This is a genomic window from Pilimelia terevasa (assembly GCF_014647915.1).
GTDB lineage: Bacteria > Actinomycetota > Actinomycetes > Mycobacteriales > Micromonosporaceae > Pilimelia > Pilimelia terevasa.
Window position 1 is genome coordinate 1 of sequence record NZ_BMQC01000004.1, and the last position, 115,343, is coordinate 115,343.

Annotated in this window: 82 protein-coding genes (1 of these 82 running past the window's edge); 53 read left to right on the plus strand and 29 right to left on the minus strand. The window is 77.6% G+C overall.

Translation table 11 applies throughout. The features are described 5' to 3' along the window. Positions 1 to 619: 619 nt before the first annotated feature. The 3 genes from IEY75_RS07060 to hrpA all read right to left on the minus strand — a co-directional run bounded on the left by IEY75_RS07060 (position 620) and on the right by hrpA (position 6,835). Entirely contained in the window at positions 620 to 1,765 is a 1,146-nt protein-coding gene (locus IEY75_RS07060; protein WP_189113418.1) for a hypothetical protein, read from the minus strand. Continuing rightward, positions 1,762 to 2,790 (minus strand): transporter substrate-binding domain-containing protein, encoded by a 1,029-nt coding sequence (locus tag IEY75_RS07065; protein WP_189113419.1) that lies wholly within the window; start codon positions 2,788 to 2,790, stop codon positions 1,762 to 1,764. The genes IEY75_RS07060 and IEY75_RS07065 overlap by 4 nt, the downstream gene beginning before the upstream one ends. A 133-nt stretch (positions 2,791 to 2,923) precedes the next feature. Continuing rightward, on the minus strand, positions 2,924 to 6,835 hold the full coding sequence (gene hrpA, locus IEY75_RS07070) for an ATP-dependent RNA helicase HrpA (RefSeq protein ID WP_189113420.1): 3,912 nt from the start codon (positions 6,833 to 6,835) through the stop codon (positions 2,924 to 2,926). Between the two features lie 230 nt (positions 6,836 to 7,065). On the opposite strand from hrpA, the gene IEY75_RS07075 reads away from it, so the two are divergent. Next, on the plus strand, positions 7,066 to 7,596 hold the full coding sequence (locus IEY75_RS07075; protein ID WP_189113421.1) for a peptidase inhibitor family I36 protein: 531 nt from the start codon (positions 7,066 to 7,068) through the stop codon (positions 7,594 to 7,596). A 173-nt stretch (positions 7,597 to 7,769) separates the two neighbouring features. Here IEY75_RS07075 and IEY75_RS07080 read toward each other — a convergent pair whose 3' ends face one another. Then, positions 7,770 to 8,783: a hypothetical protein gene (locus IEY75_RS07080; protein ID WP_189113422.1), complete on the minus strand. Its 1,014-nt coding sequence runs from the start codon at positions 8,781 to 8,783 to the stop codon at positions 7,770 to 7,772. After that, the gene (locus IEY75_RS07085; protein ID WP_189113423.1) at positions 8,780 to 9,310 is read right to left on the minus strand and encodes an RNA polymerase sigma factor; all 531 of its coding nucleotides are present in this window, start codon (positions 9,308 to 9,310) and stop codon (positions 8,780 to 8,782) included. Before IEY75_RS07085 ends, IEY75_RS07080 begins: the two co-directional genes overlap by 4 nt. A gap of 225 nt (positions 9,311 to 9,535) precedes the next feature. Between IEY75_RS07085 and IEY75_RS07090 the strand changes: the two genes are divergently transcribed. From IEY75_RS07090 to hisF, 9 genes are all read left to right on the plus strand, one after another. Beyond that, on the plus strand, positions 9,536 to 10,243 hold the full coding sequence (locus IEY75_RS07090; protein ID WP_373290226.1) for an EcsC family protein: 708 nt from the start codon (positions 9,536 to 9,538) through the stop codon (positions 10,241 to 10,243). A gap of 27 nt (positions 10,244 to 10,270) precedes the next feature. After that, the gene (gene hisD / locus IEY75_RS07095) at positions 10,271 to 11,614 is read left to right on the plus strand and encodes a histidinol dehydrogenase (RefSeq protein ID WP_229789449.1); all 1,344 of its coding nucleotides are present in this window, start codon (positions 10,271 to 10,273) and stop codon (positions 11,612 to 11,614) included. Next, positions 11,611 to 12,684, plus strand: a complete 1,074-nt coding sequence (locus IEY75_RS07100) for a histidinol-phosphate transaminase (RefSeq protein ID WP_189113425.1) — start codon at positions 11,611 to 11,613, stop codon at positions 12,682 to 12,684. Before hisD ends, IEY75_RS07100 begins: the two co-directional genes overlap by 4 nt. Continuing rightward, positions 12,681 to 13,292 carry an imidazoleglycerol-phosphate dehydratase HisB gene (hisB, locus tag IEY75_RS07105; RefSeq protein ID WP_189113426.1) on the plus strand — a complete coding sequence of 204 codons (612 nt, stop codon included), beginning with the start codon at positions 12,681 to 12,683 and terminating at the stop codon, positions 13,290 to 13,292. The genes IEY75_RS07100 and hisB overlap by 4 nt, the downstream gene beginning before the upstream one ends. Next, positions 13,289 to 13,456 carry a CG2302 family histidine operon protein gene (locus IEY75_RS07110; protein WP_189113678.1) on the plus strand — a complete coding sequence of 56 codons (168 nt, stop codon included), beginning with the start codon at positions 13,289 to 13,291 and terminating at the stop codon, positions 13,454 to 13,456. The genes hisB and IEY75_RS07110 overlap by 4 nt, the downstream gene beginning before the upstream one ends. A 2-nt stretch (positions 13,457 to 13,458) precedes the next feature. Beyond that, entirely contained in the window at positions 13,459 to 14,121 is a 663-nt protein-coding gene (gene hisH, locus IEY75_RS07115) for an imidazole glycerol phosphate synthase subunit HisH (RefSeq protein WP_373290227.1), read from the plus strand. Beyond that, complete coding sequence (locus IEY75_RS07120; RefSeq protein WP_189113428.1) at positions 14,118 to 14,441, plus strand: hypothetical protein; 324 nt, start codon at positions 14,118 to 14,120, stop codon at positions 14,439 to 14,441. Before hisH ends, IEY75_RS07120 begins: the two co-directional genes overlap by 4 nt. Positions 14,442 to 14,525: 84 nt before the next feature. After that, positions 14,526 to 15,248: a bifunctional 1-(5-phosphoribosyl)-5-((5-phosphoribosylamino)methylideneamino)imidazole-4-carboxamide isomerase/phosphoribosylanthranilate isomerase PriA gene (gene priA, locus IEY75_RS07125; protein ID WP_189113429.1), complete on the plus strand. Its 723-nt coding sequence runs from the start codon at positions 14,526 to 14,528 to the stop codon at positions 15,246 to 15,248. Next, positions 15,245 to 16,006, plus strand: a complete 762-nt coding sequence (gene hisF, locus IEY75_RS07130; RefSeq protein WP_189113430.1) for an imidazole glycerol phosphate synthase subunit HisF — start codon at positions 15,245 to 15,247, stop codon at positions 16,004 to 16,006. The genes priA and hisF overlap by 4 nt, the downstream gene beginning before the upstream one ends. Here hisF and yczE read toward each other — a convergent pair. Beyond that, the gene (gene yczE, locus IEY75_RS07135) at positions 15,966 to 16,625 is read right to left on the minus strand and encodes a membrane protein YczE (RefSeq protein ID WP_189113431.1); all 660 of its coding nucleotides are present in this window, start codon (positions 16,623 to 16,625) and stop codon (positions 15,966 to 15,968) included. The two genes, hisF and yczE, sit on opposite strands and share 41 nt — an antisense overlap. Before the next feature lie 58 nt (positions 16,626 to 16,683). Between yczE and yczR the strand changes: the two genes are divergently transcribed. Then, entirely contained in the window at positions 16,684 to 18,135 is a 1,452-nt protein-coding gene (gene yczR / locus IEY75_RS07140; RefSeq protein ID WP_189113432.1) for a MocR-like transcription factor YczR, read from the plus strand. Positions 18,136 to 18,145: 10 nt separating this feature from the next. Here yczR and IEY75_RS07145 read toward each other — a convergent pair whose 3' ends face one another. Then, a complete protein-coding gene (locus IEY75_RS07145) occupies positions 18,146 to 18,775 on the minus strand; it encodes a TIGR03085 family metal-binding protein (RefSeq protein WP_189113433.1) in 630 nt (209 codons plus the stop codon). A 226-nt stretch (positions 18,776 to 19,001) separates the two neighbouring features. Here IEY75_RS07145 and IEY75_RS07150 point away from each other — a divergent pair, with 226 nt between their 5' ends. Then, positions 19,002 to 20,828 (plus strand): ABC transporter ATP-binding protein, encoded by a 1,827-nt coding sequence (locus IEY75_RS07150; protein ID WP_229789421.1) that lies wholly within the window; start codon positions 19,002 to 19,004, stop codon positions 20,826 to 20,828. Further along, positions 20,825 to 22,600 (plus strand): ABC transporter ATP-binding protein, encoded by a 1,776-nt coding sequence (locus tag IEY75_RS07155; protein WP_189113434.1) that lies wholly within the window; start codon positions 20,825 to 20,827, stop codon positions 22,598 to 22,600. Before IEY75_RS07150 ends, IEY75_RS07155 begins: the two co-directional genes overlap by 4 nt. Positions 22,601 to 22,693: 93 nt before the next feature. Here IEY75_RS07155 and rpsD read toward each other — a convergent pair whose 3' ends face one another. After that, a complete protein-coding gene (gene rpsD / locus IEY75_RS07160; protein WP_189113435.1) occupies positions 22,694 to 23,302 on the minus strand; it encodes a 30S ribosomal protein S4 in 609 nt (202 codons plus the stop codon). Positions 23,303 to 23,821: 519 nt separating this feature from the next. Between rpsD and IEY75_RS07165 the strand changes: the two genes are divergently transcribed. Continuing rightward, positions 23,822 to 24,373, plus strand: a complete 552-nt coding sequence (locus IEY75_RS07165) for a hypothetical protein (protein ID WP_189113436.1) — start codon at positions 23,822 to 23,824, stop codon at positions 24,371 to 24,373. On the opposite strand, the gene IEY75_RS07170 is transcribed toward IEY75_RS07165, so the two are convergent. From IEY75_RS07170 to IEY75_RS07180, 3 genes are all read right to left on the minus strand, one after another. Continuing rightward, positions 24,337 to 24,942 carry a TetR/AcrR family transcriptional regulator gene (locus tag IEY75_RS07170; RefSeq protein ID WP_189113437.1) on the minus strand — a complete coding sequence of 202 codons (606 nt, stop codon included), beginning with the start codon at positions 24,940 to 24,942 and terminating at the stop codon, positions 24,337 to 24,339. The genes IEY75_RS07165 and IEY75_RS07170 overlap by 37 nt on opposite strands. A gap of 73 nt (positions 24,943 to 25,015) precedes the next feature. After that, on the minus strand, positions 25,016 to 25,753 hold the full coding sequence (locus IEY75_RS07175) for an ABC transporter permease (RefSeq protein ID WP_189113438.1): 738 nt from the start codon (positions 25,751 to 25,753) through the stop codon (positions 25,016 to 25,018). Beyond that, entirely contained in the window at positions 25,753 to 26,472 is a 720-nt protein-coding gene (locus tag IEY75_RS07180) for an ABC transporter ATP-binding protein (protein WP_189113439.1), read from the minus strand. Before IEY75_RS07180 ends, IEY75_RS07175 begins: the two co-directional genes overlap by 1 nt. A 160-nt stretch (positions 26,473 to 26,632) precedes the next feature. Between IEY75_RS07180 and hisI the strand changes: the two genes are divergently transcribed. The 7 genes from hisI (at position 26,633) to lgt (ending at position 33,403) form a co-directional block, all read left to right on the plus strand. Beyond that, entirely contained in the window at positions 26,633 to 27,058 is a 426-nt protein-coding gene (gene hisI / locus IEY75_RS07185; protein WP_189113440.1) for a phosphoribosyl-AMP cyclohydrolase, read from the plus strand. Then, the gene (locus tag IEY75_RS07190; protein ID WP_189113441.1) at positions 27,055 to 28,602 is read left to right on the plus strand and encodes an anthranilate synthase component I; all 1,548 of its coding nucleotides are present in this window, start codon (positions 27,055 to 27,057) and stop codon (positions 28,600 to 28,602) included. The genes hisI and IEY75_RS07190 overlap by 4 nt, the downstream gene beginning before the upstream one ends. 52 nt (positions 28,603 to 28,654) lie before the next feature. Further along, on the plus strand, positions 28,655 to 29,230 hold the full coding sequence (locus tag IEY75_RS07195) for a Trp biosynthesis-associated membrane protein (protein ID WP_189113442.1): 576 nt from the start codon (positions 28,655 to 28,657) through the stop codon (positions 29,228 to 29,230). A gap of 204 nt (positions 29,231 to 29,434) precedes the next feature. Continuing rightward, the gene (trpC, locus tag IEY75_RS07200; protein WP_229789450.1) at positions 29,435 to 30,235 is read left to right on the plus strand and encodes an indole-3-glycerol phosphate synthase TrpC; all 801 of its coding nucleotides are present in this window, start codon (positions 29,435 to 29,437) and stop codon (positions 30,233 to 30,235) included. Continuing rightward, complete coding sequence (trpB, locus tag IEY75_RS07205) at positions 30,235 to 31,461, plus strand: tryptophan synthase subunit beta (RefSeq protein WP_189113444.1); 1,227 nt, start codon at positions 30,235 to 30,237, stop codon at positions 31,459 to 31,461. Before trpC ends, trpB begins: the two co-directional genes overlap by 1 nt. After that, complete coding sequence (trpA, locus tag IEY75_RS07210) at positions 31,458 to 32,288, plus strand: tryptophan synthase subunit alpha (RefSeq protein ID WP_189113445.1); 831 nt, start codon at positions 31,458 to 31,460, stop codon at positions 32,286 to 32,288. The genes trpB and trpA overlap by 4 nt, the downstream gene beginning before the upstream one ends. After that, entirely contained in the window at positions 32,285 to 33,403 is a 1,119-nt protein-coding gene (gene lgt, locus IEY75_RS07215; protein ID WP_229789422.1) for a prolipoprotein diacylglyceryl transferase, read from the plus strand. Before trpA ends, lgt begins: the two co-directional genes overlap by 4 nt. Here lgt and IEY75_RS07220 read toward each other — a convergent pair. From IEY75_RS07220 to IEY75_RS07235, 4 genes are all read right to left on the minus strand, one after another. Further along, positions 33,347 to 33,973: an alpha/beta hydrolase gene (locus IEY75_RS07220; RefSeq protein ID WP_189113446.1), complete on the minus strand. Its 627-nt coding sequence runs from the start codon at positions 33,971 to 33,973 to the stop codon at positions 33,347 to 33,349. The two genes, lgt and IEY75_RS07220, sit on opposite strands and share 57 nt — an antisense overlap. 205 nt (positions 33,974 to 34,178) lie before the next feature. Then, entirely contained in the window at positions 34,179 to 35,309 is a 1,131-nt protein-coding gene (locus tag IEY75_RS07225; protein ID WP_189113447.1) for a S8 family serine peptidase, read from the minus strand. Further along, on the minus strand, positions 35,306 to 36,586 hold the full coding sequence (locus tag IEY75_RS07230) for a hypothetical protein (protein WP_189113448.1): 1,281 nt from the start codon (positions 36,584 to 36,586) through the stop codon (positions 35,306 to 35,308). Before IEY75_RS07230 ends, IEY75_RS07225 begins: the two co-directional genes overlap by 4 nt. Next, complete coding sequence (locus IEY75_RS07235) at positions 36,583 to 36,990, minus strand: hypothetical protein (protein WP_189113449.1); 408 nt, start codon at positions 36,988 to 36,990, stop codon at positions 36,583 to 36,585. The genes IEY75_RS07230 and IEY75_RS07235 overlap by 4 nt, the downstream gene beginning before the upstream one ends. Before the next feature lie 382 nt (positions 36,991 to 37,372). Here IEY75_RS07235 and pyk point away from each other — a divergent pair, with 382 nt between their 5' ends. Together pyk and IEY75_RS07245 are read left to right on the plus strand one after the other, a co-directional pair. Then, entirely contained in the window at positions 37,373 to 38,794 is a 1,422-nt protein-coding gene (gene pyk / locus IEY75_RS07240) for a pyruvate kinase (protein ID WP_189113652.1), read from the plus strand. Then, positions 38,791 to 39,675: an acyl-CoA thioesterase gene (locus IEY75_RS07245; RefSeq protein ID WP_189113450.1), complete on the plus strand. Its 885-nt coding sequence runs from the start codon at positions 38,791 to 38,793 to the stop codon at positions 39,673 to 39,675. The genes pyk and IEY75_RS07245 overlap by 4 nt, the downstream gene beginning before the upstream one ends. A gap of 3 nt (positions 39,676 to 39,678) precedes the next feature. Here the strand turns inward: IEY75_RS07245 and IEY75_RS07250 are convergent, their stop codons facing one another. Then, on the minus strand, positions 39,679 to 40,467 hold the full coding sequence (locus tag IEY75_RS07250; protein WP_189113451.1) for a carbohydrate-binding protein: 789 nt from the start codon (positions 40,465 to 40,467) through the stop codon (positions 39,679 to 39,681). Between the two features lie 300 nt (positions 40,468 to 40,767). Between IEY75_RS07250 and IEY75_RS07255 the strand changes: the two genes are divergently transcribed. Further along, entirely contained in the window at positions 40,768 to 41,151 is a 384-nt protein-coding gene (locus tag IEY75_RS07255) for a DUF6401 family natural product biosynthesis protein (protein ID WP_189113452.1), read from the plus strand. A gap of 21 nt (positions 41,152 to 41,172) precedes the next feature. On the opposite strand, the gene IEY75_RS07260 is transcribed toward IEY75_RS07255, so the two are convergent. Beyond that, entirely contained in the window at positions 41,173 to 42,435 is a 1,263-nt protein-coding gene (locus IEY75_RS07260) for a COG1470 family protein (protein WP_189113453.1), read from the minus strand. Positions 42,436 to 42,620: 185 nt separating this feature from the next. Here IEY75_RS07260 and IEY75_RS07265 point away from each other — a divergent pair, with 185 nt between their 5' ends. The 5 genes from IEY75_RS07265 to IEY75_RS07285 all read left to right on the plus strand — a co-directional run bounded on the left by IEY75_RS07265 (position 42,621) and on the right by IEY75_RS07285 (position 49,719). Further along, positions 42,621 to 43,244: a response regulator transcription factor gene (locus IEY75_RS07265; RefSeq protein ID WP_189113454.1), complete on the plus strand. Its 624-nt coding sequence runs from the start codon at positions 42,621 to 42,623 to the stop codon at positions 43,242 to 43,244. 58 nt (positions 43,245 to 43,302) lie between these two features. Then, positions 43,303 to 46,236, plus strand: a complete 2,934-nt coding sequence (locus IEY75_RS07270; protein WP_189113455.1) for a DUF11 domain-containing protein — start codon at positions 43,303 to 43,305, stop codon at positions 46,234 to 46,236. A gap of 14 nt (positions 46,237 to 46,250) precedes the next feature. Next, complete coding sequence (locus IEY75_RS07275; protein ID WP_189113456.1) at positions 46,251 to 46,886, plus strand: Pvc16 family protein; 636 nt, start codon at positions 46,251 to 46,253, stop codon at positions 46,884 to 46,886. Then, a complete protein-coding gene (locus IEY75_RS07280) occupies positions 46,883 to 48,871 on the plus strand; it encodes an ATP-binding protein (RefSeq protein WP_189113457.1) in 1,989 nt (662 codons plus the stop codon). Before IEY75_RS07275 ends, IEY75_RS07280 begins: the two co-directional genes overlap by 4 nt. A gap of 125 nt (positions 48,872 to 48,996) precedes the next feature. After that, the gene (locus IEY75_RS07285) at positions 48,997 to 49,719 is read left to right on the plus strand and encodes an eCIS core domain-containing protein (RefSeq protein ID WP_189113458.1); all 723 of its coding nucleotides are present in this window, start codon (positions 48,997 to 48,999) and stop codon (positions 49,717 to 49,719) included. A gap of 15 nt (positions 49,720 to 49,734) precedes the next feature. Here the strand turns inward: IEY75_RS07285 and IEY75_RS07290 are convergent, their stop codons facing one another. Further along, positions 49,735 to 53,349, minus strand: a complete 3,615-nt coding sequence (locus IEY75_RS07290) for a hypothetical protein (protein WP_189113459.1) — start codon at positions 53,347 to 53,349, stop codon at positions 49,735 to 49,737. Positions 53,350 to 53,655: 306 nt separating this feature from the next. On the opposite strand from IEY75_RS07290, the gene IEY75_RS07295 reads away from it, so the two are divergent. From IEY75_RS07295 to IEY75_RS07355, 13 genes are all read left to right on the plus strand, one after another. Further along, positions 53,656 to 55,239, plus strand: a complete 1,584-nt coding sequence (locus IEY75_RS07295; RefSeq protein WP_189113460.1) for a phage tail sheath family protein — start codon at positions 53,656 to 53,658, stop codon at positions 55,237 to 55,239. A gap of 9 nt (positions 55,240 to 55,248) precedes the next feature. Next, positions 55,249 to 55,692 carry a phage tail protein gene (locus IEY75_RS07300; protein ID WP_189113461.1) on the plus strand — a complete coding sequence of 148 codons (444 nt, stop codon included), beginning with the start codon at positions 55,249 to 55,251 and terminating at the stop codon, positions 55,690 to 55,692. 2 nt (positions 55,693 to 55,694) lie between these two features. Next, on the plus strand, positions 55,695 to 56,144 hold the full coding sequence (locus IEY75_RS07305) for a hypothetical protein (RefSeq protein WP_189113462.1): 450 nt from the start codon (positions 55,695 to 55,697) through the stop codon (positions 56,142 to 56,144). Next, a complete protein-coding gene (locus tag IEY75_RS07310) occupies positions 56,141 to 56,299 on the plus strand; it encodes a DUF6760 family protein (RefSeq protein WP_189113463.1) in 159 nt (52 codons plus the stop codon). Before IEY75_RS07305 ends, IEY75_RS07310 begins: the two co-directional genes overlap by 4 nt. A 6-nt stretch (positions 56,300 to 56,305) precedes the next feature. Continuing rightward, positions 56,306 to 58,771, plus strand: coding sequence for a hypothetical protein (locus IEY75_RS07315; RefSeq protein WP_189113464.1), 2,466 nt, complete (start codon positions 56,306 to 56,308; stop codon positions 58,769 to 58,771). Between the two features lie 135 nt (positions 58,772 to 58,906). Beyond that, positions 58,907 to 59,350 (plus strand): phage tail protein, encoded by a 444-nt coding sequence (locus tag IEY75_RS07320; RefSeq protein WP_189113465.1) that lies wholly within the window; start codon positions 58,907 to 58,909, stop codon positions 59,348 to 59,350. Beyond that, a complete protein-coding gene (locus tag IEY75_RS07325) occupies positions 59,347 to 60,129 on the plus strand; it encodes a CIS tube protein (RefSeq protein ID WP_189113466.1) in 783 nt (260 codons plus the stop codon). The genes IEY75_RS07320 and IEY75_RS07325 overlap by 4 nt, the downstream gene beginning before the upstream one ends. Continuing rightward, positions 60,122 to 61,957, plus strand: coding sequence for a VgrG-related protein (locus IEY75_RS07330; protein WP_189113467.1), 1,836 nt, complete (start codon positions 60,122 to 60,124; stop codon positions 61,955 to 61,957). Before IEY75_RS07325 ends, IEY75_RS07330 begins: the two co-directional genes overlap by 8 nt. Positions 61,958 to 61,972: 15 nt before the next feature. Continuing rightward, entirely contained in the window at positions 61,973 to 62,257 is a 285-nt protein-coding gene (locus IEY75_RS07335; protein WP_189113468.1) for a PAAR domain-containing protein, read from the plus strand. Between the two features lie 2 nt (positions 62,258 to 62,259). Next, positions 62,260 to 62,742 (plus strand): GPW/gp25 family protein, encoded by a 483-nt coding sequence (locus IEY75_RS07340; protein WP_229789423.1) that lies wholly within the window; start codon positions 62,260 to 62,262, stop codon positions 62,740 to 62,742. Continuing rightward, positions 62,739 to 64,697, plus strand: a complete 1,959-nt coding sequence (locus IEY75_RS07345; RefSeq protein ID WP_229789424.1) for a putative baseplate assembly protein — start codon at positions 62,739 to 62,741, stop codon at positions 64,695 to 64,697. Before IEY75_RS07340 ends, IEY75_RS07345 begins: the two co-directional genes overlap by 4 nt. 9 nt (positions 64,698 to 64,706) lie before the next feature. After that, positions 64,707 to 65,225 (plus strand): phage tail protein, encoded by a 519-nt coding sequence (locus IEY75_RS07350; protein ID WP_189113469.1) that lies wholly within the window; start codon positions 64,707 to 64,709, stop codon positions 65,223 to 65,225. Next, the gene (locus tag IEY75_RS07355) at positions 65,222 to 66,529 is read left to right on the plus strand and encodes a zinc ribbon domain-containing protein (protein WP_189113470.1); all 1,308 of its coding nucleotides are present in this window, start codon (positions 65,222 to 65,224) and stop codon (positions 66,527 to 66,529) included. The genes IEY75_RS07350 and IEY75_RS07355 overlap by 4 nt, the downstream gene beginning before the upstream one ends. A 111-nt stretch (positions 66,530 to 66,640) precedes the next feature. On the opposite strand, the gene IEY75_RS07360 is transcribed toward IEY75_RS07355, so the two are convergent. From IEY75_RS07360 to IEY75_RS07375, 4 genes are read right to left on the minus strand one after another with little or no spacing between them, the layout of a single operon-like run. Beyond that, positions 66,641 to 67,672: an ABC transporter substrate-binding protein gene (locus IEY75_RS07360; RefSeq protein ID WP_189113471.1), complete on the minus strand. Its 1,032-nt coding sequence runs from the start codon at positions 67,670 to 67,672 to the stop codon at positions 66,641 to 66,643. A 29-nt stretch (positions 67,673 to 67,701) separates the two neighbouring features. Continuing rightward, on the minus strand, positions 67,702 to 68,544 hold the full coding sequence (locus IEY75_RS07365; RefSeq protein WP_189113472.1) for an ABC transporter ATP-binding protein: 843 nt from the start codon (positions 68,542 to 68,544) through the stop codon (positions 67,702 to 67,704). A 2-nt stretch (positions 68,545 to 68,546) separates the two neighbouring features. Then, complete coding sequence (locus IEY75_RS07370; RefSeq protein WP_189113473.1) at positions 68,547 to 69,656, minus strand: FecCD family ABC transporter permease; 1,110 nt, start codon at positions 69,654 to 69,656, stop codon at positions 68,547 to 68,549. A 4-nt stretch (positions 69,657 to 69,660) separates the two neighbouring features. After that, complete coding sequence (locus IEY75_RS07375; RefSeq protein WP_189113474.1) at positions 69,661 to 70,704, minus strand: FecCD family ABC transporter permease; 1,044 nt, start codon at positions 70,702 to 70,704, stop codon at positions 69,661 to 69,663. Positions 70,705 to 70,919: 215 nt separating this feature from the next. On the opposite strand from IEY75_RS07375, the gene IEY75_RS07380 reads away from it, so the two are divergent. The 4 genes from IEY75_RS07380 (at position 70,920) to IEY75_RS07395 (ending at position 94,787) form a co-directional block, all read left to right on the plus strand. Beyond that, positions 70,920 to 82,103 carry a non-ribosomal peptide synthetase gene (locus IEY75_RS07380; protein ID WP_189113475.1) on the plus strand — a complete coding sequence of 3,728 codons (11,184 nt, stop codon included), beginning with the start codon at positions 70,920 to 70,922 and terminating at the stop codon, positions 82,101 to 82,103. Beyond that, positions 82,104 to 92,054 (plus strand): non-ribosomal peptide synthetase, encoded by a 9,951-nt coding sequence (locus tag IEY75_RS07385; protein ID WP_189113476.1) that lies wholly within the window; start codon positions 82,104 to 82,106, stop codon positions 92,052 to 92,054. Continuing rightward, the gene (locus tag IEY75_RS07390) at positions 92,051 to 92,278 is read left to right on the plus strand and encodes an MbtH family protein (protein ID WP_189113477.1); all 228 of its coding nucleotides are present in this window, start codon (positions 92,051 to 92,053) and stop codon (positions 92,276 to 92,278) included. The genes IEY75_RS07385 and IEY75_RS07390 overlap by 4 nt, the downstream gene beginning before the upstream one ends. A gap of 94 nt (positions 92,279 to 92,372) precedes the next feature. Then, positions 92,373 to 94,787, plus strand: coding sequence for an ATP-binding protein (locus IEY75_RS07395; protein ID WP_189113478.1), 2,415 nt, complete (start codon positions 92,373 to 92,375; stop codon positions 94,785 to 94,787). 4 nt (positions 94,788 to 94,791) lie between these two features. Here IEY75_RS07395 and IEY75_RS07400 read toward each other — a convergent pair whose 3' ends face one another. Genes IEY75_RS07400 through IEY75_RS07420 form a run of 5 tightly spaced genes read right to left on the minus strand, consistent with a single transcriptional unit; the run spans position 94,792 to position 103,940 of the window. After that, positions 94,792 to 96,600: an ABC transporter ATP-binding protein gene (locus tag IEY75_RS07400; RefSeq protein ID WP_189113479.1), complete on the minus strand. Its 1,809-nt coding sequence runs from the start codon at positions 96,598 to 96,600 to the stop codon at positions 94,792 to 94,794. After that, a complete protein-coding gene (locus tag IEY75_RS07405; RefSeq protein ID WP_189113480.1) occupies positions 96,597 to 98,282 on the minus strand; it encodes an ABC transporter ATP-binding protein in 1,686 nt (561 codons plus the stop codon). The genes IEY75_RS07400 and IEY75_RS07405 overlap by 4 nt, the downstream gene beginning before the upstream one ends. A gap of 31 nt (positions 98,283 to 98,313) precedes the next feature. After that, complete coding sequence (locus IEY75_RS07410) at positions 98,314 to 98,970, minus strand: hypothetical protein (RefSeq protein WP_189113481.1); 657 nt, start codon at positions 98,968 to 98,970, stop codon at positions 98,314 to 98,316. Positions 98,971 to 98,999: 29 nt separating this feature from the next. Further along, positions 99,000 to 101,879: a helix-turn-helix transcriptional regulator gene (locus tag IEY75_RS07415; protein WP_189113482.1), complete on the minus strand. Its 2,880-nt coding sequence runs from the start codon at positions 101,877 to 101,879 to the stop codon at positions 99,000 to 99,002. A 51-nt stretch (positions 101,880 to 101,930) separates the two neighbouring features. Further along, positions 101,931 to 103,940, minus strand: a complete 2,010-nt coding sequence (locus IEY75_RS07420; protein WP_189113483.1) for a phosphatidylglycerol lysyltransferase domain-containing protein — start codon at positions 103,938 to 103,940, stop codon at positions 101,931 to 101,933. Between the two features lie 104 nt (positions 103,941 to 104,044). Between IEY75_RS07420 and IEY75_RS07425 the strand changes: the two genes are divergently transcribed. The 6 genes from IEY75_RS07425 to IEY75_RS07450 all read left to right on the plus strand — a co-directional run bounded on the left by IEY75_RS07425 (position 104,045) and on the right by IEY75_RS07450 (position 113,047). After that, the gene (locus tag IEY75_RS07425; RefSeq protein ID WP_189113484.1) at positions 104,045 to 105,496 is read left to right on the plus strand and encodes an alpha/beta hydrolase; all 1,452 of its coding nucleotides are present in this window, start codon (positions 104,045 to 104,047) and stop codon (positions 105,494 to 105,496) included. 299 nt (positions 105,497 to 105,795) lie between these two features. Further along, positions 105,796 to 109,482, plus strand: coding sequence for a nitrate reductase subunit alpha (locus IEY75_RS07430; RefSeq protein ID WP_189113485.1), 3,687 nt, complete (start codon positions 105,796 to 105,798; stop codon positions 109,480 to 109,482). An 11-nt stretch (positions 109,483 to 109,493) separates the two neighbouring features. After that, positions 109,494 to 111,443, plus strand: a complete 1,950-nt coding sequence (gene narH / locus IEY75_RS07435; RefSeq protein WP_229789451.1) for a nitrate reductase subunit beta — start codon at positions 109,494 to 109,496, stop codon at positions 111,441 to 111,443. Continuing rightward, on the plus strand, positions 111,436 to 112,047 hold the full coding sequence (narJ, locus tag IEY75_RS07440; protein WP_189113487.1) for a nitrate reductase molybdenum cofactor assembly chaperone: 612 nt from the start codon (positions 111,436 to 111,438) through the stop codon (positions 112,045 to 112,047). The genes narH and narJ overlap by 8 nt, the downstream gene beginning before the upstream one ends. Continuing rightward, a complete protein-coding gene (locus IEY75_RS07445) occupies positions 112,044 to 112,757 on the plus strand; it encodes a respiratory nitrate reductase subunit gamma (RefSeq protein ID WP_189113488.1) in 714 nt (237 codons plus the stop codon). Before narJ ends, IEY75_RS07445 begins: the two co-directional genes overlap by 4 nt. A gap of 32 nt (positions 112,758 to 112,789) precedes the next feature. After that, positions 112,790 to 113,047 carry a CBU_0592 family membrane protein gene (locus IEY75_RS07450; RefSeq protein WP_189113489.1) on the plus strand — a complete coding sequence of 86 codons (258 nt, stop codon included), beginning with the start codon at positions 112,790 to 112,792 and terminating at the stop codon, positions 113,045 to 113,047. Here the strand turns inward: IEY75_RS07450 and mobA are convergent. Both mobA and IEY75_RS07460 read right to left on the minus strand, forming a co-directional pair. Then, complete coding sequence (mobA, locus tag IEY75_RS07455) at positions 113,000 to 113,629, minus strand: molybdenum cofactor guanylyltransferase (RefSeq protein ID WP_189113655.1); 630 nt, start codon at positions 113,627 to 113,629, stop codon at positions 113,000 to 113,002. The two genes, IEY75_RS07450 and mobA, sit on opposite strands and share 48 nt — an antisense overlap. A gap of 85 nt (positions 113,630 to 113,714) precedes the next feature. Then, on the minus strand, positions 113,715 to 114,923 hold the full coding sequence (locus IEY75_RS07460) for a molybdopterin molybdotransferase MoeA (protein WP_229789425.1): 1,209 nt from the start codon (positions 114,921 to 114,923) through the stop codon (positions 113,715 to 113,717). A 181-nt stretch (positions 114,924 to 115,104) separates the two neighbouring features. On the opposite strand from IEY75_RS07460, the gene IEY75_RS07465 reads away from it, so the two are divergent. After that, positions 115,105 to 115,343, plus strand: partial view of a sugar O-acetyltransferase gene (locus IEY75_RS07465; protein WP_308425685.1) — the start only. It continues 325 nt past the right edge of the window; only the first 239 of its 564 coding nucleotides appear in the window; the start codon lies at positions 115,105 to 115,107; its stop codon lies off the right edge, out of view.

Below are 115,343 nucleotides of genomic sequence, written 5' to 3' on the forward strand. Positions count from 1 at the left end.
CTACCACCGGCGCCGACGACAACGGTCGCTGGCCCGGTTGACCCCTATCGAGTACGAGACCATCATGACTCCACCGGCCAGTCAGGCCGCCTGACTAGAACTGTCACCAGTTGGTGCAGCAGACCCCGTCCTGCAGAACAGAGTGTGACAACATCCAGTATCGCCTCTCTTGGCCTTCTGGCTGTCGCAGACGGTTCGGCCCAGCCTAGTTGATCACGTGACGCCAGGAGATTGAGCGCCAGCGGCCTTCAGACTTCGCATCAGGCGGGCGCTGAATCGCGACTCCAAGGCGATGTCGTCTCGCCGGCATGCCGCGCCGCGTGCGCAGCGGTGGCACCCACGTGCCCGCTCGATCATCCGGATGGCTCGTCCTCGAAAGTGAGTGTCAACGAGTGTGGGATGCGTCGGGACTCGTCTGAGCTCACGGTTGATCCGCTGGCTCGGTGGCACTTTGTCCAGACGTGCCCGCGCAGAGGCGGCCGCAGCCGTCGGCGGCAACGGCGGAGCAAATGCATCCAGCGCCTGCCGCCAACGTCCGCGCCGTGGCTGACGCCCCAGCACCGCGTACCCCGACACCCGCCGCGAGGTCGTGCGCTGAGGACGGGCGCTCCGGACCGGCTCAGCCCGGGACCGGCGTGCCGGCGGCGAGGTGCTGCCCCGCCCGGCACGACGGGTCGATGTCGCGGCTGGGCCGGCGCATCCGGCCGACCCCCTGCAGGATCGAGTCCTCGATGTGCACGCCGTAGGCGCGCAGCCGGTACCGCGGGGTCTGGCTCGTGTCCGGGCACAGGACCCGCCGCAGGATGGTGCCGTTGGGGATGAACTCCACCCCGCCGCGCTCGTGCAGCACGGCGGTCGTGGCGTCGTTGACCTCCACGATGTGCCCGCGCACGATGCGCGGCGCCCCGCCGGCCGCGCCGCCGGGCGCGGCCGCGACGCTCAGCACCGACAGCGGCAGGATCGAGCCCGCGGCGATCACCTGGCGGGCCGCCGCGGCGACGAGCAGCGCCGTCGCGGCCTGGCCGCACCGGGAGAACGCGCCGGCCAGGGCGGCGGGGATCGGCCGACCCAGGCCCGCGGCGACCAGCACCGGCGGCGCCAGCAGGACCAGGACCGGCAGCGCCTCGCCCGCGGTGACCGCCGCAGCCAGCAGCCGGCCCGTGACCGCGGCGTACACCACGGCGGCCGCGCTCCACTGCGGCCAGCGCCAGCCGCCGACGCCGAACACCACGACCGCGGCGAGCGCCAGCAGCGGCAGGTACAGCAGTTGCCAGGTCAGCGCGGCGAAGGCGAACACCACGACCTTCACCGGCGTCGGGGTGCCCACGGCCACCCGCGCGAAGCGCATCCGCCACGGCCGCCGGTTGTCCTCGTCCAGGCCCTGGCAGGTGAGCTGGCCGACCGCGAAGATCGCGATCAGGGCGGCGGCGGCCAGCCACGCCGCCGTGACGATGAGCGCGGCCACGAGGTTGATGGAGCCGACGTTGGCCACGAGCAGCAGCGTGGTCTGGAGGTCGCCGCCGGCCTCGACCCACAGCCGCAGTACCGAGATCAGGGCCGGGAAGCCGACCGCGAGGCTCCACAGCGCCTGCTGGTCCACCCGCGCCCGCGCGGCCGCCGCCGCCCGCTCCTGCGCGGCGGCCCGCTCCTGCGCCGCGGCCCAGTCCTCGGCCGCCGTCCAGTCCTCGGTCACGGCCCACTCGTCCGGCGCCGCGGCGGGCTGCCGCCGGGCGGGCGGCGCCGCCGGGTCGCCGGTGGCGGTCACGGGCTGCCTGCCTGCCGTCCGTCCTTGTACCGGTCGTTGTAGTCGCGCAGCCGCACCGTCACCCCGCGCGGCCGGGGCTGCCGGGTCTCCTCTTTGATCACCTTGGCGAAGGTGACCTGCCAGGCCCGCGCCCAGGCGCCGTGCACGCCCCGCTCGTAGCTGTCGAACAGGAAGTTGTTGACCAGGGTCCGCAGCGCCTCGTTGCCGTCCTCGACGGCGATGCCCAGCGACTCGGACTGCCCGAACACCAGGTCGACGATCCGCAGTCCGGGCCGGGTCTCCTGGAAGCCGGCCAGCACGGTGCGGTCCAGGACGAACGCGTCGTACTTCTTGCGCAGCAGCCCCTCCACGCACTCGTTGGCCGTGGCGACCCCGTCGACGTTGGTGATGCCCCGGCTGCGCAGCGCGTCCTCGGAGGTCGAGCTGCCGGTGGTACACATCGGCCGCCTGCGCTCCCGGAGCTGGTTGAACGTGATCCGCTGCGGGGCCTCCGCGGCCCGCATGAGGACCTCCGGCTTGGTCATCAGGTACGGGCCCGCGAAGTCGACCTCGTCCTCCCGCTGCCGGGTCATCGAGTAGCTGGCGATGATGATGTCGACGCGGCCCTCGCTCAGGTCCTGGGCGCGGTTCTGCACCTCGGTCGGGCGCAGCACCAGGCTCGCCTCGTCGAAGCCCAGGTAGCGGCCCAGGTTGCGGGCCAGCTCGATGTCGAAGCCCGCGTAGTCCTCGATCTGGGTGCTGTTCGGCTTGGTCGGGTCGCGGTACGCCATCAGCGGCTCGTCGGCGAAGACGCCGATGCGCAGTACCCGGCGGTCGGCGATGCCGGCGAGCACCCGGTAGTGGTCCACGGTGTCCTGGGCCGGCCCGCGCAGCAGGACGAACCCGCCGACGCCGCCGACCAGCAGCAGGGCCGCCGCCGCCGCACCCACCGACAGCCACTGGCGCCGGCTCCACCGGCGCCGCCAGACCGTCCACCCGTGCCGCATCGCCACCACCCGCTCGTCGCCGGACCCCGACTGTGCCACGCCGGTGCCCCCCGCCGCCGACCGGCACCGGGCCAGCCTGCCGGCGCGGGCGGCCGCCCGCCATCGTCCGCGCGCCCCGATCCGCCGCGGGCGGCCGGCCTCACTCCATCGTGGCGGTCGCCCGTTCGGGCGCTCAGGCCTCGGCGAGGTCGTCGACGGCGCGCTGGATCCGCACCAGCGAGACCGGGTACGGGGTGCCCAGGCTCTGCGCGAACAGGCTCACCCGCAGCTCCTCCAGCATCCACCGGATCCCGGTCAGCGCACCCGCGCGCGGGCCCCCGCCGCCGCACGCCCGGTACAGCTCCTTGTACTCCCGCTGTGCCTCGTGCACCTGGGCCATCAGCTCGCGGTCGCGGTGCGGGTTGGCCGGCAGCCGGTCGAGCCGCAGGGCGGCGGCGGCCAGGTACCGGTCCAGGTCGGACAGCCGGCCGGCGCCGGTGACGACGACGAAGCCCCGGTAGACCAGGCCGCCGAGCTGAGCGCGCACGTCGGTGAAGGCGGGGATGAGCAGCGGGTTGGCGGTACCGGCGAGCCGCTTCTCCAGGGCGTGCGCCCGGGTGAGGATCCCGCCGACCTCCCGGACGACGTCGTACAGCCGGTCCGGCAGGTCCGCCCGCACCTTCTCGCGCAGGGCGGCGAAGCCCTCGCCGTCCCAGGCCGGCCCGCCGTGCGCGGCCACGAGGGCGTCGACGGCCGCCCGGACGCAGTCGTCGAGCAGCGCGGGCACCCCGCCGTGCGGATTGCGGGACAGCCCCAGCCGCTCGGCGTTCGACAGCCGCGCCTGGACCGACTTCAGCGGCGGCGGCGCGGTCAGCAGCAACAGCCGCCGGGTGCCGGCCCACATCCGCTGCTGCTGCACCCCCGCGCTCTCCACCACCGTGACGCCGACCGAGGTGCCCTCGTCGACCAGCGTCGGGTACCCCGTCAGCGCGACGCCGCCGGCCTTGCGCGGCACGGTCCGCGGCAGCGCGCCGAAGTCCCAGGCGGTGGCCCCCGTGCGGGTCAGCTCGTCGCTGCCGGCCAACGTCGCGCGGACCGTCGGCCGCAGCTCGGCCACCAGCGCTGCCAGGTCCTTGCCCTCGGCCAGCGCCCGCCCCGCCCCGTCGACCACGCGGAAGGTCAGCCACAGGTGGGCGGGCACCTTGGCCACGTCCCACTCCGCCCGGTCGACCACCACGCCGGTGTAGCCGCGCAGCGCGCGCTCCAGCGACGGCAGCAGCGCGTCCTCGCCGGGGGTCAGCTCGGCGGCGAGCGCCGCGGCGTAGTCCGGTACCGGGACGAAGTGCCGCCGGGTGGGCTTGGGCAGCGTGCGCAGCAGGGCGGCGAGCAGGTCCCTGCGCAGCCCGGGCACCTGCCAGGTGAACGGCCGCGGGTCCAGCGTGGGCAGCAGGGCCAGCGGTACCGCGACGGTCACGCCGTCGGCGGCGGCGCCCGGCTCGAACTGGTAGGTCAGCGGCAGCCGGTGCTCGCCGTACTCCCACACCGGCGGGAAGTCCCGGTCGCTCACCGCGCCGCGCCCGGTGTTGGTCAGGATCTCCCGGGTGAGGTTCAGCAGCTCCGGCTGCCCGTCGCGGGTCTTCTTCCACCAGGAGTCGAAGTGCCGACCCGAGGTGACGTCGGCCGGCACCCGGGCGTCGTAGAAGGCGAACAGCGCGTCGTCGTCGACGAGGATGTCGCGCCGCCGCGCCCGGTGCTCCAGCTCCTCGACCTCGGCCCGCAGCGCCGCGTTGTGGGCGACGAAGGCGTGCCGGGTCTGCCAGGCCCCCTCGACCAGCGCGTGCCGGACGAACAGCTCCCGGGCCAGCGGCGGGTCGAGCCGGCCGAGCTGTACCCGCCGCTGGCTGACGATCGGCAGGCCGTACAGCGTGACCTTCTCGTAGGCCAGCGCGGCGGCCTGGGTGGACGACCAGTGCGGCTCGCTGTACTGCTTCTTGACCAGGTGCCCGGCCAGCGGCTCGACCCACTCGGGTTCGATCTTGGCGGCCATCCGCCCCCACAGCCGCGAGGTCTCCACCAGCTCCGCGACCATCACCCAGCGCGGGTTCTTCTTGAACAGCGCCGAGCCGGGGAACAGCGCGAACCGCGCCCCCCGCGCCCCGACGTACTCCCGCTTCTCCGCGTCGTACAGCCCCAGGTGTGACAGCAGCCCGGCCAGCAGCGCCGTGTGCACGGCCCGCTCGTCGGCCGGTGTGCGGTTGCGGTGGACGCCGATCTCCTTGCCGACCTGGGTGAGCTGGCTGTAGATATCCTGCCACTCGCGGACCCGCAGGTAGTTGAGGAAGTCGGTCCGGCACAGCCGGCGGAACGCGCTGGAGGACAGCGCCCGCTGCTGCTCCTGCACGTACCGCCACAGGTTCAGGACGGTGGCGAAGTCGGAGTCCTTGTCCCGGAACCGGACGTGCTTGGTGTCGGCCGCCTGCTGGTGGTCGGCGGGGCGCTCGCGCGGGTCCTGGATGGACAGGGCCGCGGTGATCACCATGACCTCGTCGGCGCAGCCCAGCCGGTCGGCCTCCAGCACCATCCGGCCCAGCCGCGGGTCGACGGGCAGGGCGGCGAGCTTGCGGCCCAGCGGGGTCAGCCGCTTGCCCGGGTCGGTCTCGGCCGGGTCGAGCGCCCCCAGCTCCTCCAGCAGCCGGATCCCGTCGGTGATCTGGCGCCGGTCCGGCGGCTCGACGAACGGGAACGCGCCGATGTCACCCAACCCCAGCGCCGCCATCTGCAGGATCACGGAGGCGAGGTTGGTGCGCAGGATCTCCGGGTCGGTGTACGCCGGCCGGGCCGCGAAGTCCTCCTCCGCGTACAGCCGGATGGCCACGCCCTCGGCCACCCGCCCGCAGCGCCCCTTGCGCTGGTTCGCCGACGCCTGCGACACCGGCTCGATCGGCAGCCGCTGCACCTTGAGCCGGTGGCTGTACCGGGAGATCCGCGCGGTCCCGGGGTCGACGACGTACCGGATGCCGGGCACGGTCAGCGAGGTCTCGGCGACGTTGGTGGCCAGGACCACCCGGCGGCCGGCGTGCGCGGTGAACACCCGGTGCTGCTCGGCGTACGACAGCCGGGCGTACAGCGGCAGGATCTCCGTGCGCGGCAGCTTCATCCGCGCCAGCGCGTCGGCGGCGTCGCGGATCTCCCGCTCGCCGGAGCAGAAGACGAGGATGTCGCCCGATCCCTCGGTCCACAGCTCGGTCACCGCGTCGCAGATGCCGGTCACCTGGTCGCGGGGCTCGCCGTCGCCGTCGGCGCTGTCGTCGCGCAGCGGCCGGTACCGCACCTGGACCGGGAACGTGCGCCCGGACACCTCGACCACCGGCACCGGCCCGCCGACGGCGGCGGCGAAGTGGTCGGCGAACCGCCGCGGGTCGATCGTCGCCGAGGTGATGACGAGCTTGAGGTCGCGGCGGCGGGGGAGGAGCTGGGTGAGGTACCCCAGCAGGAAGTCGATGTTGAGGCTGCGCTCGTGCGCCTCGTCGATGATGAGCGTGTCGTACCGGCGCAGCGCCCGGTCGCGCTGGATCTCGGCGAGCAGGATCCCGTCGGTCATCACCTTGACCATGGTGTTCTCGCCGACGTTCTCGCTGAACCGCACCTGGTGGCCGACCACCCCGCCCAGCGGCGTGGCCAGCTCCTCGGCGATCCGGTCGGCGACGGTCCGGGCCGCGATCCGGCGCGGCTGGGTGTGCCCGACCAGGCCGCGCACCCCCCGCCCGAGGCCCAGGCAGATCTTCGGTAGCTGGGTCGTCTTGCCCGAGCCGGTCTCGCCGGCCACGACGACGACCTGGTGGTCGCGGACCGCGGCGGCGATCTCGTCCGCCCGCTGGCTGACGGGCAGCGCCTCGGGGTAGGTCAGCGGCGGCAGGGCGGCGCGGCGGGCGGCGACCCGGGCGGCGCCGGTCTCGATGTCGGCGGCGAGCCGGTCGAGTCGCAGGGCCCGGCGGGCGGGGTCGCCCTCCCGGCGCGCCGAGTCGAGTTGGCGGCGGACGCGGTGGGCGTCGCGGATGCTGAGTTCGCCCAGACGGGCGGCGAGGGCGTCGGTGGTGTGCGGCATGGCGGGGCCAGCCTATCGACTGCCCCGGACCGGCCGCCGGTCAGTTTCCTCCCTCGCCGCGGACGCCCGCAGCGGAGACCGGACAGCGGCCGTACGCTGCGTGAACCGCTATCCATGAATATCCGCATGAGGCGGACTCGATCTCCCCTTATTGACCGATGTCGCTTCATCCGGGCGGCGCCTAGGGTCGGACAGGTGCGCGCTCGGCGAGAATCTAGGGGAGGCTTCACATGAGCAGGCGCAAGGCATGGGGCGTGGTGACGGCGGGTGCGCTCGCGGCGGTGCTCGGCACCGTCGGCGTGGCATCGGCGTCGTCCACGGCCGAGTCCGCCGGCCCCGAACCGGGCATGGCCACCTTCGAGGGCAAGTTGATCGACCTGCGCAAGGGCTGGGGCGAGGCCCGCGTCTGTGACGTCTACAGCGCCCGCGACGTCCGCTGCTTCCGCACCGCCGGCCAGGCGGCCGACGGCAGGGGCGCCGGCCTGGCGTCGGACCTGGGCGGCATCGAGGACTGCCCCGACGGCTGGCTGTGCATCTGGGCCGGCGGCAACCACAACGGGAACATGGCCAAGACCCAGGACGACAAGCCGGTCGACCTGGCCAACATCGGCATGCGCTACAACGTGGGCTCGTGGGCCAACAAGCAGGGCGACAGCGGCGGCCTGGTCCTGACGGGCAACAGCACCCACGAGATCAGGCCGGGCGAGCAGGTGCCCAACGGGCGCCAGATCGGCTCCCGCGCGGAGAAGTTCTTCGGCTGAGTGCGCCGACGCGATGCGCGGCGCGCGGCCAGCAGACGTGAATCGGTACGCAGGACGTGAATCGGTACGCAGGTCGACGCAGAGACCGGCGGTCGGCGTGTTTGGGGAATCCACGGCCGACCGCCGGTCTCTGCATTGGCCGGGGGTGGGACCACCAGCCGTTTCCGTCGCCCTCAGGCGGCGAGGGCGAATGTCTTGTACTGGAACACCGCGGGGATCTGCACATCCCGGCCGCCGGCATCGCTGATCAACACCTGCTCCGTCGTGAGCAGCGTGCCGGTCAGGGCGTTGAAGACGAACGTGTAGCGCATCGGGAGACCGGTCAGCGACGACTCCAGAGCGAAGGCCTCGCCCTCGCGGCCGGCGCGGTCGACGGCCCGGCCCTCGTACCGCAGGGTCTTCAGCCCGGTGAGTACCTTCAGGACCGCGGTCCGCTCGTCCCGGATGAGGACCCGCTCGCTGGCCAGGTCGTCCACGGCGCGCAGCACCTCGACATCCTCGCGCGGCTCGTTGCCGAACATCAGCCAGGACTTCAGCGCCGTCGGCTCGGTCGGCGGCCGCTCGGTCGGCGGCCACTGGCTCGGGAAGCCCCCCGGGCCGTAGGTCTGGTGCCGCGGGTCCTGCGTCTTGACTTTCCACCAGGTGGCGAGGCGCTCACGCACGCCGCCGTACATCTTGATCGGATCTCCGGTGGTCGCCGTGACCTTCGCCGAGCCGTCGCCGTGCCGCTCGATGGTGCGGTCCTCCGGCACGACGGCGTCGGTGAACTCTCGTTGGTTGGCGTAGCTCAGGGCCCAGGTCTGCATGCGCATCCAGTCGATGTCGCCGCGGGTCTCCGGCGCCAGCGTGGCGGTGCGGTCGATGATCGTCCGCAGCATGTCCGCGGCCGGGGCGCCGCTGGTCTGGGTCGTCGTCAGCGGCGCGGGGGTCAGCGCGAACGCCGGGCCCTGCGCCGGGTTGGCCACGACCAGGACCCCGCCCGCGGCCACCGCTCCGGCGGCGGCGAAGACGGTACGCCGCAGCCGCCCGACCCGAGGCGGCAGATCCACCGGAAGCGCACCGTCCAGTGGCGCGCCGATGATCCGGCGCAGCTCCGCCTCCCGCACCTCGGTGTCGGGCAGACTGCAGTCGTCCGCCGGGTCCAGCGGCCGCCACACCTCGCGAATCTCACGGATGAATCGGCTCACGGTGTCCTCCCGGCGATCTCAGTCGGCACGTCGGTGGAGGGGATGCCACGCGACGCGCTGAAATGGTGGAACTGGCGACGCAGTCGTCGTACCCGCATCGCCACGGCTGTGCGGCCACAACCCAGGACCACCGCGGCCTCGGCCGTGGTGAGCCCCTCCCAGGCGATCAAGCGCAAGATCTCCTGGTCCCGCTCCGCGAGCTGGTCGAAGGCGGCCCGCAACGCCACCTCGTTGACCACCTGTGCGGAGTGGTCGGGCTGATCGTCCGGCGGCGCGACGGCGACCACCCGCTGGGTGAGTCGTCGTGCGCGCTGCCGGCCACGCAGCTCGTTGGCGAGCACGCGGCTTGCGACCGCGTACAGCCAGGGCAGTGGTGCTTCCGCCGGGACGTCGTCGAACCGGCGCCACGCGGTGAGAAACACCTGCGACGCCACCTCGGCCACATCGACATCAGTCGCCCGTCGGTGGACATAGCGGCAAACGTCGGCGTAGCACTCCCGGTACATCGACGTGAACCGCTGTTCCATTTGCCCTCCACGTTGTAGGTGTCCGGCACCTCGTGTTGTGTCACGCGGTCGGGTGAAAAAAGTTTGCCGGCCGTCACCTGCCGGGGGCCGGCACCCATGCTAGTGGGCCGCCCCGACGCCGCCGGCGGTTGGCGCGGGTGTGGCACCGTAGGAGTCGACAACCCGCGCGGGCCGCGCATTCCGGCGGCCGCGGCGCGCGGCGCCATTCGCGGAAGGGAGCGACCGGTGGACGACCCGGGCGTGCCGGACGGACCCCCGCCGGGGCTGTGGCGGCAGATGAAGGCCGACCCGCAGTACGCGCCGGAGCACCTGGCGCTGGAGGCGGTCCGTCGGCTCGGGCCCGAGGCGGCCCGGTGGGCGGCGCAGGCCCGCGCCCGGTACCCGGCCGCCACGGCCGACCAGCTCGCGGAGTGGGCCGCGCAGCGGTTCACCCGGCACGCGCGGCTCTCCGGCGCCGTGGCCGGCGCCGCCGGCCTGCCCGGCGCCGTGCTCGACGTCGGGGTGCTGGCCTGGACCCAGGCCCGGCTCGTGCTGCACCTGGCCGCCGCCCACGGCCACGACCCGACCAGCCCGGACCGGGCCACCGACCTGCTCGTCCTCCAGAAGGTGCACGGCGTCGCCACGCACGCCCGCGCGGCGCTGGCGGTGGCCGCCGGCCGGGAGACCGCCGGCGCGGCGCTGTCGCGGGCCGCCGGCGGTTCGGTGGTCGCGGCGGCCGGCCGGGTCGGTTTCGCGCTGGCCAGGATGGCCGGGCTGCGGGCCGCGAAGCGGGTGTTCGCGAAGCTGGTGCCGTTCGCGGGCGTCATCCTCGGCACCTGGGCCAACTCTTCGGCCACCACCGACCTGACCCGGCGGGCCGGGCACCACTACCGGTACGGGGGGCCCGCGGCGCTGCCGGCCGGGGGCGCGACAGGTCCGGGCTACGCGCGGTAGCGGAACCCCGCTTAGACTCGACCCGTGCTGAACCGGATCGAGCTGCGCCGCATCGACCTGCGCGGCAGCGCCACCGACCCGCGCGCGGTCCTGCCGCGCGCCCAGCTCGACGTCGCCGAGGCGGTCGAGCGCATCCGCCCGCTCGTGGAGGGCGTGCGGCAGCATGGCTTCCTGGCCATCCGTGAAGCGACCCAACGCTTTGATGGCGTCACCTTGCGTAATCTTCGCGTTCCGGCCGCGGCGCTCGCGGCCGCCGCCGCGGCGCTCGACCCGGCGGTGCGCGCGGCCCTGGAGGAGTCGATCGCGCGCGCCCGCGTCGTGCACCGCGCCCAGCGGCGCAGGGACCACACGACCAAGGTCGTACCCGGCGGCACCGTCACCGAGCGGTGGCTGCCCGTGGGCCGCGTCGGCCTGTACGTCCCCGGCGGCCTGGCCGTGTACCCGTCGACCGTCGTCATGAACGTCGTCCCCGCCCAGGAGGCCGGCGTCGCGTCGCTGGTCGTGGCCAGCCCGCCGCAGGCCGACAACGAGGGCCTGCCCGACGCGCGGGTGCTCGCCGCCTGCGCGCTGCTCGGCGTCGAGGAGGTCTACGCCGTCGGCGGGGCGCAGGCCGTGGCCATGCTCGGGTACGGCAGCGACGGCGCCCCGCGCGCCGACGGCACGCCCGACCCGGCCGACCGGTGCGCCCCGGTCGACGTCGTCACCGGCCCCGGCAACATCTGGGTGACCGCCGCCAAGCGGCTGCTGCGCGGCGTCGTCGGCATCGACGCCGAGGCCGGCCCCACCGAGATCGCGGTCCTCGCCGACGACACCGCCGACCCGGCGCACGTCGCCGCCGACCTGATCAGCCAGGCCGAGCACGACCCGCTGGCCGCCAGCGTGCTGGTCACGCCGTCGGTCGCGCTGGCCGACGCCGTCGACGGGGCGCTCAGCCGGCAGCTCGCCCACGCCAAGCACGTCGAGCGGATCACCACTGCGCTGGGCGGGCCGCAGTCGGGAACCGTGCTGGTGGACGACCTGGAGGCCGGCCTGCGGGTGGTCGACGCGTACGCCGCCGAGCACCTGGAGATCCAGACCGCCGACGCGCGCGCCTGGGCCATGCGGGTCCGCAACGCCGGAGCCATCTTCGTGGGGCCGTACGCGCCGGTGTCGCTGGGCGACTACTGCGCCGGCAGCAACCACGTGCTGCCCACCGGCGGCTGTGCCCGGCACTCCTCCGGGCTGTCCGTGCAGTCGTTCCTGCGCGGCGTCCACGTGATCGAGTACGACGAGGCGGCGCTCGCCGACGTCGCCGGCCACGTGGTCGCGCTGGCCAACGCCGAGGACCTGCCCGCCCACGGCCAGGCCGTCCAGGCCCGGTTCCCGGCGTGACCGGGCTCGCCGACCTGCCGCTGCGCGAGGAGCTGCGGGGGCGGTCGCCGTACGGGGCGCCGCAGCGCGACGTCGCCGTCCGGCTCAACACCAACGAGAACGCCCACCCGGTACCGGCGGAGGTCGTCGACGCGGTCGCCGAGGCGGTGCGCGCGGAGCTGGCCGGCCTCAACCGGTACCCCGACCGGGACGCGGTCGCGCTGCGGGCCGCCCTGGCCGACTACCTGGGGCACGGCCTCGGCGTCGACCAGGTGTGGGCGGCGAACGGCTCGAACGAGGTCCAGCAGCAGCTCCTCCAGGCCTTCGCCGGCCCGGGGCGCGCCGCGCTGGGCTTCGGCCCGGCGTACTCGATGCACCCGCTGCTGGCCCTCGGCACCGGCACCCGCTGGATCGGCGCCACCCGCGGCGCCGACTTCGACCTGACGCCGGCGCACGCGGCGGCGCAGGTCGCCGCGCACCGGCCCGACGTCGTGCTCGTGTGCGCGCCGAACAACCCCACCGGCACCGCACTGGCGCCGGCCACGCTGGCGGCGATCCTCGACGCCGCGCCCGGCATCGTCGTCGTCGACGAGGCGTACGCCGAGTTCGCGCGGGCCGGCCAGCGCAGCGCCCTGGAGCTGCTGCCGGGCCGCCCGCGCCTGGTGGTCACCCGGACGATGAGCAAGGCGTTCGGCTTCGCCGGGGGACGCCTGGGCTACCTGGCCGCCGACGCCGCCGTGGTGGAGGCGGTCCAGCTCGTCCGCCTGCCGTACCACCTCTCGACGCTGACCCAGGCGGCCGGCCGGGCGGCGCTGGCCCACCGCGCGGCCCTGCTCGGTACGGTGGAGGCCGTCAAGGAGCAGCGCGACCGGATCGTCGCGACCCTGCGCCGCCGCGGGCACCCGGTCGCCGACAGCGACGCCAACTTCGTCCTGTTCGGCGTGGCCGGCGACCAGGCGCGGGTCTGGGAGCGGCTGGTCGCGCGGGGCGTGCTGGTCCGCGACGTCGGGCTGGCCGGCTGGCTGCGGGTCACCGCCGGTACCCCCGCCGAGACCGACGCCTTCCTCGGCGCACTGGAGGAGATCGCATGACGAGTCGTACCGGCCGCGTGGAGCGGGTCACCAAGGAGACCTCGGTGCTGGTGGAGGTCGGCCTCGACGGCACCGGCGCCGCCGACATCGCCACCGGGGTGGGCTTCTACGACCACATGCTGCACCAGCTCGCCCGGCACGGCCTGATGGACCTGACCGTCCGGGTCACCGGCGACCTGGAGATCGACGCCCACCACACGATGGAGGACACCGCCATCGCGCTGGGGGAGGCGTTCGCGGCGGCGCTGGGCGACAAGGCCGGCATCAGCCGGTACGGGCACGTGCTGCTGCCGATGGACGAGGTCCTCGTCCAGTGCGCGGTCGACCTGTCCGGCCGGGCGTACGTCGTGCACGACGAGCCGGAGCTGGCGCCCTACATCGGGCCGGTGTACCCCACGTCGATGACCCGGCACATCGTCGAGTCCTTCGGGCACGCCGCGCGGATCACGCTGCACCTGTCGGTCCTGCGCGCCTGCCGCGCGGGCGCCCGGCCCGACGCCCACCACGTCGTCGAGGCCCAGTTCAAGGCGCTGGCGCGCGCGCTGCGCGCGGCGGTCGAACCGGACCCGCGGCACACCGGCGTCCCGTCCACCAAGGGCGCCCTGTGAGCCAGATCCTGCCCGTCCTGCTGATGGCCCTGGCCGGGGTGCTGCTGGGCGGCGCCTGGTCGCTGCGCCGCCAGCAGGCGCCGACGTACAACGTGGTCCTGTTCGCCGTGCTGGCGCTGGTGGCGCTCGGCGGCGGCGTGCTGTGGCTGGTACCGGGGGAGTGAGCGTGCCGGACACCGCGCCGCGGGTGGTTGTGCTCGACTACGGGTCGGGCAACCTGCGCTCGGCCGAGCGCGCGCTGGCGGCCGCCGGGGCGGCCGTCGCGGTCACCGCCGACCTGGCCGCCGCCGCGACCGCCGACGGGCTCGTCGTCCCCGGCGTCGGGGCGTTCGCCGCCTGCATGGCCGGGCTGGAGGCGCTCGGCGCCGGCCCGGTGATCGCCGCCCGGGTGGCCGCCGGGCGGCCGGTGCTGGGGATCTGCGTGGGCGCCCAGGTGATGTTCGACGGCGGCGCCGAGCACGGCGTCGACACCCCCGGCCTGGGCCTGCTGCCGGGTACCGTGACGAGGCTGGCCGCGGCCCGCGTGCCGCACATGGGGTGGAACACCGTGCGGGTGCCGGCCGGCAGCCGGCTCGGCGCGCGCGACGGCGACCGGTTCTACTTCGTCCACTCCTACGCCGCCCAGGACCTGGGCGCCCTGCGCGCGACCGGCGCGCTGGTGACGACCGGTACCCACGACGTGCCGTTCGCGGCCGCGGTGGAGTGGGGCGCGCTGACGGTCACCCAGTTCCACCCGGAGAAGTCGGCCGGGACCGGCGCGGCCCTGCTGCGGGCATGGACGGCCGGGCTGCCGGCGGCCATACCCACGGCACCGGCACCGGCACCGTGAGTCGGGAGCGGGCGCGGCGCCGGGCCGCACGGGAGGCCGCGGCGCAGGCCGCCCGGACCACCCGCGCCCGGCGGGCCGCCCGGCGCGACCGGCGCCGCGCGGTGCTGCGCCGGGTCACGCCCCGCCTGCCCGCCCGCCGCCGCGTCGGCCGGCTGCGGCGCTGGTCGCCGGCCCGGCGGGCGGCGTTCGCCGTGGTCGGGCTGCTGGCGGTCGGTCTGGTCTGGACGCTGGTGGACGAGCTGGCGCTGCGCCTGGCGCTGACGGTACTGCTGGCGCTGGCGGCGCCCGTGGTCGTCGGGGCCCGCGGCCGGCGTGGCTGACGCCGACCCGCCGGCCGGGCCGCGGCGCGACCTCGCGATGATGGGGACGGTGGCGCAGGGGCGCCGGGGAGAAGGTAGGACACGATGACGTTGGAGCTGCTGCCCGCCGTGGACGTCGCCGACGGCCAGGCCGTGCGCCTGGTGCAGGGCGCCGCCGGTACCGAGACGGCGTACGGGCACCCGCGCGACGCCGCGCTGGCCTGGCAGGCCGGCGGGGCCGAGTGGATCCACCTGGTCGACCTCGACGCCGCGTTCGGCCGCGGCAGCAACGCCGCGCTGCTCGCCGAGGTGATCGGCGAGCTGGACGTCCGGGTCGAGCTGTCCGGCGGCATCCGCGACGACGCCTCGCTGCGGGCTGCCCTGGCCACCGGCGCGACGCGGGTGAACATCGGCACGGCCGCGCTGGAGGACCCGCAGTGGTGCGACCGCGTGGTCGCCCAGTACGGCGACCGGGTCGCGGTCGGCCTGGACGTGCGCGGCCACACCCTCGCCGCCCGCGGCTGGACCCAGGACGGCGGCGACCTGTTCGAGGTGCTGGCGCGGCTCGACAAGGCCGGCTGCGCCCGGTACGTCGTCACCGACGTCCGCCGCGACGGCACCCTGACCGGCCCGAACCTGGAACTGCTGCGGGAGGTCTGCGCCCGTACCGACCGGCCCGTCGTGGCCAGCGGCGGCGTCGCCACCCTGGACGACCTGCGCGCGCTGGCGACCCTGGAGCCCGCGGGCGTGGAGGGCGTGATCGCCGGCAAGGCGCTGTACGCGGGGGCGTTCACCGTCGCCGAGGCGCTGGCGGTGTTGGCGGCGTGAGCCTCGCGGTCCGGGTGATCCCCTGCCTCGACGTCGACGCCGGGCGGGTGGTCAAGGGGGTGCGGTTCGCCGACCTCCGCGACGCGGGCGACCCGGTGGCGCTCGCGGCGGCCTACGACGCCGCGGGGGCCGACGAGCTGACGTTCCTCGACGTCACGGCATCCTCGGGTGACCGCGCGACGATGCTGGAGGTGGTCCGGCGGACCGCCGAGTCGGTGTTCATCCCGCTGACGGTGGGCGGCGGCGTCCGCGAGGTCGCCAACGTCGACACGCTGCTGCGGGCCGGCGCGGACAAGGTCGGCGTGAACACCGCGGCCATCGCCCGGCCGGCGCTGATCGGCGAGATCGCGCAGCGCTTCGGCCGGCAGGTGCTGGTGCTGTCGCTGGACGTGCGGCGCGCCGCCGGCCAGCCCAGCGGCTTCGAGGTCACCACGCACGGCGGCCGGCGCGGGGCGGAGCTGGACGCGGTCGCGTGGGCGCGGGAGGCGGCCGACCGCGGCGCGGGCGAGATCCTGCTCAACTCGATGGACGCCGACGGGACGAAGGAGGGCTTCGACCTGGAGCTGATCCGCGCCGTGCGGGCGGTGGTCGACATCCCGGTCGTCGCCAGCGGCGGCGCCGGGCGCGCCGCGGACTTCCCGCCCGCGGTGGCCGCCGGTGCCGACGCCGTCCTGGCCGCCAGCATCTTCCACTTCGGCGAGGTGTCGATCGCGCAGGTCAAGCGGGCGCTGGCCGACGCCGGTCAGCCGGTCCGCTGACCGCGGCCCCGGCCGGGGCGATCGTGAACAGCGGGATGAAGCGGTGCGCCAGCGGCCCGATCAGCAGCGCGTACACCACGGTGCCCACGCCGACGGTGCCGCCCAGCAGCCAGCCCCCGGCCAGGACCGCCACCTCGATCACGGTGCGCACGACGCGGACCGAACCGCCCCGGCGGGCGACGTAGCCGGTCATCAGGCCGTCGCGGGGACCCGGCCCCAGCCGGGCGCCGATGTACAGCCCGGTGGCCGCCCCGTTGAGCACCACCCCGCCGAGCAGGAACGCCGCCCGCGCGGCGAGGTGCTGGGGCGTGGGCAGCAGCCAGGTGGCCACGTCGACGGCGACGCCGATGACGAGCACGTTGCTCACCGTGCCGAGGCCGGGCCGCTGGCGCAGCGGGATCCAGGCCAGCAGGACGGCGGCGCCGGTGAGGATGACGACGGTGCCGAAGCCCAGGCCGGTGCGCGCGGCCACGCCCTGGTGGAACACGTCCCAGGGGTCGAGGCCCAGCTCGGACTCGATCATCAGCGCCATGCTCAGCCCGTACGCCACCAGGCCGAGTTGGAGCTGGGTGAAGCGCCGGCCGAACCGGTCGCCCCGCAGCTTGCTCAGTACCGCCATACATGCCACTCTGAAGGCCAATCAGCAGGGCTGACAGAGCCAATTCCCGGGAGGTGGCATGGGCACCGCGCTCAGGGGAGCACAATTGGCACGTTTACTCGGCCATTGGCATTCGTTGCCGGGGCGGCGGCGGAGCCCCGACTACGCCGCGCTGGCCGGCGCCGTGCGCGGGCTGCTGGCCGACGGGCGGCTGCCGCTGGGCGTCCGGCTGCCGGCCGAGCGCGAGCTGGCCGAGTCGCTGCGGGTGAGCCGGACGACGGTCTCCGCGGCGTACGGCCAGCTCCGCGACAGCGGCCACCTGACCAGCCGCCGCGGCGCGGGGAGCTGGACGACGCTGCCGCCCGGCCATCGGGTGGCCAGCTCCGGCCTGTGGACCCCGGTCGACGACCTCGACCTGCTCGACCTCGGGTGCGCCGCCCTGCCCGCGCCGCCCGAGCTGGTCGGGGCGGCGCAGGCCGCCGTCGAGAAGCTGCCGCGGTACCTGGGCGGGGCCGGCTACCACCCGGTCGGGCTCGGCGAGCTGCGCGAGGCCGTGGCGGCCGGGTACGCCGCCCGGGGCCTGCCGACGACCGCCGACCAGATCATGATCACCAACGGTACGCAGCACGCGCTGGACCTGGTCCTGCGCCTGCTGGTGCCCGGCGGCGCCGGGGTGCTCGTGGAGTCGCCCACGTACCCCAACGCGCTGGCCGCCCTCGCCGCCCGCCGCGCCCGCGTGACCACCCACGGCCTGGGCGCCGACGGCTGGGACGCCGAGCTGCTGGTCGGCACCATCCGGCAGAGCCGACCCGCGCTGGCGTACCTGATCCCCGAGTTCCAGAACCCCACCGGCCACCTCATGTCCGCCGACCTGCGGGAGCGGGTCGTCCTGGCGGCGCAGGCGGCCGGCACGGACCTGGTGGTGGACGAGTCGTTCGTGGACCTGTCGCTGGCCGGGGCGCCGATGCCGCCGCCGGTGGCCGCCTTCGACCGGCGGTCGCGGGTGGTGTCCATCGGCGGGGTCAGCAAGCCGTACTGGGGCGGGCTGCGGATCGGCTGGGTGCGCGCCTCGGCGCCGACGGTCCAGCGGCTGGCGGCGGCGCGGGTCGGGGTGGACATGGCCAGCCCGGTCCTGGACCAGCTCGTCGCCGTCGAGCTGCTGGCGCGCGCGGCCGGGATCGTGGCGGCCCGGCGGCGCGCGCTGACCGACCAGCGCGACGCCCTCGTCGCCGCTGTCCGGGCCGAGCTGCCGGAGTGGCGGTGCACGGTGCCGACCGGCGGCGTGACGCTGTGGATGGAGCTGGACGGGCCGGTCTCCAGTGCGCTGTCGCGGGCGGCGGAGCGGCTGGGGGTCCGGCTCGCGCCGGGGCCGCGGTTCGGGCTCGACGGCACCCTCGAACGCTTCCTGCGGCTGCCCTACACGCTGCCCGCCCCCGCCCTGGTCGACGCCGTCGGCCGGATCGCGGCGGCCCGGTACGACCTGGAGTACGCGCCTGCCCAGGACTGGGCCGCGCCCCAGGTGTTCGCCTGATCCGCCCCGCTCAGACGCCCAGCCGGGCGCCGCGCAGCCGGTCGGCCAGCACCGGCGTGCCGGTAACCTGTGTGCGGGTGTCGCGCTGCCGGCCGGTCAGGAACAGCAGCAGCTCGGCCGGCGCGCCGGTGACCCGGACCGGCTCGCCGCCGAGCCCGGCCCGGTACTGGCCGTACCCCGGCGCGTCCAGCAGGACCGCGCCCCGCCACCGGCGCAGCGACCAGCGGGCCATGGCGCGCACCTGTCCCCAGATCGCAGAGGCGTACGCCGGGGACAGCTCGCGGGGCGCCCAGCCGGCCCGGCCGCGCCGGACGTCCTCGTGGTGGACGAAGAACTCGGTGGCGTTGAGCGCGCCGTCCAGCAGCGGGTTGCTGATCGGCGACCACCAGGGCGGCTGCCGCAGGTCGGCGAGTAGCTGCGGGTACGGCGTCGCCGCGCGGGCGCGCAGCACCCGGTCGACGTGGCCGCGCAGCGCCGGCACGACCAGGCCGACCGCGACGTCGGGCCGGCGCTCGCGCAGCACCACGTGGGCGGCGAGGTCCCGGGTCGCCCAGCCCTCGCACAGCGTCGGGGCGTCGGGGCCGGCGGCCTCCAGGGCGTCGGCGAGGGCGCGCCGCTCGGCGCCGGCGTACCGGTTCATGCGCAGCATCGTAAATGACGGTTTCGCCGGGCGCGCGCGATCGCGGTGCGGGCGGCGATGTCGGACCGGTGGGCGAGGATGGGAATCAGTGTCCGGCGGCGGCGGTTGTGGTCCCTGTCCGGCAGGAGTCGTGGTCCCTGTCCGGTGGGGTCAGCGCCTGGCGGGGCCAGGGACGCGGTGACGTCGGGACGGCGGCCGCCGCGAGCGGTGTGACAGGGGGCGGTGTGTGACGGCGAGGACCGATCGGCGGATCATCTGGCGGGGGCTGCGGGTCCTGGGGCGCGCCGTCGCCGAGCAGCCGCGCCTGTTCACCGTCGGCGTGCTGGGCAGCGTCGTCTACAGCCTGTTGATCATCGGTGGCGCCTACCTGTCCGGGTACGTCGTGGGGCACGTGGTCGTGCCGGCCGTCCGCTCGGGGTCGGTGGCCACCGGTACCCTCGCCGCCGCCGGGGCGGCCTTCGTCGCCGTCACGCTGCTGCGGATCGCGGGCATCTTCGGCCGCCGGCTCGGTGCCGGGTACATGCAGTTCCAGATGCAGGCGCGGTACCGCCGCCGGGTCACCCGCCGGTACCTGTCGCTGCCACTGTCCTGGCACCACCGGCACTCCACCGGCACACTGCTGTCCAACGCCAACTCCGACGTCGAGGCGGCGTGGTTCCCGATCGCACCGCTGCCGTTCGCCGTCGGCACCGTGGTCATGCTGGTCGCCGCCCTCGGGTCGCTGCTGGCCACCGACTGGGTACTGGCGCTGGTCGGCTTCGGCGTCTTCCCGACGCTGTTCGGCGTCAACGTCGTCTACTCCCGGCGGATGGCGCCCCGGCAGGCCCGGGCGCAGCAGTTGCGCGGCGAGGTCAGCGACATCGCCCACGAGAGCTTCGACGGCGCGCTCGTGGTCAAGGCGATGGGCCGGGAGGCGGCCGAGACGGCGCGGTTCCGGGAGCGCGCCGGGCAGCTCCGGGACGCGCTGATCTCCGTCGGCCGGCTGCGCGGGGCGTTCGACCCCGTCCTGGAGGTGCTGCCCACGCTGGGTACCCTCACCGCCCTGCTCGTCGGGGCGTGGCGGCTGCGGGCGGGGGCGATCGGCGTGGAGGAGCTGGTCAGCGTGACGCTGCTGTTCACGGTGCTGGCCTTCCCTGTCCGGGCGATCGGCTGGGTACTCAGCGAGCTGCCGCGCAGCGTCGCCGGCTGGGACCGGGTGCGCAGCGTGCTCGCCGCGACCGGGGAGATGCCCTACGGCGCCGCGGCGGCGGCCGGCGGGGCCGGCGCGGCGCTGGCGTTCGAGGATGTCACGTTCGCCTACACGCCGGGCCTGCCGGTCCTGCGCGACGTGACCTTCACGGTGCCCGCGGGGCGCACCGTCGCGCTGGTCGGCCCGACCGGCGCGGGCAAGTCCACCCTCGCGGCGCTGGCCGCGCGCCTGGTCGACCCGACGGCCGGCGTGGTCCGGCTCGACGGCGCGGACCTGCGCGGTCTGCGGGCCGACGCGCTGGCCGCGGCCGTGGCGCTGGTGCCGCAGACGCCGTTCGTGTTCGACGACAGCGTCCGGGCCAACGTCGCCCTCGAACGGCCCGGCGTGGACGAGGCCGCCGTCCGCGCGGCGCTGGACCTGGCCCAGGCCACCGCCTTTGTCGACCACCTGCCCGCCGGGCCGGACACCGAGCTGGGCGAGCGCGGCGCGACGCTGTCCGGCGGCCAGCGGCAGCGCCTCACGCTGGCCCGTGCGCTGGCCGGGCGGCCGCGGCTGCTGGTCGTCGATGACGCGACCAGCGCGGTGGACCCGCGGGTCGAGGCCGCGATCCTGGCGGGCCTGCGCGGGCGCGCGCCCGCGGCGACGATCCTGGTGGTCGCCTACCGCCGGGCGACCATCACCCTCGCCGACGAGGTCGTGTACCTCGACGGCGGCACGGTGCGCGGCCGCGGCACGCACGCCGACCTGCTCCGCACGGTGCCGGGGTACGCCGCGCTGGTCAGCGCCTACGAGCAGGCCGACGCCGAGCGCACCCAGGCGCACGCCTACGACGAGGACCCGGCCTACAGTGGAGAGCCCGCGTGAGCGCACCGACCCCCGAGGAGACGACCTGGGCCACGCTGCGCCGCGGCCTGGCCCTCTCGCCGGAACTGCGCACCGGCCTGGCGGGCACCCTCGCCCTGGCCCTGGTGTCGCTGGCCGGGCGGGCGGCGGCGCCGATCGCCGTCCAGCGGGCCATCGACGACGGGATCAACGCGCCGGGCGGGCCGGACGTCGGCGCCGTCCTGACGATCGTGACGGCGACGGCCGTGGTCCTCGCGGTCACCAGCCTCGCCGGGTACCTGATGGTGCGGCGGCTGTTCACCGTCAGCGAGACGGCGCTGGCCAACCTGCGCGTGCGGGCGTTCCGGCACGTCCACGACCTGTCGATGCTGCACCAGCAGGCGCAGCGGCGCGGCACGCTGGTGTCGCGGGTGACCAGCGACGTCGACCAGATCACCCAGTTCATCCAGTGGGGCGGCGTGATCCTGCTCGTCAGCGCCGGCCAGATCGTGGTCACCACGATCGTGATGCTCGTGTACTCCTGGCAGCTCACCCTGCTGATGTACGCCGTGTTCCTGCCGGGGATCCTCGTCATCCGCACCCAGCAGCGGCGCCTGGCCGGCGCCTACGGCGAGGTGCGCCAGCGGGTCGGCGCGATGCTGGGGGCGGTGTCCGAGAGCGTCGTGGGCGCCCCGGTGATCCGCGCGTACGGCGTGGCCGACCGCACCGCCCGGCGGCTGGACTCGGCCGTCGACAGCCACCGCCGCGCCCAGTACCACGCCCTGCGCACGAGCGTGTTCGGCACGTCGATCGGCGAGCTGGCGGCGGGGCTGGCGCTGGCCGCGGTGGTCGTCGCCGGTACCTTCCTCGGCGCCGGGGGCGCGCTCAGCGTCGGCACCGTGACCGCGTTCCTGTTTCTCGTGACGATGTTCGTCCAGCCGGTGCAGATCGCCACCGAGGTCCTCAACGAGGCGCAGAACGCGATCGCCGGCTGGCGGCGGGTCCTGGACGTGCTCGACTTCACCCCGGACGTCGCGGACCCCGGCGCCGAGGGCGTGGCGCTGCCGGCGGGGCCGGTGGACATCCGGTTCCGCGGCGTCCAGTTCGCCTACTCCGCGGCCGGGCCGCTGGTGCTGCGCGACATCGACGTCGAGATCGCCGCCAAGTCCCGCGTGGCCGTCGTCGGGGAGACCGGCAGCGGCAAGACCACGTTCGCCAAGCTGCTGACGCGGCTGATGGACCCGACCGCCGGCACCGTCCACCTCGCGGACGTGTTGCTGCCGCGGGTGCGGTTCGACTCGCTGCGCGCGCGGGTGGTGATGGTGCCCCAGGACGGCTTCCTGTTCGACGCCACGGTGGCCGGCAACATCCGCTTCGCCGCCCCGGACCTCTCCGCCGCGGACGTGCGGCGGGCGTGCGGCGAGCTGGGGCTCGGCGACTGGGCGGACGGCCTGCCGGAGGGGCTGGACACGCCGGTCGGCGAGCGCGGGGAGGCGCTGAGCGTGGGGGAGCGGCAGCTCGTGGCGCTGGTGCGGGCGTACGTGGCGGACCCGGACCTGCTCGTGCTCGACGAGGCCACCAGCGCGGTGGACCCGGCGACCGAGGTCCGGCTGCAGCGGGCGCTGGAGGCGGTGACCCGCGGCCGCACGACGGTGATCATCGCGCACCGGCTCTCGACGGCGGAGGTGGCCGACGAGGTGCTGGTCTTCGACGCCGGCCGGATCGTGCAGCGCGGCCCGCACGACGACCTGGTCGCGGTGCCCGACTCGGTGTACGGCCGCCTGCACGCCTCCTGGCTCGCCCAGACCCGCTGACGACCGCGGCAGGACACGGGAAAGGGGCCGCGGACGATGTCCGCGGCCCCTTTCCCGGCGTTCCCGAGGTGCCGGCGGCGGCCGGCGGCCGGGTCAGCGGGAGTAGAACTCGACGACGAGCTGCTCGTCGCAGTGCACCGGCACCTCGGAGCGCTCCGGCGCCCGCAGCACGGTGACGGTCAGCTCGGAGATCGCGACCGACAGGTACGGCGCGGTCGGGCCGTCGGCGTTGGCGCCGGCGGCGGCCACCTGGAACGGCGTCGTGGCGCGGCTGCGCTCCTTGACCGTGATGACCTGGCCCGGCTTCAGCCGGTACGAGGGCCGGTCGACCTTGGCGCCGTCGACCTGGATGTGGCCGTGCACGACCATCTGGCGGGCCTGGTAGATCGTCCGGGCCAGGCCCGAGCGCACGACGGTGGCGTCCAGCCGGCGCTCCAGCAGGCTGACGAGCACCTCGCCGGTCTTGCCGGCGGAGCGGACGGCCTCGGCGAAGGCCTTGCGGAGCTGGCTCTCGCTCACGTTGTACTGGTGGCGCAGCCGCTGCTTCTCCAGCAGCCGGACCTGGTAGTCGGAGGGCTTGCGCCGGCCGCGTCCGTGGACGCCCGGCGGGTACGGGCGCCGCTCGAAGTACTTGACGCACTTGCGGGTGAGCGGAATGCCGAGGGCCCGGGAAAGGCGGGCCTTGGGCCGCGGGGTGTTCAAACCGTGGTCTCCAAGCGTGGGTTCGCGGCGTTGCCGGGCAACACCGCACATGGCCTTAGCGCCGGAGCCTGGTCAGGCACCGGCGCGCGGTCGGGCCGGCGTGACAGGTCACGTCGCCCGAGCACTCCCGGGTCGGCGACTGGGCGCCGCCCGGGTGGGACCGCGTGGGCCGGCTGGCCGGCTGCGGTCCGTGCCGCGCGGGCGCCGCTGTGCGATGCGCGAAGCGCGCCAGCGGACTGGTGCGCTCAGCGCACGGCACAGGTCGCCGCGCGGGGTGTCCGTCGGCAAGCCGAGCGGACGGGTTCCGGCCAGCGTATCGGACGCCGCCGACCGGATGCGATCCGGCCCAGCGTACCCGCCCGCCGACGGCACCCGCGGGCGGTCGGCGGGCGGTGGCGAGGGCGGTCCGCCGGTGCGGTTCCCCACCGCGTCGCACGGTCTATTAGGGTTGCCTAACCAAAGTCGCACCCGCCACAAACCGCGGGCGCGTACACCGGTCAACCGCCTCGTGGAGGACACATGTGGCCCAGTCCCGCGGCCGTAGCCCGCGCCCTCGTCGCCAGCCGCCTGCCCGGCAGCCTCCACGTCGCGTGCCGGCCCGGCCCGCAGCCGGTCTGCTACGCCTGCGACGCGCACGGCCGCCTGCTGCTGCTCAGCCGCGAGGGCAGCCCCGCCGGCCGGGCCCTGCGCCCACGGCCCGGGGACCACCGGACGGTCGCCGCCGTCCTGGAGATCGCCGACCTGCCGTGCCCCGGCGCCGGCGCGACGCTGGGCCGGGTCTGGCTCAGCGGCTGGGTCCGGGCGCTGGAGGACGTGGCGGCGCGCGCCGCGGCGCTGGACTTCGCCGCCGCCCACCCGACCGGGATGCTGCTGGACGTCGGCCGCGGCGCGGTCCTGCACCACGTCGACCTCGCCGCGGTGCGGCTGGAGCGGGCCGGCGCGACGATCGAGGTGACGCCGGTGGACTTCGTCGAGGCCACCCCGGCCGCCCCGGCCCAGTTGCAGCGCCTGCGCGAGGCGATCGCGCAGGGTCCTCAGGCGGCGGGCAGGTCCAGCGCGCCGGTCAGGTAGTGCTGGATGGTGGGCCCGACGGTCGTCACGATCTGCGCCCGCGGCGCGGAGGCCAGGGGCTCCATCCGCAGCAGGTACCGCATCACCAGCAGCCCGGCCATCTGTGAGGCGGCCAGGCCCAGGCGCCAGTCGGCGTCCGGGCCGTCGAGGTCGAGGCGGCGGCGTACCCGGCGCAGCACCTGCGTGAGCAGGAACTCGCGCAGCAGCCGGGCCGACCACTCGCTGGTCATGGCCGAGCGCAGCAGCGCCGCGGCGGCGACGCCCGCGGGCGAGTCCCAGGCGGCCAGGCCCGCGGCCACCAGATTCTCCCCGACGCGGTCGCGGTCCCCGTCGAGCATCGTGGACAGCACCTGCCCGGGGTCGATCGGGATCGCCAGGGTGGCCTGGAAAAGCTGCTCCTTGGTACCGAAGTAGTGGTGCACCAGCGCCGGGTCCACGCCCGCGTCGGCCGCGATGCCGCGGACCGACGCGCGGTCGAAGCCGCGCGCCCCGAACGCCTCGCGCGCGGCCGCCAGGATCGCGCCCCGCGTGTCCGGCTTGCCGGCCCGCCGCCCACTCCTACCCGTCACGGCACCTCCCCCCGTCGACCTTACCCAGCGATCACCGGGGCGCCCCGGCGCGCGGGCGGGGCGCCCCGGGCGCTCAGTCCGTCCGCCGCCGCAGCGTCGCCGCCGCCAGCACCAGGGTCAGGACCACGGCGCCGGCCACGACGGCGATGTCCCGCCAGGTGTCGCCGGTCGGCGTGGCCTGCCGGCCGACGAGGGCGAGCGCCTCGACCGCGTACGACAGCGGCAGCGCGTCGCTGACGGCCTGCAGCCAGCCGGCCATCTGCTCCCGCGGTACGAACAGCCCGCAGAGCAGGAGCTGCGGCAGCGCCACCACCGGCATGAACTGCACGGCCTGGAACTCGGTCCGGGCGAACGCGCTGCACAGCAGGCCCAGCCCGACCCCGAGTACGGCGTTGAGGACGGCGATCAGCACGACCAGGGCCGGCGAGCCGGCGGTGTCCAGCCCGAACAGCCAGTACGCCGCACCGGCGGCGACCGCCGCCTGCACCGCGGCGGCCAGGCCGAACGCGACCCCGTACCCGAACAGCAGGTCCAGCCGGCCCAGCGGCGTGGTGAGCAGGCGCTCCAGCGTGCCGGTCGTCCGCTCCCGCAGCATCGCGATGCTGGTGACCAGGAACATCATGATAAACGGGAAGACACCCAGCATCACCAGGGCCACCCGGTCGAACGTGGACGGCGCGCCCTCGAACATGAAGTACAGCAGGGTCAGCAGCAGCGTCGGCACGGCGACGACGAGGCCGACCGTGCGGCGGTCGTGGCGGAGCTGGCGCAGGATGCGCCCGATGGTCGCGCCCAGGATGCGCGCCGACATCACGCCGCCCCCGCGCCGTCGCGGCGGATGAGCCGCAGGAACGCCCGGTCCAGGTCGTCGGTGCCGGCACTGGCGCGGATCCCGGCCGGGGTGTCGTCGGCGACCAGCCGGCCCTCGCGCACGAGCAGCAGGCGGTCGCACCGGCCGGCCTCGTCCATCACGTGGCTGGACACCAGGACGGTGGTGCCGGCCGCGGCCAGGGCGTGGAAGCGCTGCCAGAGGTCCTCGCGCAGGACCGGGTCCTGGCCGACGGTCGGCTCGTCGAGGACGAGCAGCTCGGGCGCCCCGACGAGCGCGCAGGCCAGGGACGCCCGGCTGCGCTGCCCGCCCGACAGCGACCCGACCACCTGGCCGGCGGCCGCGGCCAGCCCGACATCGGCGACGGCGGCGTCGGCCGCCGCGGCGTCCCGCCCGACGAGGGCGGCGAAGTAGCGCGCGTTCTCGCGGACGCTGAGGTCGGCGTACACGCTGGGTGCCTGCGTGACGTAGCCGACGCGGCGGCGCAGGGGCGCCGAGCCGGCGGGCGACCCGCACACCGTCACCGTGCCGGCCCGGATCTTCTGGACGCCGACCACGGCCCGCATCAGCGTGGTCTTGCCGCTGCCGCTGGGCCCGAGCAGGCCGGTCACGCTGCCTGCCGCGATCCGGGCGCTGATGCCGTGCAGCACGGTCCGCCCGCCCCGCTCGACCACCAGCCCGGCCACCTCGACGACTCCCATGCCACCACCTCCGAATTTTCACCGAATGATGAATTCAACGGTAGGTGAATTCACCGCCGGACGCAACGAGGCAGGGGTGCGGTGTCCGCGTCCGCGTGATCGCCGCAGGCGGCCGGGCCGGGGGCTGTGATGGGTGCGGGACGTAGGGGAGGATGGGGCCGTGGACGGGACACGGGACGAATCGGGAACCGAGCCGGCCGACACGCCGCCGGCCGGCGTGGACGGGGGCGACGCGGTCGTCCGGGTGCGCTGGGACCGCGACGGGCTGGTGGCCGCGGTCGTGCGGCAGTACGACACCGGCGAGGTGCTCATGCTCGCCTGGATGGACCGGGCGGCGCTGCGGCGCACCCTGGACTCGGGCCGGGCGACGTACTGGTCCCGGAGCCGGGGCGAGCCCTGGGTCAAGGGCGAGACCTCCGGCCACCACCAGTACGTCAAATCCGTCGCGCTCGACTGCGACGGCGACGCCCTGCTCGTCAGCGTCGACCAGGTCGGGCCCGCCTGCCACACCGGCACCCGCACCTGCTTCAGCGAGTCCGTCCCGGCCGCCGTCGGCGGCCGCAGCGCGCAGGAGGGGTCCGCGTGACCACCGGAGCAGTCAGTCCCGACCCGGCCGGCTTCGCGGCCGCGGCGGCGACCCGCCGCGTCGTGCCGGTCGTCCGGCGCCTGCTCGCCGACGGCGAGACGCCCGTGGGGGTGTACCGCAAGCTGGCCGGCGGCCCGGGCACGTTCCTGCTGGAGTCCGCCGAGCACGGCGCCGGCTCGGCGTGGTCCCGGTACTCGTTCGTCGGGGTGCGCAGCAGCGCCACCCTCACCGCGCGCGGCGGCGCCGCGCACTGGCTGGGCACCCCGCCCGACGGCGTGCCGGTCGACGGCGACCCGCTCGCCGCGCTGGCGGCGACGGTGGCGGCGCTGTCCGGCCCGGCCGGCGGGACCGGCCCGGAGGCCGGGCTGCCGCCGCTGACCGGCGGGATGGTCGGCTACCTCGCCTACGACGCGGTCCGGCGGTTCGAGACGCTGCCCGCGCACACCGCTGACGAGCTGGGCGTCCCCGAGCTGGGCATGATGCTGGCCACCGACCTGGTGGTCCTGGACCACTACGCCGGGGCGGCCATCCTGGTGGCCAACGCCGTCCTGCCCGCGCACCGCGACGAGGCGGCCGTCGCCGCCGCGTACCACCACGCGATCGGGCGCCTGGACGCGATGACCTCGGCCCTCTCCCGGCCCACGCCGCCGGTGGTCTCGACCCTCGCCGCGGGCGCCGTGGACCCGATGGCGGGCGTGGTCAGCCGGACCCCGGACGGGGAGTACCCCAAGGCGGTCGAGGCGGCCAAGGAGGCGATCCGCGCCGGCGAGTGCTTCCAGATCGTGGTGTCCCAGCGGTTCGAGCGCGCCACCGCGGCCGACCCGCTGGACGTGTACCGGGTCCTGCGGACCACCAACCCCAGCCCGTACATGTACCTGCTGCGGTTCGACGACTTCGACATCGTCGGCTCGTCCCCCGAGGCGCACGTCAAGGTCACCGCGGAGGGTCCGGCGCGGCGGGCGCTGCTGCACCCGATCGCGGGCACCCGGCCGCGCGGCGGCGACGCCGACGCCGACGCCCGGCTCGCCGCCGAGCTGCTCGCCGACCCCAAGGAGCGGGCCGAGCACGTGATGCTCGTGGACCTCGGCCGCAACGACCTCGGGCGGGTGTGCGCGCCGGGGACGGTGAGCGTGCCGCAGTTCGCCGCGATCGAGCGGTACAGCCACGTCATGCACATCGTCTCCACGGTCACCGGGGACCTGCGTGCGGACCGCACGGCGTACGACGCGCTGGCGGCGACGTTCCCGGCGGGCACGCTGTCCGGCGCCCCGAAGGTGCGCGCGATGGAGATCATCGACGAGCTGGAGCCGGCGCGCCGCGGCCTGTACGGGGGCACGGTCGGCTACCTCGGATTCGGCGGCGAGCTGGACATGGCCATCGCCATCCGCACCGCGCTGATCCGGCGCGGCCGCGCGTACGTCCAGGCCGGCGCCGGCATCGTCGCCGACTCCGACCCCGCGGCCGAGGAGCGGGAGACCCGCAGCAAGGCCGCCGCCGTGCTGACGGCCATCGCCGCCGCCGAGACCCTGCGCCCGGCCCGGTGACCGTGCGGCCGTCCCGCTGCCGCCGCCGGCCCGCCCGTGGTTGCCTGGGCGCATGAGCGAAGACTCCGTCCCCGCCGACGCACCGGCCCGCCGCCGGATGACCGGTGTCGTGGCGGTGTGCGCCCTGGCGTCGGCCGTCGCGCTGTGGGCCAGCGGCCGCACCTGGGCCACCTGGGACGGCCCGGGACCCTCGACCCTGCCCGGCGGGGCGGCCAGCCTGACCGGCGCCGGCACGCTGCCCTGGCTGCCCGCCACGGCGCTGGTCGCGCTGGCCGGCGCCGGTGCGCTCGTCGCGGTACCCGGCCTGCTGCGGCGGGTCGTCGGCGGCGTCCTGGTGCTGATCGGCGTCGGCTTCGTGGCGGGGCCGACGACCGCGGTGACCGAGGGCGCCGGGCCGCTGTGGCCGGTGGTGGTGGCCGCCTGCGGCGCCGTCGTCACCGCCTGCGGCGTGCTGGCCATCCGCGAGGCCGGCCGGTGGCCGGGCCTGGGGGCCCGGTACGCCCGCGACGACGGCCCGGCCGGCGCCGGCACCCCGACCGGCGACACCCGTCCGGGTGACTCCCGCGGCGGAGCCGGGGACGCGGCGGCGTGGCGGGCGCTGGACCGGGGCGAGGACCCCACCGTGTAACCGAGCGTGGTCGCGGCGGCAGGTATACGTGCGCGGAAGGCGCCGCTGCCGGCCCGTTCGCGGATTATGCGGTACTACGTACCGTGAGCTACGCCATACCCCCACGCCAGCGCCGGGAGGGCGAGCACTTAGCATCGGCGCATGACACCCGGAGGGGGGAGTCCGTTGGTGACAACGAGACAGAGCGGCGGCGGTTCCGGCAGCGTGCTCGACGAGATCCTGGCCGGGGTGCGCGAGGACATCGCCGCGCGTGAGCAGTCCGTCCCCATGCAGGAGATGAGGGCCCGCGCCGCGGCCGCGCCCCCGCCGATCGACGCGTACGCCGCGCTGCGCCGCCCCGGCGTCGCCGTCATCGCCGAGGTCAAGCGCTCCTCGCCGTCGAAGGGGGCGCTCGCCGACATCCCGGACCCGGCCGAGCTGGCCATCCAGTACGCGGCCGGCGGCGCCCGGGTGATCAGCGTGCTGACCGAGGGCCGCTGGTTCGGCGGCTCGCTCGCCGACCTGGCGGCCGTCCGGGCCGCGGTCGACGTGCCGCTGCTGCGCAAGGACTTCGTGGTCTCCAGCTACCAGGTCCACGAGGCCCGGGCGTACGGCGCCGACCTGGTGCTGCTGATCGTCGCCGCGCTGGAGCAGAACGTCCTCGTCGGCCTGCTGGAGCGGATCGAGTCGCTGGGCATGACCGCCCTGGTGGAGGTCCACGACATCGAGGAGACCGACCGCGCGCTGGAGGCCGGCGCCAAGGTCATCGGCGTCAACGCCCGCGACCTGCGCACCCTGGAGGTCGACCGCACGGTCTTCGAACGGATCGCGCCCGGCCTGCCCGCCGCTGTCGTCAAGATCGCCGAGTCGGGCGTGCGCGGGCCGCACGACCTGATCCGGTACGCCTCCTCCGGCGCCGACGCGGTGCTCGTCGGCGAGGGCCTGGTCACCCAGGCGAGCCCGCGCGACGCGGTCGCCGCCCTGGTGACGGCCGGCAGCCACCCCGCCACCCCGAGGCCGAGCTGATGGGGGCGCCCGCGGTACCCGACGCGACCGGCCACTTCGGCCGGTTCGGGGGGCGGTTCATGCCCGAGGCGCTCGTCGCCGCGCTGGACCAGCTCGACGGCGCGTGGCGGGAGGCCAGAGTCGACCCGGCGTTCACCGCCGAGTTCGACCGGCTGCTGCGCGAGTACGCCGGCACGCCCTCGATGCTGTACCCGGCGACCCGGCTGTCGGCCGAGGTCGGCGCCCGGATCCTGCTCAAGCGCGAGGACCTGAACCACACCGGCGCGCACAAGGTGCGCAACGTCCTGGGCCAGGCGCTGCTCACCCGGCGGATGGGCAAGCGGCGGATCATCGCCGAGACCGGCGCCGGGCAGCACGGCGTGGCCAGCGCCACGGCCGCCGCCCTGTTCGACCTGGAGTGCGTCGTCTACCAGGGCGAGGTCGACACCCGCCGGCAGGCGCTCAACGTCGCCCGGATGCGGATGCTGGGCGCGACGGTCGTCCCCGTCACGACCGGCTCGCGCACTCTCAAGGACGCGATGAACGAGGCCCTGCGCGACTGGGTGAGCACGGTGGACGACACCCACTACCTGATCGGCACCGCCGCCGGCCCGCACCCGTTCCCGGAGCTGGTCCGCGACCTGGTCCGGGGGATCGGGGTCGAGGCGCGGGCCCAGTGCCTGGAGGCGACCGGCGCGCTGCCGGACGCCGTGGCCGCCTGCGTCGGCGGCGGGTCCAACGCGATCGGCATCATGCACCCGTTCCTCGACGACGCCGAGGTGCGGCTGTACGGCTTCGAGGCCGGCGGCGACGGCGTCGGCACCGGCCGGCACGCCGCCAGCATCAGCGGCGGCGGCGTCGGCGTCCTGCACGGCACCCGCACCTACGTGCTGCAGGACGACGACGGCCAGACCGTCGAGTCGCACTCGATCTCCGCCGGGCTCGACTACCCGGGCGTCGGCCCCGAGCACGCGTGGCTGCACGACAGCGGCCGCGCGACGTACCGGGCGGTGGACGACGCCGCGGCGATGGCGGCCTTCCGCCAGCTCTGCCGCACCGAGGGCATCATCCCGGCGATCGAGAGCGCGCACGCGCTGGCCGGCGTGGTCGCGGTCGTCCCGGAGCTGACCGCGGCGCTGGGCCGGGAGCCGACGATCGTCGTGAACCTCTCCGGCCGCGGCGACAAGGACATGCACACCGCGGCCGCGTACTTCGACCTGCTGGACACCGAGGGGGGACCGCGGTGACGCTGGCCGACACGTTCGCCCGCACCCGGGCCGAGGGCCGGGCCGCCGTCGTCGGCTGTATGCCGGCGGGCTTCCCCACAGTCGAGGGCAGCATCGCCGCCATGACCGCGATGGTCGAGGCGGGCGTCGACATCGTCGAGGTCGAGCTGCCGTACTCCGACCCGGTGATGGACGGCCCGGTGATCCAGCGGGCCAGCGACATCGCCCTGGCCGGCGGCGTGCGGACCGCGGACGTCCTGCGCATCGTCGAGGCGGTCGCCGCCGCCGGTGCGCCGGTGGCGATGATGACGTACTGGGCGCCGGTGGAGAAGTACGGGCCCGACCGGTTCGCGCGCGACTTCGCCGCCGCGGGCGGCGTCGGCCTCATCACCCCCGACCTGATCCCCGACGAGGCCGGCGAGTGGCTGGCGGCCGCCGACCGGTACGACCTGGACCGGGTCTTCCTGGTCGCGCCCTCGTCCACCGACGCGCGGCTGGCGATGACGGTCGGGCACTGCCGCGGCTTCGTGTACGCCACGAGCGTCATGGGCGTCACCGGCGCCCGGGAGCGGACCTCCAGCGCGGCGCCCGCACTGGTGGCCCGGGTCCGCGCGGCGGACCCCGCGATCCCCGTGGCCGTGGGCCTGGGCGTGCGCGACGGCGACCAGGCCGCCGCCGTCGGCGGGTACGCCGACGGGGTGATCGTCGGCAGCGCCCTCATCCGCTGCCTGCTCGACGCCCCGGACGAGCCGGCCGGCCTCGCCGCGCTGCGGGCGCTGTCGGCGGACCTCGCCGCCGGTGTGCGGCGCTCCCCGTCCGGCCGGGCCGCCGCTAAGGTGCAAGCGTGAACCTCGCCGCGATCCCGAGCCCGACCACCGCCGTCTGGCACCTGGGCGCGTTCCCGGTCCGGGCGTACGCGCTGTGCATCGTCGCCGGCATCGTCATCGCCTGCGCCGTCACCGAGGTGCGGCTGCGCCGCCGCGGCGTGGCCCCCTGGGTCGTGCTGGACGTGGCGGTCTGGGCCGTCCCGTTCGGCGTCGTCGGCGCGCGCGTCTACCACGTCCTGACCTCCTGGAACGACTACTTCGGCTACAACGGCGAACCGGTCAAGGCGCTCTACATCTGGGAGGGCGGCCTCGGCATCTGGGGTGCCGTCGCGGGCGGGGCGGTGGGCGCGTGGCTCGGCTGCCGCCAGGTCGGCATCCCGCTGCGGGTGTTCGCCGACGCGCTGGCGCCCGGCCTGCCGCTGGCGCAGGCGGTCGGCCGGTTCGGTAACTGGTTCAACAACGAGCTGCACGGCGGGCTGACGACGCTGCCGTGGGGCCTGCAGGTGCACGTGATGGACCGGGTCAACCCCGGCCAGGCGCTGCCCGGCCCCGACGGCCAGCCGCTGACCCTGCCCGGCCTCTACCACCCCACGTTCCTGTACGAGGCGCTGTGGAACGTCGGCGTCGCGGTGCTGATCCTCGTCCTCGAACGGCGGTTCCGGTTCGGCCGCGGGCGGGCGTTCGCGCTGTATGTCGCCGCGTACACGGTCGGCCGGTTCTGGATCGAGCTGATGCGCGTCGACGACGCCCCGGTGGTGCTGGGGATGCGGTTCAACGCGTGGATGTCGCTGGTGGTGTTCGCCGCCGCCGTCGCCTACCTGATGACCGTCCGCGGTCCGCGCGAGTTCCTGCTGCCGCGCGAGGCCGCCGACGGCGGCGGCTACGACGTGGTGACCGAGGAGCGGTACGACCGGGAACTGGCGGCGGCGGCCGCCGTAGACACCGCCGCGGCCCGGCCCGGCCCGCCGGACCCGCCGGGGGCGGACCCGGCCGCGGCGCCCGCTGTCGACGCCGCGCCGCCCGCTGTCCGTGCCGCGCCGCCCGCTGTCGGCGTTGCGGGCGATGTCGGGTCGGGCGGCTCAGCAGCCGACGGCGTCGTCGACGAACCCGAGAAGGGAACCGACCAGCCGCGGTAGGTGGTCGGCGAAGTCCGCGGCCGGCGGGGCCGGGCACCCGGGCAGCTCCCGGGCGTGCGGGATCCGGGCCAGCAGCGCGTCGACGGTGCGGCGCTGGTGCTGCCGGTCCTCCGGTACCGAGGGCAGTACGCCGACGGGCATCGCCAGGCAGCCGAGGTCCGTCTCGCTGACGCCGCGTAGCACCTGGCCGTCGAGCAGGTGCGACACCTCGGTGGTCCGGGCGCCCACGCTGTCCAGGCGGGCGTGCGCCGAGGCGTCCACGTCGGGGTCGCCGGCCGTGGCCGGCCAGGCCAGCAGCAGGGCCGCCACCGACTCGGGCCGCGCCAGCGCCAGGCGCGCGGCGGCGGAGCAGCCGTGCGACCCCGCGATGACGGTCACCGGCTCCGGGGGCAGGGCGGCGACCAGGTGGGCCGCCTCCGCGGCCCACGACGGGGCCCGGACCAACCGGTCGGGGGCGAGCGTGCGCAGCCCGTGTTCGGCGAGCCCGGCGCGCACGCCGGTCGCCCCCCAGAACCGCTCGGCGTCCAGGTCCTCCCACAGGCCGCCGTGGACGAGGAAGATGGCAGGCATGGCGGCTCCGGTCGGCGCGTGGGCAGGTGGTCTGCGTCGCGCAGGCGTCTGTGTCGAGCAGGGGGTCTGCGCCGGGCAGGGGGCTGCGTCCCCGTCCGCGGGCGTCGGTGGCTGCGGACGGCGAGCTAGGTCAACTTAGCAGCCGCGCCGGGCAATGTGGACCTTCCGCCGTGCCCTGTGCCACGTCCCGGGGTGCGGGACGGCCTCAGCGGGCCCCCGGCCCCGTCGCCGCGCGGGAGGGCCGGGCGGTCAGGCGTCGCCAGTACCAGACGGTGGCCACGGCGGCGGTCGCGGCGAGTACGCCGAGCGCGACCAGGTAGACCACCCAGGGGCGCGACGAGGGCGCGGCCGGGGCGGCGGCGGCGAGCGTGGGCGGGCTCGTGGGCTGGCCGGGCAGGTCGGCGGTGAGGGCGTTGGCCAGGTTGAGGACGCCGTAACCGTACTCGGGGTCGCGGCCGGGGGCACCCCGGTCGTCGGCGGTACCGGTCAGCCGGGCGACGACCTGCGGGCCGGTGAGCTGGGGGTACTCGGCCCGCACCAGCGCCGCCGCCCCCGCGACGATCGCCGTCGCGCTGCTGGTCCCGCCGTCCCCGGTGTAGTAGCGGCCGGCCGTCCGGGGCAGGGTCGTGGTGATGTCGGCGGCGGGCGCGGCGAGCATGACCTGCGGGCCGGTGACGGAGCTGGGGACGTGCCGGCCCCTGCGGTCGACGCCGGCCACCGCGAGGACGCCCGGGTACCCGGCCGGATAGCCGACGGCCTGCGACTGGGGGCGGTTGCCGACGCCGGCCACGACGACGACGCCGGCCCGGACCGCCTCGGCGACCGCCTGCTGCTCGGCGATCCCGGCGGGGCCGACCGAGGAGATCGAGATGACCGCGGCGCCCTGGGCGGTCGCCCAGCGGACGGCCTCCTCGATTCCGCTGGTCCGGCCTCGGCCGGTGCTGGTCCTGATCGGCAGGATCCGGGCACCGGGAGCCAGGCCGAGCGCGCCGCCCGCGGTCCGGCCGTGGGCGGCGATGAGACCGGCCATGGCCGTGCCGTGGCCGTCGGGGTCGGCGTCGTCGCGGACCCGGTCGTCGGTGCCGCCGGTGAAGTCCCTGCCCGGCAGGAACTGGCCGGTCAGGTCGGGGTGCCCCGAGTCGGCGCCGGTGTCGATCAGCGCGACGACGACGCCCTCGCCGGTGGAGATGCCGTGGGCCTCCTCGACGCGCAGGTACGCCAGGTGCCACTGCTTGCCGCGCGGGGGCAGGGCGGCCGCCGGTGCCGACCCGCCCGCGCCGAGGAGGCCGGCGGCGAGCAGGGCGAGCGCGCGCCGCAGCCCGGTCCGTCGCCTCACGGTCCGATCACCTTTCCCGGGCCCGGGTCGTGCGGCCCCGCCTCCGGCGGAGTGTCGATCACGGCTGGGCCCGCGGTCCTGACGGTCCACTGCACGTCGTGCGGTCGGTACGGGGTCCGCGCGCCGCTTCGGGCGGCCCCCTGCGGCGCCGCCCCGGCGGGTCCGCCCGCCAGGAGCGGCTGGCCCGGCCCGGGCGGCCCGCCCGCGGGTGGCCGCCCTGGACTCCGCACGGCCGCCTCCCCAGGGGGCACCTGGCCCGCGTGGCCGCGGATGACGCCGTCCGGTCCGGGGACCGCCAGGCCGGCCCCGCGCGGGCGGCCCGCGCCGGCGGCTGTTCCCGACGGCCCGGCGGCACCCGACGACCCGGCGGTGCCGGGGGCCGGGGCGGTGCACGGGGGCGCGGTGGTGCCCGGCAGGGCGGTGCCGGGGGCGGCGGCACCGGGCGGCGCGGTCGGCCTCGTCCCCGGCGGCGGCGGTGGGTGCACCGGCCGCCAGGTGCCGGCCGGCGGGACCGGGCCGGTCGCGCCCGGCACCGGCGGCGGCGCGGGCTCGCCCGTGGGGAGACCGGCGGCCCGCGGCGGCCCGCCGTCCGGGGCGGGCGCGGTTCCGCCGCTGAGGTGGGCGCCGCCGGCCCCGCCCCCGCCCGGCGGCGCCGGCCGCTCGGGCTGCGGGACCGCGTCGGCCCCCCGCGGCGGGAGCCGGCCGGCGTGGACCGGGCCGATGTTGCGGTCGTGCTCGTAGGTGGGCATCGGCCGCAGCCGGGCGGTCTCCTGGCGGACGCGGGCGTCGGCCCCGGCCATCACCGCGCGGGCCCGGTCGTTGAGCCGGGACTCCTCGTCGGACCAGAACCGCGGCGTCAGGTCGGCGGAGGCCCGCAGGTACTCCCGGTGCAGGGGCGCGATCCGCCGCTGCGCCTCCTCCAGCGCCTCCAGCAGGCCGGCCAGTCCGTGCACGGTGGACGTGCCGGCGGCCTCGGCCTCGGTCATCGAGCGGGTCAGCTCGTCGATCCGCGCGACGAAGGCGGCCGCGGCGGGCGAGCGCTCCGGCGGCCACCGGCGGACCAGCGCCGCCCGGCAGGCCGCCAGGCGCTCCCGCTGTACCGCCACCCCCTCGACGGCGCGGCGCCACGTCGCGCACTGCTGCCAGCCGCGCCGGTCGCCGACGTCGGCCAGCGACGCCCACAGCGCGGGCACGCTCAGCGCCGACCAGTCGGTGCAGCCGTCGGCCACCGGGCCGCCGGGGCGGGGCGCCAGGCCGGGCGGCGGCGCGGCCGTCACCGGGTCGGCCCCGGGCCGGCCGGCACCTGCGCAAGCGCCGCCGCGAGCGTCGCGGCGACGTCGGCGGCGTGCGCGGCGGCCGCGGCGTCGGTGGCGCCGTACGCGGCGGCGATCCGCTCCGCGGCGGTGGCCAGGGTGTCGGCATCGGCGACGTAGGCGTGGAGGGTGTCGATCGCGCGGACCATGGCGTGCCGGTACCGGTCCTGGGCCGCGGCGACGGCGCGGCTGCGGGCGTGGGCGCCGAAGGGGACCCCCTGGCCGAAGTCGGCGAGGACCGTGCGGGCGTGCGGGCGCAGCGTCGCCTCGTTCTCGGTGCGGACCTCGCGGGCGAACGCGCGCAGGCCGGCCGGGTCGACGCGGATCTCGGTGCGGCGCGGTCCTGGTGTCCAGGGGTCCACGGCCATGCGACCTCCACTGTGCGCGGTCCGTCCGGGGGGAGCGCGGACCGCGCCGGCTGCCGCGCCGCCGGTCCACAGGGGAGCACGCTAGCCGATCCGCGCCGCCGGCACGGTCCCGCCCGCCGCGCGGCCTGCCGGCCGGGCCGCCGCGGACCCGCGCCAGCGCCGCGGACGGCGCCGCGCCGCGGACCGCGACGGCGCCGGGCGTGGTCGCCGGTCCGCCGCCTCCGCGGTCCGCCATCTCCGCGGGCCGCCGTCTCCGCGGGCCGCCGCCTCCGCGGGCCGGCGGCGGCCCGGAACCGCACCGGGCCGGCCCGCCGGCCGATGTCCGCTGTTCAGGTCCCGGTTGCCAGCGCTGCGGTGATCGCGGCGCTAGCCTGGGTGGGTGATGCGACGCGCGAAGATTGTCTGCACGATCGGCCCTGCCACCGCCTCGGCCGAGGGGGTGCGCGGCCTGGTCGACGCCGGGATGGACGTGGCCCGGCTCAACTTCAGCCACGGGACGCAGGCCGACCACGAGCAGGTGTACCGGCTGGTGCGGCAGGCCGCCGCGGACACCGGCCGGGCGGTAGGGGTCCTCGCCGACCTCCAGGGACCCAAGATCCGGCTCGGCCGGTTCGCCAGCGGATCCGCGCAGTGGCGGACCGGCGACGCGGTCGTGATCACCGGCGAGCAGGTCGAGGGCACCGACGACCGCGTCTCCTGCACCTACCGGGAGCTGCCGCACGAGGTGCGCGTCGGCGACCGGTTGCTGATCGACGACGGCAAGGTGGCCGTCCAGGTACGCGAGGTCGCCGGCCCCGACATCCGCTGCCTGGTGACCGAGGGCGGGCCGGTCTCGAACCACAAGGGCGTCTCGCTGCCGCACGTGGCGGTCAGCGTCCCGGCGCTGTCGGACAAGGACACCGAGGACCTGCGGTTCGCGCTGGGCCTGGGGGCGGACCTGATCGCGCTGTCGTTCGTGCGGTCGGCCGCCGACATCGACCTCGTTCACAAGATCATGGACGAGGTCGGGGTGCGCCGGCCGGTACTGGCCAAGGTCGAGAAGCCGGAGGCGGTGGACGAGCTGGAGGCGATCGTCCACGCCTTCGACGGCGTGATGGTCGCCCGCGGGGACCTGGGCGTGGAGATGGCGCTGGACCAGGTGCCGCTGGTGCAGAAGCGGGCCGTGCAGCTCTGCCGCGAGCTGGCCAAGCCGGTCATCGTGGCCACCCAGATGCTCGACTCGATGATCGAGAACGCCCGGCCCACCCGCGCGGAGGCCTCGGACGTCGCCAACGCCGTACTGGACGGCACCGACGCGGTGATGCTCTCGGGCGAGACCAGCGTCGGCCGGCACGCGCGGCTGACCGTGGAGACGATGTCCCGGATCGTCTCCACCACCGAGTCCGGGGAGATCCGGGTGCCGCGCCTGCAGCACTCCCCGCGGACCCACGGCGGCGCGCTGACGATCGCCGCCACCCAGATCGCCCTCAACGTCGACGCCAAGGCGATGGTCGCGTTCACCCAGACCGGCGACACGGTGCGGCGCCTGGCCCGGCTGCACTGCGACCTGCCGCTGCTGGCGTTCACGCCGGTGGAGGACGTGCGGAACCAGATGGCGCTGTGCTGGGGCGTGGAGAGCTTCCTGGTGCCGTTCGTCGAGCACACCGACGCCATGTTCGCCCAGGTCGACCACGCGATGCTCGACCTGGGCCGGGCCCGGCCCGGCGACTTCGTCGTGGTTGTCGCCGGCAGCCCCCCGGGCACGCCCGGATCCACCAACACCCTGCGCGTGCACCGGGTCGGCTCGCTGGCGCCGACCGCGTGAGCGCCCCCGGTCCGGTGACCGGCCAGGAGGCCGTCGACGGCCTCCTGGCGCTGCTGGACCTGGAGCAGGTCGGCGACGTCACCTTCCGCGGGCGGTCGCCGCAGGTCGGGCCGCAGCGGGTGTACGGCGGGCAGGTGGCCGGGCAGGCGCTGGTGGCGGCCGGGCGCACGGTCGACCCGGGCCGGGCGGTGCACTCGCTGCACGGGTACTTCGTCCGCGGCGGCGACCCGGCCGCGCCGATCGCCTACGAGGTGGAGAACGTGCGCGACGGGCGCTCCTTCTCCGTCCGCCGGTCGGTGGCGGTCCAGCACGGGCGGCCGATCTTCTTCATGTCGGCCTCGTTCCACCGGGCCGAGTCGGGGCTGGAGCACCAGGCGCCCGCGCCGCTGGAGGTACCGGGGCCGGCGGAGCTGCCGACGATGGCGCAGCGGCTGGCGCGGTACCCGGAGCGGGCCGGGTACTGGGCGACGATGCCCCGGCCGATCGACGTGCGCTATGTCGGCGAACCGGGCTGGGTGCCGCCCGGCGACCGCCCCCGCGACCCGTACCAGCGGGTCTGGATGCGGCTGGACGGCCGGCTGCCCGACGACCCGCTGCTGCACGCCTGCGCGCTGACGTACGCCTCGGACCTGTCGCTGCTGGACTCGGTCCTGGCGGTGCACGGCGAGTCCTGGGGGCCGGGCGGCGTGGTGGGCGCCAGCCTGGACCACGCCCTGTGGTTCCACCGGCCGTTCCGGGCCGACGAGTGGTTCCTGTACGACTGCTGGAGCCCGTCGGCCCACGGCGCCCGGGGGCTGGCGACCGGCCGCTTCTTCACCGTCGACGGCCGGCACGTGGCCAGCGCCGTCCAGGAGGGCCTGCTGCGGCGCGTCGGCCAGTGAGCCCTACCGGGCCACGACGACCCGGTCGATGTCCGGCGCCGCGCCCGCCGGGTTGCTGAAGCCGAGGATGTTGACCCCGGCCCGCAGGGCGATCGGCACCGTGAGCGACCCGACCCGCCCGCCGGTGCCCGGGAACGCGGTACTGGCGGCGAAGGAGCCGTTGACGCTCAGGTTGGCCGCCCGGGTGCCCGCCGCCACGTAGTGGATGGTGACCCGCCTGGCGCCGCCCTGGGACAGGGGCACCCGGACACCCAGGCTGTTGCGGCCGCCCAGGTCGGTGACGACGAGGCCGCCGGAGGCGCCGCCGACGGCGCGGATGCGGGTGCCCGCGTTGAGGTCGTTGGTCGAGGACTCCGCCTCGAAGCTGAGCCCCGCCAGCCGGGTGGCCGGGCGGGTAGCGGGCGCGCGCGACGGCGACCGGGACGCCGCGGGGCTCGCGGACGCCCGGGCGCTGGGGCTGGCGCCGCGGATGGGCGCACCGGGGCGCAGGCTGGCGGAGGGCAGTACGGCGTCGGGGACGTCGAGTCCGGGCCCGGGGGTGCTCGGCCACTCCGTGTCGAGGGCGTCGGCGATCACGTGCTCCGCCGGCGGGGCGCTCTGCAACCGGGCGGCGATGGGCGCGCCGACGGCCAGGGCCGCCGCGGCGGCGACGCCGACCAGCGCGCCGCGCGAGCGCAGGCGGCTGTGGGAGCGGTGCACGCCCGCGGAGTCGCTGGCCCGCTCGCTGGTGCGACCCGGCGCCGGCCGGCTGTCGCCGGGCCGGCGGCGGCGCCTTCGGTGCGACTCTGGCATGGCGCGCTCCGTCCCCCAGGGTGCCGTCCGCGCCCCGGCCGGTCCCCGGGGCGGACCCGCCGGGCCCGCGGCGGACAGGCGTCCGGCGGTCGGCAGGAAGTCGACGGTAGCGGCCGGCGGCAGTCGCTCCAAAGGGGGAAAGTGGCCCGCAAAAGTCACCGTTTGGTCAGCCGGATTTCACGGCGAAACCGGTCTGGTGTCCGTTTGTGGTGCGTGTCGGGGAGTCGACCGGGTGGGTCCCGGGTGCCGTTGGGTTACCCGGGTTCCCCGGCCGGCCGACAGCGCCTAGCGTCTGTGCACATGACCAGCGACTACCTCCGCACCGCCGAAAGCCCGCCCTGCGTGCGCGGCCTCGGCCGGGCACAGGACGCCCTCGACGACCTGATGGCCCGCGTGGGCGTCGACGGCCTCACCCACGCCTTCGGCGACCCGGGCTTCCTGGCCCGGGTCGACCAGCACGCGGCCGACGTCCGCGAGGCGCTGCTGCGCGCCGGGCGCGCGATGACGCCGGAGGGCCTGGTGAGCTACGCCGCCTCGGTCACCGCCGCCGCCCGCCGGATGAACCTGTTCCTGCCCGAACCCGGCGAGGCCGACCCGGCCCGCCTGGACTGGGCCGCGGCCCCCTGGCACCTGCTGCGCCTGGTGGCCGTGTGCGGCATCGCCGAGGAGGCGGCCTGGGTCTGAGGCCCGCGGCGCCGGCCGGCCTCAGCGGGTCGGCTGCGCGGTACCGGTGAGGGACACAAACTCCCGGCACGCCTCGCCGTTCTCGCCGGCCAGCAGCGGCCCCGGCCGCTGGCAGACGACCCGCAACTGCACGGTCTGCGCCGCCGCGACGGCGACCGGGGACACGAAGTGGTAGTCCAGGTCGCGGAAGTTCGCCAGCGACAGGGTCAGCATCGTCTCGCCCGCGGCGATGACGTCGACCCGGCCCAGGTCGCCCTGCGGGTTCTGGATCACCAGGTCGGTCAGCGAGACGGTGGTGCGGCTGGGCACCGTGTACGTCTGGAGAGTGGTGGCGCCCAGGGCGGTCACCGACGCCAGCCGCTGGCGCAGCGGCCGGGGCGCGGCGGGCGGCCGCCCGCCGCTGCCCGCGGCCGCCTGCTGGGCGGCGTCCTCCGCCTTGCCCTCGGCCCGCGCCGCCTGCGCGGCGGCGTCGGCCGCCTGGACCCGGGCCTGCCGGGCCGGCTCGGCGGCCGCCTCGCGCGCGGTCGACTCCACGGCCGGCCGCAGCACGAACGCCCACAGCGCCGCCAGGGCCAGCAGGGCGGCGACCAGGAGCGCCAGGCCGCGCAGCAGGGCCCGGGACAGGATCGGCTCCTGGATCGCCGTCGCCGACAGCATCGTGGGCGGCTGGCCCTCGTCGGCGGTGATGACGACCTGGAACGGCCGGCTGATCGGCTGTCCCCGCCACAGCAGCCCGCGGTGGCGGGCGTGCAGGTGGGCCAGCACCGTGCGGCCCGGCGGCAGCACCGTGCCGGTGGGGCGGATGCGGAACCGCAGGGCGTTGTCGGGGTCCACGGCCGACATGCCGATGGTCAGCGGGGTGTTGCCGCGGTTGTCGATCGCCACCTGGTGGTGCCCGGTGCGGCGGGCCCGCGAGGTGCGCGGGGTGACCTCGCCGGTGGTGTCGCAGAACGGCAGCAGGGTCGCCATGCCCTCCGGGACGCTGGTCGTCTCCGGGTGCTCCTTGGGGGCCACCCGGATGCCGTACGGCAGGGGGCCGGCCGGCGCGGCGGCCGTCCGGGGCGGCCGGAAGGTCACCATCGCGTGGCCCTCGGTACCGGGGAACACGGTCAGGTCGGGCGGCTCCACTGTGGCCCAGTTGGCGGCGGGGCCGACGACGTCCAGGTGGTACGACTCGACCACGGCGCTCGCGTTGCGGACGGTGAGGGCGCACTGCGTCTCGCCGCCCGGCTGGAGCTTCGGGTCGGCCGGCTCCAGTGTCGCCAACGTCGTCGTCAACGTCATGGCGCCAAGGTAAGCCCTGCGGGGCAGTCCCCGCGGGCGTATCAACCAGCTCGCAGGTCGGGCCGTCCGGCGGCCGGTGCGCAGGTCCTTTGGGCAAAGGCCCGGTCCCGCCCGAGTGCCCGTGGGTACGCTCGTCGGGGGCGTTCGGGACGCGGGGAACCGCGGGTGAAAGGGGACGAACGGCTATGGACCGGATTCCGGTATGTGTGTTCGCCGAGGACCCGATCTCCCAGGTCGGCCTCGCCGGCCAGCTCCGGCCGCGGCCTGAGGTCCTGGTCATCGACGCCGAGGACAGCGCCCGGGCGCGGGTGGCGCTCGTGGTCACCGAGGCGGTCGACGAGGCGGCGCTGCAGCAACTGCGCGCGCTGGGCCGCTCGCAGACCGCGCGGCTGGTGCTCGTGGCCACGCAGATCGCCGACGCCGACCTGGTCTCGGCGGTGGAGGCGGGCATCTCGGGCCTGGTCCGCCGCGCCGAGGCCAGCGCGGACCGGCTCGTCGCCGTGATCCAGGCCGCCGCCGCCGGGGAGGGGACGGTCCCGCCGGACCTGCTGGGCCGGCTGCTCGACCAGGTCGGGCGGCTCCAGCGGCAGGTCCTCAGCCCGCGCGGCCTGCACTTCTCGGGGCTCGCCGAGCGCGAGGTGCAGGTGCTGCGGTTGGTCGCCGACGGCCTGGACACCGCCGAGATCGCGGCGAAGCTGTGCTACTCGCAGCGGACCGTGAAGAACGTGCTGCACGACATCACCAGCCGCCTGCAACTGCGCAACCGCTCCCACGCGGTCGCGTACGCGGTGCGGCAGGGGCTGATCTGAGCGCACGGCACGGACGACGGCGCGGTCGGCGACCACGGGGCGGGCGGGGGTGGTGCGGATGCGGGGCCGCAGGATCACCGCGGCGGCCGGCGCCGCGGCTCTGGCCGCCGCGGGCCTGGTCGCGGTGGGCGTGGCCGGCGCGGCCGGCGCCGCCCTGCCGGCACCGGCCGAGGGCCGGCTGGCGTTCGCCAGCTCCCGGCAGGCGGTGATCGGCAGCGGCGGCGGCGACGGGACGGAGCGCGTCGGGGCGGCGCCCTCCAGCGCGGCCGGCGCGCTGGTGTACGTCGACACCGTTGACGACCCGGCCGGCACCGTCCGGTACGACGAGGGCGATGACGGCGGCGGGAGCGGGAGCGCGGCGCCGCCGGCCGGCATCGCCGCGGGTACCCCGGTCCCGCTGGCCGCCGACCCGGCCGCCGACCGGGAGCCGGACCTCTCCCCGGACGGCGCCTGGGTCGCCTTCGCCTCCGACCGGGCCGGCGACCTCGACATCTGGGTCGTCCGCGTGGACGGCACCGGGCTGCGCCGGCTCACCTCCGCGGTGGGCGACGAGCGGTGGCCGAGCTGGGCGCCGGACAGCGACCGGCTGGCGTACCAGGGGGCCGCCCCCGGCGCCGCCGCCGACATCTTCACCGCGCGGCGCACCGGCGGGGTGCCGCGGCGGCTGACCGACAGCCCCGCCGACGAGGGCCAACCGGCGTGGGCCAGCCGCGCGCAGACCCGCCGGATCGCGTACCGCACGACGCGGTACGGGCCGCCGGAGGTGGTGACGGTGCCGGAGTCCGGCGGCCCCGAGACCCGGCAGACCCCCGCCGGCTGGGACGCCGCCGAGCCCGCCTGGACCCCCGACGACGCGGCGCTGGCGTTCACCACGCACCGGACCGACCCGGCCGGCGACATCTACCGGCACCCGCGGGACTCGCGCGCCTCGGTGCTGCCGCCGACGGCGGCCCTCGCCGACGCGGCGCGGCCCGGCCAGCCGGAGCGGCACCCCGACTACAGCGCGGACGACGGCGGCGCCCTCCTGCGCTGGGAGGCCACCGCCGACGCCGGGGACGACGGCGGCCCGGACCTGTGGGACATGCGCGCCGACGGCACCGGCCCGGCCCCGCTGACCGCCGACCGCGACCACGCGGAGCTGGCCCCGGCGTACGCCCCGGACGGCCGCCGGCTGGCGTACGCGGTGGGACCGGAGACCGGCGCGCCGGGCGCCGGCACGCCCGCGCGCCGCAGCATCGCGGTCGCCGCCGCCGACGGCCGGGGCGCGCGGATCCTGCTCAGCCCGCCCGCGGGAGCCTGGTACGACGACCCCACCTGGTCGCCGGACGGCCGCTTCCTGGCCTTCGCCCGCGAGCGCCCCGACGGCGCGGCCGCCGAGGTCGTCGTCGCCCGGGTCGCCGACGGCGCCGTGCGGGCCGCCACGGTCGACGCCTGCCCCGGGACCACGCGCGACCTCCAGCCGGCCTGGTCGCCCGACGGTGCGCGGCTGGCGTTCGTCCGGGAGGTCGTCGGCGGCGGCACGCCCGCGCCGGGCTGCGCCGGACCGCACGGCGGCCACGTGGTGACGGTGGGGGTCGGAGTCGGGGCCGGCGACGCGGTCACGCTGGCCGACTACCGCGACCTGACCCTGGCGCCCGGGCACGACTGCGCCTGTACCGCGCCGGACGAGCGGGCGCCGGCCTGGTCCCCGGACGGCGGCCGGCTGGCCTTCACCGAGGGCGGGCGGCTGCTGCTGATGGACGCCGACGGCACCGGCGCGGCGGTCCGGCTGGCCGACCCGGTACCGCGGGTGAGCGACCCGGCGTGGTCGCCCGACGGTACGCGGATCGCGTTCGGCGGGCGGCGGCTGACCGACGCCCCGGCCACGTTCGGCGACTCCCGCATCTGGACCGTGCCGGTCGCCGCCGGCCCGGCCGTCACCGGCTACGACGAGGACGAACCGGACGAAGCCGAGGACTTCCAGCCGGCCTACCAGCCGGTGGCCGACCTGCGCCTGACCCTGCGGGCGGAGCCCGCGGAGGTCGCCCTCGGCGGCACCGCGACCCTGGTCGCCGCCGTCGCCAACCTCGGCCCCGGCGCGGCCCGGGGGGTCGCGGTCGACCTCACGCTGCCGCCGGGCCTGGTCGTCCTGGACGCCGGCCCGTGCGCGGTCCTGCCGCGCCCGCGGTGCCCGCTCGGGGACCTGGCGGGCCGGTCCGCGGCCGAGCGGCGGATCCGGGTGCGCGGCGCCGACGGCGGCGTCCACCAGGTGGTCGCGCGGGTCGGCGCCGCCTCGGCCGACCCGCGGCCGGACGACGACACCGCGACGGCCACGGTCAGCGTGGGGCCGGCCGCCGCGGGCGCCGAGGACCTCTCGCTGAGCGCCGCCGCCGACCCGGCGGTGGCCTACCTCGGCGGCGGGGACGTCGCGCTGCGGTTCACCGTGCACAGCGGCTTCCCGGAGCCGGTGGCGGCGGTGCTGCGGCCGGGGTTGCCGCTGCCGGTCGTCGCGGCCCCCGCCGGCTGCGGCGACGGCCTGCGTAGCTGCGACCTCGGCACGCTGGCGCCGGGGGAGACCCGGACGCTCACCTTCACCCTGCGGCCGGACCGGGCCGGCGACAGCACCGCCGTCGGGGTGGCCGCGGCGGACCTGCCCGAGGGGGACCTCGACGACAACCAGGCCGCGGTGCCGCTGCGGGTGCTGGTGCCGCGGCTGACCCCGAGCCCGGCCATCGGCCCGCCCGGCTTCGTCACCGAGGTGGTCGGCGAGGACTTCCCGCCGGGCGCGGCGGTGCGGCTGCGCTGGGCGCGGGGCGTGACGCCCACGATGGACCCGGTCGTGGTCGGGGCCGACGGTACGTTCCGCGCGCCGATGCTGGTGCTGCGCCGCGACCAGGTGGGTCCGCGCCCGCTGGTCGCCGACCCGGCGGCCGGGCCGGCGTTCCGCGCGGTACGGGCGGCGTTCCTGGTCCGGCCGCGCCCGCTCGGGCCGCCCGAGTTCGTGTTCCGCTGAGGACGGGGGACGTCGTGATCCACGAAATCGACCAGGCGCTGCGGCGGCTCGTCAGCGAGCAGGCCCTGCGCGGTACCGACGTCGCCGTCGTGTTCGACGCCCCGACCAAGGAGTGGGCCGCCCGGCGCAACGCGCCGACGGTCAACCTGTACCTGTACGACATCCGCGAGGACCTGCGCCGCCGGACCCGGGGGCTGCTCAACGAGTACGGCGACGGCGGGGTCGTGGTGGCCCGGCACCGGCCGCCCCGGTACCTCAAGCTGTCCTACCTGCTCACCGCCTGGACGCAGCGCCCCGAGGACGAGCACCGCCTGCTCTCGGACCTGGTGGCCGCGTTCCTGGCGCACGAGAGCGTCCCGCCGCCGCTGCTGGCGGGCCGGCTGGCCGAGCTGGGCCTGCCGGTACCGCTGACGGTGGCCCTCCCGCCGCCGGAGGACCGCTCGTTCGCCGACGTCTGGACCGCCCTGGGCGGCGAGCTGAAGCCGTCGCTGGACATCGTGGTCAGCGCCCCGCTGGAGGCCACCGCCGCGCTGCCGGCCGCGCCGCCGGCCCGCGAGGGGATGCAGCTCACGGTGGGCGACGACGGGCCGGTCCGGCACGCGCCGGGGGAGGGCGACCGGGTGGCGATGCGCCGGGGCGCCCACCCGTGACCGACGCGCTGCTGGGCCACCTCGCCGCGCTGCGCGCCCGGGTCGCCGCGCTGGTGGCCGAGCGCCGCCGGGGGGACCCGCAGGCCGACGACCCGTTCCGTGGCCTGTACCTGTCCGACGACGCCGTGGACGCCCTGCTCGACGCGCCGCGGGAGCCGCTGGCGGCCGGGACCCCGCCCGCCGCGGACGGCCGGCTCGCCGCGCTGGGCGGCGCGGCGGGGCTGGACGGCCTGGACCTGGCACTGCTGCTGATCGCGCTCGCCCCCGACCTGGACAGCCGGTTCGAGGGCCTGTTCGGCTACCTCAACGACGACGTCAGCCGGCGGCGGGCCAGCGTCGGCCTCGCCCTGCGGCTGTGCGGGCGGGCGGAGGCCGACGCCGCCGGCCGCGCCCGGCTCGGGCCGCACGGGGGGCTGGTCGCCGCCGGCCTCGTCGCGGTCGACGAACCCGACCGGCCGGCCCTGACCCGCCCGCTGCGCGTCCCCGACCGGGTCACCGCCCACCTGCTCGGCGACGACCGGCCCGACCCGGCGGTGGCCGGGCTCCTGGCGCCCGCGCCGCCGCCCGCCGGCCCGGACCCGGGCCCGCTGGCGGCGGCGCTGCGGCGCGGGGTCCGGCTGGTCCACCTGCGCGAACAGGTCGGCGGGTGCGCCGCCGGCCTGGCCGCCGCGGCGCTGGCCGCCGCCGGGCGCGCCGCGCTGGTCGTCGCCGCGGACCGGCTGGCCGCCGCACCCGAGCCCGCCCGGCTGGCCGCCGCGCTGGTCCGCGAGGCGCTGCTGGGCGCGGCGGGGCTGGTGGTCGGGCCGGTGGAGGCGCTGGACGCCGCGACCGTCCGGGCGCTGACCGCCGGTGCCGGCACGCCGGTGCTGGCCACCGGCACCGGCGGCTGGGACCCGGGGCTGCACGACACGCCGCCGCTGCGCCTGGACGTCGCCGCGCCGGGCCACGACGTCCGCGCCGCGGCCTGGCGCACCGCGCTGGACGGCCGGCTGGCCGCCGGCCTGGACCCGGCCGGCGCCACCGCGCACTTCCGGCTCGGCGCCGCCCAGATCGCCCGCGCCGCGCGGGCGGCGACGCTGGCGGCCGCCCTGGACGGCGTACCGGTCGGCGCGGAGCACCTGCGCCGTGGTGCCCGCGCCGAGAACGCGGCCGGCCTGGAGCGGCTGGCCCGCCGGATCACGCCGACGGTCGGCTGGGCGGACCTGGTCCTGCCGCCGGCCACGCTCGCCCAGCTCCGCGAGCTGTGCGCCCGGGCGCGGCTGCGGGAGCGGGTGATGGACCAGTGGCGGATGCGCCCCGGCGGCGGGCGGGGCCGGGGCATCACCGGCCTGTTCGCCGGGGACTCGGGGACGGGCAAGACGATGTCGGCCGAGGTGGTGGCGGCGGAGCTGGGGCTGGACCTGTACGCGGTGAACCTGGCCACCGTCGTGGACAAGTACGTCGGCGAGACCGAGAAGAACCTCGAACGCATCTTCACCGAGGCGGCCGGCGTCAACGGGGTGCTGCTGTTCGACGAGGCCGACGCGATCTTCGGCAAGCGCTCCGAGGTGCGCGACGCCCACGACCGGTACGCCAACATCGAGAGCGCGTACCTGCTCCAGCGGATGGAGAGCTTCGAGGGGCTCGCCGTCCTCACCACCAACCTGCGGGCCAACGTGGACGACGCCTTCACCCGGCGGCTGGACGTGGTCGCGGACTTCCCCGTGCCCGACGCGCGGCAGCGCGCCGAACTGTGGCAGCGCTGCCTCGGCCCGGCCGTACCCCGCGACGGCGACGTCGACCTGGACTTCTGCGCGCGGGCGTTCACGCTGTCCGGCGGCAACATCCGGTCGGCGGCGCTGGCGGCGGCGTTCCTGGCCGCCGACGCGGACCGCCCGGTCACGATGACCGACCTGATCACCGCCGTCGCCCGGGAGTACCGCAAGCTGGGGCGGCTGTGCCTGGAGGGGGAGTTCGGCCCGTACCACGCCCTGGCCGGGGTCTGACCAGGCCGGCCGCGGTCGGCCGTTGCCCGTAGGTGCAGGCAGGTGGGCACCGACGGCCGGGCCGCCGGCGGTTGTCCCCGGCGCGGATGGTGGCACGGTGGAGGGGACGGGAGAGGGGAGCCGGGATGCGCAGGCGCGGCGACGACCACCAGCGGCCCCGCGGCGACCACGCGCCGCCGGAGGCCGAGCACGAGGGCACCCGGCGGCTCGACGCCGAGGGTCCGGCGGGGGCGGGGTACCTGGGGCTGGTCACCGGCCGGTCGGAGCTGATCGGCGCGGAGGCGATGCTGCGGATGCAGTGCCTGGCCGGCAACGCCGGCGTGACCGGCGCGATCGGGGGCCGCTCTCCCGTACTGGACGTCGTCGGCAACGGCGGCGGCCGCCCCCTGGAGGCCGACGTGCGCGCCGACATGGAGGAGCGGCTCGGGCACGACTTCGGCGACGTGCGGGTGCACACCGACGGGCGGGCCGCGGACTCCGCGCGGGCTGTGCACGCCCAGGCGTACACGGTGGGCTCGGAGATCGTCTTCGGCGCCGGCCGGTACGACCCCGGTTCGGACCCCGGCCGGCACGTGCTCGCCCACGAGCTGACCCACGTGGTGCAGCAGCGGGGCGGCCCGGTCGAGGGGACCCCGACCGGGGACGGGGTCGCGGTGAGCGACCCGGGCGACCGGTTCGAGCGGGAGGCCGCGGCCACCGCCGACCGCGTGATGGCCACCGCCGCGCCGGTGCCGGCCGGCGAGGCGGGGCCGCAGGTCCAGCGCGAGGCCGAGGAGAAGGAGCCCGAGGACGCCCCGGTCCAGGGCTTCGTGCAGCGCGAGTCCGAGGAGGACGAGGCGCCCGCCTGAGCCGCCGGTCGCGGGTCAGGGGACGCCGGGCGGGCACGGTTCGTACGTCTGGCCCAGCGTGGCGCCGCGCAGCGAGTTCACCGAGCCCGGCTCCAGCTCGTAGTTGATCGGGTTGGTCATGAACGCCCGGACCTCCGCCGACTGCGGCCCGGTGAACCGCCCGTTGCTGTTCCACCACGTCACCGCGTCGATGATGTGGCCCATCGCGCAGACCGACAGCGGGTACAGGTGGGCCTGGCCGGCGGGCAGGGGCACGCCCAGCGGGCTGCGGGCGTACCGGACCTGGCCGTTGACGATCTTGCCTTCGCCGGTCATCCGGTTGACGACGTCCTGGTAGATCGGGTCGGTCCGGCGCGGGTTGGGCCCCATGTAGTACGGGCGCGCCTCGGTCGCCGGCTTGGGCTGCCAGTCGCGGGTCACCACCGACGGCGAGTCCGCGCCCCGGCCGGTGGCGCCGCTGGGCGGTACCCACGGGCTGCTGAACCGGGTGCGCGGGTTGACCAGCAGGTAGTGCGCCAGCGGGCCGCGGCCGCCGGTACCGGGGTCCAGGCGCTGGACGATCGCCACCGCAGGCCCGCGCTTGACCAGGTGGCCGGGCTGTACCCAGGCCGGGAAGCCCGAGGCGGTCGGCGGCAGGGCGGGGTAGGCGACCGGAATCAGGGGGGCGAGCAGCGTGGCCTGGGCGGTCATCGCCGCGTTCAGGCGGTCCACGGCGCGGGGGTCCCGGCCCGCCGGGCCGGCCTGCTCGACGACGGCCTTCTCCGCCTGGACGGCACGCTCGTTGGCCTCGGCGGCGGCCAGCGCGCCGACGAGGCCGGGGTGCGCCGCCCGGATCTTCGGCGCGATCCCGCGCAGCAGCGCGGCCACGACGGTCGGCGTACCGGAGGCGACGGTCAGCGCGGCGGCGGCGCCGCGCCCCCGCCAGTACAGCGCGTGCCCCGAGCCGTCCGCGGCGGTGAACGAGGTGCGCAGCCGGAGCCAGTCGACCGCGCGGCGGGCGCCGCGGACCGCGGCGTCGCGCGCGCCGGCCGCCGCCCGCCGGCCCCGGTCGAGCTGGCCGCGCCCCCACTGCCCCGCGCGGCCGAGCGCGCCGCCGCGCAGCAGCCCGCGGCCGGCCTTCACCACGGTGCCGACGACCGCGTCGATCACCGAGTTGACGGGCCTCTGCACCTTCTCCAGGACAGATTTGATCTTGTCGGAGATGCCGCCCAGGCCGAGCAGGCTGGCCAGCATCCCCAGGACCGTCGGCAGCGCCTTGGCCAGCGACCGCTCCACCAGGCCGGCCACCGCCCCGGCGCCGCCGCGGGCGATCGCGGTGACCGAGTCGAGCACCGAGTCCACGAACTCCTTGACCTGGGCGGCCTTCTCCACGAAGAACATCACGATCTGGTAGATCGCCTGGCAGGCCTTGACGAACGCGGCGGCCGGGTTGAGCAGGGAGATCAGCCAGACGATCCCGGCCTTGACGATCCGCTCGACGACGAACTCCCGGATCTGCCCGAGCACCAGCTCCTTCAGGTCGCCGAGTCTGGCCACGACCAGTGCCCATAGGCCCGGCAGCCCCTCGGTGACCAGGACCCGGACGACGTCCAGCGTGGACTCCAGCGCGGTCAGCACCCGCTCCGGGAGGTGCCTCAGGATGCGGGCGCGGACGTTGGCCCAGGTCAGGCCGAGGACGCTGAGTACCAGAGTGAGGATGCCGCGCGCGTCCAGGGTGTCGGGCAGCGCTACGCCCGCCGCGGCCAGGTTGCCGAACAGCCACGCCTTCAGACCGGTCTTGAGGTGGTCGACGATGTTCGCGGCGAAGTTGACGATCCCGCCCCGGACGGCGTGGACGAGGTTGCCGAGGAAGCCGATCGGGTCGCGAATGATCAGACCCACCGCGTCGGCCGCCCGGGACAGCACACCCAGCAGCATGTCCTTGAGTCGCAGGACGGTCTGGACGGCCCCGGCGACGGCCTCCCGGGCCCGGTCCCACAGGCCCTGGTTCTCCGCCTGCATCGCGGTGATCTCCGCGTCCACCGCTGCGCGGGCCTCCACGTACTGGGCGGCGAGGTCGTCGACCAGCGCCGCCCGCTTCTCGTCCACCGCGGACTCCAGCGCGGCGAACTCGTCGGCCAGCGCCGCGGCGGCGGTACCGGCGATCCGGCGCAGGTGGGCGGGCTGCTCCGCCACGTGCCGGGCCACCTGCGCGCGCCCGGCCGCGATCCGGGCCTTGGCCCGGGCCAGTCCGGCGCCCACGTGGTCGGCGATCGAGGAGATCATCTCCTGCATCCCCGCCTCGTACCGCCGCCGCGACCCGGCGAAGATCTCGTTGGCCTCCGCGGGCATCCCGACCAGCTTGTCCTTCGCCCACCGCAGCCCGCCGGCCCAGCCCCCGTACCGCCGCCGCTTATAGTCGGCCATCCGCTCCCGGTGGTCCGCGGTGAACGCCGCCCGGCAGCGCGCCTCGCCCTCGGCGAACCGCGCCGCCACCCCCGCGTCGAGGTCGGCGAGGAGCTGCTCCACGTCCTTGCGGGTCGTGTCGAAGATCGCCCTGATCTCGGTGCTGATCCGCGCCCGCTCCGCCTCGTCGCGGGCCTTGGTCGCGGCCTTGCCCGCGGCCGCCCGGCCCGTGGCGGCCGTCTTCGCGGCGGCCATCCCCGCGACGCCGGCCCGGGCCGCGGCGCCCGCGGCGGCGGTCGCCCCGGCGAGGGTGGCAGCCTCCCTGGCCCGCAGCGCCGCCGGCGCCGCCGCGTCGTGCCGCCGGCCCTCCTGTCTGGCCGCGACGGCGGCGGCGAACTCCGGCTCGTGGGACCGGGCCAACTGGTCCTCGGAGACGCCCGCCGCGCGCATCGCCGCGTCGGACTCCGCGCGGCCGGCGCCGGTGCGCACCTGCGCGGCCGGTGCGGGCTTCGGCGCGGCGTCGCGGGCCGTCGGCGGCGCCGGCCGGGGCGTTGCGGGCGCGGGCGGCAGGGCCGTCACCGGCTTGTCCCGGGCGGCGGCCGGGTCGGGGGCGGCCGCGGTCCGGTCCGCGATGTCGCGCGCGGCCCGCTGGTGGCCGGTCGCCACTGTGCCGGCGACGGCGGTCCTGACCTCCTCCGGCCTGCCGGAGCCGGCGAAGTCGTCGGCCTGCTCCAGGGTCTGCGGCGCCCGCGCGGCGATCGCGGCCGTCACCGCGGCGACGAACGCGGCCTTGTCGAAGACCCCCGGCGCCGCCGCGTCCATCCGCCCGGTGTGGGCCGCCTCGGCCTGCGCCTCGCGGTGGTCCGGCGGGGGCACGGCCGCCGCCTGGGCGGCGCGGACCTCGCGGGCCGGCGCCGGGTGCGCGCGGGTGGCGCCGGCCGCCTGCCGGACCCGGGCGGCGGCCGCCGCGAAGCGCGGGTCCTGCGCCGGGGCGAGCCCGGGCGGCGGCACCGCCGGGGCGGCCGTCGCCCGCTGCGCCACCAGGGCGGCGACCGCGGCGTTGCCGGCCGCGCGGTGCAGCGGCAGGAGGGCGCCGGCCGCCGGGCCGGCGGGACCCCGCCGCGGCGCCCCGGCCGCGGCCGGAGCGGGCCGGGTCGCGGCCGGAGCGCGGCGGGAGCCGGCGGGGTGGGGGGCGCGCGCGGCGGAGCCGGCGCGCACCCGGGCTGGTGAGCCGTCGGTCCGCACCCCTCGACGATGGCGGCCGCCCGGCGATCGGGGCCAAGGCAAGAGGCGGCCGTGCGTCCCCGATCCGTTGCCCCCGGGGGCAACGGCGGCCCCCGGGACAGCGGCCGGCCGGCGCCGGTGCGCGGCCGGCGGCACGCGGCGACCCCGCCGGCTGCCCCATCGGACAGGTCCGTCGGGGCAGCGAAACCGGCGGAGCGGGCCAGGCGCGTCCGGCCCGCGGCGCCGCCCGGACCGGCTGTCCATGCTGAAAAGGCCCCACCGGCGTCCGCACCGGACGGCCGCCGCGGGCCACCCAGAGGAGGACCGATGCCCACCTACCTGTCGCCGGGCGTGTACGTCGAGGAAGCGGAGGCCGGGTCCCGGCCGATCGAAGGCGTCGGTACCGCGGTCGCGGCCTTCGTCGGCCTCGCCGCCGACGGCCCGGTCGACCAGCCCACGCTGGTGACGAGCTGGAGCCAGTTCACCAAGACGTTCGGGGAGTTCGTCCCCGGCTCGTACCTCGCCCACTCGGTCTTCGGCTACTTCCTCAACGGCGGCGGCAGCGCGTACATCGTCCGGGTGGGCGGGGACGGCGCCGGTGCCGCGCCAACCGCCCAGGCCGCGCCCGCCCAGCTCGCGGCCGCGCCGCAGGCGCAGCTCGGCGGCTACACCGTCCACGCCCGGCCCGCGGCCCTGCCGGCCGGCCAGCGCGGCCCGGCGATCAGCGTCGAGGTCGGCGAGGCCGGCGGCGAGGCGGGCGAGGACGCGTTCATCCTCGTGGTCAAGCGCGGCAACAAGGTCGAGGAGACGATCGGGCCGGTCACGACCGGCAAGGGCAAGGACAACATCGTCAGCGCGGTCCGCGAGCGGTCCCGGCTCATCACCGTCGAGGAGATCGCCGGAGCGCCCGCGCGGCCGGAGAAGGGCGTGGTCGAACTCGTGGCGCCGCCCGCGCCGGCCGCCGCGCGGCAGGCGGAGCAGCCGGCCGGCGAACCAGGCGTCCGCTCCGCGCGGGACTACGTCGGCGACGCCGCCGAGCGCACCGGCCTGGGCGGGCTGGAGGCGATCGACGACATCACGATGGTCGCCGTCCCGGACCTGATGGCCGCCTACGAGCAGGGGGCCATCGACGCCGAGGCCGTCAAGGCGGTCCAGACCGGCATCATCGCCCACTGCGAGCTGATGGGCGACCGGATGGCGATCCTGGACCCGCTGCCCGGCCACTCGCCGCAGCAGGTCAAGCAGTGGCGCGCCGACGGCGGCGGGTTCGACTCCAAGTACGCCGCGCTGTACTACCCGTGGGTCAAGGTCTTCGACCCGACCGCCGGCATCAACCGGTACGTGCCGCCGTCCGGGCACATGGCCGGCATCTGGGCCCGCAACGACGACACCCGCGGCGTGCACAAGGCGCCGGCCAACGAGGTGATCCGCGGCGCGGTCGCCCTGGAGACCCAGCTCACCCGCGGTGAGCAGGAGCTGCTGAACCCGATCGGCGTGAACTGCCTGCGGGCGTTCCCCGGCCGCGGGATCCGGGTCTGGGGGGCGCGGACGCTGTCCTCGGACCCGGCGTGGCGGTACCTCAACGTCCGGCGGCTGTTCAACTACCTGGAGGAGTCGATCCTCACCGGCACCCAGTGGGTGGTCTTCGAGTCCAACGACGACGACCTGTGGGCGCGGATCCGGCGCACCATCAGCGCCTTCCTCGTCAACGAGTGGCGCAAGGGCGCCCTGTTCGGGCTCACCCCCGACGAGGCGTTCTACGTCAAGTGCGACCGCGACACCAACCCGGCCGAGGGCATCGACGCCGGTCAGGTGGTCTGCGAGATCGGCGTCGCGCCGGTCAAGCCGGCCGAGTTCGTCATCTTCCGACTCGCCCAGTTCAGCGGCGGGACCTCCCTGGTAGCCGAGTAGGAGCAGGCCATGGCACTCCCTGATCTCGACAGTTCGGTCGGCCACTCGTTCGGCCTGGAGTTCGACGGCGTTCTGATCAAGCAGATCACCGAGATCTCCGGGCTCAAGTTCGAGCAGGAGGTCATCGAACTCAAGCAGAACACCAACGACGGCAAGTACATGATCAAGAAGCTGCCCGGCCGGCCCAAGGCCGGCGAGGTCACCCTCACCCGGGGCCTGACGTCCGACAACAGCTTCGAGAAGTGGGTCAAGGACTCCCGCTTCGGGAAGATGAGCACGGCCCGCAAGGGCGGCGCCATCGTGGTCTATGACTACGAGGGCGCGGCCATCAAGCGGTACAAGCTGGTCAACGCCTGGCCCAAGAGCCTGGAGATCGGCGCGCTGAAGGCCGGCGACACGTCCGTGTGCACCGAGAAGGTGGTCATCACGTACGAGAGCCTGGAGGTCGAGTAGCCGTGCGCCGCTCCGTCGCGCTCGCCGACCTGCCGGCCGCGCCGCCCGCGCCCGACCAGCCCGGGGCGCGGGACCCCGCCCCGATGCACACCGAGTTCGCGTTCACGCTCCCGCGCGGGTACGTGGACGAGGCCGGCACGGTGCACCGCGACGGGACGATGCGCCTGGCGACCGCCCGCGACGAACTGGTGCCGCTGCGCGACGACCGGGTGCGCGAGAACCCGGCGTACCTGACCGTCGTCCTGCTCGGCCGGGTCGTGACCCGCCTGGGCACCCTGGCGGACGTGCACGCCGGCACCATCGAGGACCTGTTCGCCGCCGACGTCGCGTTCCTCCAGGACCTGTACCGCCGGGTCAACGCCGAGGGGCACGCCCGCGCGAGCGTCGCCTGCCCGGCCTGCGCCCAGCGGTTCGAGGTGGACCTGGCGGGTGGGCGCCTGGGGGAATCGTGACGTACGCGGCCGCGCAGCTCCACCGCGAGATCGCGTACGTCGCCTACCACTTCCACTGGCCGCTGGACGCCCTGCTCGACCTGGAGCACGCCGACCGGCTGCGGTACGTCGCCGAGATCGGCGCCCTGAACACCCGCGTCAACGAGGGTGGGTGAGGGGCGGTGTGGCCGTTCCGCCGGCACCGCCGCGCCGCGCCGCAGGTCGGGGGGGTGGGCGCCGCCGGTCCGGTGGCGCGGGCCGCCCGCGCGGGGTGGCGGGAGCTGTCGCCGCTGGCCCGGCTGATTGGGCCGGCGCCGCTGCTGCACACGGCGCAGCGGACCGCCGCGACGCTGACGACCTGGCAGGATCCGCGCCACCTCACGACGCTGGCCCACGCCGTGCGCGCGGACGCGCCGGCCGGCGTCCTGCACGACGTGCCGGGCGTGGCACTGCCGGTCCGCGGCGCCGGCCCGCGGCCCGCCGGCCACCGGGCGCGGGCCTCCGCCGGTGTCGACGACCGGCCGGCGGCGGCCGCCGCCGCGCCGCCGACACCCGGCCGGGCGACCGGGGCCGTGCTGCCCACGCCGATCGGGCCACCGCTGACCGTGGCGTCCTCGCCGCCGGCCGACCGCGAACTGTTCGTCGCCCGCGACTGGTCCGCCACCGGGGATCTGCCTGCCACCGGGGATCTGTCTGCCGCCCGGGACCGGCCCGCGGCCGCGGGTGAACCCGCAGGCGAATCCCGCCCCCTGCCGCCGCCGGAGGCGGTGCCGCCGACGCACACTGCGCCGACCCCCGCCTCCCCGCCGCCGGCCACCCCGCTCTCGCCGCCGGCCACCGCGCCCTCGCCGTCGGGTGCGCCGCCGCGCAGCGCCGTGCCGCCGCCGCTGGTCGTCGCCCGGGCGCCGGACGCCGCCGCACCGCCGCCCGCGCTTCCAGACCTGCGCCCCGCCGGACTGCCGGACGCGCCGCCCGTCGGTCACCCCGACCGGGCCGCTCCGCCGCGGCTGGGGCTGGGCGCGCCGCTGGGCACCGGCCGGGAGCCCGCGGAGGTACGCCGACCGGTACTGCCGGCGGGGACCGGCGCGGACACCGCCGGGCCGGTGCGGACCGGTCCGGCGACAGTGGCCCGCGCGGTGTCCACCGAACTGCCGGTGTCCGGCCCCCGGACCGCTCCGGCCCCCGGCCCCGGTACCCCGCCCGCCACCTCGCCCGCACCGGCGCCCGGTGCGGAGACGCCGGCCGCCCCGGAAACCGCGCCCGCCGTCCCGGCGACGACGGCGGACCTTCCCGTGGTCGGGACGGTCAGCGCGCAGCGGGCGGCCGACCCGCCGCCGACCCCGGCGGCCGCCGACGTGTCCGCCGCGGTCGACGCCGCCTCCCCGGAGGCGTCCACTCTGATCGACACCGCGTTCCCGGGCGGTCCGCCAGCCCGTGATGTCACCTCCTCCGGCAGCTCCGCCGGGCTCGACACCGCGATCCCCGAGGCGGCCGCCGCCGGTGCCGCGCCGCCAGTGGCGGACGCCGCGCATTCTCCGCTGCCCGTGGCCGCCCGCCGGCCCGCGCCGGCACCGGGCTCGCCGCCGCCAGGGTGGACGTCTCCGCAGTCCGACGCCGGGGTACCGCCGCCGGTGGCGCGCCTGATCGGCGAACGGACGCCCCGCATCTATGCGGAGGGCGCGGGCACACCGGTCACCGGGTCCCACCCGGGCGGGACCGCGATCCCCGCCGCCGTACCGGTGGAGTGGAGACACCCGTCCTCGCCGGTGCAGCGCGCGGCGGAGAACCCGCCGACCGCCAGCCGGACGACCGCGCCCACCGGCGCGCCGCTGACGGCTGGCACGCCACCGCCTGCCCGCGTGCCGCTGACGGTCGGTGCGCCGCCGCCCGGTCCGGCCGCCTCCGGGGCGGCGCCGCGGGTTGGCCCGGTGGACTTCGGCGCGGGCGGGCGCGGCTCGGTGCAGCGACAGACCGCGCAGTTCCCGCACAGCGGGCCGGCCCAGCCGAGCGGTAACAACGCCCGCCCGCCGCTGGCGCCCGAGGCGCTGAGGGCCGCCAGTGGCCTTCCGGCGGTACCCGCACCCGCCCTGCCGGCCGCGCCCTATCCGACGGTTGAGTCGTATCCGACGGTTGCGGGACTGGCCGCCGACGCGCGCGCGCACCGGCCGGCGGCGCACCCCGCCCCGCTGTCACCGCCCCCTCCCTTGGTGGTCGCGCGGGCGGCCAACCAGCCGCGCCCCTCGTCCGCGACCCCCGCGGCACCCGGGACACCCGCGCCGGCCGCCCACCCACCTGCCGCGGTCCTGCCCGCCGCCGCGTCCGCCGCGTGGGCGGCCGCGGACCGGGGCGCCGCGCCGCCGACCGCGGAGGAGCTGGCGGCGGCGTACCCGGACGTCTTCCACCTCCAGCGCGCCGACGGCACCGTGACCCTCACCGCCGCCACCCCTGAGGCGCAGGCGCACGCCGCCCCGCCACCTGCGGCCGGCGCCGCGCCCCCGGCCGGCCCGCCGGCCCCGTCGGCGGCCGCTCCGCCGGCCGGCCAGGAGGCGGTGCTCGCGTCCCTGTTCGACCCGCTGCTGCGCCGCCTGCGCGCCGAGCTGCGGCTGGACCGCGAGCGCCGCGGCCTCCTGACCGACCTGCGCCACTGACCGCCTGAAGCCCGCCCCGAAGCCCGCCCGGACGAAGCCCGCCCAGACACGGACCGCCCAGACAACGACCGTCCCGACCAGGACCGGCACGGCCCGAAAAGGCCGCACCGCCGGCACCGCCCGAGAGGAGTTCCGATGACCGCCGCGGTGGACCGGGAGATCGGCGTCGCCGTCTGCTTCGTCGTGCGCATCGACGACGCGGACCTGGGTGTGTTCAATAGCTGCGACGGGCTCGGCTGCGAGGTGGTGCTGGAGCAGCGCGAGGAGGGCGGCAACAACGGGCACGTGTGGCAGTTGCCGACCCGGCTGAAGTACTCGACGGTGAAGCTCTCCCGGCCGGTGACCGCGGACTCGGCGAAGGTGCTGCGCTGGTTCGCCGGGCTGGCCCACGGGATCACCCGCAAGACGGCCACCATCGAGGCCCGCACCCTGGACGGCACGCTCGTGACGAGCTGGGCGCTGCAGGGCGTCGTACCGGTGCGCTGGACCGGCCCGCAGCTCAGCCCGGACTCGCCGAAGGTCGCCACCGAGACCCTCGAACTGGCCCACCACGGGTTCCTTGGCGGAGCCGGCGCGTGAGCCCCTCGCCGGTCGCGTTCACCGCCGCGGGCGCCGCCCCCGCGGGCCGGGCCGGCGGCGCGCCGCCCGCCCTGACCCACGCGTACCTGGAACTGCGCGAGCCGCCGCCGGCCGGCAGCACCGCGGCGCCGGGCCCGCCGCGCGGGCGGATCGACTTCCAGTTCAACCCCCGGGAGCTGGCCGTCGCCAAGAGCGCCCGGTGGAAGCGGGACGCCCAGAAGGGCGCGAAGAAGTCCGGCGTGCCGGAGTTCACCGGCGCCGACCCGTGCAAGCTGACCCTGGAGATGTTCTTCGACGCCACCGACCGGATGGACGAGGGCGTGGTGCGGTCGGTAGAGCGGCTGTTCACCTGCTGCGTGCCGACGGCATCGAGCCTGGACGCCAGGAAGCCGTCCCCGCCGTGGGTGATCTTCCGGTGGGGCGGGCTGACGGGGTTCCCGGCCTTCGTGTCGCAGGTGGCGGTGAAGTACACCCTTTTCACCCCCGGTGGGCTGCCGGTGCGCGCCACCTGCACGGTGACGATCGAGGAGATCGCGGGGGAGGCCGGCGGCCAGAACCCGACCTCGGGAGCGGTGACGGCGCACTGCAGCCGGGTGGTCGTCGCGGGCGACACCCTGGCCTCGATCGCCCAGGAGGCGTACGGGGACCCGCTGCTGTGGCGGCGGCTGGCGCAGGTCAACGGCGTCGACGACCCGCTGCGGCTGGCGCCCGGCCGCGCGCTGGTCCTGCCGGCGGCCGAGGAGCTGGCACCGGCCGACGGGGGAGGCCCAGATGCCTAACCAGGGGTTCACCAGCTCGCTGGAGGTCACCGTGGACGGCGTGCCGCCGCCGGCCGACGTCTGGGGGCTGCTGGTGTCGGCGTACGTCGACGACAGCCGGAACCTGCCCGACCTGTTCGCGCTGCGCTTCCGGGACCCCGGGCGCACGGTCCTGGCCAAGGGGCGGTTCGCGATCGGGTCGGCGGTGCGGCTGACGGCGCGCGCCAGCGACGACCGGGCCGGGCCGCAGGTGCTGCTGGACGGCGAGATCACGGCGCTGGAGGCCGAACTGGACGCCGAGGGCAGCGTCACCGTGGTCCGCGGGCTGGACCGCGGGCACCGGCTGTTCCGGGGGCGCCGGGTGGCGGCGTACGAGAACATGAGCGTCGCCGACATCGTCCGCAGGGTCGCCCGGCGCGCCGGCCTGCCGGTGGGCCACGTCGACGACGCGCCGGGCGTGGCCGGCGCCCCGCAGACCGAGGTGACCCAGGAGAACCTGTCGGACTGGGACTTCCTGCACCGCCTCGCCGACACGGCCGGGGCCGAAATCAACGTCGTGGCGGGGCGGCTGGAGTTCCGGGTGCCCCGGGCGCCGCGCAGCGCGCCGGGGTCCGGGACCCAGGCCAGCACCAGCCCGCTGGTGCTGGAGGCGGGGGCGAACCTGCTGAGCCTGCGGGCCGGCGTCACCGCCGCCGCCCAGGTGCCGCGGGTCGAGGTGCGCGGCTGGGACCCGGAGCACAAGCGCGCGGTCGTCGCCGTGGCCCCCGCGCAGGCGCCCAGCACCGAGATCCGCACCGACCCGGCCGCGCTGGCGGCCCTGTTCGCCAGCCCGCCGCTGGTGGCCACCGACGTGCCGTACCGGGGGACCCGGGCGGCGCAGACCGCCGCCGACGCGCTCGCCGCGCAGGTGGCCGGCGCGTTCGCCGAACTCGACGGGACGGCCCGCGGCAACCCCGCGCTGCGGGCCGGCACCGCGGTGCGGCTGTCCGGGATGGGCGCGGAGTTCGACGGCCGGTACACGCTGTCGGCGACCCGGCACACCTTCGACGCCGCCGGCTACACGACCGCGTTCGTGGTCAGCGGGCGGCAGGAGCGCAGCCTGTACGGGCTGGTCAGCCACGGCGGCGCGGTGACCGCGGCGCCGCGGGTGGCCGGTCTGGTGACCGCCGTGGTGTCCGACGTCCGCGACCCGGCGCAGCAGGGCCGGGTCCGGCTGAAGCTGCCGTGGCTGGCCGAGGACTACGTGACCGGCTGGGCCCGGACCGTCCAGGCCGGCGCCGGCCCGGGCCGGGGGACGCTGCTGCTGCCGGAGGTCGGCGACGAGGTGCTGGTCGGGTTCGAGCAGGGCCGCGTCGACGCCCCGTACGTGCTGGGCGGGCTGTACAACGGCAAGGACCTGCCGCCGTCCACCGCCGCCCCGGTGGTGGACGGCGGAAACGGCCAGGTGACGGGCCGGTACCTGGTGTCGCGCACCGGGCACCGGGTCGACCTGGCCGAGTCGACCGCGGTCGACGGCGTGACCGTGGCCACCGGCGACGGCCGGTACAAGCTGGTGCTGGACCGGAAGGGGACGACGGTCACCGTCGCCGCCGACGGCACCGTCACGATCACCGGCAGCCGCGGCGTCACCGTCGACGCCGGTACCGGGGACCTGACCCTGCAGGGCAACAAGGTCGTCGTCCGGGCGCAGACCGACGTGTCGGTGGATGCCGGCGGCCGCCTCAGCCTCGCCGGTACCGCCGGTGCCGCGCTGGAGGGCGCCGCGGTCAAGGTCGCCGGCCAGAGCCAGACCGAGGTCTCCGCCGCCGGGCCGGTCACGGTCCGCGGGGCGATCGTGCGGATCAACTGACGAGAGAGGTGCGCCATGCCACCAGCCGCCCGCGTGGGCGACGTCACGGGACACCCGGGCGTCCTCACCCCGCCGGGGTGCCCCACCGTGCTCATCGGCGGTCTGCCGGCGGCGACGGTGGGCACGCTGCACTCGTGCGCCTTCCCGCCGCCGGCCGTCCACCCGCCGACCCCGGTGCTGCCGCCCGGCTGCCCCACGGTGCTCGTCGGGGGGCTGCCCGCCGCCCGGGTCGGCGACCTGACCGGCTGCGGGGCGCCGATCCTGCCGCCCGGCTGCCCGACCGTCCTGATCGGAGGCTGACGGTGTCCGTGGAGCCCGACCTCATCGGCGCCCGCTGGGCGTACCCGGTCCGCACCGACGCCACCGGCGCGGTCGCGCTGGTCCGCGGCGACCGGGCGCTGGCCGAGAGCATCCGGCTGATCCTGGGCACCGCGCCCGGCGAGCGGCCGATGCGGCCGGCGTTCGGCTGCGCCATCCACGACCTCGTGTTCGCCCCGGCCGACGCGGCGACAGCGGGGCAGATCGCGTACGCGGTCCGGGTGGCGCTGGAGCTGTTCGAGCCGCGGATCACCGTGGACGACGTGCGGGTGAGCTTCGCCGACGCCGACGCCGGGGCGCTGCTGATCGACGTCCACTACACCGCGCGCAACAGCAACGACCCGCGCAACCTGGTGTTCCCGTTCTACGTGATCCCGCCGGAGGGCCGCGCCCCGGACCCGGCCGAGGTGGCCGCCGCCGCGGACGCCCTCGACGCCGTGCCGCAGCGCCGGGCGGTGACCGCGTGAGCCTGTCGCCGGAGCGCACGAGCCTGTCGCCGCCGTCGCTGGACGACCGCGGCTTCCAGGACCTGGTCGACGACGCCAGGCGGCTGGTCCACCGCCGCTGCCCCGAGTGGAGCGACCACAACATCTCCGACCCGGGGATCACGCTGATCGAGGCGTTCGCGGGTATGGTCGACCAGCTCATCTACCGCCTGAACCGGGTGCCCGAGAGCCACTACCGGCGGTTCCTGGAGCTGATCGGGGTCACGCCGCACCCCCCGACCGCGGCGCGCGCGGAGCTGACGTTCTGGCTGTCGGCCCCGCAACCGGCGCCGGTGCGGGTCCCGGACGGCGCGGAGGTGGGCACCGTGCGCACCGAGCAGGAGGACCCGGTGCTGTTCACCGTCGCCGAGCCCCTGGACATCGTCCCCTGCGCCCTGGACCACCTGATCACCGCGCCGCGCCAGGGCGCGCCGGTGGTCCGGGACGCCGAGCTGGTGCTCGGCAACCCGATGCACTGCTTCGCCCCGACGCCGGAGCCCGGCGACACGGTGCTGTTCGGCCTCTCCGACCCGGTACCCCGCTGCGCGGTGCTGCTGCGGCTGGACTGCGACGTGCGCGGCGTCGGCGTGGACCCGCGCGACCCGCCGCTGGTCTGGGAGGCGTGGACCGGCGCCGACTGGGCGCCGTGCGCCCTGGACTCCGACGCCACCGGCGGCCTGAACCGGGCCGGCGACGTCGTCGTGCACGTCCCGGCCGGGCACGCCGCGTCGGTCATCGCCCAGCAGCGGGCGGCGTGGCTGCGCTGCCGGGTCGTCGAGCCGGCGGCCGGCCAGCCCTTCTACAGCTCCTCGCCGACGATCCGGGCGGCCGCCGCGCAGACCGTCGGCGGGAGCACCGGGGCCGTCCACGCCGGACTGGTCACCGACGAGGTGGTCGGGCTGTCCGAGGGCGTGGCCGGGCAGCGGTTCCGGCTGCGCCGCCGGCCGGTCGTCCCCGGCGCGGACGCCCTCGTGCTCCAGGTCTCCACCGGCGAGGGCTGGCAGCAGTGGCGGCAGGTCGACTCGTTCGCCGACTCCGGCCCCGCCGACCCGCACTTCACGCTGGACGCCGCGGCCGGCGAGATCCGGCTCGGGCCGGCGGTCCGCGAGCCGGACGGCACGCTGCGCGCGTACGGGGCGGTGCCGCCGCAGGGGGCGGCGCTGCGGGCCGCGCGGTACCGCCACGGCGGCGGCCGGGCCGGCAACGTGGCCGCCGGCCTGCTGCGGGTCCTGCGCGACCCGGTGCCGTTCGTCCACCGGGTCGGCAACCGGCGGGCGGCCGGCGGCGGGGTGGACGGGGAGACCGTCGCCGAGGCCCTCGTGCGCGGGCCGCTGAGCCTGCGGACCCGCGAGCGCGCGGTGACCGTCGCCGACTACGAGTACCTGGCGCGGCAGGCGGCGCCGCAGCTCGCCCGGGTCCGCGCGGTCGCCGACCCCGACGCGCCCGGCGCCGTCCGGGTGCTCGTCGTACCCGCGGCGCCGCTGGCCGACGACGGCGACGTGCCGTTCGCCGCGCTGGCCCCGGCGCCGGACACCCTGGCCGCCGTCACCGCGGCCCTGGCGGAGCGGCGCTGCGTCGGGGCGCGGGTGCTGGTGGCCCCGCCGTACTACCAGGGGGTCACGGTCGTCGCGGCGCTGCGGGCGGCCCCGGGCGCCGACCGCGCGGCCGTGCGCGACCGGGCGCGCGAGGCGCTGCACCGGTACCTCAGCCCGCTGGTCGGCGGCGCCGAGGGCGCGGGCTGGCCGTTCGGGCGGGCGGTACGGGTGGGCGAGCTGCACGCGGTGCTGCAGCGGGTGCCCGGGGTCGCCGCGGTGGCGGAGGCCGCGCTGTTCCCCGCCGACCCGCGCACCGGCGACCGCGGCGAGCCGACCGCGCAGATCGAGGTGGCCGACACGGCGCTCGTGCAGTCGTACCGGCACCAGGTCCGGGTGGACTAGGAGGTGGGGATGCGCGGCACCGTACCCGGGCTGGCCAGCCCGCACCCGATCGGGCGGACCCTGCCCGCGATGTACCAGGACGACGACCTCACCCGGCGCCTGGTCGCGGCGCTGGACGAGGTCCTCGCCCCGGTGTGCGCGGTCCTGGACAACCTGCCGGCGTACCTGGACCCGCACCTGGCGCCGCCGGACTTCGCCGCGTGGCTGGCCGGCTGGGTCGGCCTGCCGGACGCGGCCGGCCCGCGGGCCCTGACCGCCGGGGCGGCCGCCCTGCACGCCCGCCGCGGCACCCCGGGCGGCATGGCCGCGTACCTGACCCTGGCCTGCGGGGTGCCGGTGGCGGTGCGCGACAGCGGCGGCTGCGCCTGGTCGGCGGACGCCGATGGCGCCCTGCCGGGGGACGACGAGCCGTGGCTGGAGGTCACGGTGGACGGCGACGCGGCGCTGTCGGCGCGCGCGCAGGAGCTGGTCGCGGCGGTGAAGCCGGCGCACGTGCCGCACGCCGTGCGGGTCGGGGGGCGGACGTGACGGCACTGGTCTGTGTGGACTGCGGGCACCGCAACGAGGCGGGGGAGCGGTTCTGCGCCTCGTGCGGGGCGTTCCTGGCCTGGTCCGGCGACGCGGGCGCCGCCAGCGGCCCGGCCACCTCCGACGCCGCCCCGGGCGCCGCGGGCCCCCTGGACCGGCCCCGCGTCCCGGCCGGCAGCGAGGCGCGCGACGCCCCCGGCCCGCCCCCGCCGTCCTCGGCCTCTCCGCGCCGGGCCAACGGCGCCGGGCCGGGGCGGCCGACGACGCGGACGGCCCCGGTGAACGGCCACGACCACATCGCCGACACCCCTCCGGCGCCGTTGCCCCCCGCGCGGGAGACCCCCGCGGCGCCCCGGCCGGCGCCGCCCGCCCCGGCCCCCGCCGCCCCGGCCGACCACGGTGACCAGGCCGCGCCCGCCCCGGCGGCGCCCGCCCCGGCCGGCGCGGTCGCGCCCGCCCCGGCCGACCCGCCCGCCCCGGCCGACCGCGCGGCGCCGCAGCCGGTGCAGCCCGGCGAGGCCGTGCCGCGCCGCCCGGTGGCCGCGCCCGCGGCGCCGACGGCCGCCCCGGGCGGCCCGACCTGCCGCGCCTGCGGCACCGCCAACGACGCCGGCCGGCGGTTCTGCGCCCGCTGCGGCGCCGGTCTGGCCGCGGCCGCCGCGGCGGGCCGGCTGTCGTGGTGGCGGCGCCTGCGCGGGCGCGGCGCCGACACCGACGCCGTCGGCCACGAACTCGGCCACCGGCGGGCGCTGCGCCGCGGGCGGGCCGTCCCCGCGCTGCTGGTCCTGCTGCTGGCCGTGGCCGCCGTGGCCGTCCTGGGCGCGCGCCGGGGCTGGTGGCGGTCGGCCGTCGACGCGGCCCGCGAGCTGGTCTCGGACCGGGTGCCGGTCACGCCGTCGGGGGCGCGGGCGTCCAGTTCGGCCGCCGGTACCGAGCCGCGGCTGCTCTACGACGGCGCGACGAACCGGTACTGGGCGCCGGTCGGCGGGGCCGGCGAGTGGGCGGAGCTGCGCTTCGCCGAGCCGACCGACCTGCGGGAGGTGATCGTGCACGCGGGGGTGTCCGACGACAAGGTGGCGTTCCTGGCCGAGGGCCGTCCCCGCACGCTGGTGCTGACCTTCACCGGTACCGGCGGGCGGGTGACCCGGGTCGAGCAGGCGCTGCGCGACGCGCCCGGCGACCAGTCGACGTCGGTGGAGGTCGACGGGGTGCTCCGGCTCCGGCTGACGGTCGGCCAGACGTACGGTATGCCGCCGGCCACCCGCGCCGCGATCGGCGAGGTGGAGTTCTACGCCCGCCCCTGAGCGGCGCCCGCCCGGCGGCGGTCCGGGAGCGTCGCCGCCACACGACACGGGGGGCCGGCCGCGACGCGGCCGACCCCCCGCTGCCCGTACCCGGCCCGCGGGCCGGCCGACTCAGACGACGTCGGGGCGGGAGGCGCCGATCAGGGCGGTCATGTCCTGCACGACCTTGGTCGACAGCAGGTGGCTGAAGCGGGACTCGCCCGGCCACAGGCCGATCTGGTTGGCCTTGACGGCCGGGAGCTGCTTCCACGTCGGGATGGCGGCGAGCTGGTCGTGGCTCAGCGCGTGCGACCGGGAGTCGGTGATGATCAGGTCGGCCGGGTACTTGCCCGCCTGCTCCCAGCTCAGCATCTCCCAGTGCTCCTCGGTACCGCCGCCCACGACCATGTCCATGCCCAGCGACCTGTAGTAGGAGATGTCGCCGAAGTACTCGGGCTTGGTGACGTAGAAGTTGGTCTTGTCGGCGTACGCGAACATGACCTTCAGACCGGGCTTGGCGACCAGGGCGGCCTTCAGGGCGTCGCCGGCCTTGGTGAAGCCGTCCACGGCCGCCTTCTGCTCCGGCGCGTCCAGGTCGGCGCCCAGCGAGGCGGCGAGCTTGCGGTAGTCGTCGATGACGGTCAGCAGCGGCGCCTGGTACTCGTTGATCCCCACGACCGGGGCCGTCGCGCGGATCTTGGCCAGGGACTCGGCGGGCAGCGCCCACAGCTCGTCGGCGCCCTTGCCGTACCGGCCGGTGACCACCAGGTCGGGCTTCAGCGCCAGGAACTTCTCCAGGTTGAAGTCGTCCCAGCTGTTGCCGACGGAGGTGACGGCGTCGACGTCGACGTTGCCCGCCTGCGGGTCCTTGGAGCCGTCGGGCCGCTTCTGCGGGCCGAAGACGCCGACCGGCTTGACGCCCAGGTCCCACAGCGCCGCGGCGGAGCCGACGTAGGCGACGATCCGCTCGGGGCGCCTGGGCAGGGTGACCGGGGTGCCGCTGGCGTCGGTGTAGGTCCAGGGGCCGGAGCTGGCCGCGACCTTCCGGCCGGCGGGCTGCGGGGCCTCCTCGCCGCACGCGGCGAGACCGGTGACGGCCAGGGCGGCACCGACGAGACAGAGCGTCGAGCGCCGCAGGAGACCGACGCGCGTGGGGTGACTCATGTTTTTTCCTCTCTGCCGGATGGCAGTTTTCAGCAGGCCGGCGGCGCGGAGTGATGCCGGCCGATCGGCACGATCATGGGGGTGTGGCTGACGGGGTCGGCGACGATCCGGCAGTCCAGGTCGAACACCTCCTCGATCAGCGCGGAGGTGACGATGGCGGCGGGCGCGCCCTGGGCGACGATCACGCCGGACTTCATCGCCACGAGGTGGTCGGCGTACCGGCACGCCTGGTTGATGTCGTGCAGGACCATGGCCACCGTGCGGCCGCGCCGCCGGTTGAGGTCCAGCACCAGGTCCAGGACGTCGATCTGGTGCGCGATGTCCAGGAACGTGGTCGGCTCGTCCAGCAGCAGGATCGGCGTCTCCTGCGCGATGGCCATCGCGATCCAGGCCCGCTGCCGCTGGCCGCCGGACAGCTCGTCGACCATGCGGTCGGCGTGGTCGGCCATCCCGGTCGCGGCCAGCGCCTCGCCGACGGCCCGCTCGTCGCCGCGCCCCCACTGCCGCCACCAGGCCTGGTGCGGCGCGCGGCCGCGGCTGACCAGGTCGACGACGGTCAGGCCGTCGGGGGCGACCGGCGACTGGGGCAGGATGCCCAGGGTGCGGGCCACGTCCGCGGTACGCATCCGGTGGATGGCCTGCCCGTCGAGCATGACGCCGCCCGCGCGCGGGGTGAGGAGCCGGGCCATGGTCTTGAGCAGCGTGGACTTGCCGCAGGCGTTCGCGCCGACGACGGCGGTGACCTTGCCGGCGGGCAGGTCGAGGTCGAGGCCGGCGATGATGGTCCGGTCGGCGTACCCGACGGTCAGCCCCTCGGCGCGCAGGCGGACGGCGGGGGCCGCGGCCGGTGCGGGCGGGTTGGCGGTGGTCATGCTCAGCCTCCCGAGCCGGAGCGGTTGGCGCGCACCAGGAGCCAGATGAGGCACGGTGCGCCGAGGATGCCGGTGACGACGCCGACCGGCAGGTCGACCTGGGGCAGCACGCGCTGGGCGATGACGTCGCTGACCAGTACCGCGCAGGCGCCGGCCAGGGCGGACCCGACCAGCGGCGGGGTGGCCCGGCGGACGAGCCGCTGGGCGATCTGCGGGGCAACCAGCGCGACGAACAGCACCGGGCCGGCGGCGGCGGTGCCGAACGCGGCCAGCCCGACGCCGATGACGAGCAGCGTGAAGCGGGCCCGGTGCACGGGGACGCCGAGGCCGGTGGCGACCTCGTCGCCGAGTTGCAGCAGGGGCATCCAGCGCTGCGCGACCAGCGCCGCCGGCCCGAGCACCGCCAGGGCGAGCAGCAGCGGCGTGGCGTGGCCCCAGTCGCGCAGGTTCAGGTTGCCGACGAGCCAGCCCATGAGCTGTTGCGCCTGGAAGATCTCGCTGCGGGTCAGCAGGTAGTCGGTGACGGCCAGGCAGACGGCGGAGACGCCGATGCCGATGAGGATGATCCGGTACCCGGTGCTGCCGCGCTGGCGGGCGAGCAGGTAGACCAGTGTCGCCACGGCGAGGGCGCCGGCCAGGGCGAGCGCCTGCGCGCCGAGGCCGCCGCCGACCCCGAGCACGGTACCGGCGACGACGAACAGCGTCGCGCCCTCGGTGACGCCGATGATGTCCGGCGCGGCCAGCGGGTTGCGGGTGATCGTCTGGAAGATCGCCCCGGACAGGCCCAGGGCCGCGCCGACGGCCACGGCGGTGAGCGCCCGGGGCAGCCGGATCTCGTTGATCACCACCCACGTGTCGTAGTCGGTGACCCCGACGATCTCCCGCAGGACCAGGTCCAGGCCGATCGGGTAGTCGCCGGTGCCGACGGCGACGCAGAACGCCGCGAACGTCAGGACGGCCAGGACGGCCGCGACGGCGACGGCCCGGGGCCGCAGGACGCCGGAGGCGCGCCCGATCCGCACGGCGAGCCGCCGGCCCGCGGCGTCGCGGGCCGGCGGGGCCGGCGGCGGCGCCGCGAGGGTCAGGTCGGGGCGGGGGGCGGTGGCGGTCATCGGCTCACAGCTCCGCGATCCGGCGGCGGCGGACGAGGGCGACGAAGAAGGGTCCGCCGATCACCGCGGTGAGGACGCCGACCTGGATCTCCGACGGCCGCGCCACCACGCGCCCGAGGATGTCGGCGGCCAGCAGCAGGCACGGCGCGAGGACGGCGGACAGCGGCAGCAGCCAGCGGTGGTCCGGGCCGGTGAAGAAGCGGGCCAAGTGCGGGATCACCAGGCCCAGGAAGACGATCGGCCCGGCGACGGCGACGGCCGCGCCGGTGAGCAGGGTGACGGCGACGATCCCCAGGGCGCGGGTGCGGCCGGGGTGCCGGCCGAGGCCGCGCGCCACGTCGTCGCCGAGGGCGAGGCTGTTGAGCTGCGGCGCCAGCGCCAGCGCCAGCACTGTGCCGGCGGCCACGAAGGGTGCCACCTGTACCAGCACCCCGGCGTCCTGGCCGGCGAGGGAGCCGGCCGACCAGAACCGGTACCGGTTCAGCGCCGCCGGGTCGGTCAGGACCACGGCGGAGGTCATCGAGCCGAGCAGGGTGCTGACCGCCACGCCGGCCAGCGCGAGGGAGACCGGCGTCGCGCCGGTGCGGCCGAGGCTGCCGATGAGCTGGGCGAGCAGCCCGGCGGCGAGCGCCCCGAGCAGCGCGAACCAGATGAACCCGTACAGGCTGGTCAGGCCGAACAGCGCGATCGAGGCGGCGATGCCGAACGCCGCGCCCGCGGAGACGCCGAAGATGCCCGGGTCGGCGAGCGGGTTGCGGGTGATGGCCTGCATCAGCGCCCCGGCCAGGCCCAGCGCCGCGCCGGCCAGCAGGCCGAGCGCGGTGCGCGGGACCCGCAGCCCCCGGACGATCGCGGTCACCTCGTCGTCCCCGGGGGCGGTGAGAGCGCAGACGATGTCGGCGAGCCCGACGCCCCGGCTGCCGACGGCGACGGACAGGACGCACAGCACCAGGAGCGCGGCGAGTCCCGCCCCCAGCGCCGCCGCGGCACGGCGGCGCTGGGGCGCGGCGTCCGGCGGAGGTGCGGAACGGACTGGCGCGATGGTCATGGGCGAGGGGCTCCCTAGGTGAAGTTAGGCGTACCTTAGTGAACGACACGCGAAGCTCACCAGCGCAAGCCCCGGACGTGGGATGCCTCACCCACGATCAGGGTCGCCCGTGTGACGGTCGTCAACCGGGCGATTAGCCGGCTTGAAAATGAGCTAAGGCTAGCCTTACTATCCGCGCTGGCGGCGATTCGGCGGGTGGGGGAGGCGGGCGCGACATGTCCGGTACGGACAGTGGCTCTGACCAGGCACCGAGCACGCCGCCCGCCGCATGGAACGACACCGGCTACCCGGGCGGCCGGTTCACGTTCGGGTCGCGGTTCGCGCAGCGGGTGGCGGAGAACCCGGCCGGCGTCGCGGTCGTCTGCGGGGACGAGACGCTCACCTACGGCGCCCTCGCCGACCGGGCCGCGGCCCTCGGCGCCGCGCTGCGCGCCCGCGGGCTGGGTCCCGAGACGGTCGCCGCCCTGGCGCTGCCCCGGGGGATCGACCTGGTGGTGGCGCAGGTGGCGGTGCTGTGCGGCGGGGGCGCGTACCTGCCGCTGGACCTGGAGCACCCCGCCGAGCGGACCGCCTACATGCTCGCCGACGCCCGGCCGGTCGTCGTCGTCACCACGGCCGCCGACGCCCCCGCGCTGCCGGTGGGGGACACCGCGGTACTGGCGGTGGACGCCGCCGACCTCCCCGCCGCGGCGCCGGTCACCCCGGAGGCCGCCCCGTCCGTCGACTCGCCGGCCTACGTGATCTATACGTCGGGTTCGACCGGTCGGCCCAAGGGCGTGGTGGTGACGCACGGCGGCGTGGCCAAACTGGTGGCCACGCAGGTGCGGCGGTTCGGCATCGGCCCGTCCTCGCGGATCATCCAGTTCGCGTCGGTGTCGTTCGACGTGTCGTTCTGGGACCTGTGCCTCGGCCTGCTCTCCGGCGGGCGCCTGGTGGTGGTGCCGGCGGCCCTGCGGGTGGCGGGGCGGGAGCTGACCGACTACATCGCCGCGCAGGGCGGCACGTTCATGATTCTTCCGCCCGCACTGCTGGCGGCCCTGCCCGCGGACTGTGCGCTGCCCGAGGGCGCGACGTTGCTGGCGGGTACGGAGCGGGTGTCGCCGGCCCTGGTGGCGCGGTACGGGTCGCGGCAGCGGATGTTCAATGCGTACGGTCCGACGGAGGCGACGGTCAACTCGACGCTGGGCCTGTGCGATCCGGTCGGGTTGGCGGGCGCCTCGGTGGTGCCGATCGGGGTGCCGGACCCGGGTACCCGCGCCCACGTCCTGGACGACCGCCTCGCCGAGGTGCCCGTCGGCGCCGAGGGGGAGCTGTACCTGGCCGGCGACGGGCTGGCCCGCGGCTACCTCGGCCGGCCGGCCCTGACCGCGTCGCGGTTCGTCGCCCACCCGCTCGGCGCGCCGGGGGAGCGCCTGTACCGCACCGGCGACCTGGTGCGGTGGACCGCCGACGGGCGACTGGAGTTCCTGGGCCGCACCGACGACCAGGTCAAGATCCGCGGGTACCGCATCGAACTTGGCGAGATCGAGGCCGTGCTGGCCGGCTGCCCCGGCGTGCGCCAGGCCGTCGCCGCCGTCCGGGAGGACCAGCCCGGCGTCCCCCGCCTGGTCGCGTACCTCACCGCGACCGAGGACGCCGCGCCGGACCTGGGCGACGCCGCGCGCCGGCACGCCGCGGCTGCCCTGCCGGCGTACATGGTGCCGCACGCCCACGTCGTCCTGGACGCCCTGCCGGTGACCGGCAGCGGCAAGGTCGACCGGGCGGCGCTGCCCGCCCCGGCCGGCGCCGCCCGCGCCCCCCGCACGCCGACCGAGCGCCTGGTCTGCGACCTGGTCGCCGCCGCGCTCGGCCTGCCCGAGGTCGGGACCGACGACGCGTTCCTGGGCCTGGGCGGCCACTCGTTGCTCGCCACCCGGCTCAGCTCCGAACTACGCGCCGCCACCGGCGCCCACGTCCCCCTGCGCGCGCTGTTCGACGCCCCGGACCTCGCAGCCCTGGCCGCCGCGGTCGACGCCGCCCGCGCCACCGACGCCGCCGCGCGCCCGGCCCTGCGCGACTACGCCACCCCGCCGGCCGACCCCGCGGCCGCGACCCGCACCGCGACCGCTGCCGACGCCGCCCCCGCCTCGGCCGACGGGGCCGAGGGCGCACCGCTGTCGTACGCCCAGCGCAGCCTGTGGTTCCTGCACCGGCTCGACGGGCCGACCGCCGTCTACAACCTGCCGATCGCCCTGCGCCTGGACGGCCCGCTCGACCCCGCCGCCCTCGCCGCCGCCCTGGGCGACCTCAGCGCCCGCCACGAGGTCCTGCGCACCGTCTTCGCCGACCGCGACGGCGTGCCGTACCCCCGCCTGCTGCCCGCCGCGGCCCCCGACCTGGTGCCCCGCGACGTCGCGCCGGGCGCGCTCGCCGCGCGGCTGACGGCGCTCGCCGGGCAGCCGTTCGCGCTGGACCGCGAGGCGCCGCTGCGCGCCCACCTGCTGCGCACCGGCCCGGACCGGCACGTGCTGCTGCTGGTCCTGCACCACATCGCCGCCGACGGCTGGTCCGAGCCGCCGCTGCTGACCGACCTCGCCGCCGCCTACGGCGCGCGCGCCGCCGGCGCCGCGCCCGGGTGGGCGCCCCTGCCCGTGCGGTACGCCGACTACGCCCGCTGGCAGCGCGACCTGCTCGGCGCCGAGGACGACCCGGCCGCGCCGGCCGCCCGGCAGCTCGCGTACTGGCGCGCGGCGCTGGCCGGCGCCCCCGCCGAACTGGCCCTGCCGACCGACCGCCCGCGCCCGGCCAGCCCGTCCGGTCGCGGCGCGACCGTCTCCGTGGCGCTGCCCGCGGCGCTGGTCGCCGACCTGCGGCGGCTCGCCGGCCGGTGCGGGGCGAGCATGTTCATGCTCGCGCAGGCGGCGGTCGCCGCGCTGCTGACCCGCCACGGCGCCGGTACCGACCTGCCGCTGGGCACGCCCGTCGCCGGCCGCCCCGACCACCTGCTCGCCGACCTGGCCGGGTACTTCGTCAACACGCTCGTGCTGCGCGCCGACACCGCCGGGGACCCCACGTTCGCCGCGCTGGTCGCCCGCGTCCGGGAGACGACCCTGGCCGCGCTGGACCACGCCGACGTGCCGTTCGAGCGGGTCGTCGAGGCCGTCAACCCGCCGCGCAGCCTCGCCCGGCACCCGCTGTTCCAGGTCATGGTCTCCTACCTGGACCTGTACGACGCCGACCCGGGGCTGGTCGGCCTGCGCACCCGGCGGGAGGCCGTCGCGCAGGAGATCGCCAAGTTCGACCTCTCCTTCGACTTCCTCGCCCGCGCGGGCGAGGCCGACGCGGGCGTGACGCTCGCCGTCGAGTACAGCGCCGACCTGTTCGACGCCGGCACCGCGCGGTCCCTGGCCGACCGGCTGGTGCGGCTCCTGCACGCGGCCGCCGCGGACCCCGACCGCGCGATCGGCGCGCTGCCGGTGCTCACCGCCGCCGAGTCCGCCGCGCTGCGCGGGCGCGGGGCGGGCGCGGCGACCACGCCGCGGTACCCGCACCTGCTCGACGCCCTGGCCGACCTCGGCGCGTCCCGGCCCGCCGACACCGCCCTGGTCACCGACGCGCGGCGGTGGACGTACGCCGACCTGGCGGCGCACGCCGGGCGGCTCGGCGCGCTGCTGCGCGCGCACGGCGTCGGGCCGGAGGACGTGGTGGCCCTGGCCCTGCCGCGCGCCCACGTGGTACCCGCCCTGCTCGGCGTCTTCGCCGCCGGGGCCGCGTACCTGCCCCTGGACGGCACCCAGCCGCCGGCCCGCCTGGCCTACCTGTGCGGCGACGCCGCCCCCCGGCTCGTCCTGACCACCGCCGCGCACCGCGGCCGCCTCCCCGCCGACCAGGCGGTCCTGCTGCTGGACGACCCCGCGACCGTCGCCGTGCTCGCGGCCACGCCGCCCGCGCCGACGCCCGCCCGGCACCCCGACGCGGCCGCCTACCTGCTGTACACCTCGGGCTCCACCGGCGCGCCCAAGGGCGTGACCGTGACCCACGGCGGGCTCGCGCACCTGTTCGCCACCCACCGCGCCCACCTGATGGCCCCCGCCCGCGCCGCCGCCGGCCGGGCGCTGCGCGTGCTGCACGCCGCCGCGTTCGTCTTCGACGGGTCGTGGGAGCCGCTGCTGTGGCTGTTCGACGGGCACGCCGTGCACGTCCTGGGCGACGACGAGTACCGCGACGCCGACGCGGTCGTCGCGGCCGTCGCCGAGCGGGAGATCGACTTCCTCGACGTGACGCCGACGTACCTGCGCCAGCTCCTGGGCCAGGGCCTGCTCGGCGCCCCGGCCCGCACGCCGCGGGTGCTCCTGGTCGGCGGCGAGGCGTGCCCGGCCGACCTGTGGCGGCGGGTCTGCGGCACGCCGGGGGTGCGCGCCCACGACCTGTACGGGCCGACCGAGACGACCGTCGACGCCTACGGCTGGCACGGCGACGCCGACGGCGGGCGGCGTGGGTACCTGCTGGACAACCTCACCGTCCGCGTCCTCGACGCCCGCCTCGCGCCGGTGCCCGACGGGGTGGCCGGCGAGCTGTACGTGGCCGGCGCCGGCCTCGCCCGCGGGTACGCCGGCCGGCCCGCCCTGACCGCCGGCCGGTTCGTCGCCGACCCGGCCGGCCCGCCCGGCGCCCGGATGTACCGCACCGGCGACCTCGCGCGCTGGGGGGCCGGCGGCGTGCTGGAGTTCGCCGGCCGCGGCGACGACCAGGTGAAGATCCGCGGTTTCCGCGTCGAGCTGGGCGAGGTCGAGGCGGCGCTGGCCGAGGTGGCCGCCGCCGACGAACTGGCGGTCGTGGCCCGGACCGACGGCGACCTCACCCGGCTGGTGGGCTACCTGGTGCCGGCGGGCCCGCTCGACCCCGCGGCGGTCCGCGCCGCGCTGGCCGCGCGCCTGCCGGACTACCTGGTGCCGGCCGCCGTGGTGGCGGTGCCGGCGCTGCCGCGGACCGCCAGCGGCAAGCTCGACCGGGCCGCGCTGCCCGCGCCCGACTTCGCCGCCGGCCGCGCCGCCGGCCGGGCCGCCCGCACCCCGCGCGAAGCCCGCCTCGCCGACGTCTACGCCGGCCTGCTCGGCCTTTCCCAGGTCGGCGCGGACGAGGACTTCTTCGCCCTGGGCGGCGACAGCATCGTGTCCATCCAGCTCGTCAGCCGGGCCCGCGCCGCGGGCCTGGAGTTCACCGTCCGCGAGGTGTTCGCCCACCGCACGGTCGCCGGCCTGGCCGCCGTGGCCCGCGACGCCGGGGCGCCGGCCGCCGAGCCGCCCGCCGCGGCCCTGGGCCCGGTACCGCCGACCCCGATCGTGCGCGAGCTGCTGGACAGCGGCCGCCCGCTGGTCGGCTACACCCAGACGATGGGACTGTGGACCCCGGCCGGCGCCGACCTCGACCGGATCGCGGCCGCCCTGCGCGCCGTCCGCGACCGGCACGACGCGCTGCGCGCGCACCTGCGCGACGGCGTGCTGACGGTACCCCCGGCCGAGGCCGCCGCGCCGCTGCCGCTGACCCGTGTCGACGCGGCCGGCCTCGACGACGACGACGCCGAGGCGGCCGCCGCCCGGCACCTGGGCGCGGCCGCCCGCACCCTCGACCCCGCCGACGCCGCGGCCGGCGGGATGCTGCGCGCGGTGTGGCTCGACGCCGGCCCCGGCCGGCCCGGCCGGCTGCTGCTGGCCGTGCACCACCTCGTCGTCGACGGCGTCTCCTGGCGGATCCTCGCCGACGACCTCGCCCGGGCCTACGACGGCGGCGCGCTCGCCCCGGTCCCCACCTCCCTGCGCACCTGGGCGACCCGGCTGGCCGCCTCGACCCGCTTCGCCGACCAGGCGCCCTACTGGGCGCGGGTGGGCGCCGACGCGGACCCGCCGCTGTCCGCCGCGGCGCCGGACCCGGCCCGCGACACCGTCGCCACCCTGCGCCGGCACACCACCGTCCTGGACGGCGAGGTCACCGCGCCGCTGCTCGGCGCCCTGCCGGCGCTGGTCCACGGCGGCGTCGACGACGTCCTGCTGACCGGCCTGGCCCTCGCCGTCGCGCGCTGGCGGGCCGACCGCGGCGTCCACACCGGCCGGACCCTGATCACGCTGGAGGGGCACGGCCGCGCGCAGGACCTGCTGCCGGGCACCGACCTGTCGCGCACCGTCGGCTGGTTCACCAGCGAGTACCCGGTCGCGCTCGACGTCACCGGCGTGGACCTCGACGCGGCGCTGGCCGGCGGCGCCGCCGCCGGTACGGCGCTGAAGCGGGTCAAGGAGAGCCTGCGGGCGGTACCCGACGGCGGGCTGGGCCACGGCGTGCTGGGCGGTACCGGCCCGGCCGGCGCCGCGCCGCAGCTCACGGTCAACTACCTGGGCCGGTTCACCGCCGGCGCCGCGCCCCGGGCGTGGACCCCGGCCGGCGCGTCGGGCCAGCTCGGCGCCACCGCGGACCCGGCCACCCCGGTCCTGGCCGCGCTGGAGCTGAACGCCTGGACCGAGGACGGCCCGGACGGGCCGCGCCTGCGCGCCGCCTGGTCCTGGCCGGACCGCCTGTTCGCCGCGGCCGACGTCGCCGCGCTCGCCGACGGCTGGTCCGCGGCGCTGCGCGCGCTGGCGGCCTACGCCGCGACACCGGGTGCCGGCGGCCACACGCCCAGCGACTTCCCGCTGGTGCCGCTGACCGACGCCGACGTGGCCGCGATCGAGCGGGCGCACGGGCCGCTGGCCGACGTGGTGCCGCTGACCCCGCTGCAGGAGGGCCTGCTCTTCCACGCGCTGTACGACACCGACCGGCGGGAGGCGCCCGGGGCCGGGCCGCGCGACGTGTACGTCACGCAGCTCGTCCTGGAGCTGACCGGGCCGGTGGACGCCGACCGGGTGCGCCGCAGCGTGCAGGCCCTGCTGGACCGGCACGCGAACCTGCGCGCGGCGTTCCGGCACACCGCCGCCGGTACCGCCGTCGCCGTCCTGCCCGCCGCGGCGCGCCTGCCGTGGCACGCCGCCGACCTGCGCGGCCCCGCCGCGGCCGCCGACCTCGCCGCCGCGCTGGCCGCCGCCGGGGCGGCGGCGTTCCCGCTGGACGCGCCGCCGCTGCTGCGGGCGGCGCTGCTGCGGGTCGCCGACGACCGGTACACCCTGGCCCTCACCCACCACCACCTCCTCGTGGACGGGTGGTCCACGCCGCTGCTGGTGGACGAGTTCGCCGCCTGCTACGCCGCCGACGGCGACGCCGCGGCCCTGCCGGCCCCGCCGCCGCACCGCGACTACCTGACCTGGCTGGCCGGCCGGGACACCGGGGCCGCCCGCGCGGCGTGGACCGCCGCGCTGGCCGACCTGGCCGCCCCGACGCTGCTGGCCCCGGCCGGCGAGCGCGAGCCCGCCGTCCCGCACCGGTACGCCGTCGCGGTGCCCGCCGCCGTCGCCGCCGGCCTCGCGCCGCTGGCCCGGGCACACGGCATCACCCTGCACACGGTCGTGCAGGCGGCGTGGGCGGTCCTGCTGGGCCGCGTCCTCGGGCGCACCGACGTCGTGGCCGGGTGCACCGTGTCCGGCCGCCCCGGGGACCTGCCGGGCGTGGAGCGGATGGTCGGCCTGTTCATCAACACCGTGCCCGCGCGGGTCACGCTGCGCCCGGCGGAGCCCGTCGCCGACCTGCTGCGGCGGGTCCAGGCCACCCAGGCGGGCCTGCTCGACCACCAGCACCTCGGCCTGGCGCAGATCCACCGGCTCGCCGGGCAGGGCGAGCTGTTCGACACCCTGGCCGTGGTGGAGAACTTTCCCGGCGAGGCGCGCGGCCGGACCGCGGGCGACATCCACGTCGGCGTACCCGGCGGCAGCGACGCCACCCACTACCCCCTGGTCCTCACCGTCGTGCCCGGGGCGGCGCCGACGTTCACCCTCGACTACCGCGCCGACTGCTTCAGCGCCGACCAGGTCGCCGTGCTGGGGGAGCGGCTGGCGGCTGTCCTCGCCGGCTTCGTCGCCGCGCCGCGGGCGCCGGTCGCCGCGCTCGACGCCCGGACCGCCGCCGAGCGCGCCCGGCCCGCCACCGCGCCCGCGCTGCCCGTCGCCGTCCCGCCCGGCGGGGTCGCGGGCGTCTTCGAGGCGCAGGCGGCCCGGACGCCGCAGGCGCGCGCCCTGGTCACCGCCGCGGGCAGCCTGACCTTCGCCGCCCTCAACGCCCGCGCCAACCGGCTCGCGCACACCCTCATCGCCCGCGGCCTCGGCCCCGAGGACCGGGTGGCGCTGCTGCTGCCCCGCGGCGCGGCGATGCTGACCGGCCTGCTGGCCGTCCTCAAGTCCGGCGCGGCGTACGTGCCGCTGGACCCCGACAGCCCCGACGACCGGCTGGCGTGGATCGTCGCCGACGCCCGCGCCGACCTGCTGCTGTCCACGCCGGAACTGGCCGCCGACCGCCCCGACCTCGGGGCGCCGGTCCTGCACCTGGACCCGACGGGCGAGGTCGCGCCCGCCCCGGGCGGTGTCGCGCAGGCCCCGGGCGGTGTCGCGCACGACGCGGGCGGCGCCGCGCGCGCCGACAACCCCACCGACGCCGACCGGCGCGTCCCCCTGCACCCCGACCACCCGGCCTACCTCGTCTACACCTCCGGTTCGACCGGCCGACCCAAGGGCGTCGTCGTCGCGCACCGCGGCGTGGTCAACCTCGTCGAGACGCACCGGGCCGCCATGATGGCCCGGGCCCGCGCCCGGTGCGGCCGGCCGCTGCGGGTGGCGCACCTGGCCTCGTTCGTCTTCGACGGCTCGTGGACGACGATGATCTGGCTGTTCGACGGCCACGAGCTGCACGTCCTGGACGAGGAGCGGTACCGGGACGCCGCCGCCACCGTCGCCTACGTGGACGCCCACGGGCTGGACCTGGTCGACACCACGCCGACGTACCTGGCCGAACTCGTGGCGCAGGGGCTGCTGGACCCGGCCCGGCCGGCGCTGGCCGTCCTGGCCGCGGGCGCCGAGGCGGTACCGGCGGCGCTGTGGTCGCGGATGTGCGCGCAGGCCGCCCGGGGTACCGACGTCTACGACCTGTACGGGCCGACCGAGGCGACCGTCGAGTCCTACGCCTGGCGCGGCGCCGCCGACGGCACCCGGCTGGCGCACCCGCTGGACAACGTGTCGCTGCACGTCCTGGACGCGGGGCTGGGGCCGGTCCCCGACGACGTGCCCGGCGAGCTGTACGTCGGCGGCCCCTGCGTCGCCCGCGGGTACCTCGGGCAGCCGGCGATGACGGCCGGCCGCTTCGTCGCCGACCCGTTCGGCGCGCCCGGCGCCCGGCTGTACCGCACCGGCGACCTGGTCCGCCGCCGCCCCGACGGTGTGCTGGCGTTCGTCGGCCGCAGCGACGACCAGGTCAAGCTGCGCGGCTTCCGGGTCGAGCCGGGCGAGGTCGCCGCCGCGCTGCTGACCCGGCCCGACGTCGTCGCCGCGGCCGCCGTCGTCCGCGAGGACGAGCCGGGCCGGCAGCGGCTCGTGGCGTACGCCGTGGCCGCGGCCGGGACCGCCCCGGCCCCCGCCGATCTGCGCGCGCACCTGGCCGCGACGCTGCCCGAGCCGATGGTCCCGGTCGCCGTCGTCCTGCTGGACGCCCTGCCGCGGACCGTCACCGGCAAGCTCGACCGGCGCGCCCTGCCGGCCCCGGACCTCGCGGCCGCGGTCACCGCCGACGCCCCCCGCAACCCGCGCGAGGAGCTGCTGGCCGGCCTGTTCGCCGAGGTGCTCCGGCTGCCGCGGGTCGGCGTGCACGACAGCTTCTTCGCCCTGGGCGGCGACAGCATCGTGTCGATCAGCCTCGTCGCCCGCGCCCGCGCCGCCGGGCTGGCGCTCACCCCGCGCGACGTCTTCCGGCACCGCAGCGTCGCCGCGCTCGCGGCCGCCTGCGGCGACGTGGCCGCGGCCCGCCCGGGGGAGGAGCCCGACGCGGGCGTCGGCGACGTGCCGCTGACCCCGATCATGCGCTGGCTGCTGGACGGCGGCGGGCCGCTGACCGGGTACCGGCAGTCGATGCTGCTGGTCACCCCCGCGGACGCCGACGTGGACCGGCTGCGCCGGACCCTGCAGGCCCTCGTCGACCGGCACGACGTGCTGCGGGCGCGGCTGGACCGCGCGGCCGGGGTGCTGCGGGTCGCCGAGGTCGGCGCCGTCGACGCCGTCGACCTGCTGGAGTGGGTCCGCGTCGCGGACCCGGCCGACCTGCCCGCCGCGGTCGCCGCGGCCACCGACCGGGCGGGCGCGGCGCTGGACCCCGAGGCCGGCCGGCTGGTCCGGGCCGCGTACCTCGACCTCGGCCCCGACCGCCCCGGCCGGCTGCTGCTAGCCGTGCACCACCTGGTGGTCGACGGGGTCTCCTGGCGGATCCTCGGCGACGACCTCGCGGCCGCCTGGGCGTGCCTGCGGGCCGGCCGGCCGGTGGCGCTGGCGCCGGTACCGACGTCGTTCCGCACCTGGGCGCGCGGGCTGGCCCGCTGGCCGGGCGGCCACGGCGCCGACGCCGCCCGCTGGGAGCGCGCCGCGGGGCGCCGCGCCGAGCCGCCGTACGGCGCCGCGCCCCTGGACCCCGCCCGGGACACCGTCGCCACCGCGCGCTCCCTGTCCGCCCGGCTGTCCCCGGCCGCCACGGCGCCGCTGCTGACCAGCGTGCCCGAGTCGTTCCACGCGGGGGTGAACGACGTCCTGCTGACCGGCCTCGGCCTGGCCCTGGCCCGGTGGCGCGGTACCGCCGACACGGTCGTCACGCTGGAGGGCCACGGCCGGGACGAGAGCCTCGTGCCGCACGCCGACCTGTCCCGGACGGTCGGCTGGTTCACCGTCGAGTACCCCGTCCGGCTGGACGTGTCCGAGGTGGACGTCGCCGAGGCCGTCCGCGGCGGCCCGGCGGCCGGCGCCGCCCTCAAGCTGGTCAAGGAGCAGGTCCGGGCCACCCCCGAACCGGCCGCCGGCTGGGGCCTGCTGCGCTGGCTCGACCCGGCGGCCGGTGCGCGGCTGGCCACCCTGCCCGCGCCCCAGCTCGCCTTCAACTACCTGGGCCGGTTCGCCGTCGCCGACGGCGCCGCGGCGGAGTGGAGCGCCGCAGGCGAGGCCGAGGCGCTGGGCGACGGCGCGGACCCGCGGATGCCGCTGACCCACACCCTGACCCTCAACGCCGTCACCGAGGACGGCCCCGACGGGCCGTCGCTCGTGGCGACCTGGTCGTGGCCGGACCGGCTGCTGACCCGGGACCGGGTCCAGGCGCTGGCCGACGGCTGGTTCGCGGCGCTGGCCGGCCTGGCCGCCCACGCCACCGGCGGCCGGGCCGGCGGGCACACCGCCTCCGACCTCGCCTTCGGCGGGCTCGGCCAGGACGAGATCGACGACCTAGAGGCCGAGTTCGGCGCCGAGGATGAGGAGTTCTAAGTGGCCAAGGGTCTCCAGGATGTCCTGCCCCTGACCCCGCTCCAGGAGGGGATGATCTTCCACGCCGAGTTCGCCGGCGACGGCGTGGACGTCTACACCGCGCAGAACTGCCTGCGCCTGACCGGCCCGGTCGACCCCGACCGGCTGGCCGCCGCCGGGCAGGCGCTGGTGGACCGGCACCCGGCGCTGCGCTCGGCGTTCCGCCAGGCGCGCAGCGGCCGGACGATGGCCGTCGTCCCGCGCCGGGCGCGGCTGCCGTGGTCGGTGCAGGACCTGCGCCACCTCGACCCCGCGGCCCGCGAGGCCGCCGTCGCCGCCCGCCGCCGCCGGGACCGCGAGACCCGGTTCGACCTGCGCACGGCGCCGCTGGTGCGGATGACCCTCCTGCGGCTCGCCGACGACGCCGCCGAGCTGGTCTTCACCTACCACCACGCGCTGGTCGACGGCTGGTCCGCGCCGCTGCTGCTGGCCGACCTCGTCGCGCTCTACGGCTCGGGCGGGGACGCCGCCGCGCTGCCGCCGGTGCCGCCGTACCGGGACTACCTCGCCTGGCTCGCCCGGCAGGACCGCGCCGCCGCGCTGGCGGCCTGGCGCGAGGCGCTCGCCGACCACGCCGGCCCGACCCTGCTCACCGGCCCGGTACCCGCCGAGACGGCGCCGCCGGTGGAGCTGACCCGGCGCCTGGCGCAGGACCGGACCGCGGCGCTGTCCGCGCTGGCCCGCGCCCGCGGCGTCACCCTGAACACCGTCGTCCAGCTCGCCTGGGGCCTGGTCCTGGCGCGGCTCACCGGCCGCACCGACGTCGTCTTCGGCGCCACGGTGTCCGGGCGGCCGGCCGACCTGCCGGGCGTCGAGCGGATGGTCGGCCTGTTCATCAACACCGTCCCCGTCCGGCTGCGCTTCCACCCCGCCGAGCCCGTCGGCGCGGTGCTGGAGCGGCTGCAGGACGCGCAGGCGGCGCTGCTGCCGCACCAGTACGTCGGGCTCGCCGAGATCGGCGCGCACGAGCTGTTCGACACCCTGGTCGTGTTCGAGAACTACCCGGCCGACGCCGAGCGGCCCGCCGCCGCGGGCGTCCGGTTCGCCGAGGTCGCCGCCGCCGACGCCGCCCACTACCCGCTCACCCTCGGCGTGGAGCCCGGCGCCGCCCTTACCCTCGAACTGGCGTACCGGTCCGACCTCGTGGCCGACGCCGAGGCCGCCGCGCTGCTCGACCGGCTGGAGGCCGCCCTGGCCGCGCTCGCGGCGGCGCCGGAGCGCCCGGTCGGGCTGGTGGACGTGCGGACGGCCGCCGAGCGCGCCGCCGCGCCGCCGGCCCCGCCCGCGCGGCCCGCCCCGGCGCTGCCGGCGGCGTTCGCCGCGCAGGTCGCCGCGCGCCCCGCCGCCGTGGCGCTGGTCACCGGCGGCCGGCGGTGGACGTACGCCGAGCTGGACCGGTACGCCGACGCGGTGGCCGCGGCCCTGCGCGCCGCCGGGGTCCGCCCCGGCGACCTGGTGGCCCTGGCCCTGCCCCGCACGGCGATGGTGCCCGCGATCCTGGGCACCTGGCGGGCGGGCGCGGCCTACGTCCCGCTGTCGGTGGACGCCCCGCCGGCCCGGCTCGCGGCGGTGCTGGCGGACGCCCGGCCGGCGGTCCTGGTGGTGGACGCCGCGTGGACCGCCCCGACGGACACGCCCCAGCTCCGCCTGCCCGCACCCCCCGGCCCGGCGGCCCCCGGCGGGTCCGCCGCGGGCGGTCCGGCGCCCGGCACGCCGGCCGCGCGCGCGCCGCACCCCGACGACTGCGCGTACGTGCTGTACACCTCCGGCTCGACCGGCCGCCCCAAGGGCGTCGTCGTCACCCACGGGGGCCTGGCCAACCTGTTCGGCAGCCACCGGGCGCACCTGATGGACCCGGCGCGGGCGGCCGCCGGGCGGGCGCTGCGGGTCACCCACGTGGCCGCGTTCGTCTTCGACGGCTCGTGGGAGCCGCTGCTGTGGCTGTTCGACGGCCACGAGCTGCACGTCCCCGACGAGGAGACCTACCGGGACGCCGACGCGGTGGTCGCTCACGTCGCCGCCGACGCCGTGGACCTGCTCGACGTCACCCCCACGTACCTGCGCCAGCTCCTGGACAGCGGCCTGCTGGCCGCCCCGCCCCGGCTGCTCCTGGTCGGCGGCGAGGCGTGCCCGCCGGATCTGTGGCGGCGCCTCTGCGACGCCGACGGGGTGAGCGCGGTCGACCTGTACGGCCCCACCGAGGCCACCGTGGACGGCTACGGCTGGCGCGGCGGCCCCGGCGGCGCCCGGCACCCCTACCCGCTGGACGGCGTGCGGGTGCAGGTGCGCGACGCCGCCCTGCGCCCGGTGCCCGAGGGCGCCCCCGGCGAGCTGTACCTCGCCGGGGCCGGCCTGGCCCGCGGCTACCTCGGCCGCCCCGGCCGGACGGCGGGCGCGTTCGTCGCCGACCCCGACGGCCCGCCCGGCGCCCGGATGTACCGCACCGGCGACCTCGCCCGGCTGCGCGGCGGGGTGCTGGAGTTCCTGGGCCGCGCCGACGACCAGGTGAAGATCCGCGGATTCCGCGTCGAGCTGGGCGAGATCGAGGCCGTGCTGTCCACCCACGACTCCGTCGCGCAGGTGGCGGTCGTCGTCCGGGCCGACCGCCCCGGCGAGCCGCGGATCACGGCGTACGTCGTGGGGTCCGCGCCCGACCCGGCAACGCTGCGCGCCCACGCCGCCGCCGCCCTCCCGGACTACATGGTGCCGGCCGCCGTCCTCGCCCTGCCGGCGCTGCCCCGGACCGCCAGCGGCAAGCTGGACCGGGCGGCGCTGCCCGCCCCGGAGCCCGCCGCCGCAGCCGGGGGCCGCGCCGCCCGGACCGCCCGCGAGCAGGTCGTCGCCGACCTGTTCGCCGCCGTCCTGGACCTGCCCGCCGTCGGCGTCGACGACGACTTCTTCGCCCTCGGCGGGCACTCGCTGCTGGCCACCCGGCTGGCCGGCCGGGTGCGGGCGGCGCTCGGCGTCGAGCTGACGCTGCGCACGCTGTACGCCCACCCGACCGCCGCCGGCCTCGCCGCGCGGCTCGACGGCCGCGCGACCCGCCGGCCGGCGCTGGCCGCCGGTGACCGCCCCGCCCGCCCGGACCTGTCGTACGCCCAGCAGCGCCTGTGGTTCATCGACCGCCTGGAGGGGCCGGCCCCCACCTACAACATCCTGTCGGCGTGGCGGCTGCGCGGCGAGGTCGACGTCCCGGCGCTGGCCGCCGCCCTCGGCGACGTCGTGGACCGGCACGAGGCCCTGCGCACCGTCCTACCCTCGGCCGACGGCGTGGCCTGGCAGGAGGTGCGGCCGGCCGGCACCCGCCCGCCGCTGCGGGTCGAGGACGCCGCCGACGTACCGGCCCGGCTCGCCGCCGTCGCCGGGTACCGGTTCGCGCTGGACTCGGAGCTGCCGATCCGCGCCCACCTGCTGCGCGCCGCCGACGGCACGGCGGTGCTGGCCGTGCTGGTACACCACGTGGCCAGCGACGGGTGGTCCTCGGGGCCGTTCGCCCGCGACCTGGCGCTGGCCTACGCGGCCCGCCGGGCCGGGGGCGCGCCCCGCTTCCGGCCGCTGCCGGTGCAGTACGCCGACTTCGCCCGGTGGCAGCGCGCGCTGCTCGCCGACGGCGTGGGCGAGGCCCAGGCCGCCTACTGGACGGCGGCGCTCGCCGGCCTCCCCGACGAGCTGGCGCTGCCCGCCGACCGCCCGCGGCCGGCGGTCTCCGACGGCCGCGGCGCCGCCGCCCCGTTCACGGTGGACGCCGCGCTGCACGGGCAGCTCGTCGCGCTCGCCCGGCAGACCGGGACCGGCGTCTTCATGGTCCTGCAGGCGGCCGTCGCCGCCCTGCTGACCCGGCTCGGCGCCGGCACCGACATCCCGCTGGGCACCCCGACCGCCGGCCGCACCGACGCCGCGCTCGACGACCTGGTCGGCTTCTTCGTCAACACCCTCGTGCTGCGCACCGACACCGGCGGCGACCCGACGTTCGGCCAGCTCCTGGAGCGGGTGCGGGCCACCGACCTGGCCGCGTACGACCACCAGGACCTGCCGTTCGAGCGGCTGGTCGAACTCCTCAACCCCGCCCGGTCGCCCGCCCGGCACCCGCTGTTCCAGGTGATGGTCTCGCACCTGGGCGCGGGCGGCGGCCCGCTGGAGCTGGCCGGCCTGGAGGTCGCCGACGAGCCGACCGGGGTACAGACCGCCCTGGTCGACCTGTCGTTCGACTTCGCCGAGCGGGCCGGCGGCGCCGGCATCGACGCCGAGCTGGTGTACCGCACCGAGCTGTTCGACGCGGCCACCGCCGCCGACCTGGCCGACCGGCTGGTCCGGCTGCTCGCCGCCGCCGTGGCCCGCCCGGCCGCGCCGCTGAGCACCCTGGACGTCCTCGGCCCGGACCGCGAGCTGGTGCTGCGGGACTGGAACGACACCGGGTACCCGGGCGGCCCGTTCACGTTCGGCGCCCGGTTCGCCGAGCGGGTGGCCGAGAACCCCGGCGGCGTCGCGGTCGTCTGCGAGGACGAGGAGCTGACGTACGCCGAGCTGGCCGGCCGGGCCGGCGCGCTCGCCGCGGAGCTGGCCGCGCGGGGGGTGCGGCCGGAGTCCGTCGTCGGGCTGGCCCTGCCGCGCGGTGTCGACCTGGTCGTGGCGCAGGTGGCGGTGCTGTGCGCCGGGGCCGCGTACCTGCCGCTGGACCTCGACTACCCGGCCGACCGGCTGGCGTACATGCTGGCCGACGCCGCTCCCGCGGTCGTCGTCACCACCGGCGCGCACGGGGCGGGCCTGCCGGTCCCGGACCTGCCCGTGCTGACCCTGGACGCGCGGGGCCGCGCCGCCGCGGCGCCGCTGCCGACCCCGGCGCTGTCGGTCGACGCACCGGCGTACGTGATCTACACCTCGGGCTCGACGGGCCGGCCCAAGGGCGTGGTGGTGACCCACCGGGGCGTGGCGAAGCTGGTGGCGACGCAGGTGCGGCGGTTCGGGATCGGCCCGCACTCGCGGGTGGTCCAGTTCGCGTCGCCGTCGTTCGACGTGTCGTTCTGGGACCTGTGCCTGGGCCTGCTGTCGGGCGGCCGCCTCGTCGTGGTGCCGGCGTGGCGGCGGGTGGCCGGGCCGGAGCTGACCGACTACATCGGCGCGCAGGGCGGCACGTTCATGATCCTTCCCCCGGCGCTGCTGGCCGCGCTGCCGCCGCAGTGCCGGCTGCCGGAGGGCGCCACGCTGCTGGCGGGTACCGAGCGGGTGTCCCCGGCACTGGTCGCCCGGTACGCGGCCCGGCAGCGGATGTTCAACGCGTACGGCCCCACCGAGGCGACCGTCAACTCCACGCTCGGGGAGTGCGACCCGGTGGCCCTGGCCGGTGCCGGCGTGGTGCCGATCGGGGTGCCGGACCCCGGTACCCGCGCCTACGTCCTCGACGGGCACCTGCGCCCGGTACCGCCCCGGGTGCCCGGCGAGCTGTACCTGGCCGGCGACGGCCTCGCCCGCGGCTACCTGGGGCAGCCGGCCACCACGGCGTCCCGGTTCGTCGCCGACCCGTACGGCGCGCCGGGGGAGCGCCTGTACCGCACCGGCGACCTGGTGCGGTGGACCGCCGACGGGCGGCTGGAGTTCCTGGGCCGCACCGACGACCAGGTCAAGATCCGCGGGTACCGCATCGAACTCGGCGAGGTGGAGACCGCGCTGCTCAAGTGCGCGGACGTCCGCCAGGCCGCCGTCACCGTCCGCGAGGACCGGGCCGGCGACCCGCAGCTCGTCGGGTACGTCGTCGCCGAGCCCGGCACCCACCTGGACCCCGCCGCCGTCCGCGCCGAACTGGCCGCGACCCTGCCCGAGTACCTGCGCCCGCTCGGCCCCGTCGTCCTCGACCACCTGCCGGTGACCGGCAGCGGCAAGCTGGACCGCGGCCGCCTGCCCGCGCCGGACCTGGCCGCCGCCCGCCGCCGCCCGCCGCGCAACCCCCGGGAGCAGGCGCTGGCCGACCTGTACGCCGAGGTGCTCGGCCTGCCCGAGGTCGGCGTGGACGACTCCTTCTTCGCCCTCGGCGGGCACTCGCTGCTGGCCACCCGGCTCGTCTCCCGCGTCCGCGCCGTCCTCGGCGTCGACCTGCCGATCCGGGGGGTGTTCGACGCCCCGACCGTCGCCGGCCTGGCCGGCCGGCTGGCGGGCGCCGACCCGGCCCGGCCGCCGCTGGCGCCGACCCCGCGCGCGGAGCGCCCGGCGCTGTCGGCGGCCCAGCAGCGGCTGTGGTTCCTGGACCGGCTGCACGGCCCCGGCCGCGCGTACAACCTGCCGATGGCCTGGCGGCTCGACGGCGCCGTCGACCCCGACGCCCTGCACGCCGCGCTCGTGGACCTGGTCGACCGGCACGAGGTGCTGCGCACCAGCTACCCCGAGCACGACGGCGCGCCCTACCAGCGGATCGGCCCGGCGCAGGTGCCGTTCACGGTCCGGGCCTGCCCGGCCGCCGAGGTCCCCGCCGCGGTGAACGCCCTGCTGCGGCACGAGTTCGCGCTGGACACCGGCCCGCTGTTCCGCGCCGACCTGCTCACCGTCGACGGCGGCGCCGTCCTCGTGCTCGCCGCGCACCACATCGCCAGCGACGGCTGGTCCCTGGTCCCGCTGCTGCGCGACCTGGAGACCGCGTACGCGGCCCGGTCCGCCGGGCACGCCCCGGCGTTCGCGCCGCTGCCCGTGCAGTACGCCGACTTCGCCGCCTGGCAGCGGCGCGTGCAGGGCGCCGAGGACGACCCGGGCAGCGCCGTCGCCGCCCAGGTCGCGTACTGGCGCGCGCAGCTCGCCGACCTCCCCGACGAGCTGGCCCTGCCCACCGACCGGCCCCGGCCCGCGACGACCAGCTACGCGGGCGGCGCCGCCCACGCGCGGCTCGACGCCGACCTGCACGGGGCGCTGCGCGCCCTGGCGCACGAGTGCGGGGCCAGCATGTTCATGGTCGCGCAGGCGGCCGTCGCGGCCCTGCTCACCCGCCTGGGCGCCGGCACCGACCTGCCGCTGGGCACCCCGATCGCCGGCCGCACCGACGCCGCGCTCGACGACCTGGTCGGCTTCTTCGTCAACACCCTGGTGCTGCGCACCGACACCGCGGGCGACCCGAGCTTCCGCGACCTGGTCGGCCGGGTGCGCGAGACGAACCTCGCCGCGTACGCCCACCAGGACCTGCCGTTCGAGCGCCTGGTGGAGATCCTGAACCCGCCGCGCTCCCTGGCCCGGCACCCGCTGTTCCAGGTGATGGTGTCCTACGAGCACGTCCCCGAGGGCACCGACACCGTGCTCGGCCTCGCCGCCGCGCCGGTCGAGGTGGACGTCACCGAGGCGAAGTTCGACCTGTCGTTCGACCTGACCGAGTACCCCGGCGGCACCGGGATCGCGGTCGACCTGGAGTACAGCACCGCCCTCTACGACCGGCGCACCGCCGAGGCCATGCTGGGCCGGCTGGTGACCGTCCTGGCTGCCGCGGTGGCCGCGCCCGACACCCCGATCGGCGCGCTGGAGCTGCTCACGCCGCAGGAGGGCGCGGCGCTGGCCCGCTGGGCGGACCGGCCGGCGCTGGCGCCGGACGAGGCGACGCTGCCGGCGCTGTTCGCCGCGCAGGTCGCCGCGCACCCCGGCGCGTACGCCCTCAGCGACGCGGCGGACCGGCTCACCTTCGCCGAGCTGGACGCCCGCAGCAACGCCCTGGCCCACGCGCTGATCGCGCGCGGGGTCGGCCCGGAGACGTACGTGGCGGTGGCGCTGCCCCGCGACCTGCGCACGATCGAGACGGTCCTGGCCGTGCACAAGGCCGGCGGCGGGTACCTGCCGCTGGCCCCCGACCTGCCCGCCGAGCGGATCGCCGCGCTCCTGGGCGACGTCTCGCCGGTCCTGCTCGTCGCCGACGGCGCGTTCCTCGACGCCCACCCGGCGCTGCCGGTGCCCGTCCTGCGCCGCGACGACCCCACGGCGACCGCCGGGCTGCCGACGCGCGCCCCGACCGACGCCGAGAGGCGCTGTCCGCTGGACCCGCGGCACCCCGCCTACGTCATCCACACCTCCGGCTCCACCGGCCGGCCCAAGGGCGTGGTCGTCTCGCACGGCAACCTGGTCAACCTGTTCCACAGCCACCGCGAGTCCCTGTACCGGCCCGCCGTCGCCCGCACCGGCCGCCGGCACCTGGTCGCCGGCCACGCCTGGGCGTTCAGCTTCGACGCCTCCTGGCAGCCGCAACTCTGGATGTACGACGGGCACGAGGTGCACGTGGTGGCCGACGACGTGCGCCGCGACCCGGCCCTGCTCGCCGCCGCCGTGCGCGGGCGCGGCATCGACTTCCTGGAGCTGACCCCCTCCCAGTGGGAGCAGCTCGCCGACGAGGGCGTCGTGGCGGGCGACCGCAGCGCCGTCGCGGCGATCGGCTTCGGCGGCGAGGCGGTGAGCCCGGCGCTGTGGGAGCGGCTGCGCGGCCTGGCCGACACCGACAGCCACAACCTGTACGGCCCCACCGAGGGGACCGTCGACGCGCTCGTCGCGCACGTCGCCGACGCCTGCCGGCCGGTGGTCGGCCGGCCGGTGCACGGCGCGCGGGCGCACGTCCTGGACGCCCGGCTGCGCCCCGTCCCGCCGGGGGTGCCCGGGGAGCTGTACCTGGCCGGCCGGGGCCTCGCCCGCGGGTACCTCGGGCAGCCGGCGGCCACCGCGGCGCGCTTCGTCGCCGACCCGCACGGCGCGCCCGGCGACCGGCTGTACCGCACCGGCGACCTCGCCCGGTGGACCGCCGACGGCCAGTTGGAGTACCTGGGCCGCGCCGACGACCAGGTGAAGATCCGCGGGTACCGGGTCGAGCCCGGGGAGGTCGAGGCGGCCCTCACCCGGCACCCGGCCGTCGCGGCGGCCACGGTCGTCGTCCGCGAGGACCGGCCGGGGGACCGGCGGCTCGTCGGGTACCTGGTGCCGGCCGGCGGCGGCGCGGAGCCCGAGGAGCTGCGCGCCCACCTCGCCGGGGTCCTGCCGGCGCACCTGGTCCCGGCGGCGCTCGTCGCCCTGGACGCGCTGCCGCTGACGGCCAACGGCAAGGTCGACCGCCGGGCGCTGCCGGCGCCCCGCTACGCCGACCCGGCCGGCCGGCCGCCGCGGACGCCGCTGGAGCACCTGCTGTGCGCCGCGTTCGCCGACGTCCTGGGCCGGGAGCGGGTGCACCTGGACGACAACTTCTTCGACCTCGGCGGCCACTCGATGCTGCTGGTCCGGCTGCGGGCCCGGCTCGCCGCGGCCACGGGCGTCGACGTCGCGGTGGCCGCGCTGTTCCGGCACCCGTCGCCCGTGGCGCTGGCCGGGCACCTGGGCGACGCCCGGGCGCGGGAGGAGGCGGCGGCGCCCGTCCTGGCCCTGCGGCCCGGCGGCGACGGGCCGCCGCTGTGGTGCCTGCCCCCGCGCGGCGGCTCCGGCTGGTGCTACGCCGGCCTGCGAGACCTGCTCCCGCCCGGGTACCCGCTGCTGGCCCTCCAGGACGGCGCCGAGGACGGCGCGGACCTCGCCGCGCGGGCCGCCGCGTTCCGCGACCGGCTGGTCGCGGCGCAGCCCGCCGGGCCGTACCACCTGCTCGGCTGGTCGCTGGGGGGCCTGCTCGCCCACGAGGTGGCGGCCCTGCTGCGGGCCGACGGCGCGCGGGTCGCGCTGCTGGCCCTGCTCGACCCGCCCACCCCGGCGCAGGTCGGGCTCCCCGGCGGCGCGGCGGCACCGGCGGCCGCGCTGCTGTTCACGGCCGGCGCCGACGCGCCGGAGGCCGCCTGGACCCGCTGGTCGGCGCTGCTGCCCGGCGCCGTCCGCCACGACCTGCCGGCCACCCACGACCGGCTGACCGACCCGGAGCCGCTCGCCGCCGTCGCGGCGGCGGTCGACGCGGCGCTACGATCGCGCGAAAACCTAGGAGAGCAGTGATGACGAACCCCTTCGACGACGCCGAGGGCACCTTCCTCGTCCTGGTCAACGACGAGAACCAGCACAGCCTGTGGCCGGCGTTCATCGACGTGCCGGCCGGCTGGCGCACCGTCTTCGGCCCGGAGGCCCGCCCGGCCTGCGTCGAGTACGTCGACACCCACTGGACCGACATGCGCCCGCAGTCGCTCATCGACTTCATGGCAGGACAGACCACTTCGTCCTGATTGAGCGCCGTCCGACCTTTTCTTAGGGGTTTTGGCGGGTATCCGGGAGGGGTATGCGGCTGCTGGTTCTCGGCGGTCGGAAGGCGGAGCCATCATGTCCCACCTGGATCCGCAACTGCTCGCCCAGCCCGCGCGGCTGGCGGCCGTCGACCGCACCCGCCGGGTGCTCGCCGGCATGGCGCTGCCGCTGGACGGGGTCGCGCGGCTCGCCGCGCGCCTGGTCGGTACGCCCATGGGCGCCATCTGCCTCGTCAGCAGCGACGAGGACCTGCTCGTGGGCGCGTACGGGGTGCCCCATGCCTTCCTGCGCGACCGGCACCTGCCGCTGGAGTACTCCATCGGCAAGTACGTCGTCAGCGGCGGGGACGTCGTCAGCGCCGTCGAGGACCTGCGCGAGGACCCGGAGCTGCGCGCCCACGCCCTGGTCAACCAGCTCGGCCTGCGCTCCTTCCTCGGCACCCCGCTCACCGACGCCTCCGGCGCGCCCGTCGGCTCGCTCGTCGTCCTGGACCGCGTCCCCCGCCGCTGGACGAACGAGGACATCGCCACCGTCCTGGAGATCGCCGAGGTGCTCGCCCCGGCCGGCCCGGTCGGCCGCGGCCACCGCGGCCTGCCCGACGTCGAGCTGGGGCCGCTGCTGGAGTCCACACTGGAGGCGTTCGTGGCCGCCGACGTCGACGGCGCGGTCGTCGGCTGGAACGTCGCCGCCGAGGGCATGTTCGGCTGGCCGGTCGGCGAGGCACTCGGCCGCCGCTTCGCCGACCTGTTCCGGCCGCAGGCCGGCGGCGCCCCGCTCTGGCCGCCGGCCCCGGACGAGCCCGCGCCGGGCGGCGGCGAGCCGCGGCGGGTCACCGGGTACGGGCGGCACCGCGACGGGCACGAGTTCCCCGTCGAGGCGTTCCTGACCCGGATCCCGTCCCGGTCCGGCCCGCTGCTGTGCGGGTTCCTGCTCGACGTCAGCGAGCAGGCCACCCTGCGGCGCGACGCGGTCCGTCGCGGCCGGCTGCTGGAGACACTGCTGGACAGCCTGCTCACCGGCGTCGCGGCCTGCAACCCCGACGGGCAGATCGTCGTGGCGAACCGGGCGCTGCGCGACTGGTACGGCCTGCCCGACGGGTGGGAGCCGTTCCCGCTGCTGGACGCCTCGCGCACGATCCGCGACCTCGACGGCCGGCTGCTCGACCCGGAGGAGGTCCCGCTGATCCGGGCCTGGCGCGGGGAGACGGTGCGCGACGAGTGCATCCTGGTGCCCGCGCTCGACGGTACGGACGTGCGCGCCTTCCGGGTCAACGCCCACCCGATGACCGACCCCGAGGGGCGGTCGCTGGGGGCCGTCGCGGCCCTGCACGACATCACCGCGCAACTGCGGGACGAGCGGTTCCGCGACGGCCACCTGGAGGTCGTCCGGGCGCTGGCCTTCGCCGCCGACCTGCCCGAGGCGCTCACCGCCACCCTGGCCACCCTCTGCGACCTGCTCGGCGGCAGCGGCGGCGAGGCGTGGCTGAGCGACGAGGTGACCGACACCCTCCAGCCCGCCGCCCGCTGGCCGCAGGACGGGTGGGAGTGCGCGTACTGCGGCGACCTCGCCGGGCGCTGCGTGCGGGAGAGCGCCTCCCTGCGCGACGTGGACCCCGACAGCCGGGTGCCGTGCCTGGCCCTGCCGGTGCGGGCGGGCTCGGCGGTCCTGGGCGCGCTCGTGCTGTGCGCGCCCGACGGGGTGGTAGACGACGTGGGCGTGGCGTTCGCCGAGGCGGTGGTCGACCAGCTCGCCGCGTACCTGAGCCGGCGCCGCGCCGCCGAGCTGCGCACGGAGCTGGGCCGCAGCAAGGACGACTTCGTCGCCCTGGTCGGCCACGAGATGCGCACCCCGCTGACCTCGATCGGCTCCTACGCCGAGCTGCTGCTGGGCGGCGCCGCGCACTGGAGCGACGACGAGCGGCAGATGCTGGAGGCGATCGCCCGCAACACCGCGGGGCTGCGCGCCATTGTGGAGGACCTGCTCGACCTGGCCGCGATCGAGTCCGGCCACGCCGACATCCGGGAGGACGCCGTGGACCTGGCGGGCGTGGCCCGCGCGGAGCTGGCGGCGCTGGCGGCGGTGGCCGAGGGCAACGGGGTGGCCCTGGACGACGGGCTGCCCGCGGCGCTGCCGCTGCGCGGCGACCGGGACCGGCTGCGCCTGCTGGCCGCCAACCTGCTGTCCAACGCGGTCAAGTACAGCCCGGACGGCGGCCACGTCGAGGTGTCCGGCCGGACGGAGGGCGACATCGTCGAGTTCAGCGTGATCGACGGCGGGGTGGGCATCCCGCCGGCCGAGCGGGACCGGCTGTTCCGCCGCTTCTTCCGCGCCTCCAATGCGCGCGACCGCGGCATCGCCGGGACCGGCCTCGGCCTGTCCATCAGCCGGGCGATCGTGGAGGCCCACGGCGGGACGCTGACCCTGACCGACCGCGGCCCGGCCGGCCACGGGACGATCGCGACCGTGCGGCTGCCGCGCCGCACGCCCTGACCGGTCAGCGGTCGTAGCCGGGGCTGAACGTGCGGCGCTGGCCGGACCAGACCCGCCACAGGGCCGCGTACCGGCCGCCGGCGGCGAGCAGGTCGTCGTGCGTGCCGGACTCCACGATCCGCCCGGCGTCCAGCACGACCACCCGGTCCGCGGCCGCGGCCTGGCTGAGCCGGTGCGCGACGACGACCGCGGTACGGCCGGCCAGGACCTTGTCCGCCGCGTTCTCCAGCAGCCGCGCCCCCGCGCTGCCGGCCTCGGCCGTCGCCTCGTCGAGGACGGCGACGGGCGGGTCGGCCAGCGCCAGCCGGGCGAGCGCGAGCTGCTGGGCCTGCGCGGCGGTCAGCGCGTGCCCGCCCTCGCCGACCACGGTGTCCAGGCCCTCGGGCAGCGCCCGCGCCCAGGGCAGCGCCCCGACCTGCGCCAGCGCCGCGACGATCTCGTCGGGGTCGGCGTCGGGGCGGGCCAGGCGCAGGTCGTCGGCCAGCGTGCCGGCGAACACGTGCACCTCCTGGGTGACCAGGACGACCGCCCGGCCCGGGTCCGCGGCCGGGTCCACCCCGCCGACCCGGACGGCGCCCGCGCTCGGCGGGTGGACACCCGCGATCAGCTTGGCCAGCGTGCTCTTGCCCGCGCCGCTGGCGCCGACCAGCGCCACTTTCTCCCCGGCGGCGACCTCCAGGTCGATCCCGCGCAGCACGGCGCGCCCCGGCAGGTAGGCGTAGCCGACCCCGGCGACCGAGACCGCGCCGCCCCGGGCGGCGGCCGCGGCGGTGCCGGGGCCGCGGGCGGGAAGCTGGGCCACGCCGACGAGGCGGGCGAGGCTGGCGGCCGCGGCCTGCGCGTCGTCGGCGAGGCCGAGGGCGGCGTTGATCGGGTTGAACAGGTTGTGGAAGTACAGCGCCGCGGCGGTCGCCGTGCCCAGGCTCACCGCACCGGCGCCCACCAGCCAGTACCCGGTGACCAGGACGGCGGCGAGCCCGACGAACTCGGCCAGGTTCAGCCGGGACCAGAAGCGGGTCTGGAGCCGCACCGCCCGCAGCGCGAGCTGGACGGCGGCCGAGGAGCGCGCGTCCACCTTGGCCAGGTGCCGGTCGTGCAGCCGGAACGCCCGGACCGTCACCGCGCCGCCGACGGTGTCCAGCAACTGGTGCTGGCGCGCGCCCGCGGCCACCCGCTGCCGGGCGTACAGCGGGACGGCCCGCCCGGTGTACCACCGCACGGTCTGGACCTGCACCGGCGCCGCCAGCAGGGCCGCGACGAGGAACCGCCAGTCCAGCACCCCGAGCCCGACCAGTGTGAGGCCGATCGTCAGCGCCGCCCGGGCGAGCTGCGGCAGCGCCTCGCGGACCGCCTCGGCGACGACCCGCACGTCGGTGGTGACCCGGGCGGTGAGGTCGCCGGAGCCGGCCCGTTCGAGCTGCCCGGTCGGCAGGTGCAGGGCCCGGGCGATGAACTCCTCACGCAGCCCCGCGAGCATGGTCTCGCCCAGCCGGGCCACCAGGCTGAGGCCGTACGCCGACAGCAGCCCCTGGCCGAGGGCGATCCCGGCGAGGGCGAGGACGAGCGCCGTGAGCCGGCCCTGCGGCCCGCCCGTGGTGACCAGGTCGACGATGGCGCCCAGCGCGGGCGCCGCGAGCAGGGCCACCCCGGTACCGACTAGCAGGACGGCGAAGCCGCCCAGGGCCAGGCCGCGGTGCGGGCGCAGCAGCCGGCGCAGGTGCCGGACGGTGTCCCGGCCGCCCGCGGTGGGCAGCAGCGCGGGCGTGGGAGGAGGTCCCGCGGCGGGCGGCGGGGGAGTCGCGTCGGGCGTCATGAGAAGACCAGCGTCAGGTAGTCGGGGCGGCGGGCGACGAGCGCGGCGTGGGTGCCGGAGTCCACGGCGACCCCGTCGGCGACGAGGACGACCCGGTCGGCGGCGGCCAGCAGCGCGGGGCTGGTGGCCACGAGCACGGTCGTGCGGCCGGCGCGGACCGACCGCAGCCCGTCGGCGATCCGGCTCTCGGTCACGGTGTCCACGGCGGTCGTGGGGTCGTGCAGGACCAGCACCGGCGGGGCGGCGGCCAGGGCCCGGGCCAGCGCCACCCGCTGGCGCTGGCCGCCCGACAGCGACCGGCCCCGCTCGGCGAGGACCGTCGCCGCGCCCTCGGGCAGGTGGGCGCGGATGTCGTCGACCCCGGCGGCGCGGACGGCCCGGTCCACGGCGTCGGGGTCGGCCCCGGCGCCCGCGATGTTGGCGGTCAGGCTCTCCTCGAACAGGGCGGCGTCGTGCGCGGCCACCAGCAGGTGGCGCCGGGTGGCCACCGGGTCCAGGGTGTCCAGCGGCGCCCCGTCCAGCAGGACCGTGCCCGCGTCCGGGTCCCGCTCGCGGGCCAGGCAGGCCAGCAGCGCGCTCGCGCAGGCGGGGTCGGCGGTGGCCACGGCCACGCACTCGCCGGGCGCCACGTCGAGGTCCAGGCCGCGCAGCGGGCCGGCGGCCAGGCCGCGGACGCGCAGCGCCCCGCCGGCCGCCGCGGGCGCGGCGGCGCCGGTGACGGCGGCCGGGCTGGCCAGCAGCGCGGCGACCCGGCCGGCCGAGGCCCGGGCCTGGGCGAACGCCGCCGCGAACCAGCTGAACATCGACAGCGGACCCAGCAGGTACTGGGCGAGCCCGACCGCGGTGACGAGCTGCCCGACGGTGATGTCCCCGGCCAGCGCGAGGCGGCCGCCGACGAGCGCGACCGCCGCGAGCAGCAGGCCGGTGACGGCGAACATGGTGCCCTCCTGCCCGGCCTGGGCGCGGGCGGCGTGCAGGGTGGCGGCCAGCGACTGGCGGCTGGTCCGCCGGTACCGGGCCACGGCGGCCGGCTCGGCGCGCAGTCCCTTGAGGACGCGCAGCCCGGCGACCAGGTCGGCGGCCACGCCGGAGGCGTGCGCGGCGCGGTCCTGCTGGGCCTCGCTGCGGCGCTCCAGCGGGCGGCTGAGCAGGTACGCCAGGTACAGCAGCGGGGGAGCGGCCAGCAGCACCAGCAGGCCCAGCGGCACCGAGGCGCGCAGCAGCGCGAACCCGCCGACGAGCAGCCCGACGACCGCGGCGAGGGTGAACGGCAGCACCCGGTGGATGTCACCCACCCGCTCGGCGTCGTCGGTGGCGATGTTGACGGTCTCGCCGGCCAGCCGCCCCCGCTCGGCGCCGCCGTGCGGGGCGATCACCCGGCCGGCGACGGCGAGCCGGATCTCGTGGGCCGTCAGCTCGGCGGCCCGCTCGGCGAACCGCGCGCCGAACCGGTAGCTGAGCGAGAAGGTGGCGAACAGCGCCGCCAGGACCGCCACCCAGGTGCCGAGGGCGCCCAGGTCGTGCGGGCGCACGGCGCGGTCGATGAGCTGTCCGACGACCACGGGCACCGCCGCCTCGCCCGCCTGGTGCGCGGCGACCAGGAGCGCGCCGAGGCCGAGCCGGCGCCGGTGGCGGGAGACCGCGCCGCGCAGGACCGACCCTCCGGTGGGCGGTGGGGGCACGGGCACCTCCGGGCCGGGCGAGTGAGGAAGGCTAGCCTAACTTGCGGGCCGGCGCGGTCAGCCGCGGGTCGGGAGCGCCCGCGCCGACCCGGTCCGGTCCGGCGCCGGGCCGGTCGTGAGCGGCCGTTTCGTGCCGGTACGCCGGGCCGGCCGGACTGATGGTGTTCCCCGGCAGGCAGCGCGGCGCGACCCCGTCGACGCTGCCTGCCGCCTCGACGCCGAGCCGGCGCCCGGGGCCCGCCGCCCGCGGCGGGTCGAACACGACCGAGTACCACACGTCGGCGCCGCGGATCCGCTTGACGGCGCAGAGCACCTGCGCGGCGCCCCGGGCGGCGTCGCGCGCCGGTACCCCGGCGCCGGTGGTGTGCCGCACCGCCCAGCCGTCCCCGAGCGCGGCGGCGGTGGCGCCGCGCACCACGTCCGCCGCGGCGCCGACCAGCCGGTACCCCCGCTGGGCGTACGCGTAGTGGGCGCTCTCGGTCTCGCAGCCGCCGCCGCGGTCCACCGGGGACGCCAGCGCGGCCGGCAGCCGCAGCACGGCCAGCCGGTCGAGCGCCGCCGCCAGCCGCGCGTTGGCGCCGCTGCACCCGACGCCGAGGACCCGGCAGCCGGCGACCGGCGCCGAGGCCGCCAGCGCGAGCATCGCCGTACCGAGGGCCAGGGCGCCCCGCCTGCCTGTCCACACCATCCGGTCACCGTACCGAACCTTCCGGCGGTTCAGCGGTCACCGGCGGCCAGCGTCGCGGCGACGCCGGCCCGGCAGGTCACCCCCAGCTTGTCGAACACCCGGCTCAGGTGGGCCTCCACCGTCTTCGGGCTGACGAACAGCCGCCCGGCGATCTCCTTGTTCGTCAGCCCCTCGGCGACCAGCGCGGCCACCTCCCGCTCCCGCGCGGTCAGGCCGGCGACCGGGCCGGCCTCCGGGCCGCCGGCCCGGGAGCGGCGCGGCCGGCGGGACTCCATCCGCCGCTGCGCGCGCACCGTCAGCTCCAGGAACAGCCCGGCGCCGGTGTCGGCGAACACCTCGCGCGCCCGCGCGAAGCGGCCGCGCGCCGCGGCGGCGTCGCCGGCCGCCCCCAGCGCCACCCCGGCCACCAGGTGCGCCCGGCCGGCGAACACCTGCGCCCCGCACGCCTCGAACAGCCGCGCCGCCTCGGCCGCCGTCCGCGCCGCGGCGGCCGGGTCGGCCAGCCCCTCGGCGTACGTCCGGCTCGACAGCGCGATCGCCCGCCGCATCGGCAGGTCCCAGCCGGCCGTGAAGTCCGCGGCCGCGGCGGCCCAGCGGCGCGCCGCCGGCACGTTGCCGCGCTGGGCCTCGGCGCGCGCGAGCACCTCGTAGAACGCCAGCCGGGTGACCGCGTCCAGGTTGGCCAGGCGCGGGTCGCCGCCGCTGGTGATCGCCGCGACCGCCCCGGCCGGGTCGCCCAGGTGGAGCCGCACCAGGCCGGACATCGCGTGGGCGGTCGCGCTGTACCAGTCGTCGTCGCCGGCCAGCGCCACCGCCTGGGCGGCGAACTCCGCGGCCGGTCCGAGCTGCCCGCGCCAGCAGGCCATCCACGCCTGCTGGGACAGCGCCATCTTGCGCAGTTCGTCGCTGCCGGTCAGGACGGCGGCCTCCCAGGCGTCGTCGAAGCACTCCGCCGCCCGGGCGAGCTGGCCGCGGAAGCTGCACAGCGTTCCCTCGGCCATCCGCAGGTACGTGATCAGGTGGTTCTGGCCGGTGGCCCGGGCCAGCCGCAGCCCCCGCGCCAGGTGCAGCCCGCAGGCCGTCCACCGCTCCAGGTGCAGCTCGGCCAGCCCCAGCCAGTGCGCCGCCTCCAGGCAGCGGGCCAGCTCGGCGTCGACCAGGGTGTCCAGGATCTCGGCGCCCTCGGTGGCCGCGGCCCGCACCTGCGCCGACGTCCGCCCGGCGAACAGGTGCGCCGTGGCGTACTGCCCCAGCGCCGCGGCCAGCAGGACCCGGTCCGGCAGGCCCCGGGCCAGCGCCACCACCTCGTCGGCCAGCTCCAGGTCCGCGCCGAACCGGCCCTGCGTCAGCCCCGTGGCCAGCAGCTCCATCCGCAGCCGGACCGCCACCGTGCCGCGCGGGTCGACCGCCGCCAGCTCGTGCAGCAGCAGCGCCCGCGCCTGCGCGTACCGCCCGAGCAGGCGCTCCACCATCGCGCAGAACGCCACCAGCCCCGGCCGCTCCTCGGCGGCGGCCGGCAGCAGCCGCAGCGCCTCGTGCGCGGCGTCGCGGCTCTCCGCCAGCCGCCCGCTGACCCCCAGCGCCCGCGCCCGCAGGACGAGCAGCTCCACCCGGTGCCGGACGGTGAACTCGCGGTCGGGCAGCAGCCGCAGCGCCGCCGCCAGCCAGTGCTCGGCCGACGCCGGTGCGCTGGGCAGCACCGCCCGCGCCGCGCCCACCAGGGTGGACACCGCGCCCATGTCCCCGGGCCGCGCCGAGCGGGCCACGTGGCCGGCCAGCACTGCGCCCGAGGCCCCCCGCGCCAGCTCGGCGTGCGCGGCCCGCCGGTGCGCCCCGATCAGCCACACCGGATCGGCGTGGCAGTAGGCCGCGCGCCGCACGAGGGGGTGCCGGAACTGCAGGCCGGTGCCGGCCGCCCGGATCAGGTCGCGCGCCGCCAGCGCCCGCAGGCCCGCCTCGACCGTCGCCGCGGGCAGCTCGCTGACGGCCTCCACCAGCGCCGGGTCGACGACGTCCCCGGCCACCGCCGCCGCGGCCGCCACGGTCGCGTCGTCCGGGGGCAGGGTGCCCAGCTCCGCCAGCAGCGCCTGGTCCACCGTCGGCACGCCGCCGGGCCCGCCCGCGCCGTCGCCCGCCGGGTCGGTGCCGGTGCGGTGCAGCACCTCCAGGTACAGCGGGTTGCCGGCGCTCGCCGCGAACAGCGCGGCCCGGCGGTGCCGGGGTACCCGCCACTGGTCCATCAGGGTCTCGGCCGCCTCGGCCGGCAGGGGGCCGAGCTGGGTCAGGTCCGCGTCGCCGCGGCGGACCGCCAGGCCCCACGCGCCGGTCAGCCGGCGGTCGGCCTGCCGGTCGCGCATCCCCACCGCCATCCGCACCGGCCCGTCCGGGCGCTGCCGCAGCAGGTAGTCGAGCAGCTCGACCGTCGAGGGGTCGGCCCAATGCAGGTCGTCCAGGACGACCAGCAGGCCGTGCGGGGCGGCCTCGGCCAGCGCGGTCAGCAGCCGCCGCGTCGCGCGGAACAGCCGGTACCGCTCGATGTCCACCAGGTCGTCGACCGGGTCGCCGGGGATCTCCGGGAACGCGGCGCGCAGCAGTGCCAGGTGCGGCGCGCCGAGTCGGCCGACGACGGCGGGGGAGAGCAGCGCGAGCTGCTCGTGCCAGGCGTCGCACAGCACCCCGAACGGCAACTGCTGCTCGTACTCGGCGGCCCGTCCGTGCAGGACCCAGGTGCCCGCGGCGGCGGCCTCGCGGGCCACCTGGTCGAGCAGCCGGCTCTTGCCGATGCCCGGGTCGCCGCACACCGCGGCGGTCCAGTGGCCGGCCGCGGGGTCCAGAAGGGCGCGCAGGCGGGACAGCTCGGCGTCGCGGCCGACCGGCGGCCCGTCGTACCGGACCGGCGAGGTGGCCACCGCGACCCCCTTCGTCGCCGGGCCCGGGCTGTCCGGGCGGGCGCCAGGATCCTAGCGCGCGTCGATGCCCGGGGTGGCCCCCCGCGGCGTCGCGACGGTGCCGTCCGCGGGCTCGGGAGGCGCGGTGCGCGGGCCGCGGTGCGGCCGGCCGGTGAACCAGGCCATGCTGACCGTCACGAACGCCTCGGCGCGCAGCGCCGCCAGGCCGATCCGCGGCAGGTCCCGCCCGGCGGCGAAGCACAGGTACCGCGGCCGCCACTGTGGCCGGAACTTGGCGTTGGCCCGGTACAGCGACTCGATCTGCCAGAACCGCGACGCGAACAGCAGCGCCCGCCGCCACAGCCGCAGGACCGGCCCGGCGCCGAGCCGCTCGCCGCGGGCGAAGACCGACCGGAACATCGCGAAGTTCAGCGACACGTGCCGCACGCCCGCGGCCTCGGTGTACGCCATCAGCGCGGCCACCATCAGCTCCACCAGGCCGTTCGGGGCGCTGCGGTCGCCCCGCATCAGATCCAGGGACAGGCCGGAGCCGCCCCACGGGACCAGGTGCAGCAGGCCGCGCACCCGGTCGGCCTCGTCCCGGGCGACCACGAGCACGCAGGCGTCGTCGTCGGGCCGGCCGAGCCTGCCCAGCGCCATGGAGAAGCCGCGCTCCACCTCGCCGACCCGGAACGCGTCGGCGGCGGTGATCGCCTCGGCCAGCTCGGCCGGGGTGAGCGAGGCGATCGGCCGGACGTCCACCGTGTACCCCGCCCGGCGCATCCGCGCCACCGCCTGCCGCACGCCGCGCATCGGGCGGCCGTCGAGGGTGAACGTCGCGCTGTCCAGGATCGCCTCGTCGCCCAGCTCGATGGCGTCCAGACCGGCCCGCCGGTAGGCCTCGCCGGCCGGTTCGCTGCAGCCGATCACGGCCGGCGCCCAGGCGTGCCGCCGCGCCTCGGCCAGCCACGCGTCGATGACCTCCGGCCAGCAGGACCGCTCGCCGATCGGGTCCCCGGCAGCCAGGCTGACGCCGTTCAGGACGCGGTAGGCGATCGCCGCCTGGCCGTTGGGCGAGACGATCACGTCCTTGTCGGGCCGGATGGCGAAGTAGCCGAGGGAGTCGGCGTCCCCGTGCGCCTCCAGCAGCCGGCGGACCGTGGCCAGCTCGGCCGGCCCGGCACCCGGCGCCCGCCCGATCGGGCGCAGCGCCAGCAGGACCGCCACGGTCAGGGCGGCGATGCCGAACGTGCCGGTGAGCAGGGCGAACGCGTGCGCCGTGCGCCCGGCGACGAAGGTGACCCCGCCGCTCTGCCCGACCAGCCCGGCCAGGCTGGCCTCCAGCATCGCGCGGTACCCCGGCGCGCCGCGCAGGCGCTCGCTGCGGGCGGCGAGGAAGCCCACCCCGCAGACGACCCCGCCCGCGGCGATGGCCAGCCCGAACAGCGGCGCCCGCCAGCGGCTGCGCGGGTCGTTGAGGGCGGTGAAGTGGCGGCGCAGGGCGACCAGCGCCAGGCACAGCGCCGCGGTGACCCCCGCCTCCTCCCAGTCCAGCCCCTTGAGCAGGTGCAGGACGGTGGCGGCGGCGCTCAGCCCGACGACCGCCCACCAGGCCGTGCGCTTGCGGCGCCGCAGGCCGCCGGCCAGCAGCACGAGCAGGACGCCGACGGCGGCGGCGGTGATGTGCGCGGCGAGGATCCCGGACCGGGGGACCGCGTGGACGAGCAGCCGCAGCCGGGACAGGTCGACCGGCCACACCGCGCTGCCGACCGTCAACAGGCCGACGAGCGCGACGAGCCGGGCCGTCCAGCGGGCCACCCGGGCGTGGTCGATCCAGTGGGCCAGGGGCCGCCGCTCGCCCGGCTCGCGGGGCGGCCGGGCGGCCGGCTCGCGGCCGGTCGCGGCGGCGGTGCGCTGCCGGGGCAGCCCGGGGGCCGCCGCCGCGGCGCGCTGCCGGGGGACCGCCGCGGGGCGGCGCCGGCGCAGCAGGGCGCGCAGCGCCGCCCCGGTGCCGTCGGCGGCCGGGTCGGGCGCACCGGCGGGGGTCGCGCCGGTGTCGGGAAGGAGCGGAGAGGTAGTCATGGGAGGTTCGTTTTACCACGCGGGCGCGAGTCACGGCGCCCGCCCAGTCGGGAATCCGACGCTGCGGCCGCGACGTCCGTCGATGGTCGTATGGTGTGCCGACCATGCAGGACCACGCCGACCCCCGGTCCGGCCCGGCGGAGGCACCCCCGCCGCGGCCGGTACGTCGGCGTGCCCTGCCCGTTCTGCTCGTTTTCGCCGCCGCGGCCGGGCTGGCCGGTGTGGTGTGGGCGGGTCCGGCCGACCCGCTGCCGGTGCTGTCCCCCGTGCTGTGCGCCGGGGTCGCCGTCGCGGGCGGCCTGCTGCTGCTGTGGTCCTGGTGCCGGCGTGGCCGCCGCTGGTGGGCGGTGACGCTGCCCGCCCTGGTCGGCGGCACCGCGCTTGCCGTGGGCGCCGCGAAGGTGCTGCTCTGGCGCACCCGGACCGTCGTCGACCCGTACCCGGCACTGTTCCTGCTGCTGGCCGGCGCCGTGCTGCTGGCCCTGGCCGGCCTGCCGTGGACCCTGCGCCGCGGCGGCCGGCGCGGCGCCGCCTGGGCGGCGCTGCTCGCGGTACCGGCGACGCTGCTGGGCGCCGGACTGTGCGCGAACCGCGAGTACGGCCTGTACGTCACCGTCGGCGACGCGCTCGGCCGGACCGCCGGGCTGGAGTCGATCGACGAGCTGCCGGCAAGCCCGGCGCCGCCGACGCCCGCCGCGCACGCCGGCCGCGGCCGCGTGGTCTCGTTCACCGCGCCGGGAACCCGGTCGGGCTTCACCGCGCGGCCCGGCGCGGCGTACCTGCCGCCGGCCTACTTCACGCCGGCCCGCGCCGACCTGCCCGTGCTGGTGCTTCTGCCGGGCACCCCCGGCGCGCCCCTGCACTGGGTCAGCTCCGGCCGGGCCGTCGAGGTGGCCGACGCCTACGCCGCCCGGCACGGCGGGCACGCCCCGGTCCTGATCTTCGCCGACCCGAACGGCACCTCCACCGGCGACACCGAGTGCGTGGACGGCCCGGTCGCCCGCGCGGAGACGTACCTGACGGCCGACATCCCGGCGTACGTCACCCGGCGGCTCGGGATCCGGCACGACCCGCGGCGCTGGGGCCTGGTCGGGTTCTCGGCCGGCGGCACCTGCGCGATCCACCTCGTCCTGCGCGACCCGACCCGGTACGGCCACTTCCTCAGCATCGGCGGCGACGCCGCGCCCGCGCTGGCCACCCCCGAGGAGACGCGGAGCCGGCTGTTCGGGGGCTCGGCCGAGGTGCAGCGGGCGTACGACCCGGCGGTGCTGCTGGCCACCCGCCGGTACGAGGGGGTCACCGGGTGGTTCGCCGCGGGTACGGCCGACCCGCACCGCCGGACCACGGCCGCCCGGCTCTCGGCCGCCGCCCGCGGTGCCGGCGTGGACGCGCGCGCCTTCGTCGGCCGCGGCGGCCACACCTGGCACTTCGTCCGCGACGTGCTCCAGCGCGTCACGCCGGTCCTGTTCACCGAGCTGGGGACCGGGGTGCCCGCGGCCCGGTTCGCCGCCCCGGCCCCGCGCGTCCTGCCCCCGCTCGCCGCACCGCCCGGCTGACCGTCCCGCCCGGACCGACGCCCGGACCGACAGGCATGGACGGACGCCCGGACCGACAGACATGGCCCGGACGCACGGATCGACAGGCACGGACGGACGGACCGACAGGCGCACGGAAGGGCGGACCGACAGGCGCACGGACGGGCGGGCACCCTAGCCGATGGGCGGGAGGTGCCGGCGGTTGTCGGCCGAATGCCACCCGGTCCCGCCGCGCCGTCGTTTTCCCGCCGTGTCGGACCCCGCCGCGGCCGCCCCGATGGGGCAACGTGGCCCCGGGGAGTCGAGGCGAGGATGGGCGGATGACGGTCGCGGCCGAGCGGGCGGGGCGGGCCCTGCTGGCGGTGGGCGGCCTGCTGCGCCGCGCGCACGTCTCGCCCGACCGGCACCGGCTGCACCGCGTGGGCGGCCGCCGCGCCGACGACGCGTACCGCGACCACCCCGACCGCGATCACCTCGACCGCGACGGCGCGGCGCCGGCCACCGTGGTGCGGACCACCCACGGCGTCGACTGCACCGGCTCCTGCGCCTGGGCCGTGCACGTGCGTGACGGCATCATCACCTGGGAGCAGCCGGACTCCGACTACCCGGCGGCCGGGCCGGACCGGCCCGACCACGAGCCGCGCGGCTGCCCCCGCGGGGCCGCCTTCGCCTGGTACTCCTACTCGCCCACCCGGATCCGCTACCCGTACGCCCGCGCCGCGCTGGTGCGGCCGTACCGCGAGGCCAGGGCCCGCCTCGGCGACCCGGTCGCCGCGTGGGCCGAGCTCCAGGCCGACCCGGGCCGGCGCGCCGCCTACCAGGCCGCGCGCGGCCGCGGCGCGCTGGTCCGCATCGACTGGGCGGAGGCCGAGGAGCTGATCGCCGCGGCCCACGTGCACACCATCGCGGCGCACGGCCCGGACCGGATCGTCGGCTACTCGCCCGCACCGGCGGCGTCCATGGTGTCCCACGCGGTGGGCGCCCGCTTCCTGTCGCTGCTCGGCGGCGTCCTGCTGTCGGCCTCGGACTCCCGCGGCGACCAGCCGGTCGCCGCGCCGCAGGTGTACGGCGACCGCCCCGACCCCCCGGAGTCCGCCGACTGGTGGGACGCCACCTACGTGCTGCTGTGGGGGGCCGACCCGTTCGTCACCCGGACCCCGGACGCGCACTTCCTGGCCGAGGCCCGGTACCGGGGCCAGAAGGTCGTCGCGGTGACGCCCGGCCACGCCGACAGCGTGACCGGCGCCGACGAGTGGCTGTCCGTGCGGCCGGGCACCGACGCGGCCCTGGCGATGGCGATGGGCCACGTCGTGCTGCGCGAGTTCTTCGTCGACCGGCCGACACCGCGCTTCGACGACTACGTGCGCCGGTACACCGACCTGCCGTACCTGGTCGCCCTGGAGCCCACCGGCGACGGCGCGTTCACCCCCGGCCGCTTCCTCACCGCCGCCGACCTCGACGGCGGCGGCGACCTGCACACCCGGTTCCGCCCGCTGGTCTGGGACGGGGAGCGGGACGCCGCCGCGGCGCCCGCCGGGTCGCTGGGCGACCGGTTCACCGACGAGCCCGGCTCCTGGCACCTGGATCCGGGCGGGACCCCACCGCGGCTGTCCTGCGCGGGCGGGGAGCCGACCGAGGTGGCGCTGGCGCGCTTCGACACCGGCGCGCCGGGGACGCTGCGGCGCGGGGTACCCGCCGTCGTGGTGGCCGGCCGGCTGGCCACGACGGTCTTCGACCTGATGCTGGCCCAGTACGGCGTCGGCCGGCCGGGGCTGCCCGGGGACTGGCCGGCCGGGTACGCGGACGCCCGCACCCCGTACACGCCCGCCTGGCAGGAGCCGCTCACCGGCGTCCCCGCCGCGGTGGCGGCCCGGGTCGCCCGCGAGTTCGCCGCCAACGCGGCGGCCTCCGGCGGCCGGTCGATGATCCTCACCGGCGGCGGCACGCAGCGCTGGTTCCACGGCGACACCATCGCGCGGGCGACGCTGGCGCTGACGATGCTCACCGGCTGCCAGGGCGTCAACGGCGGCGGGTGGGCGTACTACGGCGGCCAGCAGCGCTGCCGGACCGGCACCGGCTGGGCGCACCTGGCCTTCGGCCTGGACTGGGCGCGGCCGGCGCGGCAGGCCAACGGCACCGCGTTCTGGTACCTGCACGCCGACCAGTGGCGCTACGACCGGCACGACGCGGGCGCGCTGGCCTCGCCGCTGGGCGCCGGCCGGCTGGCCGGGCGGCACACCGCCGACCTGCTGGCCCAGGCGGTCCGGCTGGGCTGGCTGCCCGACGCGCCGACGTTCGACCGCAACCCGCTGGACGTCGCCGACGAGGCGCTGGCCGCCGACCCGGCCGACCCCGCGGGGTACGTCGCCCGGGCGCTGACGGCCGGCACCCTGCGGTTCGCCGGTACCGACCCCGACGCGCCGGGCAACTGGCCGCGGATCCTGACGGTGTGGCGCGGCAACCCGCTGGGCGCGGAGCCGATCGGGGAGGCGTACGTGCTGCGGCACCTGCTGGGCACCGACGCGGCGCCGCGCGCCGCGGAGGCCGCCGCCGCGCAGCGCCCCCGGGACGTGGCCTGGCACGCCGATGCCCCGCGCGGCAAGCTGGACCTGCTCGTGGCGATGGACTTCCGCGCCACCTCGACCACGCTGCACGCCGACGTCGTCCTGCCGGCAGCGACCTGGTACGAGAAGCACGACCTCAACACGACCGACCTGCACCCGTTCGTCCACGCGCTGACCGCCGCGGTGCCGCCACCGTGGCAGTGCCGGACCGACGTGGCCGCCTTCCACGGCATCGCCCGCGCCTTCTCCGCCCTGGCCGCGACCCGCCTCGGCGTCCGCCGCGACCTGGTCGCCGCCCCGCTGCACCGCGACTCGCCCGACTGCCTGGCCACGCCCGGCGGCCGGGTCCGGGACTGGCAGGGCGGCCGGGTGCGCGCCGTGCCCGGCCTCACGCTGCCGGCGTTCACCGTCGTCACCCGCGACTACGGCGCCGTCGCCGCGCAGCTCGCGGCCCTGGGGCCGCTGCTGGACACCCACGGCACCACCACCGGCGGGGTCACCGTCGACGTCACGCCCGAGATCGACCTGCTGCGGGCCCGCAACGGCGCCGTCGCCGCCGGCCCCGCCGCCGGCCGGCCGCGGCTGGACACCGACGCGGCCTGCGCCGAGGCGGTCCTGGCGCTGTCCGGCGCGACGAACGGCCGGATCGCCGCCGCCGGGTACGCCGCGCTGGAGCAGCGGACCGGCCGCCGGCTGGCCGACCTCGCCGACCCGGCGGCGGCGATCCGGTTCGCCGACGTGCAGGCCCGGTCGGTACCGGCGCTGGCGACGTTCGAGTCCGCCGGGGGCGGGCCGGGCCGGGTGTACGCGCCGTTCACCACCCACGTCGAGCGGCACACGCCCTGGCCGACCCTGACCGGCCGCCAGCACTTCTTCCTCGACCACGACTGGCTCACCGAACTCGGCGAGCAGCTCCCCATCTACCGGCCGCCGCTGGACCTGCACCTGCTGCGCGGCGAGCCGCCGCTGGGCGCCGGGGGCGAGGGGGAGCTGACCGTGCGGTACCTGACGCCGCGCTCGCCGTGGTCGGTCCGCTCCACCGGGCACGACCTGCCGGCCCTGACCCAGCTCTCCGGGGGGTGGCCGACGCTGTGGCTGGCCGCCGCCGACGCGGCCCGCATCGGCGTCGCCGACGGCGACTGGGTCGAGGCGGTCAACCGCCACGGCGTCCTCGTCGCCCGCGCGGCGGTCACCGGACGGCTGCCACCGGGCAGCGTGTACGCCCCGGCCGGCCAGGAGCGGACCGCGGGCGCGCCGCGCGCGCAGGTGTCGGGCCGGCGCGGCGCGGCGCCGGAGTCGCCGACCCGGCTGATGCTCAAGCCGACCCACTTCGTCGGCGGGTACGCCCAGCTCGCGTACGGCTTCGACTACCTCGGCCCGACCGCCGCGCCGGCCGACGAGATCGCGGTCGTCCGCCGCCGCCCGCAGCGGGTGGAGTACTAGCCGTGCGGGTGATGGCCCAGATGTCGATGGTGATGAACCTCGACAAGTGCATCGGCTGCCACACCTGCTCGGTCACCTGCCGGCAGGCGTGGACCGACCGCGCCGGCACCGAGCAGGTCTGGTTCAACCACGTCGAGTCCCGGTCCGGCGCCGACCGCGCGCCCGCGGGCGCCGCGGCGGGCGGCTGGGTGCGCAGCCCCGCGGGGCACCTGCGGCTGCGCCGCGGCGGCGGCCGGGTGCGGCGCCTGCTCGGCCTGTTCACGCCGCCCGCCGTGCCGACCCTCGACCCCGCGGCCGGGCCGGTCACCTACGACACCCCGCTGCTGGACGCCCCCGCCGGCCCGGACCTCCCGGTCGCCCGCCCGCGCGCGGCGCTCGGCGGCGACGGCGCGCTCGCCTGGTCGCCGTCCTGGGAGGACGCGCCGGCCGACGCCGGCCCCGTGCCCGCCGCGCTCGCCGACCGGGTGACCCGGGACTACGCCTCGTCGTTCCTGTTCTTCCTGCCCCGCATCTGCGAGCACTGCCTGAACCCCTCGTGCGCCGCCGCCTGCCCCTCGGGGGCGATCTACAAGCGGGCCGAGGACGGCGTGGTCCTCGTCGACCGGGACCGCTGCCGCGGCTGGCGCCGCTGCGTCCCCGCCTGCCCCTACGGCAAGATGTACGTCAACCACCGCACCGGCACGGCCGAGAAGTGCACGCTGTGCTTCCCCCGCCTGGAGCGCGGCGCGCCGACGGTCTGCGCGCAGACCTGCGTGGGCCGGCTGCGCTACCTGGGGCTGATGCTCTACGACGCCGACCGGGTCGCCGCCGCCGCGGCGGTGCCCGACCCGCGCGACCTCGCGGCGGCGCAGCGCTCCTGCTTCCTGGACCCCTACGACCCGTACGTCATGGCCGCCGCCCAGGCCGAGGGCATCCCGCCGGACTGGATCGCCGCCGCGCAGCGCTCGCCCGTCTGGGACCTGATCATGAACTACGGGATCGCCCTGCCGCTGCACCCGGAGTACCGGACGCTGCCGATGGTCTGGTACGTCCCGCCGCTGTCGCCCGTGGTCGAGGCCCTGCGCGACACCGGCCACGACGGCGAGGACGCCGGCAACCTGTTCGGCGCCGTCGCGGCGCTGCGCGTGCCCGTCGACTACCTCGCGGGGCTGTTCGGCGCGGGCGACCCGGCCCCGGTGGACGCCGCGCTGCGCCGGCTCGCCGCGATGCGGGCGTACCAGCGGGCGGTCAACCTCGGCGAACCGGCCGACGAGGCCGCGGCCGAGGCCGTCGGGATGACCGGCAAGCAGATCGAGGAGATGTTCCGGCTGCTCGCGCTCGCCCGGCACGAGGACCGGTACGTGATCCCGCCCGCGTACGCCGGGGAGGCCCACGCGCTGGAGGCGCTCGCGACGACCTGCGCCCTCGACGTCGAGGGCGGCCCCGGCATGGGCGGCTCCGGGACGGACAGCTCCGGTGTGGACGGCTCCCGTGTGGACAGTCTCGGGGCGGGCGGTGCCGGGGCGGGTCCGGGCGCCGGCCGGTCCGGGGGCGGGGTGGCCGGGGCGCCGCCGCCGGGGCGGGTGAACCTGCTCACCTGGGACGGCGCCGGCCGCCCGGCCGGCCTGTTCCCGGCACCCCGGACGGCCGACCCGCCCCGCACCGCCCCGACCGCCCCGGCCAGCCGCCCGGCCGGCCGGGCGGCGTCCGTCGCTCCCGACGCGCTCGCCGACGCCGAGGCCGCCTGGGAGAGCGAGGCCGCCTGGGAGAGCGAGGGCGGCGCACCGGCGCCGCACGTCCCCCGGCACGCCGCCCCCGAGCCCCCTCCCGCCGCGGTGACCGGCGGGGACGTGCCCGCGGCCCTGGCGGTGTGGGAGGGCGAGGGCGGCGCGGTACCCCGCACCGGCCCGGCCGCCGCGGACCGACCAGCGACCCGGGCGCCCGCGCGCGGCCCCGCACGGATGGAGGACGACCATGAGTGAGGACTGGCGGCCGGTGGCGGCCCGGGCGGCGTCCCTGCTGCTGCGGTACCCGGACCCGGAGACCCTGGCGGCCGTACCGCTGGTGGAGGCGGCTCTGCCCGCCCTGCCCGCCGCGGTGGCCGATCCGCTGCGCGAACTGGCCCGGTACCGGGCGGGCGGCGACCCGATCACCCTCGCCGGGGAGTACGTCGAGTGGTTCGACTTCCGGCGCCGCAGCGCCCTGCACCTGACGTACTACACCTGCGGCGACACCCGCGGCCGCGGCGCGGCGCTGGTCGCCTTCGCCGCGGCGTACCGGGCGGCCGGCCGTGCGGTCGCCGACGGCGAGCTGCCCGACTTCCTGCCGGCGGTCCTGGACCTCGCGGCGGTCGACGCGCGCGGCTGGCGGCTGCTGCGGGCGCACCGGGTGGGCCTGGACCTGCTGGCCAGGGCGCTGGCCGACGTGCCGTACGCGCACGGCGTCGCCGCGGTCCGCGCGATGCTGCCGCCGGCCGGGGCCGCCGACGTCGCGGCGGCGGTCCGGCTGGCCCGCACCGGCCCGCCGGCCGAGCGGGTCGGCCTCGGCGACGCCGGCCTGGTCGACAGCACCGGCACCCGGCGGTGAACACCGTCCTCTGGGTGGTCCTGCCCTACCTGTCGGCGGCGGTGTTCGCGGTCGGCACCGTCGCCGGGCGCCGCGGGCGGCGACGGTGGACGGTCCGCTCGGGGCACCGGCCCGGGCCGGCGGTCCTGCGCTGGGGGTCACCCGTCTTCCACGCGGCGTGGGCCGGCGTGGTCCTCGGCCACCTGGTCGGCCTGCTGGTCCCGGCGCGGGTCACCGCGGCCGCCGGCCTGGACGCCGCCGCGTACGGCCGGGCAGCGTCCTGGCTCGGCGTCGCGGCGGGGACAGCGGCGGTGCTCGGCCTGGCCGTCATGGTGCTGCACCGCCGCCGGACCGGCTCGCCGACGGCGCCGCCCGACCGCCGCGACGCGGCCACCCACCTGCTGCTGGCCGCGGTCCTGCTGCTCGGCCTGTACGTGACGGCGCGCGGCCAGGGCGGCGGCGACGCGTACCGGGAGACGGCCGGCCCCTGGGTGCGCTCGCTGCTGGTCCTGCGCCCGGACCCGGCGCTGGCGGCGGAGATGCCGCCGGTGCTGCGCGCCCACGTCCTGGCGGCCTTCGCGCTGCTGGCGGCGTGGCCGTTCACCCGGCTCGCGCACGCGTTCCTGCTGCCGGTCGGGTACCTCGCCCGCCCCTACGTCCTCTACCGCGCGCACCCGCGGCGCCGCCCCCGCCGGGCGGCGCCGGCCGCGGCCGGCCGCCCGGTGCCGTAGGGTCCGGCGGACGGTCGGGGAGGGGAGGCGCCGTGACGGTCGTCGACGTGGTCGAGGTCATCGGGGCGGTGCTGGTGCTGGCGGCGTTCGCCGCGGCGCAGCGCGGCCTGCTGGGGGTGCGCTCCCGGGTGTACCTGGCGCTCAACGTGGTCGGCGCCGGGATCCTCGCGCTGATCGCCTGGGCGCACGGCTCGTGGGGGTTCCTGCTGCTGGAGGGCACGTGGACGGTGGTGTCCGCGATCTCACTGGTCGGGGTGCTGCGCGCCCGCGGACCGGGCGGGGCCGGCTGACGGGTCGCCCAGCCACCCGCGGGCCCGGGCCAGCGCGTCGGGGGTGTCGCAGTCCCACCAGGCCGGCGGGGCGTCCGCGGGCAGGTCGACCCGGGCCACCGCCGCGTCGGCGTAGAGCCGCCGCACCGCGGCCCCGCGCGGCGGCCCGAGCGCCGCGAGCGCCCGCGCGAGCGCGTCCCCGCGCCAGGCCGCGCACAGCCACTGCGGCCGTCCCGCGTCGTCGGCCAGCACCGCCGCCTCCACCGGCGCGCGCGGGTCGCCGAGCGCGGCCAGCAGGCGGCCGACGGCGGCGGGCGTGAGCAGCGGCAGGTCGGCGGCGAGGACGACCACGCGGTCGGGCAGCGGGTCCCCGAGCGCGGCCAGCCCGGCCGCCAGCCCGGCGACCGGACCCCCGTCGGCGGGCCGCTCCCGGGTCAGCGAGACGCCCGGCGGCACCGGCAGGTCGGGTGCCCCGACGGCCACCCGGGCGACGGCGTCGGCGACGGCGTCGAGCACCCGGCAGACCATCGGCCGCCCGCCCACCGGCGTCGCCGGCTTCGCGGGTCCGCCCAGCCGCCGGCCGGCACCCCCGGCGAGGACCACCGCGGCGTACTCCCCGGTCACGCTCCGGCCCCGGTCACGCTCGGCCCCCGGTCACGCCCGGCCTCGGTCACGCGCGGCCCCCCGGTCACGCGCCCGCTCCCGGCCACAGGGGCAGCGGCAGGAAGTCCGCGCGGCCGCCTGCAGCGACGCCGCCCGGCGGCACGACGAGCAACCCCGTCGCCGCGGCGAGCCCGCGCAGCATCGCCGGTCCGGTGTGCGCGGCGGGCCGCGCGGCGCCGGTCGCCGGGTCCACTGTGGCCGGGACGAGCCGGGTCCGGCCGGCGGCGCCGGCCACCGCGCTGTCGACGGCGAGGTTCCCACAGGGCGCGGGCGGGCGGCCGCGCAGTCCGCTGACCAGCGGGCCGGCCAGGGTCAGCAGGCCGGCGACCGCCGCCAGTGGGTTGCCCGGCAGCGCCACCACGAACCGCGGCCCGCCCGCGGCGACGCCCGGCACCGCGGCCAGCAGCATCGGATGGCCGGGGCGGACGGCCACCCGGTCCACCACCGGCGCGGCGCCGAGCGTGGCGAGGGCGGCGCGGACGTGGTCGGCCGGCCCGTCCGCGGTGCCGCCCGTCGTACAGACGACGTCGGCCTCCGCCAGGGCCGCGCGCAGCGCCGCGCGGTGCGCCCCGGGGGTGTCCGGCAGCGGCTGCGGCGGCGGCGCGGCGTGCCGCGCACCCAGCCGTGCCAGCCAGCCCGGCAGCGCCGGGCCCAGCGCGTCGCGCAGCAGGTGCCCGCCGGCCGGGCCGCGCCCGACCAGTTCGTCGCCGAACACCAGCCCGCGCGCCGCGGGCGCGACCCGCACGGGCAGCGTGTCGTGCCCGCCCGCGGCGGCGAGCCCCAGCACCGCGGGCGTCACGTCGACGCCGCCGGGGACCAGGACATCCCCGGCGCTGGCCTCCTCGGCGCGCTCCCGCCACTGCGCCCGTACCGGCGGGCGGCCAGTGATCCGGCCGTCGCCGGCCCGGCCGGTGTCCTCGGCGCGCAGGACGGCGGCCGCGCCCCGCGGTACCGGGGCGCCCGTGGCGACGGCGACCGCGGTGCCGTCGGCCTCCAACGGGGGCGGCGCGGACCCGGCCGCCGCTCGGCCCACCACCCGCCAGGGCCCGGCCCCGCGGACCGCCCACCCGTCCACCGCGCAGGTGCGGAAGGCCGGCAGGTCCGTACCGGCGCACAGCGCCTCGGCGAGGGTCGCGCCGTCGCACCCGGCCAGCGGCAGCCGGCGCGCCGGCCGGGCCGCGGCGGCCCCGGCCGCGTGGGCCAGCTCCCGGGCGCGGTGCCAGTCGACGCTCACCCCGGACACGCTACCGGTGGCCGCGCGCCGCCGGCCCGCCGCGGCGCGCCCACCAGGACGCCCTCGCGCCCGCCCACCACGCCACGGCCGTCGGTGTCGACGGCGACGGCGGTAGTGGTGAGGATGGCGGCTGCCCCCGCGACGACGGTGCGCTCCCACCGTGCTCGCCTACAGTGGTGGCGTGCCCCAGTCCATGCGCGCGCGGATGCTCGCCGGCCTGCCGTACCGGGCCGACGACCCGGCACTGGTGGCGGAGTCGCGGCGCGCCCGCGCGCTCACCCACCGCCTGAACGCGGCCGACCCGGCCGACGAGGCCGGCCGCCGGGACCTGCTGGTGGCGCTGCTGGGCGGGTTCGGGGCGGACAGCCAGATCCGGTCGCCGCTGCACTGCGACTACGGGTACCAGACGTTCGTCGGCGA

Excerpts from the sequence above, each read along its gene's own strand:
- IEY75_RS07395 (WP_189113478.1), top strand. The coding sequence starts at position 92,373 with ATGTCCCACCTGGATCCGCAACTGCTCGCCCAGCCCGCGCGGCTGGCG.
- IEY75_RS07300 (WP_189113461.1), top strand. The coding sequence starts at position 55,249 with ATGGCACTCCCTGATCTCGACAGTTCGGTCGGCCACTCGTTCGGCCTG.
- IEY75_RS07425 (WP_189113484.1), top strand. The coding sequence starts at position 104,045 with ATGCAGGACCACGCCGACCCCCGGTCCGGCCCGGCGGAGGCACCCCCG.
- IEY75_RS07430 (WP_189113485.1), top strand. The coding sequence starts at position 105,796 with ATGACGGTCGCGGCCGAGCGGGCGGGGCGGGCCCTGCTGGCGGTGGGC.
- IEY75_RS07235 (WP_189113449.1), bottom strand. The coding sequence starts at position 36,990 with ATGGCCGTGGACCCCTGGACACCAGGACCGCGCCGCACCGAGATCCGC.
- IEY75_RS07330 (WP_189113467.1), top strand. The coding sequence starts at position 60,122 with ATGCCTAACCAGGGGTTCACCAGCTCGCTGGAGGTCACCGTGGACGGC.
- IEY75_RS07335 (WP_189113468.1), top strand. The coding sequence starts at position 61,973 with ATGCCACCAGCCGCCCGCGTGGGCGACGTCACGGGACACCCGGGCGTC.
- IEY75_RS07075 (WP_189113421.1), top strand. The coding sequence starts at position 7,066 with ATGAGCAGGCGCAAGGCATGGGGCGTGGTGACGGCGGGTGCGCTCGCG.
- IEY75_RS07165 (WP_189113436.1), top strand. The coding sequence starts at position 23,822 with ATGTGGCCCAGTCCCGCGGCCGTAGCCCGCGCCCTCGTCGCCAGCCGC.
- IEY75_RS07365 (WP_189113472.1), bottom strand. The coding sequence starts at position 68,544 with ATGACCACCGCCAACCCGCCCGCACCGGCCGCGGCCCCCGCCGTCCGC.
- hrpA (WP_189113420.1), bottom strand. The coding sequence starts at position 6,835 with ATGCCGCACACCACCGACGCCCTCGCCGCCCGTCTGGGCGAACTCAGC.
- IEY75_RS07250 (WP_189113451.1), bottom strand. The coding sequence starts at position 40,467 with ATGCCAGAGTCGCACCGAAGGCGCCGCCGCCGGCCCGGCGACAGCCGG.
- IEY75_RS07320 (WP_189113465.1), top strand. The coding sequence starts at position 58,907 with ATGACCGCCGCGGTGGACCGGGAGATCGGCGTCGCCGTCTGCTTCGTC.
- IEY75_RS07220 (WP_189113446.1), bottom strand. The coding sequence starts at position 33,973 with ATGCCTGCCATCTTCCTCGTCCACGGCGGCCTGTGGGAGGACCTGGAC.
- yczE (WP_189113431.1), bottom strand. The coding sequence starts at position 16,625 with ATGGCGGTACTGAGCAAGCTGCGGGGCGACCGGTTCGGCCGGCGCTTC.
- trpB (WP_189113444.1), top strand. The coding sequence starts at position 30,235 with ATGGGGGCGCCCGCGGTACCCGACGCGACCGGCCACTTCGGCCGGTTC.
- IEY75_RS07360 (WP_189113471.1), bottom strand. The coding sequence starts at position 67,672 with ATGAGTCACCCCACGCGCGTCGGTCTCCTGCGGCGCTCGACGCTCTGT.
- IEY75_RS07260 (WP_189113453.1), bottom strand. The coding sequence starts at position 42,435 with ATGACGTTGACGACGACGTTGGCGACACTGGAGCCGGCCGACCCGAAG.
- IEY75_RS07195 (WP_189113442.1), top strand. The coding sequence starts at position 28,655 with ATGAGCGAAGACTCCGTCCCCGCCGACGCACCGGCCCGCCGCCGGATG.
- narJ (WP_189113487.1), top strand. The coding sequence starts at position 111,436 with ATGAGTGAGGACTGGCGGCCGGTGGCGGCCCGGGCGGCGTCCCTGCTG.
- IEY75_RS07380 (WP_189113475.1), top strand. The coding sequence starts at position 70,920 with ATGTCCGGTACGGACAGTGGCTCTGACCAGGCACCGAGCACGCCGCCC.
- priA (WP_189113429.1), top strand. The coding sequence starts at position 14,526 with ATGACGTTGGAGCTGCTGCCCGCCGTGGACGTCGCCGACGGCCAGGCC.
- IEY75_RS07285 (WP_189113458.1), top strand. The coding sequence starts at position 48,997 with ATGCGCAGGCGCGGCGACGACCACCAGCGGCCCCGCGGCGACCACGCG.
- IEY75_RS07255 (WP_189113452.1), top strand. The coding sequence starts at position 40,768 with ATGACCAGCGACTACCTCCGCACCGCCGAAAGCCCGCCCTGCGTGCGC.
- IEY75_RS07420 (WP_189113483.1), bottom strand. The coding sequence starts at position 103,940 with ATGACTACCTCTCCGCTCCTTCCCGACACCGGCGCGACCCCCGCCGGT.
- IEY75_RS07370 (WP_189113473.1), bottom strand. The coding sequence starts at position 69,656 with ATGACCGCCACCGCCCCCCGCCCCGACCTGACCCTCGCGGCGCCGCCG.
- hisB (WP_189113426.1), top strand. The coding sequence starts at position 12,681 with ATGACGAGTCGTACCGGCCGCGTGGAGCGGGTCACCAAGGAGACCTCG.
- IEY75_RS07270 (WP_189113455.1), top strand. The coding sequence starts at position 43,303 with ATGCGGGGCCGCAGGATCACCGCGGCGGCCGGCGCCGCGGCTCTGGCC.
- IEY75_RS07145 (WP_189113433.1), bottom strand. The coding sequence starts at position 18,775 with ATGAACCGGTACGCCGGCGCCGAGCGGCGCGCCCTCGCCGACGCCCTG.
- yczR (WP_189113432.1), top strand. The coding sequence starts at position 16,684 with ATGGGCACCGCGCTCAGGGGAGCACAATTGGCACGTTTACTCGGCCAT.
- IEY75_RS07085 (WP_189113423.1), bottom strand. The coding sequence starts at position 9,310 with ATGGAACAGCGGTTCACGTCGATGTACCGGGAGTGCTACGCCGACGTT.
- IEY75_RS07350 (WP_189113469.1), top strand. The coding sequence starts at position 64,707 with ATGCGCGGCACCGTACCCGGGCTGGCCAGCCCGCACCCGATCGGGCGG.
- narH (WP_229789451.1), top strand. The coding sequence starts at position 109,494 with ATGGCCCAGATGTCGATGGTGATGAACCTCGACAAGTGCATCGGCTGC.
- IEY75_RS07375 (WP_189113474.1), bottom strand. The coding sequence starts at position 70,704 with ATGACCATCGCGCCAGTCCGTTCCGCACCTCCGCCGGACGCCGCGCCC.
- IEY75_RS07175 (WP_189113438.1), bottom strand. The coding sequence starts at position 25,753 with ATGTCGGCGCGCATCCTGGGCGCGACCATCGGGCGCATCCTGCGCCAG.
- IEY75_RS07400 (WP_189113479.1), bottom strand. The coding sequence starts at position 96,600 with ATGACGCCCGACGCGACTCCCCCGCCGCCCGCCGCGGGACCTCCTCCC.
- IEY75_RS07410 (WP_189113481.1), bottom strand. The coding sequence starts at position 98,970 with ATGGTGTGGACAGGCAGGCGGGGCGCCCTGGCCCTCGGTACGGCGATG.
- pyk (WP_189113652.1), top strand. The coding sequence starts at position 37,373 with ATGCGACGCGCGAAGATTGTCTGCACGATCGGCCCTGCCACCGCCTCG.
- IEY75_RS07295 (WP_189113460.1), top strand. The coding sequence starts at position 53,656 with ATGCCCACCTACCTGTCGCCGGGCGTGTACGTCGAGGAAGCGGAGGCC.
- IEY75_RS07265 (WP_189113454.1), top strand. The coding sequence starts at position 42,621 with ATGGACCGGATTCCGGTATGTGTGTTCGCCGAGGACCCGATCTCCCAG.
- IEY75_RS07180 (WP_189113439.1), bottom strand. The coding sequence starts at position 26,472 with ATGGGAGTCGTCGAGGTGGCCGGGCTGGTGGTCGAGCGGGGCGGGCGG.